108 protein-coding genes, 2 tRNA genes, 2 rRNA genes and 1 pseudogene (2 of these 113 cut by a window edge) are annotated in these 111,409 nt (G+C 65.3%); 68 read left to right on the top strand and 45 right to left on the bottom strand.

Annotation, left to right across the window (positions count from 1 at the left end):
• From ACZ1H8_RS10025 to ACZ1H8_RS10000, 6 genes are all read left to right on the top strand, one after another.
• Positions 1 to 1,012 carry the 3' portion of an SGNH/GDSL hydrolase family protein gene (locus ACZ1H8_RS10025; protein WP_465181151.1) on the top strand. Its footprint begins 236 nt before the window's first position, so 1,012 of the gene's 1,248 nt are visible here — the last part of the coding sequence; its start codon lies off the left edge, out of view; it ends in the stop codon at positions 1,010 to 1,012.
• 84 nt (positions 1,013 to 1,096) lie between these two features.
• The gene (locus ACZ1H8_RS10020; RefSeq protein ID WP_465181150.1) at positions 1,097 to 2,101 is read left to right on the top strand and encodes a LacI family DNA-binding transcriptional regulator; all 1,005 of its coding nucleotides are present in this window, start codon (positions 1,097 to 1,099) and stop codon (positions 2,099 to 2,101) included.
• Positions 2,102 to 2,211: 110 nt separating this feature from the next.
• Positions 2,212 to 2,535: a DUF485 domain-containing protein gene (locus ACZ1H8_RS10015; protein WP_465181149.1), complete on the top strand. Its 324-nt coding sequence runs from the start codon at positions 2,212 to 2,214 to the stop codon at positions 2,533 to 2,535.
• Complete coding sequence (locus tag ACZ1H8_RS10010; RefSeq protein WP_465181148.1) at positions 2,532 to 4,232, top strand: cation acetate symporter; 1,701 nt, start codon at positions 2,532 to 2,534, stop codon at positions 4,230 to 4,232. The genes ACZ1H8_RS10015 and ACZ1H8_RS10010 overlap by 4 nt, the downstream gene beginning before the upstream one ends.
• 32 nt (positions 4,233 to 4,264) lie before the next feature.
• Positions 4,265 to 5,350, top strand: coding sequence for an alpha/beta hydrolase (locus tag ACZ1H8_RS10005; RefSeq protein WP_465181147.1), 1,086 nt, complete (start codon positions 4,265 to 4,267; stop codon positions 5,348 to 5,350).
• A gap of 202 nt (positions 5,351 to 5,552) precedes the next feature.
• Positions 5,553 to 7,667: a TonB-dependent receptor gene (locus ACZ1H8_RS10000; RefSeq protein WP_465181146.1), complete on the top strand. Its 2,115-nt coding sequence runs from the start codon at positions 5,553 to 5,555 to the stop codon at positions 7,665 to 7,667.
• Between the two features lie 78 nt (positions 7,668 to 7,745).
• On the opposite strand, the gene ACZ1H8_RS09995 is transcribed toward ACZ1H8_RS10000, so the two are convergent.
• Entirely contained in the window at positions 7,746 to 9,341 is a 1,596-nt protein-coding gene (locus tag ACZ1H8_RS09995) for a DUF6351 family protein (protein ID WP_465181145.1), read from the bottom strand.
• 128 nt (positions 9,342 to 9,469) lie between these two features.
• Between ACZ1H8_RS09995 and ACZ1H8_RS09990 the strand changes: the two genes are divergently transcribed.
• Positions 9,470 to 10,741 (top strand): MFS transporter, encoded by a 1,272-nt coding sequence (locus ACZ1H8_RS09990; RefSeq protein WP_465181144.1) that lies wholly within the window; start codon positions 9,470 to 9,472, stop codon positions 10,739 to 10,741.
• Between the two features lie 9 nt (positions 10,742 to 10,750).
• Here the strand turns inward: ACZ1H8_RS09990 and ACZ1H8_RS09985 are convergent, their stop codons facing one another.
• On the bottom strand, positions 10,751 to 11,749 hold the full coding sequence (locus ACZ1H8_RS09985; RefSeq protein ID WP_465181143.1) for an alpha/beta hydrolase: 999 nt from the start codon (positions 11,747 to 11,749) through the stop codon (positions 10,751 to 10,753).
• A gap of 326 nt (positions 11,750 to 12,075) precedes the next feature.
• Here ACZ1H8_RS09985 and ACZ1H8_RS09980 point away from each other — a divergent pair, with 326 nt between their 5' ends.
• On the top strand, positions 12,076 to 13,242 hold the full coding sequence (locus ACZ1H8_RS09980; protein WP_465181142.1) for a glycoside hydrolase family 68 protein: 1,167 nt from the start codon (positions 12,076 to 12,078) through the stop codon (positions 13,240 to 13,242).
• The gene (locus tag ACZ1H8_RS09975) at positions 13,239 to 14,144 is read left to right on the top strand and encodes an ROK family protein (protein ID WP_465181141.1); all 906 of its coding nucleotides are present in this window, start codon (positions 13,239 to 13,241) and stop codon (positions 14,142 to 14,144) included. The genes ACZ1H8_RS09980 and ACZ1H8_RS09975 overlap by 4 nt, the downstream gene beginning before the upstream one ends.
• Positions 14,145 to 14,189: 45 nt before the next feature.
• On the opposite strand, the gene ACZ1H8_RS09970 is transcribed toward ACZ1H8_RS09975, so the two are convergent.
• Both ACZ1H8_RS09970 and ACZ1H8_RS09965 read right to left on the bottom strand, forming a co-directional pair.
• Positions 14,190 to 15,536: a neutral/alkaline non-lysosomal ceramidase N-terminal domain-containing protein gene (locus ACZ1H8_RS09970; protein ID WP_465181140.1), complete on the bottom strand. Its 1,347-nt coding sequence runs from the start codon at positions 15,534 to 15,536 to the stop codon at positions 14,190 to 14,192.
• A 265-nt stretch (positions 15,537 to 15,801) separates the two neighbouring features.
• Positions 15,802 to 15,875 (bottom strand) — tRNA-Gln (locus tag ACZ1H8_RS09965).
• 208 nt (positions 15,876 to 16,083) lie between these two features.
• Here ACZ1H8_RS09965 and ACZ1H8_RS09960 point away from each other — a divergent pair.
• Both ACZ1H8_RS09960 and ACZ1H8_RS09955 read left to right on the top strand, forming a co-directional pair.
• Complete coding sequence (locus ACZ1H8_RS09960; protein ID WP_465181139.1) at positions 16,084 to 17,085, top strand: Ppx/GppA phosphatase family protein; 1,002 nt, start codon at positions 16,084 to 16,086, stop codon at positions 17,083 to 17,085.
• On the top strand, positions 17,082 to 17,795 hold the full coding sequence (locus ACZ1H8_RS09955) for an RlmE family RNA methyltransferase (RefSeq protein ID WP_465181138.1): 714 nt from the start codon (positions 17,082 to 17,084) through the stop codon (positions 17,793 to 17,795). Before ACZ1H8_RS09960 ends, ACZ1H8_RS09955 begins: the two co-directional genes overlap by 4 nt.
• Before the next feature lie 66 nt (positions 17,796 to 17,861).
• Here the strand turns inward: ACZ1H8_RS09955 and rpoZ are convergent, their stop codons facing one another.
• Entirely contained in the window at positions 17,862 to 18,206 is a 345-nt protein-coding gene (gene rpoZ, locus ACZ1H8_RS09950; RefSeq protein ID WP_110153091.1) for a DNA-directed RNA polymerase subunit omega, read from the bottom strand.
• Positions 18,207 to 18,349: 143 nt separating this feature from the next.
• On the opposite strand from rpoZ, the gene ACZ1H8_RS09945 reads away from it, so the two are divergent.
• From ACZ1H8_RS09945 to ACZ1H8_RS09915, 7 genes are all read left to right on the top strand, one after another.
• Complete coding sequence (locus tag ACZ1H8_RS09945) at positions 18,350 to 19,519, top strand: phospholipase D-like domain-containing protein (RefSeq protein WP_465181137.1); 1,170 nt, start codon at positions 18,350 to 18,352, stop codon at positions 19,517 to 19,519.
• Positions 19,516 to 19,992, top strand: a complete 477-nt coding sequence (locus ACZ1H8_RS09940) for a lasso peptide biosynthesis B2 protein (protein WP_465181136.1) — start codon at positions 19,516 to 19,518, stop codon at positions 19,990 to 19,992. The genes ACZ1H8_RS09945 and ACZ1H8_RS09940 overlap by 4 nt, the downstream gene beginning before the upstream one ends.
• 47 nt (positions 19,993 to 20,039) lie before the next feature.
• Entirely contained in the window at positions 20,040 to 20,915 is an 876-nt protein-coding gene (locus ACZ1H8_RS09935; RefSeq protein ID WP_465181135.1) for a DMT family transporter, read from the top strand.
• Positions 20,916 to 20,988: 73 nt separating this feature from the next.
• Positions 20,989 to 21,699 carry a response regulator transcription factor gene (locus ACZ1H8_RS09930; RefSeq protein WP_110153104.1) on the top strand — a complete coding sequence of 237 codons (711 nt, stop codon included), beginning with the start codon at positions 20,989 to 20,991 and terminating at the stop codon, positions 21,697 to 21,699.
• Complete coding sequence (locus tag ACZ1H8_RS09925) at positions 21,696 to 23,009, top strand: ATP-binding protein (RefSeq protein WP_465181134.1); 1,314 nt, start codon at positions 21,696 to 21,698, stop codon at positions 23,007 to 23,009. The genes ACZ1H8_RS09930 and ACZ1H8_RS09925 overlap by 4 nt, the downstream gene beginning before the upstream one ends.
• A gap of 115 nt (positions 23,010 to 23,124) precedes the next feature.
• On the top strand, positions 23,125 to 23,817 hold the full coding sequence (locus ACZ1H8_RS09920; protein ID WP_465181133.1) for a carbonic anhydrase: 693 nt from the start codon (positions 23,125 to 23,127) through the stop codon (positions 23,815 to 23,817).
• Positions 23,814 to 25,325: a SulP family inorganic anion transporter gene (locus tag ACZ1H8_RS09915; protein WP_465181132.1), complete on the top strand. Its 1,512-nt coding sequence runs from the start codon at positions 23,814 to 23,816 to the stop codon at positions 25,323 to 25,325. Before ACZ1H8_RS09920 ends, ACZ1H8_RS09915 begins: the two co-directional genes overlap by 4 nt.
• 202 nt (positions 25,326 to 25,527) lie before the next feature.
• Here the strand turns inward: ACZ1H8_RS09915 and ACZ1H8_RS09910 are convergent, their stop codons facing one another.
• The 4 genes from ACZ1H8_RS09910 to ACZ1H8_RS09895 all read right to left on the bottom strand — a co-directional run bounded on the left by ACZ1H8_RS09910 (position 25,528) and on the right by ACZ1H8_RS09895 (position 31,820).
• A complete protein-coding gene (locus ACZ1H8_RS09910; RefSeq protein WP_465181131.1) occupies positions 25,528 to 26,301 on the bottom strand; it encodes a winged helix-turn-helix domain-containing protein in 774 nt (257 codons plus the stop codon).
• 47 nt (positions 26,302 to 26,348) lie between these two features.
• Positions 26,349 to 27,965, bottom strand: a complete 1,617-nt coding sequence (locus tag ACZ1H8_RS09905) for a GMC family oxidoreductase (protein WP_465181130.1) — start codon at positions 27,963 to 27,965, stop codon at positions 26,349 to 26,351.
• 196 nt (positions 27,966 to 28,161) lie between these two features.
• On the bottom strand, positions 28,162 to 28,788 hold the full coding sequence (locus ACZ1H8_RS09900) for a response regulator (protein WP_110153097.1): 627 nt from the start codon (positions 28,786 to 28,788) through the stop codon (positions 28,162 to 28,164).
• Positions 28,785 to 31,820 carry a sensor histidine kinase gene (locus tag ACZ1H8_RS09895; protein WP_465181129.1) on the bottom strand — a complete coding sequence of 1,012 codons (3,036 nt, stop codon included), beginning with the start codon at positions 31,818 to 31,820 and terminating at the stop codon, positions 28,785 to 28,787. Before ACZ1H8_RS09895 ends, ACZ1H8_RS09900 begins: the two co-directional genes overlap by 4 nt.
• A 342-nt stretch (positions 31,821 to 32,162) precedes the next feature.
• Here ACZ1H8_RS09895 and ACZ1H8_RS09890 point away from each other — a divergent pair, with 342 nt between their 5' ends.
• The 5 genes from ACZ1H8_RS09890 (at position 32,163) to ACZ1H8_RS09870 (ending at position 35,259) form a co-directional block, all read left to right on the top strand.
• Complete coding sequence (locus ACZ1H8_RS09890) at positions 32,163 to 32,516, top strand: hypothetical protein (protein WP_465181128.1); 354 nt, start codon at positions 32,163 to 32,165, stop codon at positions 32,514 to 32,516.
• 124 nt (positions 32,517 to 32,640) lie between these two features.
• Positions 32,641 to 33,417, top strand: a complete 777-nt coding sequence (locus ACZ1H8_RS09885) for a response regulator transcription factor (protein ID WP_465181127.1) — start codon at positions 32,641 to 32,643, stop codon at positions 33,415 to 33,417.
• A gap of 124 nt (positions 33,418 to 33,541) precedes the next feature.
• Positions 33,542 to 34,108 (top strand): VOC family protein, encoded by a 567-nt coding sequence (locus ACZ1H8_RS09880; RefSeq protein WP_465181126.1) that lies wholly within the window; start codon positions 33,542 to 33,544, stop codon positions 34,106 to 34,108.
• Between the two features lie 348 nt (positions 34,109 to 34,456).
• Positions 34,457 to 34,873, top strand: coding sequence for a DoxX family protein (locus tag ACZ1H8_RS09875; RefSeq protein WP_465181125.1), 417 nt, complete (start codon positions 34,457 to 34,459; stop codon positions 34,871 to 34,873).
• 101 nt (positions 34,874 to 34,974) lie between these two features.
• Entirely contained in the window at positions 34,975 to 35,259 is a 285-nt protein-coding gene (locus ACZ1H8_RS09870) for a hypothetical protein (protein WP_465181124.1), read from the top strand.
• Between the two features lie 28 nt (positions 35,260 to 35,287).
• On the opposite strand, the gene ACZ1H8_RS09865 is transcribed toward ACZ1H8_RS09870, so the two are convergent.
• Positions 35,288 to 36,109, bottom strand: coding sequence for an alpha/beta fold hydrolase (locus ACZ1H8_RS09865; protein WP_465181123.1), 822 nt, complete (start codon positions 36,107 to 36,109; stop codon positions 35,288 to 35,290).
• 236 nt (positions 36,110 to 36,345) lie between these two features.
• Here ACZ1H8_RS09865 and ACZ1H8_RS09860 point away from each other — a divergent pair, with 236 nt between their 5' ends.
• From ACZ1H8_RS09860 to ACZ1H8_RS09850, 3 genes are all read left to right on the top strand, one after another.
• Complete coding sequence (locus ACZ1H8_RS09860) at positions 36,346 to 37,407, top strand: class I SAM-dependent methyltransferase (RefSeq protein ID WP_465181122.1); 1,062 nt, start codon at positions 36,346 to 36,348, stop codon at positions 37,405 to 37,407.
• A gap of 138 nt (positions 37,408 to 37,545) precedes the next feature.
• Positions 37,546 to 38,163 (top strand): LysE family translocator, encoded by a 618-nt coding sequence (locus ACZ1H8_RS09855; RefSeq protein WP_465181121.1) that lies wholly within the window; start codon positions 37,546 to 37,548, stop codon positions 38,161 to 38,163.
• Positions 38,164 to 38,189: 26 nt separating this feature from the next.
• Positions 38,190 to 38,510: a hypothetical protein gene (locus ACZ1H8_RS09850; protein WP_465181120.1), complete on the top strand. Its 321-nt coding sequence runs from the start codon at positions 38,190 to 38,192 to the stop codon at positions 38,508 to 38,510.
• Here the strand turns inward: ACZ1H8_RS09850 and ACZ1H8_RS09845 are convergent.
• A complete protein-coding gene (locus ACZ1H8_RS09845; protein ID WP_465181119.1) occupies positions 38,507 to 39,781 on the bottom strand; it encodes a cytochrome P450 in 1,275 nt (424 codons plus the stop codon). The genes ACZ1H8_RS09850 and ACZ1H8_RS09845 overlap by 4 nt on opposite strands.
• Before the next feature lie 331 nt (positions 39,782 to 40,112).
• On the opposite strand from ACZ1H8_RS09845, the gene ACZ1H8_RS09840 reads away from it, so the two are divergent.
• Together ACZ1H8_RS09840 and ACZ1H8_RS09835 are read left to right on the top strand one after the other, a co-directional pair.
• Positions 40,113 to 41,090 carry a cytochrome-c peroxidase gene (locus ACZ1H8_RS09840; protein ID WP_465181118.1) on the top strand — a complete coding sequence of 326 codons (978 nt, stop codon included), beginning with the start codon at positions 40,113 to 40,115 and terminating at the stop codon, positions 41,088 to 41,090.
• Between the two features lie 38 nt (positions 41,091 to 41,128).
• Positions 41,129 to 43,477, top strand: a complete 2,349-nt coding sequence (locus tag ACZ1H8_RS09835) for a DAHL domain-containing protein (RefSeq protein ID WP_465181117.1) — start codon at positions 41,129 to 41,131, stop codon at positions 43,475 to 43,477.
• A gap of 71 nt (positions 43,478 to 43,548) precedes the next feature.
• Here ACZ1H8_RS09835 and ACZ1H8_RS09830 read toward each other — a convergent pair whose 3' ends face one another.
• The gene (locus ACZ1H8_RS09830) at positions 43,549 to 44,301 is read right to left on the bottom strand and encodes a response regulator (protein WP_465181116.1); all 753 of its coding nucleotides are present in this window, start codon (positions 44,299 to 44,301) and stop codon (positions 43,549 to 43,551) included.
• A gap of 189 nt (positions 44,302 to 44,490) precedes the next feature.
• Positions 44,491 to 45,168: an outer membrane beta-barrel protein gene (locus tag ACZ1H8_RS09825; RefSeq protein WP_465181115.1), complete on the bottom strand. Its 678-nt coding sequence runs from the start codon at positions 45,166 to 45,168 to the stop codon at positions 44,491 to 44,493.
• Between the two features lie 269 nt (positions 45,169 to 45,437).
• On the opposite strand from ACZ1H8_RS09825, the gene ACZ1H8_RS09820 reads away from it, so the two are divergent.
• A complete protein-coding gene (locus ACZ1H8_RS09820; RefSeq protein ID WP_465181114.1) occupies positions 45,438 to 46,238 on the top strand; it encodes an AraC family transcriptional regulator in 801 nt (266 codons plus the stop codon).
• Here the strand turns inward: ACZ1H8_RS09820 and ACZ1H8_RS09815 are convergent.
• Complete coding sequence (locus tag ACZ1H8_RS09815; RefSeq protein WP_465181113.1) at positions 46,230 to 47,006, bottom strand: winged helix-turn-helix domain-containing protein; 777 nt, start codon at positions 47,004 to 47,006, stop codon at positions 46,230 to 46,232. The two genes, ACZ1H8_RS09820 and ACZ1H8_RS09815, sit on opposite strands and share 9 nt — an antisense overlap.
• Positions 47,007 to 47,234: 228 nt before the next feature.
• Here ACZ1H8_RS09815 and ACZ1H8_RS09810 point away from each other — a divergent pair, with 228 nt between their 5' ends.
• On the top strand, positions 47,235 to 48,242 hold the full coding sequence (locus tag ACZ1H8_RS09810) for a GAF domain-containing protein (RefSeq protein WP_465181112.1): 1,008 nt from the start codon (positions 47,235 to 47,237) through the stop codon (positions 48,240 to 48,242).
• 209 nt (positions 48,243 to 48,451) lie between these two features.
• Here the strand turns inward: ACZ1H8_RS09810 and ACZ1H8_RS09805 are convergent, their stop codons facing one another.
• From ACZ1H8_RS09805 to ACZ1H8_RS09795, 3 genes are all read right to left on the bottom strand, one after another.
• The gene (locus ACZ1H8_RS09805) at positions 48,452 to 49,249 is read right to left on the bottom strand and encodes an alpha/beta fold hydrolase (RefSeq protein ID WP_465181111.1); all 798 of its coding nucleotides are present in this window, start codon (positions 49,247 to 49,249) and stop codon (positions 48,452 to 48,454) included.
• Positions 49,250 to 49,381: 132 nt separating this feature from the next.
• Entirely contained in the window at positions 49,382 to 50,677 is a 1,296-nt protein-coding gene (locus ACZ1H8_RS09800; protein WP_465181110.1) for an MFS transporter, read from the bottom strand.
• 11 nt (positions 50,678 to 50,688) lie between these two features.
• Entirely contained in the window at positions 50,689 to 50,910 is a 222-nt protein-coding gene (locus tag ACZ1H8_RS09795) for a hypothetical protein (protein WP_465181109.1), read from the bottom strand.
• Positions 50,911 to 51,169: 259 nt separating this feature from the next.
• Between ACZ1H8_RS09795 and ACZ1H8_RS09790 the strand changes: the two genes are divergently transcribed.
• Positions 51,170 to 52,321 (top strand): N-acetyltransferase, encoded by a 1,152-nt coding sequence (locus ACZ1H8_RS09790; RefSeq protein ID WP_465181108.1) that lies wholly within the window; start codon positions 51,170 to 51,172, stop codon positions 52,319 to 52,321.
• Between the two features lie 160 nt (positions 52,322 to 52,481).
• On the top strand, positions 52,482 to 53,255 hold the full coding sequence (locus ACZ1H8_RS09785) for a lysostaphin resistance A-like protein (RefSeq protein ID WP_465181107.1): 774 nt from the start codon (positions 52,482 to 52,484) through the stop codon (positions 53,253 to 53,255).
• A 20-nt stretch (positions 53,256 to 53,275) separates the two neighbouring features.
• On the opposite strand, the gene ACZ1H8_RS09780 is transcribed toward ACZ1H8_RS09785, so the two are convergent.
• From ACZ1H8_RS09780 to ACZ1H8_RS09770, 3 genes are read right to left on the bottom strand one after another with little or no spacing between them, the layout of a single operon-like run.
• Positions 53,276 to 55,696, bottom strand: coding sequence for an FtsX-like permease family protein (locus tag ACZ1H8_RS09780; protein ID WP_465181106.1), 2,421 nt, complete (start codon positions 55,694 to 55,696; stop codon positions 53,276 to 53,278).
• Positions 55,697 to 55,699: 3 nt separating this feature from the next.
• A complete protein-coding gene (locus ACZ1H8_RS09775; protein ID WP_465181105.1) occupies positions 55,700 to 56,380 on the bottom strand; it encodes an ABC transporter ATP-binding protein in 681 nt (226 codons plus the stop codon).
• A 9-nt stretch (positions 56,381 to 56,389) separates the two neighbouring features.
• Positions 56,390 to 57,643, bottom strand: a complete 1,254-nt coding sequence (locus ACZ1H8_RS09770; protein WP_465181104.1) for an efflux RND transporter periplasmic adaptor subunit — start codon at positions 57,641 to 57,643, stop codon at positions 56,390 to 56,392.
• A 214-nt stretch (positions 57,644 to 57,857) separates the two neighbouring features.
• On the opposite strand from ACZ1H8_RS09770, the gene ACZ1H8_RS09765 reads away from it, so the two are divergent.
• From ACZ1H8_RS09765 to ACZ1H8_RS09755, 3 genes are all read left to right on the top strand, one after another.
• Entirely contained in the window at positions 57,858 to 58,400 is a 543-nt protein-coding gene (locus ACZ1H8_RS09765; protein ID WP_465181103.1) for a response regulator transcription factor, read from the top strand.
• Positions 58,401 to 58,482: 82 nt separating this feature from the next.
• Positions 58,483 to 59,712: a sensor histidine kinase gene (locus ACZ1H8_RS09760; RefSeq protein WP_465181102.1), complete on the top strand. Its 1,230-nt coding sequence runs from the start codon at positions 58,483 to 58,485 to the stop codon at positions 59,710 to 59,712.
• A gap of 138 nt (positions 59,713 to 59,850) precedes the next feature.
• Positions 59,851 to 61,341, top strand: coding sequence for a S10 family peptidase (locus tag ACZ1H8_RS09755; protein ID WP_465181101.1), 1,491 nt, complete (start codon positions 59,851 to 59,853; stop codon positions 61,339 to 61,341).
• Between the two features lie 106 nt (positions 61,342 to 61,447).
• On the opposite strand, the gene ACZ1H8_RS09750 is transcribed toward ACZ1H8_RS09755, so the two are convergent.
• Positions 61,448 to 61,966, bottom strand: coding sequence for an AAA family ATPase (locus ACZ1H8_RS09750; RefSeq protein WP_465181100.1), 519 nt, complete (start codon positions 61,964 to 61,966; stop codon positions 61,448 to 61,450).
• Between the two features lie 444 nt (positions 61,967 to 62,410).
• On the opposite strand from ACZ1H8_RS09750, the gene ACZ1H8_RS09745 reads away from it, so the two are divergent.
• Positions 62,411 to 63,112, top strand: coding sequence for a response regulator transcription factor (locus tag ACZ1H8_RS09745; protein WP_465181099.1), 702 nt, complete (start codon positions 62,411 to 62,413; stop codon positions 63,110 to 63,112).
• Positions 63,113 to 63,213: 101 nt separating this feature from the next.
• Positions 63,214 to 66,228, top strand: coding sequence for a sensor histidine kinase (locus ACZ1H8_RS09740; protein WP_465181098.1), 3,015 nt, complete (start codon positions 63,214 to 63,216; stop codon positions 66,226 to 66,228).
• A gap of 4 nt (positions 66,229 to 66,232) precedes the next feature.
• Here ACZ1H8_RS09740 and ACZ1H8_RS09735 read toward each other — a convergent pair whose 3' ends face one another.
• Positions 66,233 to 67,780 (bottom strand): PAS domain-containing sensor histidine kinase, encoded by a 1,548-nt coding sequence (locus ACZ1H8_RS09735; protein ID WP_465181097.1) that lies wholly within the window; start codon positions 67,778 to 67,780, stop codon positions 66,233 to 66,235.
• A 142-nt stretch (positions 67,781 to 67,922) separates the two neighbouring features.
• Between ACZ1H8_RS09735 and ACZ1H8_RS09730 the strand changes: the two genes are divergently transcribed.
• From ACZ1H8_RS09730 to ACZ1H8_RS09690, 9 genes are all read left to right on the top strand, one after another.
• Entirely contained in the window at positions 67,923 to 68,555 is a 633-nt protein-coding gene (locus ACZ1H8_RS09730) for a response regulator (protein ID WP_465181096.1), read from the top strand.
• A 288-nt stretch (positions 68,556 to 68,843) separates the two neighbouring features.
• The gene (locus ACZ1H8_RS09725) at positions 68,844 to 69,218 is read left to right on the top strand and encodes a response regulator transcription factor (protein WP_465181095.1); all 375 of its coding nucleotides are present in this window, start codon (positions 68,844 to 68,846) and stop codon (positions 69,216 to 69,218) included.
• Between the two features lie 199 nt (positions 69,219 to 69,417).
• Positions 69,418 to 70,170: an SDR family oxidoreductase gene (locus tag ACZ1H8_RS09720; RefSeq protein WP_465181094.1), complete on the top strand. Its 753-nt coding sequence runs from the start codon at positions 69,418 to 69,420 to the stop codon at positions 70,168 to 70,170.
• Between the two features lie 28 nt (positions 70,171 to 70,198).
• Positions 70,199 to 70,981, top strand: coding sequence for an SDR family oxidoreductase (locus tag ACZ1H8_RS09715; protein ID WP_465181093.1), 783 nt, complete (start codon positions 70,199 to 70,201; stop codon positions 70,979 to 70,981).
• Between the two features lie 33 nt (positions 70,982 to 71,014).
• Positions 71,015 to 71,800, top strand: coding sequence for an SDR family oxidoreductase (locus ACZ1H8_RS09710; protein WP_465181092.1), 786 nt, complete (start codon positions 71,015 to 71,017; stop codon positions 71,798 to 71,800).
• 126 nt (positions 71,801 to 71,926) lie between these two features.
• Entirely contained in the window at positions 71,927 to 72,892 is a 966-nt protein-coding gene (locus ACZ1H8_RS09705; RefSeq protein WP_465181091.1) for an oxidoreductase, read from the top strand.
• Positions 72,893 to 72,917: 25 nt separating this feature from the next.
• Positions 72,918 to 73,613: a dienelactone hydrolase family protein gene (locus ACZ1H8_RS09700; protein ID WP_465181090.1), complete on the top strand. Its 696-nt coding sequence runs from the start codon at positions 72,918 to 72,920 to the stop codon at positions 73,611 to 73,613.
• 305 nt (positions 73,614 to 73,918) lie between these two features.
• Positions 73,919 to 74,749, top strand: coding sequence for an alpha/beta fold hydrolase (locus ACZ1H8_RS09695; RefSeq protein WP_465181089.1), 831 nt, complete (start codon positions 73,919 to 73,921; stop codon positions 74,747 to 74,749).
• Between the two features lie 176 nt (positions 74,750 to 74,925).
• Positions 74,926 to 75,906, top strand: coding sequence for an alpha/beta fold hydrolase (locus tag ACZ1H8_RS09690; RefSeq protein WP_465181088.1), 981 nt, complete (start codon positions 74,926 to 74,928; stop codon positions 75,904 to 75,906).
• A gap of 71 nt (positions 75,907 to 75,977) precedes the next feature.
• On the opposite strand, the gene ACZ1H8_RS09685 is transcribed toward ACZ1H8_RS09690, so the two are convergent.
• Entirely contained in the window at positions 75,978 to 76,397 is a 420-nt protein-coding gene (locus ACZ1H8_RS09685) for a cupin domain-containing protein (protein WP_465181087.1), read from the bottom strand.
• A gap of 726 nt (positions 76,398 to 77,123) precedes the next feature.
• On the opposite strand from ACZ1H8_RS09685, the gene ACZ1H8_RS09680 reads away from it, so the two are divergent.
• From ACZ1H8_RS09680 to arsH, 5 genes are read left to right on the top strand one after another with little or no spacing between them, the layout of a single operon-like run.
• Entirely contained in the window at positions 77,124 to 77,456 is a 333-nt protein-coding gene (locus ACZ1H8_RS09680; RefSeq protein ID WP_465181086.1) for an ArsR/SmtB family transcription factor, read from the top strand.
• Between the two features lie 9 nt (positions 77,457 to 77,465).
• Positions 77,466 to 77,897 (top strand): arsenate reductase (glutaredoxin), encoded by a 432-nt coding sequence (gene arsC, locus ACZ1H8_RS09675; RefSeq protein ID WP_465181085.1) that lies wholly within the window; start codon positions 77,466 to 77,468, stop codon positions 77,895 to 77,897.
• Entirely contained in the window at positions 77,894 to 78,955 is a 1,062-nt protein-coding gene (gene arsB, locus ACZ1H8_RS09670) for an ACR3 family arsenite efflux transporter (RefSeq protein ID WP_465181084.1), read from the top strand. Before arsC ends, arsB begins: the two co-directional genes overlap by 4 nt.
• A complete protein-coding gene (locus tag ACZ1H8_RS09665) occupies positions 78,952 to 79,386 on the top strand; it encodes a GNAT family N-acetyltransferase (protein WP_465181083.1) in 435 nt (144 codons plus the stop codon). The genes arsB and ACZ1H8_RS09665 overlap by 4 nt, the downstream gene beginning before the upstream one ends.
• Complete coding sequence (gene arsH, locus ACZ1H8_RS09660; RefSeq protein ID WP_465181082.1) at positions 79,383 to 80,123, top strand: arsenical resistance protein ArsH; 741 nt, start codon at positions 79,383 to 79,385, stop codon at positions 80,121 to 80,123. The genes ACZ1H8_RS09665 and arsH overlap by 4 nt, the downstream gene beginning before the upstream one ends.
• A gap of 516 nt (positions 80,124 to 80,639) precedes the next feature.
• On the opposite strand, the gene ACZ1H8_RS09655 is transcribed toward arsH, so the two are convergent.
• The 6 genes and pseudogenes from ACZ1H8_RS09655 to ACZ1H8_RS09630 all read right to left on the bottom strand — a co-directional run bounded on the left by ACZ1H8_RS09655 (position 80,640) and on the right by ACZ1H8_RS09630 (position 84,290).
• Complete coding sequence (locus ACZ1H8_RS09655; protein ID WP_465181081.1) at positions 80,640 to 80,954, bottom strand: transposase; 315 nt, start codon at positions 80,952 to 80,954, stop codon at positions 80,640 to 80,642.
• 187 nt (positions 80,955 to 81,141) lie between these two features.
• A pseudogene (locus ACZ1H8_RS09650) lies at positions 81,142 to 81,981 on the bottom strand (transposase); the annotation flags it as partial.
• A gap of 365 nt (positions 81,982 to 82,346) precedes the next feature.
• Positions 82,347 to 82,526 carry a hypothetical protein gene (locus ACZ1H8_RS09645; RefSeq protein ID WP_465181080.1) on the bottom strand — a complete coding sequence of 60 codons (180 nt, stop codon included), beginning with the start codon at positions 82,524 to 82,526 and terminating at the stop codon, positions 82,347 to 82,349.
• 58 nt (positions 82,527 to 82,584) lie between these two features.
• Positions 82,585 to 83,508: a transglutaminase family protein gene (locus ACZ1H8_RS09640; RefSeq protein ID WP_465181079.1), complete on the bottom strand. Its 924-nt coding sequence runs from the start codon at positions 83,506 to 83,508 to the stop codon at positions 82,585 to 82,587.
• Positions 83,509 to 83,678: 170 nt separating this feature from the next.
• Positions 83,679 to 83,813: a hypothetical protein gene (locus ACZ1H8_RS09635; RefSeq protein WP_465181078.1), complete on the bottom strand. Its 135-nt coding sequence runs from the start codon at positions 83,811 to 83,813 to the stop codon at positions 83,679 to 83,681.
• A 111-nt stretch (positions 83,814 to 83,924) separates the two neighbouring features.
• On the bottom strand, positions 83,925 to 84,290 hold the full coding sequence (locus ACZ1H8_RS09630; protein WP_465181077.1) for a YegP family protein: 366 nt from the start codon (positions 84,288 to 84,290) through the stop codon (positions 83,925 to 83,927).
• A 159-nt stretch (positions 84,291 to 84,449) separates the two neighbouring features.
• On the opposite strand from ACZ1H8_RS09630, the gene ACZ1H8_RS09625 reads away from it, so the two are divergent.
• The 4 genes from ACZ1H8_RS09625 to ACZ1H8_RS09610 all read left to right on the top strand — a co-directional run bounded on the left by ACZ1H8_RS09625 (position 84,450) and on the right by ACZ1H8_RS09610 (position 86,975).
• A complete protein-coding gene (locus ACZ1H8_RS09625) occupies positions 84,450 to 84,695 on the top strand; it encodes a hypothetical protein (RefSeq protein WP_465181076.1) in 246 nt (81 codons plus the stop codon).
• A 76-nt stretch (positions 84,696 to 84,771) separates the two neighbouring features.
• On the top strand, positions 84,772 to 84,945 hold the full coding sequence (locus ACZ1H8_RS09620; protein ID WP_465181075.1) for a hypothetical protein: 174 nt from the start codon (positions 84,772 to 84,774) through the stop codon (positions 84,943 to 84,945).
• Between the two features lie 165 nt (positions 84,946 to 85,110).
• A complete protein-coding gene (groL, locus tag ACZ1H8_RS09615; RefSeq protein ID WP_465181074.1) occupies positions 85,111 to 86,736 on the top strand; it encodes a chaperonin GroEL in 1,626 nt (541 codons plus the stop codon).
• 29 nt (positions 86,737 to 86,765) lie between these two features.
• Entirely contained in the window at positions 86,766 to 86,975 is a 210-nt protein-coding gene (locus ACZ1H8_RS09610) for a hypothetical protein (RefSeq protein ID WP_465181073.1), read from the top strand.
• Positions 86,976 to 86,980: 5 nt separating this feature from the next.
• Here ACZ1H8_RS09610 and ACZ1H8_RS09605 read toward each other — a convergent pair whose 3' ends face one another.
• From ACZ1H8_RS09605 to ACZ1H8_RS09580, 6 genes are all read right to left on the bottom strand, one after another.
• Positions 86,981 to 87,310 carry a DUF6481 family protein gene (locus ACZ1H8_RS09605; RefSeq protein WP_465181072.1) on the bottom strand — a complete coding sequence of 110 codons (330 nt, stop codon included), beginning with the start codon at positions 87,308 to 87,310 and terminating at the stop codon, positions 86,981 to 86,983.
• Between the two features lie 83 nt (positions 87,311 to 87,393).
• Positions 87,394 to 87,600, bottom strand: coding sequence for a cold-shock protein (locus ACZ1H8_RS09600; protein WP_465181071.1), 207 nt, complete (start codon positions 87,598 to 87,600; stop codon positions 87,394 to 87,396).
• Between the two features lie 157 nt (positions 87,601 to 87,757).
• The gene (locus ACZ1H8_RS09595) at positions 87,758 to 88,063 is read right to left on the bottom strand and encodes a hypothetical protein (protein ID WP_465181070.1); all 306 of its coding nucleotides are present in this window, start codon (positions 88,061 to 88,063) and stop codon (positions 87,758 to 87,760) included.
• A 223-nt stretch (positions 88,064 to 88,286) separates the two neighbouring features.
• Positions 88,287 to 88,415: a hypothetical protein gene (locus ACZ1H8_RS09590; RefSeq protein ID WP_465181069.1), complete on the bottom strand. Its 129-nt coding sequence runs from the start codon at positions 88,413 to 88,415 to the stop codon at positions 88,287 to 88,289.
• Between the two features lie 100 nt (positions 88,416 to 88,515).
• Positions 88,516 to 88,827 carry a hypothetical protein gene (locus ACZ1H8_RS09585; RefSeq protein WP_465181068.1) on the bottom strand — a complete coding sequence of 104 codons (312 nt, stop codon included), beginning with the start codon at positions 88,825 to 88,827 and terminating at the stop codon, positions 88,516 to 88,518.
• A gap of 631 nt (positions 88,828 to 89,458) precedes the next feature.
• Positions 89,459 to 90,082: a hypothetical protein gene (locus ACZ1H8_RS09580; RefSeq protein WP_465181067.1), complete on the bottom strand. Its 624-nt coding sequence runs from the start codon at positions 90,080 to 90,082 to the stop codon at positions 89,459 to 89,461.
• A 157-nt stretch (positions 90,083 to 90,239) separates the two neighbouring features.
• On the opposite strand from ACZ1H8_RS09580, the gene ACZ1H8_RS09575 reads away from it, so the two are divergent.
• The 4 genes from ACZ1H8_RS09575 to ACZ1H8_RS09560 are packed head-to-tail and all read left to right on the top strand — an operon-like array spanning position 90,240 to position 93,581.
• Entirely contained in the window at positions 90,240 to 90,488 is a 249-nt protein-coding gene (locus ACZ1H8_RS09575; protein ID WP_465181066.1) for a hypothetical protein, read from the top strand.
• Entirely contained in the window at positions 90,485 to 91,897 is a 1,413-nt protein-coding gene (gene hxsB, locus ACZ1H8_RS09570) for a His-Xaa-Ser system radical SAM maturase HxsB (protein ID WP_465181065.1), read from the top strand. The genes ACZ1H8_RS09575 and hxsB overlap by 4 nt, the downstream gene beginning before the upstream one ends.
• Positions 91,894 to 92,976 carry a His-Xaa-Ser system radical SAM maturase HxsC gene (gene hxsC / locus ACZ1H8_RS09565; protein ID WP_465181064.1) on the top strand — a complete coding sequence of 361 codons (1,083 nt, stop codon included), beginning with the start codon at positions 91,894 to 91,896 and terminating at the stop codon, positions 92,974 to 92,976. The genes hxsB and hxsC overlap by 4 nt, the downstream gene beginning before the upstream one ends.
• Positions 92,973 to 93,581, top strand: a complete 609-nt coding sequence (locus tag ACZ1H8_RS09560) for a peptidoglycan-binding protein (protein ID WP_465181063.1) — start codon at positions 92,973 to 92,975, stop codon at positions 93,579 to 93,581. The genes hxsC and ACZ1H8_RS09560 overlap by 4 nt, the downstream gene beginning before the upstream one ends.
• Positions 93,582 to 93,714: 133 nt before the next feature.
• Here the strand turns inward: ACZ1H8_RS09560 and ACZ1H8_RS09555 are convergent, their stop codons facing one another.
• Both ACZ1H8_RS09555 and traA read right to left on the bottom strand, forming a co-directional pair.
• Positions 93,715 to 94,332, bottom strand: a complete 618-nt coding sequence (locus ACZ1H8_RS09555) for a DUF6118 family protein (RefSeq protein WP_465181062.1) — start codon at positions 94,330 to 94,332, stop codon at positions 93,715 to 93,717.
• A 10-nt stretch (positions 94,333 to 94,342) separates the two neighbouring features.
• Positions 94,343 to 97,249, bottom strand: coding sequence for a Ti-type conjugative transfer relaxase TraA (gene traA / locus ACZ1H8_RS09550; RefSeq protein WP_465181061.1), 2,907 nt, complete (start codon positions 97,247 to 97,249; stop codon positions 94,343 to 94,345).
• Between the two features lie 171 nt (positions 97,250 to 97,420).
• Between traA and ACZ1H8_RS09545 the strand changes: the two genes are divergently transcribed.
• The 3 genes from ACZ1H8_RS09545 to ACZ1H8_RS09535 all read left to right on the top strand — a co-directional run bounded on the left by ACZ1H8_RS09545 (position 97,421) and on the right by ACZ1H8_RS09535 (position 98,594).
• Positions 97,421 to 97,744, top strand: a complete 324-nt coding sequence (locus tag ACZ1H8_RS09545) for a conjugal transfer protein TraD (protein ID WP_465181375.1) — start codon at positions 97,421 to 97,423, stop codon at positions 97,742 to 97,744.
• Positions 97,698 to 97,982 (top strand): conjugal transfer protein TraD, encoded by a 285-nt coding sequence (locus ACZ1H8_RS09540; RefSeq protein ID WP_465181060.1) that lies wholly within the window; start codon positions 97,698 to 97,700, stop codon positions 97,980 to 97,982. The genes ACZ1H8_RS09545 and ACZ1H8_RS09540 overlap by 47 nt, the downstream gene beginning before the upstream one ends.
• A 96-nt stretch (positions 97,983 to 98,078) precedes the next feature.
• Complete coding sequence (locus ACZ1H8_RS09535; protein WP_465181059.1) at positions 98,079 to 98,594, top strand: Ros/MucR family transcriptional regulator; 516 nt, start codon at positions 98,079 to 98,081, stop codon at positions 98,592 to 98,594.
• A 37-nt stretch (positions 98,595 to 98,631) separates the two neighbouring features.
• Here the strand turns inward: ACZ1H8_RS09535 and ACZ1H8_RS09530 are convergent, their stop codons facing one another.
• From ACZ1H8_RS09530 to ACZ1H8_RS09520, 3 genes are all read right to left on the bottom strand, one after another.
• Positions 98,632 to 99,555, bottom strand: a complete 924-nt coding sequence (locus ACZ1H8_RS09530) for a HEPN domain-containing protein (RefSeq protein ID WP_465181058.1) — start codon at positions 99,553 to 99,555, stop codon at positions 98,632 to 98,634.
• 72 nt (positions 99,556 to 99,627) lie between these two features.
• Positions 99,628 to 99,837 carry a sigma factor-like helix-turn-helix DNA-binding protein gene (locus ACZ1H8_RS09525; protein WP_465181057.1) on the bottom strand — a complete coding sequence of 70 codons (210 nt, stop codon included), beginning with the start codon at positions 99,835 to 99,837 and terminating at the stop codon, positions 99,628 to 99,630.
• Positions 99,834 to 100,742 carry an ArdC family protein gene (locus ACZ1H8_RS09520; protein WP_465181056.1) on the bottom strand — a complete coding sequence of 303 codons (909 nt, stop codon included), beginning with the start codon at positions 100,740 to 100,742 and terminating at the stop codon, positions 99,834 to 99,836. The genes ACZ1H8_RS09525 and ACZ1H8_RS09520 overlap by 4 nt, the downstream gene beginning before the upstream one ends.
• Positions 100,743 to 101,491: 749 nt before the next feature.
• On the opposite strand from ACZ1H8_RS09520, the gene ACZ1H8_RS09515 reads away from it, so the two are divergent.
• Positions 101,492 to 101,695: a helix-turn-helix transcriptional regulator gene (locus ACZ1H8_RS09515; RefSeq protein ID WP_465181055.1), complete on the top strand. Its 204-nt coding sequence runs from the start codon at positions 101,492 to 101,494 to the stop codon at positions 101,693 to 101,695.
• 148 nt (positions 101,696 to 101,843) lie between these two features.
• On the opposite strand, the gene ACZ1H8_RS09510 is transcribed toward ACZ1H8_RS09515, so the two are convergent.
• Positions 101,844 to 102,485, bottom strand: a complete 642-nt coding sequence (locus ACZ1H8_RS09510; protein WP_465181054.1) for a dihydrofolate reductase family protein — start codon at positions 102,483 to 102,485, stop codon at positions 101,844 to 101,846.
• A gap of 104 nt (positions 102,486 to 102,589) precedes the next feature.
• Between ACZ1H8_RS09510 and ACZ1H8_RS09505 the strand changes: the two genes are divergently transcribed.
• From ACZ1H8_RS09505 to ACZ1H8_RS09485, 5 genes are all read left to right on the top strand, one after another.
• Positions 102,590 to 102,928 (top strand): ArsR/SmtB family transcription factor, encoded by a 339-nt coding sequence (locus ACZ1H8_RS09505; RefSeq protein WP_465181053.1) that lies wholly within the window; start codon positions 102,590 to 102,592, stop codon positions 102,926 to 102,928.
• Positions 102,925 to 103,407, top strand: coding sequence for an SRPBCC family protein (locus tag ACZ1H8_RS09500; protein ID WP_465181052.1), 483 nt, complete (start codon positions 102,925 to 102,927; stop codon positions 103,405 to 103,407). Before ACZ1H8_RS09505 ends, ACZ1H8_RS09500 begins: the two co-directional genes overlap by 4 nt.
• Before the next feature lie 66 nt (positions 103,408 to 103,473).
• On the top strand, positions 103,474 to 104,673 hold the full coding sequence (locus ACZ1H8_RS09495) for an IS256 family transposase (protein ID WP_465181051.1): 1,200 nt from the start codon (positions 103,474 to 103,476) through the stop codon (positions 104,671 to 104,673).
• Between the two features lie 485 nt (positions 104,674 to 105,158).
• Positions 105,159 to 106,787, top strand: a complete 1,629-nt coding sequence (locus ACZ1H8_RS09490) for an RNA-directed DNA polymerase (RefSeq protein WP_465181050.1) — start codon at positions 105,159 to 105,161, stop codon at positions 106,785 to 106,787.
• A complete protein-coding gene (locus tag ACZ1H8_RS09485) occupies positions 106,780 to 108,387 on the top strand; it encodes a DNA polymerase (RefSeq protein WP_465181049.1) in 1,608 nt (535 codons plus the stop codon). The genes ACZ1H8_RS09490 and ACZ1H8_RS09485 overlap by 8 nt, the downstream gene beginning before the upstream one ends.
• Before the next feature lie 125 nt (positions 108,388 to 108,512).
• Here ACZ1H8_RS09485 and ACZ1H8_RS09480 read toward each other — a convergent pair whose 3' ends face one another.
• The 4 genes from ACZ1H8_RS09480 to ACZ1H8_RS09465 all read right to left on the bottom strand — a co-directional run.
• A complete protein-coding gene (locus ACZ1H8_RS09480) occupies positions 108,513 to 109,721 on the bottom strand; it encodes a tyrosine-type recombinase/integrase (RefSeq protein ID WP_465181048.1) in 1,209 nt (402 codons plus the stop codon).
• 186 nt (positions 109,722 to 109,907) lie between these two features.
• Positions 109,908 to 109,984: transfer RNA gene (locus ACZ1H8_RS09475), tRNA-Met, on the bottom strand.
• A gap of 73 nt (positions 109,985 to 110,057) precedes the next feature.
• Positions 110,058 to 110,172: ribosomal RNA gene (rrf, locus tag ACZ1H8_RS09470) — 5S ribosomal RNA — on the bottom strand.
• 111 nt (positions 110,173 to 110,283) lie between these two features.
• Positions 110,284 to 111,409: ribosomal RNA gene (locus ACZ1H8_RS09465) — 23S ribosomal RNA — on the bottom strand (it continues 1,666 nt past the right edge of the window).

The following is a 111,409-nucleotide window of genomic DNA, read 5'->3' as shown; positions in this document are numbered from 1 at the left end:
GCAATTCTCGAACGCCTCGGGCGGAGCGCCGGTCACGATCGGACGGGCGCATCTGGCCAAGAGCGCCGGCAAGGACGGAGTCGTGTCAGCAACCGACCGTGCGGTCAGCTTCAGCGGTGAGGCGTCCGTCACGATCCAGCCGGGGGCCGTCGCGATCAGCGACCCCGTCTCGCTCGATGTGGCGCCGCTCGATCTCCTCGCCGTCTCCATTCACCTGCCCGGTAAGACCGCGGTGAACACGATCCACCCGCTGGGCCTGCGCACCACCTATGTCGCCAAGGGCGACCGGACCGCCGACGCTGCGCTGCCCGGCGCGGCAACCAATCGATCCTATTTCTGGCTGACCGGCGTCGAGGTGCTGAGCCCGCCCAGCGCCGGCGCGATCGTCGCATTCGGCGACTCGATCACCGATGGCTATGCGACCACCCCGGACGCCGGGCGCGCCTGGCCGGACCTGCTCGCCGCGGCTCTGAAGCGCAATCCACGCACCGCGGACCTCTCGGTCCTCAACATGGGCATTTCCGGCAACCGGGTCCGCCGCGATGGCGCCGGCCTGTCGGCCCTCGCCCGCTTCGACCGTGACGTGCTGGCGCGCCCCGGCGTGCGCTGGATGATCCTGCTGGAAGGAATCAACGACATCAACATCGCCGAGATTCCCGGCATCCCGGCGAGCGAAGCGGTGACCGCCGAGCAGCTGATCGCCGCTTATCGCCAGCTTATCGACCGGGCCCATCTGCACGGCATCAAGGTGGCGGGTGCGACGATCACCCCGACCGAGGGACTGTGGCTCTACAGCGAGCGCACCGAGGCCATCCGGCAGGCCGTCAACCGCTGGATCCGCACGAGCGGCGCCTTCGACGCGGTCATCGACTTCGACGCAGCGGTGCGCGATCCCGCGCGGCCGTCGCGGATGCGGCCGGACTTCGACCCCGGCGATCATGTTCATCCCAATGATGCGGGCAATGCTGCGATGGCAGAGGCGGTCGACGTGAAGATCTTCGCGCCGAAATAGTCGCGATTTCACTGCAACCCGCACGCGCGGTTGCAATCGAATTGCAGCAAACCTATCCCCGCGACAGTTTGTTGGAGACTGGGTTTGGCCGGAAAGATCCGCACCATTTACGATCTGGCCGAACTTGCCGGCGTGTCGGCGGCGACCGTGTCGCGCGCGCTGGCCGGCAAGAACATGGTCAATTCCAAGACGTCGGAACGCATCCGCAAGCTTGCCGAAAAGCATGACTTCCGGCCCAGCGCGCTGGCGCGGAACCTGCGGACCAAACAGCGCGGCGCGATCGGGGTGGTCGTCCCGCTCGGCCATGATCGCGGACAGCATCTGTCCGATCCCTTCTTCATGACGCTGATCGGGTCGCTTGCCGACGAACTGGCCGAGCGTGGCTTCGAGCTGATGCTGTCGCGCGTCATTCCCAACCAGGACAATTGGCTGTCCAAGCTGATCGACGCCGACCGGGTCGACGGGTTCATCGTGATCGGCCAGTCGGACCAGTCCCCGGTGCTCGACCGGATCGCGAGCGACTATCTGCCGCTCGTCGCCTGGGGTGGTTTCGTCCAGGGCCAGATCCATTGCTCGGTCGGGACCGACAATTTCCTGGGCGGCCGGATCGCGACGCAGCACCTGATCGATCGTGGATGCCGCCGGATCGCATTCCTCGGCAATCCGCAGGCGCTCGAACCCTCGCTGCGCCTCGAAGGCGCGAAGGCTGCGATCCGCGCCCGCGACGATATCGAGCTGGTCGACGCCCCGACCCATTTCGCGTCCGAAGTCAGCGGTTCGGACATCGCCCAGTTTCTCAGCGACAGCGCGGTCCTGCCCGACGGGATTTTCGCCGCGTCGGACCTGATCGCGCTCACCGCGATCCAGGTGCTGGCAACCCGCGGTCTCTCGGTGCCGGGCGACGTGAAGGTGGTCGGCTATGACGATCTCTACATGGCACAGACCAGCGCGCCGCCGCTGTCGACGGTGCGACAGAATATCGCCGGTGGCGCCACGCATCTGGTCGACAGCCTGATGAAGCGGATCGCCGGCGAGACCACCGGATCGGTGATCCTGAACCCGGAACTGATCGTTCGCGGCACCAGCTGAGCCGCCCGCCGACACGCGGCAGTGCCATTGACTTGCAATCGATTGTGAATACGGTGTCAACCAGCCGCGGCGGCTCTGCCAGCCGATCGGCAAGCTAGGGGAAGATGCGCATGGAACAGCGCAACGGTGACGACGAACGGCTCCACCGGATCGCCGGGGATCCGCGCTATCAGGCGCTGGTCCGGCTGCGGGGACGGATTTCCTGGATCCTGAGCGTCGTCGTGATGGCGATCTTCTTCGGCTACATGCTGCTGGTGGCGTTCGCCGGGTCGTTCCTGGGAACGCCGATCGGGCGGATGACGACGACGATCGGGATTCCGATTGGCCTGTTCGTGATCATCTCGGGGATCGTGCTGACCGGCATCTATGTCGCGATCGCCAATCGCCGCTTCGACACCGCGACCGCCGCGCTTCTCCAGGATCATCAGGCATGATCCGCGCATCCAACCGCGCTGCGCTTGCCGTCGCGGCGCTCGCCCTGCCCGCGACTGCCCAAGCGGCAACGGGCGCCCGATCGGCAGTCAACCTGCCTGCGATCATCACCTTCGCGATCTTCATCGCGATCACGCTCGGCATCACCTGGTGGGCGGCGCGGCGGACGCGCACCACCGCCGATTTCTACTCGGCGGGCGGCGGGATCACCGGGCGGCAGAACGGCCTGGCGATCGCCGGCGACTATATGTCCGCGGCCTCGTTCCTCGGCATTTCCGCACTGATCTTCGCCGATGGCTATGACGGGCTGATCTATTCGACCGGCTTCCTCGTCGGCTGGCCGATCATCCTGTTCCTGCTCGCCGAGCGGCTGCGCAACCTCGGCCGCTATACCTTTGCCGACGCCGCCGCATTCCGCTTCGGCCAGGCGCCGGTGCGCCTGTCCTCGACCTTCAGCTCGCTGACCGTGATCCTGTTCTACCTGATCGCGCAGATGGTCGGCGCGGGGCAGCTGATCCAGCTTCTGTTCGGCATCCCCTATGTCTATGCGGTGGGGTCGGTCGGGCTGGCGATGACGGTCTACGTCCTGTTCGGCGGGATGATCGCGACCACCTGGGTCCAGATCATCAAGGCCGTGCTGCTGCTCGGCTGCGCCACCTTCATGACGCTGGCGGTGCTCTATCATGTCGGCTTCTCGTTCGACGCGCTCTTCGCCCAGGCAGTGTCGGTCAAGGCATCGCTGGCGCGCCAGGGCGGTGTGGACGAGACCGCAGCCGCGCAGTCGGCGCTCTCGATCCTCGCACCCGGCGGCTTCATCAAGGATCCCGCCTCTGCCGTCTCGCTCGGCATGGCGCTGATGTTCGGCACCGCCGGCCTGCCGCATATCCTGATGCGCTTCTTCACCGTGCCCGATGCCAAGACTGCGCGGACTTCGGTGCTGTGGGCGACCGGATGGATCGGCTATTTCTACCTGCTGACCTTCGTCATCGGCTTCGGCGCGATCATCCTGGTCGGCGCCAACCCCGCCTTCTTCGATCCCACGACCGGCGCGATGCTGGGCGGCAACAATATGGCAGCGATCCACCTGGCCGAAGCGGTGGGCGGCGACATCTTCATGGGCTTCGTGTCGGCGGTCGCCTTCGCCACCATCCTGGCGGTGGTGTCGGGCCTGACGCTAGCCGGCGCCTCGAGCATCAGCCACGATCTCTACGCATCGGTGCTGCGCAAGGGGAATCCCGATCCGGCGGCCGAGCTTCGCTTGTCGCGCCTGACCGTGCTGGCACTCGCGATCCTCGCGGTCGTGCTGGGCATCGTGTTCCAGAAGCAGAATGTCGCCTTCATGGTCAGCCTGGCCTTCGCCGTGGCTGCGTCGAGCAATTTCCCGGCGCTGCTGCTGTCGATGCTGTGGAAGGATTGCACGACGCGCGGCGTCGCCTTGGGATCGGCGATCGGCGCGCTTGCCGCGATCGTGCTCACCGTGCTGTCGCCGACGATCTGGGTGGCGCAGCTCGGCGCGGCCGAGCCGATCTTCCCGCTGGCATCGCCGACCCTGATCTCGATGCCGCTGGGCTTCCTGGCGATCTGGCTGATCTCGACGCTGGACCGCAGCCCGCGCGCAGCGCTCGATCGCGCCGCCTATGTTGCGCAGCGGGTGCGATCGGAAACCGGCATCGGCGCCTCGAAGGCGTCGGACCACTGACCATAACCTGGAAATGAACGGGAGAGAGTGACATGACGGCAAGACTTAAGGCGCTGTGCGGAGCAGCGTTGCTGACCCTGTCGCTCTCCCCCGTCGCGCAGGCACAGACCGCCCCGCTGCCTGCCGCCGCGCCGCTGAGCGCAGCCGACGAGGCCAGGCTGCGCCCGATCGCCCCGGAGCTGCGCGACGCGGCGCTGAAGGCGATGGGCTTTTCCAAGATGATGGGCACGATCAACGAGGAGATGGTGCTCGCCTCGCGCAAGCGCGGCGGCGGCCCGCCCGCGCCCGAGCGGCTGAGCGACGTGCCGGTTGCCGAACAGATGATCCCCGGACCCAATGGCGGGCCGCAGGTCAAGCTCTACGTCGTCAACGCCAAGGCCGGGACCAGCCGGCCCGGCATCCTTCACACCCATGGCGGCGGCTTCATTCTCGGCACCGCTGCGACCGATATCCGGCGCCTTCAGGAGCTGGCGCGCGAGCTCGACTGCGTGATCGTGTCGGTCGAATACCGGCTGGCGCCCGAGACCGACTATAGCGGCTCGATCGAGGACAATTATGCCGGGCTGCGCTGGATGTACGGCAATGCCGCGCAGCTCGGGCTCGACCGCAACCGGATCGCGGTCAGCGGCGAGAGCGCCGGCGGCGGTCATGCTGCGCTGCTCGCGATCACCGCGCGCGATCGCGGCGAGATTCCCATCCTCTTCCAGGCGCTGGTCTATCCGATGCTGGACGACCGGACCGGCGGCGCGGTGCAGGTGCCGTCGCACATCGCGACCATCGGATGGAGCGCGTCCGAGAACCAATATGGCTGGCGCGCCTTTCTGCGGCAGCAGCCGGGAACGCCGTCGGTTCCCGCCCGCGCGGTGCCCGCCCGCACCGCCAATCTCGCCGGGCTCCCCCCCGCCTTTATCGAGGTCGGCGGGGTCGATCTCTTCGTGGGCGAGGATATCGACTATGCCCGGCGGTTGAACGACGCGGGCGTCGCGACCGAGCTGCTCGTCATCCCCGGCGCGTTCCATGGCTTCGACCAGCTCGCGCCCGACAGCCCACAGGCGAAGCAATTCACCCGCGCAAAGATCGAGGCGCTGCGCCGCGCCTTCAACGCACCGCGCCGCTGATCGAACAGTACCCGGCACGCGCCGCGCGTGCCGGGCAGAGATAGTCTCGCAAGAAGCGGGCGCCCACACCCGCCTGCAAACGATTGCACCACAAATAATCGCCCTGTCTTAGCCGGTTAGCAAGTTTTGGCTGGCCTTTCTTGACGCCCACTCCCACTCACTTTATGCAATCGATTGAAAAGATAATCTCAGGGAGGGGTTTATGAGCAGATTCCAGTGCGGCGTCGCTGCAGCCGCAGTCGCTTTCAGCATGATGTCGGCGACGGCCTGGGCGCAGAGCGATGTGCCCGAGGATCAGACCGAGGTCTCGTCCGCGGCGGATCCAAGCCAGGAAATCGTCGTCACCGCGCAGAAGTCCGGCGCCCAGACGCTCCAGAGCGTCCCGCTCGCGATCCAGGCGTTCGACGGCGAGGACCTCAAGGAACGCAACATCACCTCGATCGGCGATCTGGTGTCCAGCGTTCCGGGTGCCTTCGAAGGGTTCCGCCAGTCGAACGGCTCGCGCTTCTACAATCTGCGCGGCAGCGTCACCCAGAACGGCGATTCGCCGATCGGCTATTATCTCGACGACGCGCCGTTCATCGTGACCAATTTCGGCATCGCGCCGCCGGTCCGCTTCCTCGATATCGACCGCGTCGAGGTGCTGCGCGGGCCACAGGGGACGCTCTATGGCCAGGGCTCGTCGGGCGGCGTCTTCATCTTCCGCACCCGCGATCCGAACCTGAAGGAAATCGACTACGCGTTCGAGGCGGAAGCCTCGCAGACGCGCGGCGCCGAGGGCCTGAACTATGGCATGGCGGGCGCGCTCTCGGTTCCGATCATCAAGGATGTGCTGGCGGTCCGCGTCAGCGGCGGCTTCTCGCGCGATGCCGGCTGGGCCGATGCCTATTTCGGTCCCTATGACGGCACGCCCGACCAGAAGGGCGTCAACTCTGCGAAGAATGACGATATCCGCGTCGTCGCGCTGTTCAAGCCGGCAGACAATGTCAGCATCCGCGCGCAATATTGGAATTTCAATCCGACACAGGATTTCACCGGGTTCACCGCGTCGGTGAAGCCGCCCTATTTCGAGAACACCGCCGGGCAGAAGGGATTCTCGAACGGATCCTTCACCCTGTACAGCCTGACCGCGAACGTCGATTTCGACTCGTTCAGCGTGACCAGCGCCACCAGCAACCTGGAGGGCGTCTTCGGAATCAACATCCCCCTGTCGCCCGCCGGATCCTTCTCGAGCCAGTTCCTGCCCAAGATGTTCGCGCAGGAACTGCGCGTGAACTCCACCGGCACGGGTCCGCTCCACTGGGTGATCGGCGGATCTTATCAGAACGGGTCGGGACCGCAGGTGAACGCGCTCACGCTGCCGGGTCTCGTCATCAACGCCGACAACGACACGCTGACCGAGAATTATGCGGCGTTCGGCGAGATCAGCTACGACCTGTTCGACGGCAAGCTGGTGCCGCTGGTGGGCCTGCGCACCTATCATGACGACCGCGCCTTCGCCGACAGCACGGGCAAGGTCCCGACGACCGAGAACGTCACGACGTGGCGCCTCAACCTCTCCTATCTGCCGACCGACGACCTGACGATGTTCGTCTCGGCCGCGACAGGCTTCCGCCCGGGAATCGTGCAGTCGCGCGTGCAGGTCGAATCGCTCGCGCTGGTCGGCGTGCCGGCGCAGGTGGCGCTGAGCCCCGAATCCTCGACCAACTACGAGATCGGCGTCAAATGGCGCAGCCCCGGCCGCGCGCTGACCGTCGGGCTGAACCTGTACCAGCTCGAATATACCAATCTCCAGACCTCGGTCACCGGCGGAATCGACAGCGTCAACGGCTTTGCCAACTTCGGCGACGCCACGACCAAGGGCGTCGATATCGAGCTCCACTGGAACACGCCGGTCAAGGGGCTGAACCTCGGCTTCGTCGGCAACTTCAACGACAGCAAATATGACAGCATCAACCCGGTCATCGCCGCGGCCCAGCCGCTGCTGAAGCCGGGCTCGCGGCTGACCAACACGCTGGCGAACAATTATCGCTTCGATGCCAACTACAACCGCGACATCGGTTCGGACCTTAACGTCTTCGGCAACGTCTCGCTCAGCCACAGTGGCGACCGCCTGCAGGCCAATGGCATCACCGCCCGCCCCTATGACGTCGTCGCACTGACGGCGGGCATCCGTCGCGGCGATTACGAGATCGCGCTGATCGCCAACAACCTGACCGACGAGCGCGGACCGACCTTTGTCGGCACCAACGGCCCCTTGTCCGGCCAGGGTCCGACCCCACGCACGATCGGCCTGCGGTTCCGCATCACCCCGTAACGGGTCGCCCGCGACCGTAACCGTGAAACAGGCGGAAGTGTACGCACACTTCCGCCTATTTCCGTTCAGCCCGCGGGCTCAGCGCTGCGGCATGCGGCACTGGAAGCTCTCGGCCTTGGCCGGGTCGCCGCCGACATAATGGGCATAGCCGGGATGCGGGCACATCGGCCGCGATGCCTTTGCCGGCGTCTGGCGCGACGCCGTCACGCCCTGCGGCGCGGTCCCCTTCTCGACCCAGTCGACCACCGGGCCGAGCAGGTCGAAACTGTCGAACGCATTGCCCCCGGCGCAGTGCGCCATTCCCGGCACCATGTAGAAGCGGCTGGCCGCGTCCCAGGCCGGCCCGTTCGCCGCACGGGCACGTTCCCAATAGTCCCAGGTCGCGAATGCCGAGAACCACGGATCGCTGACGCCGTGGTAGAACAGGATCTTTCCGCCCCGGCCGAGAAAGCTGCTCAAATTGGTCCAGACATGGGTATCGGTCAGCCGCTGGACGCCGTCGGCGCGGATCGCCTGGACCCGCGCATCCAGATCCATCGACAGTTCGCGCGGTGCCGGGCCGAACACGCCCGGCGCTCCGGTCGGGAGATAGCCGGGCAACGGCGCGCCGTCATAGACGATGCCGGTGTCATAGGGCACCGGCGCATAGACCGGGTAGCCCGCCGCATCCTTTGGCCCGGCAAAGGCGCGGTCCATCGCCGAAACCTGCGCCTTGCTGAGGCAGGTGTCGGTCTTGGCGCCGGTGCATTGCAGCTTCGCCGGCTGGAACCGGCACTGCGCCACATTCTGGATGATCCCGTCGGCCAGGCCGTCCAGCATGTCGCACTGGTCGAGCATGCCCTTCAGGATCAGCGCGCGGTCCGATGCCGGGAAGATGCGCGAGACGATCGCCAGCCCGTCGGCATCGCGCGGCGCGGCCTGGTTGAACTGGATCGCCGACCAGGCGATGGCGAGGTTCGAATCGCCGGTCCGCATCGCGGGCGCACCGACGACGATCCCGTCGAACAGCTCGGGATAGCGCTGCGACGCCAGCATCGATTCGCGCCCGCCGGTCGAGCAACCGGTCATGTAGCTGTGGGCGATCGGCTTGCCGTAGAAGCCGGCGGTGATCTCCTTGCCGATCAGCGTGACGGTGCGGACCGACGCCTCGGCAAAGTCGAGCGCCGCGCGCTGGTCCGCCATGAAGCTGGCGTCGAACACCGCGCCCTTATGCCCGCTGTCATGGCTGATCACCGCAAAGCCGCGCGCGAGTGCGGGGGTGTCGCCGGCCGCCACGGCACCGAGCGGCGGCGCGACGCTGCCGTTCAGGCCGCCACCGCCCTGAAGCAGGAACCGGCCATTCCATGTGTCGGGCAATGCGAGCGCGAAGCCGATGCCATAGGGCTTCCCGCCCGCTCCGGTCCGCGGATTGATCATGCCCTCGACCAGGCAGTGAGCGGGGATGCCCGACGGAATCGGGGCCCCGAACCCGCTCGGAACGGTCCCCGGCGCCGCCGCGCCGACATGTTTCGCAGAGGTGATCCGCACGCCTGATTCGAGTTGTTTGCCGGCCAGCGCGGCACAGCGCTCTGCCGCCTGTATGCGCGGCGCGGGGGCGGGAAGCGCCTTCCCGCCGCCAGGCAGCGCCACCGATGTCAGCAGAAGCGCGCCTGCGCCCCAGATCGAAATTCGCATCCTCCGTCCCCTCCTGTCATTCGATCGGCACGACCGCTGCATCCAATGATACGCAATCGATTGCGTTTTGCCATTCAGCGCGCAATAGTCTTCGTGCCGGTTCGGCCAAGTATATAGCGGAGGGGACGATGGAGAACCAAGCCCGGGCGGACTCGGCCGGCGGAACGACGCTGCTGAAGGCGCTGGTGTTCCTGATGTTCGCGATGTTCGCGATGACGACCGACTCGGTCGGCACGGTCATTCCCGAGGTGATCCGCGAGTTCGAACTGGGCCTGACCGCAGGCGGCTCGTTCCAATATGCCACCATGTCGGGGATCGGCATCTCGGCGATCGCGCTGGGATTCCTGGCGGACCGCATCGGCCGCAAGTCGACGATCCTGATCGGGCTTTGCCTGTTCGGTCTCAGCTCGGCGCTGTTCGCAGCGGGTCATTCCTTTCTGTTCTTCGTCGTCCTCCTGTTCGTCTCCGGCCTGGGCATCGGCATCTTCAAGTCGGGGGCGCTCGCGCTGATCGGCGACCTGTCGCGCTCGACGCGCGAACATGCGCGCACGATGAACCTGATCGAGGGATTTTTCGGCGTAGGCGCAATTATCGGCCCGGCAATCGTGGCCTATATGCTGCACACCGGTGCCAGCTGGAAATGGGTTTACCTGATCGCAGCGATGCTGTGCGGGCTGCTCGTGCTCGGATCCGTGGTCGCCCGTTTTCCGCGCCCGATCATCAGCCGCGCCGAGCCGGTCCATCCCGGCGAGGCGATCCGCATGGCGGGCGATCCCGCTGCGCAGTTTTTCGGCGGTGCGCTGATGCTTTATGTCGGCGCCGAGGCCGCGATCTATGTCTGGGCACCGACCTACCTCGCCGGCTATTCGGGATCCTGGACCTGGCTGGCTGCCTATGTCGTCTCGATCTTCTTCATCCTGCGCGCGGTCGGACGCTTCCTGGGCGTGTGGCTGCTCTCGCGGTTCGATTGGAGCACCGTCCTGCTCACCTGCAGCAGCGCGATGGCGTTGCTGATGTGGGTCGCGGTCGTCGGCGGGCGCGAGGTCGCGATCTTCGCGCTGCCGGCCACCGGCCTGTTCATGTCGGTCCTCTATCCGACGATCAATTCGACCGGAATCAGCTGCTATGACAAGGGCCGCCATGGCTCGATCGCCGGGCTGCTGCTGTTCTTCACCTGCGTCAGCGCTGTGTTGGCGCCGCTGGCGATGGGCGCATTGGGCGACTGGCTGGGGGACAGCGCCTATAGCGTCGTGCTCGGCGCGATCTTCGCGAGTCTTCTGGCGCTACTGTGCGGCTGGAACCTGGCGCGCGCGCCGTTCACCGCGATGCTCGCCGCGCGCGACATCGACGATTATCGCAGCGACGAGGCGGCCGTGCTGGTCCCGGCCACCCAGCCCTGAGCCGAGGCGTCAGCGCGGCTTGCCGAGATGGCGGTCCAGCCAGGCCGCGAACAGCGTCGACCACTGACCGCACGGCTTGTCAGCCGGGCCGAGGCCGAAACCATGACCGCCTTCCTCGAACAGGTGGACCTCCAGCGGGCGACCGGCAGCCTGAAGCGCACGCATCATGATCAGGCTGTTCTCGACCGGGACCGCGCGGTCGTCGATCGAATGGGCAAGAAAGACCGGCGGGGTCCTCGCCGTGACGTGCTCAGCCGGCGAGCGACGCGCAATCAGGTCGGCAGAGGGGTGATCGCCGAGCAGCCGCATTGCCGATTCGGCATGGGTGACCGGCGCGGTCACGCTGATCACCGGATAGACCAGCCCCATTGCAGCGGGCCTGGCATCGAGCGCATCGGTCGCGTCGCGCTGCCGGTAGAGTGCCTCGTCGAAGCCGGTCGCCAGGCTGGCACCCAGATGCCCGCCGGCCGAGAAACCGACCGCAGCGACGGCCTCGGGATCGAAGCCGAACCGCCTGGCATTGGCACGGATCACCCGGACCGCGCGCTGCGCATCCTGAAGCGGCACATTGGCGCGATCGGCCCAGCCTTCGTCGGGCAGGCGATAGGTGAGCACGAACACGGTATAGCCGCGTGCGGTCATGGCGCGGGCGATGTCGACGCCCTCGTTCAGGATCGACACGAAGGTATAGGCGCCGCCCGGGATCGACAGCAGCGCACGGCCGTTCGAACGCGCAGGGCGGAACACGTGAAGTTCCGGACGCTCGATATTGCGGATCCAGATGTCCGGCCAGTTCGCCGGAACGGACCGCGCGGCGAACCCGCCGCTCTGCGGTCCTTCGGGCCATAGCGGGATCCGCTCGGCATCGGTCCAAGCCTTGGGCACCGGCGGCAGCTTCGGGAGGTCCTGCGCCTTCGCGACCACGCTCAGGCCCGCCAGCCCTGCCGCGGCCGCAAGAAGCGAACGGCGCCCCACCTGCCCCGACCCCAGACCCTGTTTCGTCATCATAGCCTCTCCCACACGCCACGCGCCTGAACCCTGTTCGATACGCTTGCAAGATCAGACGCGTTTCGCCTCGCAAGATCAAGGGGCGCTCAGCAATCGATTGCGGAAATGGCGATGTCAGCCGTTCTGGCTCAGATTGCTGCACGATCGCCCGACCGATTTACCGCAAAACCTGCATGCAATCGATTGTGGTCGAGCCAAGTTGCGGTTAGGGTGCCGATAAACAAGCGGAGGATGGATTTGATCCGGCACTTTGGCGCGCGCGCCACATGGACAAGAGGTGCCGGTATCGCGGCCTGCGTCGTGGCTGAAGCCGGGCGAACCGGGCGTTGACCGGGTCATCCCTGTCTGGCGTGTCGCAACGACCATCGCTGCCTGCGTCCGATGCGTGGACAGCCGCGCAGCTTCGGTCCGCACCCGCCAATCCCGAGTCACCGCGCCTGATCGATGACAATCATGTCGTGCGCATCTCCCCCGATCTCGATATCTGGGACGCCTGGCCGATCCAGGATGCCGATGGGATGCCGTCGACAATGGAGACGGGCGAGACGCTGTGGATGGCGCTCGGCGCGCCCCGCTTCGACGACCCGGAGGAGCGCCATGGCCATGCCCGCATTCATTTGCTCTCGCGCGATACGTCCGGCTGGCGTCATCTAGGCCCGGCCCTGCCTGACGGATTTTCGCCCGGCAGCCGGGAATGGTCGGGATCCGCCGTCCTCGCGGACGATCGCCGCTCACTGACGCTCTATTTCACCGCGACCGGCCGGCGCGGCGAGACCGAACTCACCTTCGAACAACGGCTGTTCCGCGCCGAAGCGACCCTGCACCACGTCAACGGTGTCTTCGAGCTTATCGACTGGCGCGGCCTCACCGAATTCGTCGTTCGCGATCCGGCTCATTATATGGCCAGCGACGCCGGGACCGGTGCGGTCGGCACGATCAAGGCGTTTCGCGATCCTGCCTATTTTCGCGATCCGCGCGACGGGCGTCATCATGTCTTCTTCGCAGCATCGCTGGCGGAATCGGACTCCGCATTCAACGGGGTGGTGGGATCGGCGGTGGCGATCGACGACCCGCTCGGTGCCTGGGAAGTCCGCCCGCCACTGTTGAGCGCGGACACGCTCAACAACGAACTCGAGCGCCCGCACGTCGTCTATCATGACGGCCTCTACTATCTGTTCTGGTCGACCCAGCGTCACGTCTTCAATCCCGACGGCCCGACGGGTCCGACCGGCCTTTATGGGATGGTCTCGGAACGCCTCGACGGCGGATGGGCGCCGCTGAACGGATCGGGGCTGGTGTTCGCCAATCCCTCCGAAGCGCCGCGTCAGGCCTATAGCTGGCTGGTGATGCCCGACCTCCAGGTGACGAGCTTCATCGACGCCTGGGGGCTGGGTGCAGACGACGCCGGTATCAAGCGCTTCGGCGCAACCTTCGCACCGATGCTCCAGCTGCGTCTGACCGGCGCGCGAGCCGAATTAGTCGCTTCATCATGAGCGCGATCGGACGATTTTCAGGCGTCGAGCTCGGCGGAACCAAGGCGATCGCGATCCTGGCGGAGGGCGACCGGATCATCGAACGCCATGTCGAGCCGACATACGGTCCGGAAGCGACACTGAGGTCGCTGCGCAGCCAGCTCGATGCCTGGCACGCGCAGGCCCCGTTGGACGGCCTGGGCATCGCGTCGTTCGGTCCGATCCAGCTCGATCCGCGCCGGCGCGGTTTCGGCGAGATGCTGGCGCCGCCCAAGCCCCGCTGGAGCGGGGCGAAGGTCGCCGGGATCCTGGCCGATGGCCTTGGTTGCCCCTGGCGAATCGACACCGACGTCAACGGCGCGGCACTGGCCGAATATCGCTGGGGTGCCGGTCAGGGGTGCACCAGCCTTTGCTATGTCACGATCGGGACCGGCCTGGGCGGCGGCGTGCTGATCGACGGCCGACCGGTCCATGGGGCGATGCACCCCGAGATCGGCCATTTGCGGCTGCGCCGGGCGGAAGGCGACACATTTGGCGGGGCCTGCCCCTTCCACGGCGACTGCATCGAGGGACTCGTGTCCGGCCCCGCCCTGGCGAAGCGGCTCGATATGGACCCCGCGACGGCGCCGGACGATCATCCCGGCTGGCGCCACGCCGCCGCCGACATCGCCGAGCTGTGCGGCACCATCCTGCTGACCAGTTCCGCTCAGCGGATCCTGTTCGGCGGCAGCGTCGCCACAAGCCGGCCGTTCCTGCTGCCTTGGATCCGGACCCAGGTCGTCGCGCAGCTGGGCAGCTATCTCCCGTTTCTCTCGCCCGACAGCGTCGAGTCGATCATCCAGCCGGCCGGTCTCGGCACCGATGCCGGCCCATTGGGGGCCATCGCGCTTGCACAAGCGGCTGCGACTGAATTGGCGCGCTGACGGCCTGTGTCGCGCTGAACAAGCGCGCGGCACAGGCCATCTGCCTTACTTCGCGTCGGACTTGTCGATCAGGTCGAGCAGACCATCGACGATCGCGGTCTCGGCGCAGCCTGGCTTGAGCCGCGACGACACCACCTCGAAGGTGTTGTACCCGAACGCCGCGTCGTTCGGGATATAGCCCGATCCCGCCATGCCGTTGGTCACGGTCGTCATCATCGTGTGCTTGTAGGGTGATTGGCGCTTGAACCGCTGGGCGATGGTGGTGAACACCTCGCCATCGACGCCGCCGATCACCGTGTCGCCGATCCGCACCAGGCTGAGACGGATCGAAACCGGATCGGCATCCTCATACGTGCCGGGATAGCCGGCACGCCCCTTGTCGAGCCGCTTGCGCCCCGGACAGGTCACGATCGACTGGGCGCCGCGGATGCGGGCATCGGTGGTCGGACGTTCGAGGTTCGCGCGGCTGACATGGAGCACTTCCTCGCCCAGCATCTGACCCATCGACAGCGTCATCTGCTTCTGCTGCTTCATCAGCGTCGCGACCCGCGGATTGTTGCGGTCCATGCCAGTCCCGCCCGGCGGCATCGCATTACTGATATCCTCGCCGCGCTTGGCATAATCGGCCACCCGGATCGCGCGCAGGTCGTAGGTCTGCTGGAAGTAGATCGGATTCTGATCGCCGGCCGCCCCGTTGGAATAGACCGCCACGACATCGTCGCCGAGCGATTCCTCGATATAATTGGAAGCCGCACCGGGCAGGTCGGCGCTCACCATGTCGAGATTGCCGGTCAGCACCGCGTGGACGCCATAATTATAATAGATGGCGATCGGCGCACCCGACAGCGTCTCGAACCGGACCACCGCGACCGTCTTGTCCGATGCGCCGTCATAATTCGGCCCTTCCCACCAGCGGTGGGTTTCCGGATCGATGATGTTGCGGTTGACGTTGATGTACGAGACCCCGGTCCCATAGGCCATGCGCGCCGGCTTCGCCGCGGCCGCCGCCTTGCGCACCGCCTCGACGATCTGGCCCTCATAGGCCGCGCCGCGCATGAACGGCGCGCTGTGCGTATGGGTGCCGGTCAGCAGCACCTGCGCCGCCGGAATGCGCAGCTCGCGCTCGAGCCGGGCGGTGACATTCTTCCAGGTGTCGCTCGAGATCGCACCGGCATCGACCGTCACCAGCGCAGCGCGGGTCTTCCCGTCGTCAATGACGATCGCGCGGACATTGAGCGGGTCGAGCACGCCAAGCATCGTCTTGGGCAGATCGGCGGCCGCCGGCGTGACGTCGACCTTCGCCGCGCCAACCTTGAGCCCGGTCTGCGCCGATGCCGGAAGCGCGACACAGGCTAGACCCGCCGCGAGCGTCAGCAAGTGATGATTTTTCATGGCCGTTTTCCCCAATCCGAAACTGATCTGACGGGCGCAGCAAGGCGCGTTCGCAGCGGAGCGGGGCGCCACATCGGCATCGGTCGGAAACCGGCCTGATCTGTCGGTGTCATTCGCACCCCCTCCTGACCGTTGCAGCGATTCTGCAATCGATTGCTGAGTTGGTAGGCTGCTATCGGAGGTAAGGCAACAAGGTTTGCGAGACGACGCGCTACAGGCGGTGCCCTCCGTAGGGAGCCGCAAACGATCGGTTTTAGAGAAGACCTGGATGCCCCGTGAGGATTCGAACCTCAATTGACGGAGTCAGAGTCCGTAGTCTTACCTTTAGACGACGGGGCACCGTGGAGCGGCGCGTCTAGGCAAGCGCGCGAGTCGTGTCAACCATGCTGAGCGCCATCGCTTGCCCCCGCGGCCCCATCGCGCTAGCCTCGTATCCAAGCACCGGACGGCGGGTCTTCCGCCGAGACGGAGAGAACATAAGAAAGTCGAGACGATGGGGGATGGCTCAGCCAGAACACCCCAGGGGCGGGCTCAACCACCCGTCATCATGGGAAGCGCGCCCGGTCCGGGCCGTGCGGCGCGTGGGCGCTGGGGCGAACCGCGCCATTTTGCGGCGCTGGACCTTGGCACGAACAATTGCCGGTTGCTGATCGCCCGGCCGCAGGGAAGCGGCTTTGCGGTGGTCGACGCCTTTTCGCGAATCGTCCGGCTGGGCGAAGGCCTGGCCACGACCGGGCGCCTGTCGGATGCGGCAATCGACCGGACCATTGCCGCGCTGCGGATCTGTGCCGACAAGCTGAAGCGCCGGCGGGTGACGCTGGCGCGGTCGGTCGCGACCGAGGCATGTCGCCGCGCCTCCAACGGGACCGAGTTCATCGAGCGTGCCTATCGCGAGACCGGCATCGCACTCGACATCATCACCGCGGAGGAAGAAGCCCGGCTTGCCGTGCTGGGGTGCCACGCCCTGCTCGAGCCCGGCGACGGGCCGGCTCTGGTGTTCGACATCGGCGGCGGATCGACCGAGCTGGCGCTGGTCGATTCGAGCGAGCCGATCCCGCGCATCCTCGACTGGCACAGCGCGCCCTGGGGCGTCGTGTCGCTGACCGAGGCGATCGGGCATGGCGAGGGCCCCGAAGGCCGCGCCGCCGCCTATGCCGAGATGCGGTCGCGCGTCGGGCAGGCGTTCAAGCCGTTCGTCGACCGCCTCGATCCGCCGCCGGGCCTGCGCCGGCTGCTGGGAACCAGCGGGACGGTCACGACCCTCGCCAGCGTCCATCTTGGCCTCGACAGCTATGACCGCTCGATCGTCGACGGCCTGATCGTCCCCGCGCCGTCGATGCGCGCGGTCAGCCAGCGGCTGGCGCGAATGAGCCTGGCCGAGCGGTCCAAGGTGCCCTGCATCGGCGCCGAGCGCGCCGATCTGGTCGTCGCAGGCTGCGCGATCCTCGAGACGATCCTTGACTTGTGGCCCGCCGAGCGGCTGGGGATTGCCGATCGCGGCATTCGCGAAGGCATTTTGCGCCGATTGATGAACGGAAAGACGATATGAGCCGTGGCGGTGGCCGGGGACATACGCGGGTCAAGACCGCGCGCGGACGCACGACCCAGTCGACGCGCTGGCTCGAGCGCCAGCTGAACGACCCCTATGTGAAGCGCGCCAAGGCGGAAGGCTATCGCAGCCGCGCCGCCTACAAGCTGATCGAGCTGGACGAGCGGTTCGGCTTTCTCAAGGGCAAGAAGCGGGTGATCGACCTGGGCATCGCCCCCGGCGGGTGGAGCCAGGTGCTGCGCCGCAAGATTCCCAAGGCGGCGGTTGCGGGAATCGACCTGCTGCCGGTTGATCCGATCGACGGGGTCGAGATCCTGATGATGGACTTCATGTCCGATGCCGCCCCCGATGCGCTGATGGAAGCGCTGGGCGGCGCACCCGACCTGGTGCTGTCCGACATGGCGGCCAACACCGTTGGCCACCCCCAGACCGACGCGCTGCGCACCATGGGGCTGGTCGAGACGGCACTCGATTTCGCGGTGCAGGTGCTCGCCCCCGGCGGCGACTTCGTATCGAAGGTGTTTGCCGGCGGCGCCGACTCGGCATTGGTCGCGGAGATGAAGCGTAATTTTACGAGTGTAAAACACGCCAAGCCGCCATCGAGCCGCAAGGGGTCGGTCGAGTGGTTCGTCGTGGCCCAGGGCTTCAAGGGGCGGAAGGACACAACCGCCGAAACGGGATCCCCGGACGAAGACCGCGACCCGGAATGATCCCGGAAACGGAAAAGGGCCCCGGAAGCGATTCCGGGGCCCTTTTCGAACCGGCTTGCGACGGAATCAGCCGTCGTAGTCGCCGCCCAGATTCTGATTGCGCGGCGGGGCGGCGGCGGTGAGGCGCAGCGCCTCGGCCGATGCCGACAGGCTGCCGATCGCATCCGGTGCTTCCTCGTCGTCGATCTGGACGCGCTGCAGGCTGCTGACCACCGATTCCTCGAGATGATCGGGGCGGATGGTCTCCTCGGCGATCTCGCGCAGCGCGACGACCGGGTTCTTGTCGCGGTCGCGGTCGAGCGTCAGCTCGGCGCCGCCGGAAATCTGGCGGGCACGCTGTGCCGCGAACAGCACGAGGTCGAACCGGTTGGGAACCTTGTCGACACAATCCTCGACGGTGACGCGCGCCATCTGGCTTCCTTAGAATAATGGTGTCCGGGAAAGGCGAGGCACTTAGGCATGCGACCGCGCAAAGTCAAGAAAATGCAGGCGTTGGCGGTCCCCGCCGCGGCCGGCCTTGCCCTTTGCGGCGGCGGCCCGCATGTGGGACCGCGATGGACGCCCGCGTCACCCAGCCCAGCTTCACCGTCGACGGCAATCGGCTGCGGATGCTCACCGAAGGCCCGGAAAGGCTGGCGGCACTGCTGGAGCTGATCGGCTCGGCGCGCCATTCGCTGCGGGTCCTCTATTATATCTACGTTAATGACGAGGCCGGCGCAGCGGTGCGCAGCGCGTTAATCGCCGCCGCCGAACGCGGCGTCAGCGTGTCGCTGATCGTCGACGGGCTGGGCAGCGAACATGCCGCCAGCCGGCACTTCTTCGATCCGCTGCACGATGCGGGGGTCGATGTCTGCCGCTTCGTGCCGCGCTGGGGCCGACGCTATCTGCTGCGCAATCATCAGAAGCTGGCACTGGCGGACGAGCAGCGCGTCATCATCGGCGGCTTCAACATCCAGGCGAGCTATTTCGGCACGGCCGAGGACCAGGCATGGCGCGACCTGGGCCTGCTGGTCGAGGGACCCGCCGCCGCCCGGCTCGTCGGCTATTTCGACGCGCTGTCCCGCTGGGCGAAACAGTCGAGCCCGTCGATGCGCAAGCTGGGCAAGACGCTCAACAGCTGGAGCGAGCCCGAGGGTGCGACGCGCTGGCTGCTCGGCGGGCCGATGCGGCGCCTGTCGCCCTGGGCGCGGGTGGTGAAGCGCGAGATGCGCGTCGCCCACCGGATCGACCTGATCAGTTCCTACTTCGCTCCTAATCCCGCGATGCTGCGCCGGCTGGACAAGGCATCGCGCCGCGGCGGGCGGGTAAGGGTGGTCCTGCCGTCGAAGGTCGATCACACCGCGTCGCTCTGGGCGGCGCGCTTCACCTATGCCGGGCTGCTCCGCAAGCAGGTCGAGATCTATGAATATCAGCCGACCAAGCTGCATACGAAACTCTATGTCGTCGACGACGTCGTCCATATCGGATCGGCCAATTTCGATATCCGATCGATGTACCTGAACCTCGAACTGATGTTCCGCATCGAGGATCGCGCCTTCGCCGCGCATGTCCGCGATTATGTCGACAACGAGATTGCCCATTCGGTGCGAATCACCCGCGAGATTCACCGCGCGCGCACCGGCGTGTTGACGCGGGTGAAGCAGTTCGCCGCCTATTTCGTGATGGCGGTGGTCGATTATAATGTGTCGCGGCGGCTCAATTTCCGCCCGAGGGGCCGGAAGTGAGACGCAAGCGCAGCTGGAAATCCAAGTTCGAGCGCCTGCGCATGGTCAATTGGCGCGAACGTGCGCTGCTGCTCGAGGCGTCGGCGCAGCTGGCCGCGGCGCGGCTACGCATTCGCATCCTGCCGTTCAAGGCGATCGCGAAGGATCTCGGCACCTTCGTTCCGCCGGGCGATCCGCGCATCGCAGCATGCCGCGCCGACGCGCCCGAGGCACAGCACCGCACTGCCCGCCAGATCGGCTGGGCCGTCACCCGCGCTGCGGCCCATGTCCCGTTCGAGGCAGTGTGCCTGCCCCAGGCGATGGCGGCGCACGCCATGCTGAAGCGCCGGGGGATCGACAGCGCCGTCCATTTCGGCGCGCGCCGCTCGACCGACAAGCCGATCGACGCTCATGCCTGGCTCGACGCCGCCGGGGTCGAGGTCACCGGCTATCCGGTGGTCGAGGGCATGTCCGAACTCGGGGCGTTCGTCTGACCCCCTCGCCCGCCGCGCCGCGCTCCGGAACCAGCCGCGCCTATGCGATGCTGGTGGTCGTCATGCTGCTCTGGGCGGGCAATTCGATCGTCGGGCGCGCGATCCACGGCCAGGTGCCGCCGCTGACGCTGGCCTGGTTCCGCTGGACCGGTGCGTTGCTGGTGATGCTGCCCTTCGTGTGGCGCGACCTGATCGCCAACCTGCCGGCCGTGCGCGCGGCGTGGAAGCGCATCCTGATCCTCGGCTTGCTGGGCGTCGCGTCGTTCAACGCCTTTCTCTACACCGCGCTCGAACATATGCCGGCGACGAACAGCCTGCTGCTCCAGGCGGCGATCCCGGGGCTGGTCCTGCTGTTCAACCGGTTGTTCTTCGGGCTGCGCGCCACGCCGCGGGCGATCCTGGCGGTACTCGTCTCGACGCTCGGGGTGCTGCTCGTCGTGCTCCACGGCGACCTGCTGGCGCTGTTCGGCCTGCGGCTGGGCTATGGCGAAATCCTGATGCTGATCGCGGTCACCGCATGGGCGCTCTACACCAGTCTGCTGCGCGAGCGCCCGGCCGTATCGCAGCTTTCCTTCCTCGCGGTCACCTTCGCGGTCGGCGTGCTCGCGATGACGCCGCTGGCGATCGGCGAGGCGCTGGCCGGCCGGCACATCATTTGGTCGCCCGGCACGATCGCGGCCATCCTCTATGTCGCGCTGTTCCCGTCGCTGATCGCCTATCTGCTGTTCAACATGGCGGTCGCGACCCTGGGCGCAGCGCGGACGGGGCAGGCCTCGACCCTGCTGCCCTTGTTCGGCGCGCTGCTGGCGGCGGGCTTTCTGGGCGAAGAGCTTCATGGCTATCACGCCGCCGGGATGGTCCTGATCCTCGTCGGGATCATCCTGTCGGCATCGGGACGCGCCGAGACGCCGGCGCGCGGATGACCGCCGGACGCGACTTTGCTTGACCCTGAAGGAACGGGTTCCTAACTCGTTCCGGATGCACCAGCCGCCGCCCATGACCGCCCAGACGATCGTTTTGGTGGAGGACGACCCGGCGCTCAGGACGTTGACGACCCGGGTGCTGCAGGAGAACGGCTTCATCGTGCGGCCCGCCGCGACCGGCGCGGAAATGTGGGTGGCGCTGGACAATGGTCCGGTCGACCTCGTCATTCTCGACATCATGCTGCCGGGCACCAGCGGCATCGACCTGTGCCGGATGCTGCGGGCGCGCAGCACCGTGCCGGTGATTTTCATCTCGGCCCGGGGCAGCGAGACCGACCGCGTCGTCGGGCTCGAACTGGGCGCCGACGATTATCTCACCAAGCCGTTCGGCCCGCGCGAGCTGGTCGCCCGCATCCGCGCGGTGCTCCGCCGCGAGGGCGGGCGCGAGGATACGGTGCACCGGGCGAAGGGGATCTTCCGCTTCGACGGCTGGACGATCAACCTGCCCCGGCGCGAGCTGCTGTCGCCCGAGGGGTCGGTCGTCGACCTGACCGGTGCCGAGTTCGACCTGCTGGTGGCGCTGTGCGAGCATGGCGGCCGGGTCATCGCCCGCGAACGGCTGATCGAATTGTCGCGCACGCGGCTGGGCGACAGCTCGGATCGCAGCGTCGATGTGCTGATCAGCCGGCTTCGCCGCAAGCTCTCCACCGCCGGCAGCGCGGCGCCGATCGCGACCGTCCGCGGCATCGGCTATATGCTCAAGGCGCCCGTGGAACGCGAGTGAAGGGCATTCCCCATCCGTCGATCGGACTGATCGGCCGGATCTTCGCGATCCTCCTGCTGGCGGTCACGATCGAATTCGGTGCCACCACCTTCTTTCACGAGCGCGAGAGCCGGCTGTCGGTCCGCGACGACGAGGCCCGGCGCCTGGCCGAACACCTCGTCATCGCGCGCAAGTTCCTGTCCGAGCATCCCGCGTCGGAGCGATCGGAGCTTGCCGAGGATCTGACGACCTCGCGCTATGAGGTGCGCTGGTCGGAGAAACTGCCGCCCGCACTCAAGATCGCGCCCACGCTCGACCGGATCCACACCCAGGTCGTCACCTGGGAGCCGTCGCTCGCCAAGGCGAATGTCCGGCTGCGGCTGACCGGTCCGGCGCGCGACGCGGTGATCGTCGGCGGCCTGACCCTGCCCGACGGTAGCTGGATGACCTTCGCCACGCGCGAACCTGTCCATGATCTGGGCTTCTCGTTCGAGCGGCTGTTGTTCGGGCTGGCGCCGGCGGTGGCAATGGTGCTGATCGGCGGCCTGCTGGTGCGCCAGACGCTGATGCCGCTGCGCCGCCTGACCCGCGCGGCGGAACATGTCGGCGGCGACGGAGCGGAGGAAGTACCCGAAAGCGGCACGCGTGAGGTTCGCCGGCTGATCGGATCGTTCAATCGCATGCAGGCGCGCATCCACCGGCTGATCGAGGACCGGACCCAGGCCCTGGCGGCGGTCGGCCACGACCTGCGCACGCCGCTGGCGCGCTTGAGACTTCGTGCCGATGCGATCAAGGATGACGACATCTATCAGGCGATGGAAGACGACCTGACCGAGATGCAGGCGATGATCGACTCGCTGCTCGAATATTATGGCGGAGACGCCAATGGCGAGGCGGCGGTGCGAATCGACCTGGCGGTGATGTGTGCCACCATCGCCGACGATTATCGCGATCGCGGACATGATGTCCGCTATGCCGGCCCACGCCATCTGGACCTGACCGTCCGGCGCAGCGCGATCAAGCGCGCGCTGAGCAACCTGGTCGAGAACGGCCTGCATTACGGCAAGCGCGTGTGGATCACGATCGAGGCGCAGGAAACGGTCGCGCTGATCCGTGTCGAAGACGATGGTCCGGGTATTCCGGAAGACTCGCTCGACATGGTCCTGCAGCCCTTCGTCAGGCTGGATCATGCCCGGGCGCGCGACACGGTCGGGCTTGGACTTGGCCTTTCGATCGTGAAACGGACGGTCGATGCCGAGCGCGGAAAGCTGACGCTGTCGAATCGTGAGAAGGGCGGCCTGCGCGCCGAAATCTGCCTGCCGATAGTCTGAAACGGCCCGGCGAAACTCGGAAACAATTCATTACACTGACGCTGCGTCGCAGCAAACTGGCCTCGCTACCTCTAGAGCGTGCCCGAATTCCGGGCGTGTAATGGAGCATTGCACCGTGAATGAACTTATTGGACGGGTATACGGCTTCTCGAAGGAAGTGTTCTCCAACCAGAGCGACCTCTATTCGAAGCTCGCGACCCATGGTCAGAGCCCCAAGGCATTGATGATCTCCTGCGCGGACTCCCGCGTGGTTCCCGAGCACATCATGCAGGCGGCACCGGGCGACCTCTTCGTGTGCCGCAACGCCGGCAATATCGTGCCCCCGTTCGCCACCCAGAATGGCGGCGTGTCGTCGACCGTCGAATATGCGGTCGAGGCGCTGAAGGTACGCGACATCATCGTGTGCGGTCACTCCGACTGCGGCGCGATGAAGGCGCTGATGAACCCGGAAATGCTGACCGGCATGCCGAACGTCGCTGCATGGCTGCGTCACAGCCACGCCGCCCAGAGCGTCGTCGAGCGCGGCTATCCCGAGCTGGAGAATGACGAAGCGGTTCGCACCGCCAGCCTGGAGAATGTCGTCGCCCAGATCGCGCATCTGCGCACCCATCCGTCGGTCGCCGCGGCGATCGCGCGCGGCGAACTGGCGCTGCACGGCTGGTTCTTCGACATCGGCGCCGGCGCGGTGCTGGCGCTCGACGGCGTAAGCGGCCGTTTCCTGCCGATCAAGGAAGACAGCCCGCTGCCCGTCGCCCTGCCGGCGGCACGCCGCCTGGCGAGCGACACTTATGCGGAGGCCGCTGAATGAGTAGCGAAGCGACGAAGCCGGCGGGCTGGATCGCCCGCGACTTCACTGCCTCGATCGTCGTGTTCCTGGTCGCGATGCCCCTGTGTATGGGCATCGCGATCGCGTCGGGCGTGCCGCCCGAAAAGGGCCTGATCACCGGGATCATCGGCGGCATTGTCGTTGGTGCGATGGCGGGATCGCCGCTGCAGGTCAGCGGCCCGGCCGCCGGTCTGGCAGTGATCGTATTCGAACTGGTCCGCGACCAGGGCCTGTCCGCACTCGGGCCGATCCTGATGATGGCGGGCGTCATCCAGTTCCTGGCCGGCGTCTTCCGCGTCGGCGGCTGGTTCCGCGCCATCTCTCCGGCGGTGGTTCACGGCATGCTCGCCGGCATCGGCGTGCTGATCGTGATCGGCCAGTTCCACGTCCTGTTCGACGCAACCCCGCTGTCGAGCGGCCTCGCCAACCTGGCAGCCATTCCCGGCCGTCTGCTCGGTCTGTCGGCGGACATCCGCCAGACCGAGCTTGCGCTCGCGCTGGGCATCGTCACGATCGTGTCGATGATCGGCTGGGAGAAGATCCGTCCGGCGTCGATGAAGCTGGTGCCCGGCGCGCTGGTCGGCGTGCTGATCGCGACCGCGATCGCCTTCTTCATGTCGCTGAACGTCACCCGCGTCGAAGTGCCCGAGAGCATCATCGCCGCAGTCGCCCTGCCGCAGGACGGGTTTCTGACGCAGTTCATGAACCCGGCGATCATCACCGCCGCGATCGCGATCGCGTTCATCGCCAGTGCCGAGACCTTGCTGTCGGCAGCTGCGGTCGACCGCATGCATGACGGCGTGCGCACCAACTACAACAAGGAGCTGCGCGCCCAGGGCGTCGGCAACCTCTTGTGCGGTGTCGCGGGCGCATTGCCGATGACGGGCGTGATCGTCCGAAGCTCGGCCAACGTTCAGGCAGGCGCGGTCACCCGCGCCTCGGCGATCCTGCACGGTGCGTGGATCCTGGCCTTCGTCGCGCTGCTTCCCTGGATGCTGCGCGAGATCCCGATGGCGGCGCTGGGCGCTGTGCTGGTCGTGACCGGCGTGAAGCTGGTCAACCTCGACCATGCGAAGCACCTGTTCAAGGACTATGGCATCCTGCCGGCACTGATCTGGGCGGTGACCCTGATCCTGGTCGTCACGATGGACCTGCTGACCGGCGTTCTGGTCGGTATCGGCCTGTCGCTGCTCGAGCTGCTGCCGAACCTGCGCCGTCTGCGTCTGAAGGTCGACGAGACCGAGACCGAACAGGGCCGTACGCTGACCCTGGACGGTGCGGCGACGATGGTCAGCCTGCCCAAGCTGTCGGAGCGGCTGGACGCCATGCCGAACGGATCGAACGTGCGGATCGACATGAGCCGGTGCACCGCGATCGACCATACCTGTTCGGAACTGCTGCGCGACTGGTGTTCGCGTCGCAGGGCGGCCGGCGACACGGTCATACTCGACGGTGCCAATGACCGCATGAACAAGCTGGCGGCCGCCTGACGGAAACATTTCGTCACAGGCCGGTGAAGGAGCCGCAAGACGCTCCCGCTACAAGACTAGCATCCGGAAGGTCCTGGCAAGGGAGCTTCCGGATGCAGGAGTACCCTCCCTACCCCGCAGTCGCCATGGGCCCCTCCTCCATGGCGGCTGCATTTGTTTTCAGGCCATGGCGTCGGGGCCGCTTCCCGGCCAGGCGCGAGGCTCAGAACAGGGCTTCGACCTCTGCATCGAAGATATAGCCGACCCCCCGATCGGTGCGGATCAGCCCGATCCCCGACGGGTCGGCCTCGAGCTTGCGCCTGAGCCTGAGGACCTGGACATCGATGCTGCGGTCGTAAATGTCCTCGTGCGCGCGGGTGGCGCGCATCAGGTGAAGGCGCGACAGCGGGCGGCCCGGCATCTCCAGCAGCGCGACGAGCAGCGCATATTCCTTCTTCGTCAGCCCGACCGGTTCGCCGCCCGGCGCGGTCAGGGTGCGGGTCGCATGGCGCAACTCCCAACCCCTGAAGCCATAGCCGCCGCGCAGCGCGCCGATGCCGAGCCGTCCCAGATCCTGGCGCCGAAGGATGGCGCGAGTCCGGGCGAGCACTTCGTGCACGTTGAGCGGCGCGCAGAGGAAGTCGTCGGCACCCAGTTCAAGGCCGATGATCCGCTCGACATCGGCCTGGCTCCGGTCGCCATACAGGATGACAGGCACGCCGGACCGCGCGCGGATCTGACGCAGGATGTCCAGGCCGCTGAACGCCCCGAGGCGCGCGTCGACCAGGATCAGGCTCAGCGTCTGGCTCTGGACATGTCGCGCGACCTCGGACGAACCGCAGCCCGCCGCGTCGCACTGATGATCGCGCAGATGCGACAGGATCGACCGGCGCATCTCGGCATCGTCCTCCACGACCAGGATCCGGCCGATCCGGGTCGGTGGGACGGGCAGCAGGTCCCGATAGCTCCCGTCGACGGGAGAGACACCGTGATACATGTCGAGAGCCCTCGATCTGACGCGCGACGCGGCCGGCCGCGCCGGGGTTAGAGGTTGTGTGCGAGGCGGATCATCGCGGCGGCACGCTCGCCGATGATCGCGCAGGGAGCCTGGGTGTTGCCCGTGGCGACCCGTGGCATGATCGAGCCGTCGGCGACGCGAAGCCCCTCGATCCCGTAGACCTTGAGCGACGCGTCGACGACCGACATGGCATCGCGACCCATCTTCGCGGTACAGCTCTGGTGCCAATAGGTGACGGCAGCATCGCGGATATAGTCGCTCATGGCCGCGCCCGAGAGATTGCCCGGCATCACCTCGCACTTCACGAACGGACGGAATGCCTGCGCATTGCCCAGGTCGCGACAGAGCTCGACGCAGCGGGCCGCGGCGCGGACATCCTCCGGATCCGACAGCATTTCCGTCTCGATCCGCATCGGCGTCCGCGGATCGGTGTCGCGCAGCCGCAGACGGCCCCGGCTCTTCGGCTGGGCGAGCCCTGCGAACATCGTCCAGCCATGTTCGGGAACGCCCAGCGCTGCGGTGCGCTCGCTCGGCACCGGAAACTCGACCTGGCAGAACAGCAGGTCCGGCGCGTCCATTTCCGGGCTGCTCTTCCAGTAGAGCGTAGCTTCGCTTCCGCTGTTCCGCGGCGCGATCGGCTCCTTATATTCCCAGGTGCAGCCGAAGGAGACATGGTCCTGGAGGTTGCGCCCGACACCCGGCAGATGCGTCACCACCGGAATGCCGACCCGATCCAGCTCCTCGCGGTCGCCAATGCCCGAATGCATCAGCAGCTTCGGGGTCTGGATCGCGCCGAGCGAGACGATGACCTCGCTCGTCGCGCCGATCGTCAGCTGCTCGCCCCCGCGGACGATCTCGACGCCGGTCGCGCGATTGCCGTCGAGGATGATCCGGCGGAGCAGCGTGCCGGTCAGTACCGTCAGGTTGGGACGATCGAGCAGCGGCCGGACATAGGCACGGAACAGCGAATTGCGGCGTCCTTGGCGGATCAGGACATCGGTGATCGCGGCGCCGCCGACCCCCTCCATCATCTCGCCGTTCGGGCTTTCGAATTTGGGGATGCCCAGTTCGGCGGCGGCGTCCAGCATCGCGAATGCGACCGGGCTGGGGTCCGCCGACGGCTCGACCCAGACAGGACCCGATGTCCCGCGATAGCGTGGATCCGGAGCGCCCTGCCAATTCTCGATGCGGCGGTAGATGTCGAGGACATTGTCATAGCCCCAGCCGCTGTCGCCGGATTCGGAGGCGAAATAGTCCCAGTCGTTGCGGTGACCCCGCGCCCAGAGCATGACGTTGATGCTCGACCCACCGCCAAGCACCCTGCCCATCGACATCGGCAGCGACCGGCCGTTGAGGTGCGGATTGGGCTCTGCCTGGAACCCCCAGTCGCGTTCGCTGCCGAGATTGGTCGGCCACTGACCCGGGGTGAGAACCGACTCGACCGCGTCGCTGCCGCCGGCTTCGACCAGCAGCACCCGGACATCGGGGTTTTCCGCCAGACGCGCCGCGACGACCGACCCGGAGGCGCCGCCGCCGCAGACGATGAAATCATAGGCGGGCTTGAGTTCCGCCGCCAGGCGAGCCTGGTTCGCTTCGGCTCTCGCCTCGAATTCGCGGTCGTCCTGGTGCGTCACGCTCGTCATGCTTTACTCCTCTGGGAAATCACGCTCTCAGAAGGGCAAATGTGACGGGCCGCGGCCGCGCGGCCAATTTGGCCGGACGTGTGAGTCCGGGCCGGAAGCGATGGGAAGTTCGGCCGGATCTGCTGGGCCGCGGCCGCCTCACCCTATCCCCGGGGATAGGGTGACCTGTTCCTGGGGTCAGTCTGGCTGTGCCGAATCACAGGCTGATGATCCCGCGCCTGAGGGCGGTGGTGACGGCCTGGGTGCGGTCCTGGACGCCCAGTTTCTGAAAGATGGTGCGCAGGTGCGCCTTCACCGTCTGTTCGGATACATCGAGTTCGCGGGCCACCATCTTGTTGGCCTTGCCGGTGGCAACGAGCGCCAGGATGTCGATCTCGCGCGGACTGAGCGGCTCTTCGGCGGCATGGATGGCGATGTCCTGGGCGACGTCTGCGGGGATATAGCGCTGCCCGGCATGAACGCTGCGGATCGCGGTCAGCAGTTCATCGATCAGCGAGCTCTTGAGCAGATAGCCGCGAGCCCCGGCCTTCAGCGCCCGCACCGCCTGAACATCGCCGCGATAGGTGGTGAGGACGACGATCCGCGCATTGGGGGTCCGTGCGGTGATGCGGGCGATCGCCTCGATCCCCGACAGGATCGGCATTTGCAGGTCCATCAGGGTGATGTCGGGGCGAAGCCGTTCGAACGCCTCGATCGCATCGGCGCCGTTCTCCGCCTCGCCGACCAGTTCGATATCGGGCTCGGGCGTCAGGATGCCGGCGATTCCCTGGCGCAACAGAATATGGTCGTCGACGACGAGCACGCGGATCGGGCCGGACCTCATCCCCTGTTCCTCCCCAATATTCTGCCCAGCCAGGTGCGCGCCGGCCGCCGGCTCTGCAAGGCGCCGCGATAGACGGCGCCCCCGGGCGCGACCAGCGCGACCTCGGTCCCGCCGCCTGCCCGGCTGGATATTGCCAGGCGTCCGCCAATCCGCTCGGCGCGCTCGCGAATGCCGCGAAGGCCGAAATGGCCGGGCCGTTCTCCCCGCGCGAGTATTTCTTCCGGCATGCCCGTCCCGTCATCGCAAATCGAGAGACTCAGCCTTCGGCCGCCCCAGATCAACAGGATTTCGATCGACTGCGCGCGCGCATGCTGCACGATATTGCGCAGCGCTTCCTCCGCGATCCGTTGCAGTTCCTCCTGCGCGACCGGATGAAGCTCGCGCGCCCGTCCCTCGGCGATCACCTGGACGCCGGGACCCTTCTCGCCGACGATCGACCGGGCGGCATCGACGAGCAGTTGCGACAGGTCGCCGCCATGATCGGGCGCCCGCAAATCCAGAACGCGATCGCGCCCCTCGATCAGCACCGCCTGGGCGCGTTTGAGCGCCTCGTCCAGCGGCTGGCGCGCCGCCGGATCCGGCAGGCGGTTCACGCCCGCCTTGATCTGGAGCACCAGCCCCTGAAAGCCCTGGAGCAGCGTGTCGTGCAGTTCGCGCGCGATCCGCTCGCGTTCCGCGATGCGGATGTCGAACCGGCTCTGGAGGCGCGCGGTCACCTGCCGCAGCCGCAGCAAATACAGCGCGCCAAGCAGCGCAAGCCCACCGAGCCCCAGGAGCATCTTGAACCAGACCGACTGAAGGAAGGTCGGCGGGATCGTGAAGTCGAGCGTCGCGCCGTCATGGTTCCACACCCCGTCGTCATTCGCGGCCAGGACCCGGAACCGGTAATGGCCCGGCCCGAGATTGGTGTAATAGGCGTCGCGACGCGTTCCGGCGTCGATCCAGTCCTCATCCATGCCTTCCAGCCGGTAGCGGAACCGCACGCGGCTGGGCGTCGCGAGACTGAGACCGGCATAGCTGATCGAGAGATTCGAGGTGCCCTTGGCCAAGGTCATGGTGCGCGGGTCGCGATAGCGCTGAGCGCCGACGGTGAGGGCACGGATCGCGACGGGCGGCGGGAGCGGATTGCGCGTGAGGCGCGCCGGGTCGACCCACACGACGCCTCCGCTCGTCGCGAACCAGAGGCGCCCGTCGCCTCCCCGGACCGCGTCCTGCCGCCCGTCGCGGGTATAGACGTTGGGCAGGCCATCCTCGAGCGTCAGGATGCGCGGCCGCAGCGTCGCTGCCGGATCGGCAAAGGCGCGATCGAGATCCGACGACGCCACGACGGCAATGCCTTGCCGGCCGATCAGCCAGGTCCTGCCCTCCGGCGTCTGCACGAGCCCCGAGGGTTCGACCATCCACGGGAAGCGTACGCCGTCGATCCTCTGTAGCCGGCCTGCCGCCAGCCGGGCCATGCCGAAGGTTCCCGCGAGCAGGATGTGCCGGGCGCCGGCATAGACCGTACTGACATCGTCGATGCGATCGGCAACCAGCGGCGGCGAGATGCTGCCATCGGCCTGGATTTCGACGAGGTGGCCGGTCTCCATCAGCGCGAGCATCCTGCGCTGATTATCGTCCAGCAGAAACTGGGGATAATCGCGGCGATGTTTCGGCGGATCGTGTCGCCAGCGGCCGGACTGCAACACCCGCAGCCCGCCCCGTCCGCCGAGCACGAGGCGATTATCGTCGCCGACCACGCAGGGTCGCCAATCCTGGCTCGGGGGCAGTGCGAACCGCTCGACACCACCACCGAAGATCCGAAGCACCTGGCTTGTCTGGATCGCCCAGACGGCACCGTCCGGCCCCTCGCACAGGTCGTGCGTATCGGCACCGGTCCCCGCCACCCGCCCCGGGCGTCCGCCCGGCACGACGCGGTACACGCCATCGGCGCCGCCGACATAAACATCGCCATTACGCCCACCGAGCAGCGCGTAACCCCAGGTTCCGATCGGACCGATCTCCCGCGATACGATGACACTCGCCGGGCGAAAGCGATCCAGACCGAGACTAGTCCCCACCCAGATGCTGCCCTCCCGGTCCTCGAGGAGCGAGAGGCTGAACTGCGAACTCAGCCCCTCTGCCGCACCGAAACGCTCCACCCGATCGGCGGCGGTCCGCGCGCCCCAGAAGCGGGGCGCGCGCATGCGAAAAATGCCCGCGCCATTCATTCCCCACAGGTTTCCGTCCCGATCGAACATCGTATTGAAGGCCCGTCGCGCACCGGGCGTCGCGGCGGTGTCGCGACCAGGCACGGCGTGGCCCGCCACGATCCGGCTTCCGGAGTCGTCGGACATCCAGATGCGCCGGTTCCGGTCCTCGCTGACCGCAGCGTGCCCACTGGTTGCGCCTATCCTCTCGAAGCGGTGCGAACCCGGGCGCAGGCGCAAGAGGGTATCCAGCGTCGTGATCCAAAGCGACCCGTCGCTGGCGGCGGTGACGTCGACGAGCCACGCGTCCGGCAGGCCCCAGTCGTCGCCGACCTCCTGCCAGCGTCCGGCGGAATAGCGCAGCAAGGCGCGCCCCTTTCGCCCGATCAATGCCCAGATGACGCCATCGCGCGTCTGGGCGAAGCGGACCGTGAACTCTCCGGTCCTGGGCACTGCGCTGTCGGGCATCAGCCCACCGTCGCGATAGGTTGCCAGGACGCCATTGTCGTAGCCGACATGAATCGTCCCATCGGCAGCCGCGAGCAGCGCGGTCGCCCGCCAATTCTCCGATCGCGGGGCGCGAAGCGGAATGAGTTCGAAGCTCACGCCGTCGAAACGAAAGACACCCGAGGAACTGCCGATCCACAAATAGCCGTCCGCCCCTTGAGCAAGTGCCCAGATGCTCTGCGGCGCGCCGTCGGCGATCGTCCAGCGGCTGTGCTTATACTCATGCAGGTCGCGCTCGGGGTCGAGCGCGCGTGCCGTCGATGGAAACAGCATGAGCATGACGAGGAATGCGGCCAGCCAGGTGCGGACGGTCAACGTCTCGTTCGTGCCACGCATGCCCTGTCTTCCCGCACCCATATCGTGCCTCCCGGCCCCGTCGCTCGGCCGCCCCGTATCCTCCCGCCCCTAGCGTCGCCGTGCCGGAACAGGTCGGCGCGCCCGTTACGTCGGTAAACAAGCGGCGGCACCCCGACGATCTCGCCGTAGCATGGGCCGGATAGTCCGGCCGCGCCGGCACCGGGGCCGGTTCGTGGAGTTCAGCATGTCGTCCCTCTCGACCGGCACGGCGACCGCGCCAGGTTATCCCGATCGCGTGGCGCCGCCATTCCCCAAAAGGTCAGTTCGACACTACCCCATATCGGGATGCCGGGCATTCCGCAGCGCGGTTAAGATCGGCTCATGCCTGGCATCATCGCCACTTATCCCGACGGCCGTGTCGGCACGGGGCTCCTGCTCCTCCGCCTTTCGGTCGCCGCCTCGATCCTGCTCGCGCCGGATGCCGCGACCGCGATGGCCCCGCCCTGGATCAGGATCGTGCTGGTTGTCGGCCTGGCTCTGGGCTTCTGGACCCGCGCCTGCGCCGCGCTCGGGATCGCGATGATGCTGACGGGATTGCTCAGGGGGACGCCGCCGGCGGCGACCGGGACGCAGCTTCTGGCAGCAGGCGCGATCCTGCTGCTCGGGGCCGGCGCCTATTCCTGCGACTGCATCGCCTTTGGCCGACGGACGATCGTCCTGAAGCGCAATGGCTGACGGCGCGGACAGGTCAGCGTGCCCGGGATGGACGACCCACCGATCGATGCGTGTTGGAGTCGGCCCACCGATCCAACGGTCAATCCGGGGAAGCGAACCCGATCAGGCGAAGGAGTGACGAGAGATGACCCAAGCGACCGCCCGGTCCCGGCCCGAGATGCGCCAGGAGGTGCGCCTGCCCCATCGCAGCGGCGCACGGGTGTCGCGCGGCCCGATGCGCGGGCCCGAGAGCCTTCCCCGCCCCTGCGGTCAGGATGGGGACGATCAGGCGGACGCGCTTGTCGTCGTGGTCGATGACGATCCGCTGCTTCGCGATCTGATCATCGCGCTGCTGGACACGGTCGGGATCGAGGCCATCGGATTCGAGTCCGGCCGGGACATGCTGGAGGCGGACCTGCCCGACCGTCCCGGCTGCTTCATCCTGGACGTACGCATGCCGGGCCTGAGCGGGCTGGATGTCCAGCGCATCCTGATCGCCAACGGCGTCGGCAGGCCGATCGTGTTCCTGACCGGCCATGCCGACATCGCGATGAGTGTCCAGGCGATGAAGCTCGGCGCGGTCGATTTCCTGACCAAGCCCTGTCGCGACCAGACGCTGCTCGATGCGGTCTCGGTCGCGATCGAGCAGGATCGCCGGCGCCGCGCCGCCGAAGATGTCGCGCGGCATTACGAGGCACTGGTCGCGACCCTGACACCGCGCGAGCGTCAAGTCCTTCACGCCGTGGCGACCGGACGGCTGAACAAGCAGATCGCGCACGATCTGGGGATCAGCGAGATCACCGTGAAGCTCCATCGCGGCAATGTCATGCGCAAGCTGAATGCCTCGTCGGTGGGCGATATCGTCCGGCTGTGGGAATGGTTGCCCCGGCATGTTCGCGAGGTGATGCCGGTCGCGCGCTGAATGCGCTGGCGGGCCGCGCGCCCGCTACGTCGGTAAACAAGCAGCCGTGTCGGGGTGATGTTGCGGTAGCACGCGCCCGGTAGCTCGATCGGGCCGGCAAGGAAGCCGGTTCAAGGAGTTGCCCATGACGACCGATCTGCTCGAAAAGGCCGCATCCTCGGATGCGCTCGCCCCCTTCTCCACCCGCCTGCATCATACCGCCTATGTCTGCGCCGATCAGGAGCGCACGCGCCAGTTCTATGAGGATGTGCTCGGCATTCCGCTGACCGGCTTCTGGATCGAGAGCGAGACGCTGGGCGGTGTCGTCCATGAGTTCAGCCTCGCACTATATGCGCTTCGCGACGGCTGTGCGCTGTCCTTCTTCAATTTCGCCGACTGCGAGATCCAGGAACGCAACGCCGCCAAGCGCCAGGGTCTGTTCGTCCATCTCGCGCTTCAGGCCGACGAGACTGAGCAGGCCGCGCTTCGCGAGCGGCTGGAGAAAGCCGGCTATCAGCCGATGATGTTCGACCATGGCTATGCCCGGTCGCTCTATATCGAGGATCCCGATGGCCAGATGCTCGAATTCTGCAACGAGCCCGAGGGCCTGGACACGGTGACCGCCGCCCAGCGCGCGAGCGCGCACGAAGCGCTGCGCCGCTGGCAGGCGGGCGACCGCACCGTCAACAATGTCCTCCCCCGGCAGGACTGACGTGATGGCGGGCGGCCTTCTGCGCCGCCCGTCCTCCTCATCTGCCACCCGGGCGAAGCGGGTTTCAGCGGTAGCCATGCGCGAGGGACCGGAAATCGCCTCGTCGCTGGCGGCCGCCAGAAAGGCGCGATGCCCGCTGAACCAGATCCCCGTAGCGTCGAGCCGCCCACGATCCACGGCTTCATGATCGATGCGCTCGTGCTGTATGCGGTGTCGCACTATCCGAGCGCGCGATCGATCGAGCTTCTCTCCCGAACGCGGAACTTTCGATCGGCGAAGGGCATGAAGCCGCTGCCCTCGCCCGCCCTTCCTCGGCCCCGACCCGACCCAACCTCCCGGAGTATGCCCATGAGCGCCGCCATTCAGAAATTCCTGCAAACTCGACCCGTTGCGCTGGCCGGACGCATCGCCCTGACCTTTCCCTTCTGGGGCAGCGGTCTGTCGAAGCTGGCGGACTTCCAGGGCGCCATGGCCGAGATGACCCATTTCGGGCTGGAACCGCCTGCCCTGATCGCGGCGGCAACCATCCTCGTCCAGCTCGCGGGATCGCTGCTGATCATCACCAATCGGCTCGCCTGGCTGGGTGCCGGCGCGCTCGGCATCTTCACCGCGCTGACGATTCCCCTGGTCCATCATTTCTGGTCGATCACGGAAGAGCCGTTCCGGACGATCACCTTTCACACCGCGACCGAGCATGTCGGGATGATCGGGGGGCTGATCCTCGCATCGATCCTCGCCGGCCGCCCACGCGCGGCGGCGGACTGACCCGAGCCCGCCTTACTCCTGAAACGGGATCGGGCGGGGCTGAAGCCTGATCGCATCTGTCCGCCGATACCCCGGCACCGTCGCTTTGAACGAAGGTGCCCATGAAGATAACGAGAGTTGCAGCCGCGCTGACGGCGTCGCTGATCGGGTCGCTGCTGATCCTCAACCTGCTTGTCGCAATGCCCGATGATCTGCTCCAGGACGGCCCCGCGCGCGAGCCTCGCCCCGGGCCGGACGCGCCGCCGCCGCACCCGGCGCCCGCCCGGGCAATCAACGGCCTGATCCGCTCCTATTGTTCCGACGATCTCGACCTGCTGCGAGGCAGCGATCTTCGCAGCCGCGGGATCACGCAGCGCGATGATCCCTTGAGCGATTGCATCCGCTGACGCACAGGCGGGATCAGGCGCGGCCGGTTCACGCGCCGACGTCGCTCAGGAAGCGATTCAACAGCTGGTTGAACTGGCGCGGGGCGTGCCAGAAGGCGGCGTGACCAACGCCGCGCAGGCGGTGGCACCGACCGTCCCACAGATTCGCGTAATCGAGCGTGTCGAGATAATCGAGCCTGATCAGCGGATCGTCGGCGCCATTGATGACCGCAAGCGGCACCGTGCTGGTTTCCGCGACGGCACGCTGATCCTGTCCCAGACCGGCGCGCGCCGCCTGAAACAGGATTTCACGAAAGCGGCTGTCCGTCCGCAGGATCGCGTCCACGACAAAGGGTTCGACAGGCGACCCGAAAATCACACGGCCAAACCGCTCCGCCTCTGGCATCGTGAAACTGCCCTTGCCCGGCAATCCCTGTTGCGGCGGGGCAGCGAACCCTTCGGCCATCCCGCCTCGGCCGACCGGCGGCGTTCCGGTGATCACGAGACCGGCTGCGCCTGGAAATTGCGACAGCATGTCGATGCCGATGTGGCCCCCGAGCGACCATCCGATGATGACGGCTTCGCGCACCTGGAGCGCTTCCAGCACTTCGAGCGCGAGGTCGGCCAGCCCGGGCCGGGTATAGCTTAGCTGCGGATCGGCGGCATCGGCAGAGTCGCCATGTCCCGGCAGATCGAACCGAATGATCCGCCGCTGCGCCAGCACCTCATCCTGCATCTGGCGGGCAAAGACACCACGGCAGGTCGAGTTGCCGTGGATCATGACCAGCGGCAGCCCCGCCCGACCATTGTCCGCGACCGCAATAGCGCCGTGCGATGTTTCGATGCGGATCAGTTTTTCCTTAATATTCACGGCAGATTCCAACTGAATGACACTCTCGCCATGAACATGATGTCGAGGTTGACCGTCAATTCATTCGCCATCCATCGCTACTATAGTAGCTCATTCAGCATTTTATGGATCATCATATCTTGAACATCTGCAACGTCGCCCCTGTTTCATAGGTAGCGCGATGCAAGTGCCGTGAAGCCGCGTCGTGACCTCTCACCTGCAGTCCGCTGGAAGACGCGGATGCATGAGGTTTCGATATGGATGAGAGTTTCAGCGGATTCGATTTCGGCCTCGATTGCCGTGCCGACGGGGCATCGCAGACCGGGCGGGAAATGTCGGCGCAGGCATTGCCGATGCTGCATGCCTATCTGGACATGATGCGGGCATCGGCGCTGATCACCGCCGGCCGGATCGGCCTGTTCGAGGCGCTCGCGGCCGGGCCGCTGACGAATGCCGTGCTTGCCACAGCCCTGGGATCGAGCGAGGCCGGCGTCGCGCGGCTGACAACCTTCCTGATCGAAGCCGGTCATCTGAAACGCCAGGGCGATCGCGTGGCGAACACGCCGGCAACGATGCGCTGGTTCACCAGCCGCGGGGACACCGACTATACGGCCGGGCTCGTCTGGACCGCCGACGCCTGGGAGATCATGGGCGAACTCACCGAGGTAGTGCGCCAGGGCAAGCCGGTGCGGCTGTTGTGGGACCGGATGGACGAGACGCCCGAGCTGGGCGCGCGCTTTGCTCGGTACATGCGCGCATTCGCCCATCATCTGGCGCCCGATCTCGCGCGGTTGATCGAACTGCCCGATGGCCCCGCACGGCTGCTCGACCTGGGCGGTTCGCACGGCGTGCACTCGATCGCCCTGTGTCGGCAGCATGCCGGGCTGGAGGCGGCGATCGTCGATCTGGACAGCGCACTCCAGGGTACCAGCGCGCGCATTCGCCAGGCGGGGCTCGCCGAGCGGATCGCGGTCCGGCCCGCCGATATCCGCGATCTCGACTGGGGCGAGGGCTATGACATCGTTCTCTATCTTTCGATCGCACATAATATGACCGCTCAGGAGAATGAGCGGATCTTCGCGCATATGGCCAGGGCAATGCGCCATGGCGGCAAGCTGATCATCCACGACTATCCGGCGGAGACCACGCCCGGCCTGTTCGGCGCGGCGTTCGGGCTCACATTGCTGGTGGAGACCGGAACCCGCACCTTCGGTTATGCCGAACTGGCGGGGATGCTGGCGCGGGCCGGCTTCTCGACTGTGCGCTATCATGTGCTGTCGCCAGCGGAAAAAGGCACGATCATCATCGCCCAGCGCTGACCCGCCGCAACCGCGACGCTGCATCATTACAACTGCAGCCGCGCGACGGCAGCGATGAAGCGGAGCCGCAATCCCCAAAGCGCACATCCCGGCAATCCAATGGGCGCCGTGCGCGCTCCCAGATTGCGAGACTGTTCGATGCTGACCCAAAGCTATGCCGCCTTCCTGGTGACGGCGACCCTGTTGACCATGGTGCCCGGACTGGACACGGCGATGGTTCTCCGCTCCGCAACGGCGGAGGGGCCGCCGGCCGGGATCGGCGCCGCCGTGGGCATTGCCGCCGGATGCCTGTGCTGGGGCGGCACCGCGGCCTTCGGCCTGGGTGCGCTGGTCGATGCGTGGCCGCTGGCATTCGACCTGCTGCGCTGGTCCGGCGCAGCCTATCTGGCCTGGCTCGGCGCCAATCTGCTGCTGCGCCCGCGACCGACCTTCATCAGCGATGGCGAAGCGCGCGGCACCATCACGGCAGCGGCAGGCCGCGGGTTCGTCACCAATATCCTCAACCCGAAGGTCGGCGCCTTCTATCTGACGCTGCTGCCCCAGTTCATCCCTGCAGGCGCTGCCGGCGAGGGCCGAGCCGTGTTCCTGGCAGCGACCCACAGCCTGATCGTGGTGATCTGGTTCTCGGTGCTCGCGATCATCACGGGTGGCATTCGCCCGTGGCTGAAGCGGCCGGGCGTTGTCCCGAAGCTCGATCGTATCACCGGCGTAATCCTCGTGGTGCTGGGGATCCAGCTCGTTGCGGTGCACGCTTGACGACGCGTCGCACGCCCGGTGCGGCCATGGGCCGAGGCCTTGTTGCCCTGGTGGCGGCCACCGTGGTGCTGGACGGCGCTGTTCAGCTGGTGCCGGACGCCAGCGCCCTCGCAGGTGCCGGCATGGTGCCCGCGGCAAGCCCGATGGCCGCCCTATGGGCGCTGGGCGGGACGCCGATGCTGCTGATCCGCCACTTGACGATGCCCGGTGCCCTGTCGACCACCGCCCTGCTCGGCTATTCGGCCGCGCAGCCCGGCGCGCCGCACGCCGCAGGCTGCATCCTTGCCGGACTGGCGCTGTGGCTCGGGGTGGCGCTTGCTCAAGGCACGCCCCGCCCCGCCGTCTAGTCCAACCGCGCGGGGATCCGCACCTGAAGCTCGGAGTAGCCGTGGGTAAAGGTCGAGAAGGTTCGCACCGGCGGCCGCAGCATTTCGATGTGCGGGAAACGCACGAGGATTTCCTCCCACAGGGTCCGGAGCTGCAACTCGGCGAGTCGTGCGCCGATGCACCGGTGAATCCCGACACCGAAGGACAGATGGCGCCGCGAATTGGGACGATCGAGGATGAAGTCATCCGCCCGCTCGAACACCGCATCGTCGCGGTTCGCAGACAGGTACCACAGGATCAGCTTGTCCCCTCTCGCGATGTCGCGCCCCCCGATCGAGATATCGCGCATCGCCGTCCGGCGCATATGCGCGATCGGCGTCTGCCAGCGCAGCACCTCGGGCGTGAGCCCAGCGATCAGCCCCGGCTCGGCGCGAAGCTTTTCGAGTTCGGCCGGAAATCGATCGAATGCGACAACGCTGCCGCTGATGCTGCTGCGGGTCGTGTCGTTCCCGCCGACGATCAGCAGCATGACGTTTCCGTAAAATTCGTCTCGCGCCATGTCGCGCGTCTCGGGTCGCCCCGCCAGCATCGAGATCAGATCGTCTCCGGCCGGCGCCGCCAGTCGCTCGCGCCAGATCGCCTCGAACGTGGCGAAGCAGTCGTTCATCACGCGCAGCTTGTCCTCCAGCGTGGGACAGGCCGGCGTGCCGGGCAGGGCCACCATCGCCTCCGACCAGCGGATCAGGTCGCGCGACCGGTCGAGCGGATAGCCGAGCAGCGATGCAAGCGTCCGGGCGGTAAGTTCAATCGACACGCGATCGACCCAATCGAACGCCTCGCCGACCGGAAGACCGTCGAGGATTTCCTCGCACCATGTTCGGATCTGTCCCCCCATTTGACCCAATCGCTGAGGCGAGAAGGCAGGCGCGATCACCCGTCGCTGCTGGGTATGGCGCGGAGGGTCCATGGCGATGAAGGAGGGTAGGAATTGGGGATCGTCCGGGCGGGATGTTATGGTGATCCCGCCGTTCACGTGGTCGGACGAGAAAGCGTCGGTGTCGAGTTCGACCTGTTCGACATCATGATGCCGCGTGATCGACCAATAGGCGCCGAAGGCGCCATCGGTACAATGATGGACCGGCGCCTCGCGTCGCATCCGCGCGAAATATCGTGGTGCGAGGCCGAGCTGAAACAGCCGGGGCCGGGCGATGTCGATCCGCTCGATCGCCGCGGCGGCGAGTTCGCGTTCAAAGTCCTGCAGATCTTCAGCCTGGCCATCACCCGAACGCATTCACAGTCTCCCGAAACAGGCGACCGGAATTGCCGGGAGCAGCTACGTCGCGATTTCAGCGGGCCGCCAAAAGGCTACGACAGAAGCGCTTTCGCCGACCGACGCTGGACGGGCAGACAGGAATGATGGGGCTACGACTGTAACCGCCTCCGGCTGTGCCGAAATCGGTTTGAAGCGCGGACAACCGATCGCTGGTCAGCTTAACGGGGCCAGAGTGAGAGATGCGCGAAAGATACCGCCACGACAGGATCGGCAGCCCGCGGCATGCACCTGCGATCATTCGGCCGGAGGCGCCCGGAAGGGAGCAATCGCCAACCTCGAGACCATCCGCATGCTGACAGCCCTCCGCTCCTCCGTTGCGGGCTCGCCGCTGGCGTGGATATTCGCGCTTCTATTCGGCGCGCTGCTGTTCAGGGTCAGTGTCGCTCAGCCTCTGGCCCCGGCGGGCCAGGGGTCACAGACCGCCTTTGCCCCACTCCCCGGCCTGCCGCGAGGCGATGCCGCCGAGATCGCTCTGGGACGCGCCCTCTTCTTCGATCGCCGAATCTCCCGATCGCAGAAGCTGAGCTGCGCATCCTGCCATGACCTTGCGACAAACGGCGCTTCGCCCGCCGCGATCGATCGGGGCGATGCCGGAAAGGCAACCCCGTGGAACACGCCAACGCTGTTCAACAGCGTCCATAATTTCCGCTTCGGCTGGACGGGAAGCTCCCGCAACCTGCGCGACTTCACATTTCAGGCACTGACTACCGAACATCTGATGGGCGGCAAGGGCCTGGCCGCGCGCCGGTTCGCCGCGGACCCGGACATGATGTCGCGCTTTCGCAAGGTCTATCGCGCGCCACCGAGCGACATGGCGGTCGCCACGGCACTGACCGCCTTCATGGGCACGTTGGTCACAGTCGATGCCCCGTTCGATCGCTGGCTGCGCGGCGACCGGACCGCGCTCAGCTCGCGTCAGCAGCGCGGGCTGAACCGCTTCAACGTCCTAGGCTGCGCGAGCTGTCATCAGGGCGCCAACCTCGGCGGGAATCTGTTCCAGCGTCGCGGCATCTTCCATCCGCTCGGCAAGCCCGATCCCCGCTACCTGCGCGTCCCCAGCCTCAGGAATGTTGCCGTCACCCCTCCCTATTTTCATGATGGCAGTGTCGCATCGCTCCCCGAGGCGGTTCGCCAGATGGGACGCGCCCAGCTCGACCTCGCCATCAGCGATCGCGATGCTGAGGATATCGCCGCATTTCTCGCGGCCCTGACCGGCCATTACGAGGGCAAGCCTCTCAGCCGCACCCTGCCGGGACGACCGAAATGAAATGGCTTGCGCTTCTCCGGCTCGCCAGCGTCATCCTCATGACTGCTACGGTCGTCGTCGCGATCCTGGCGCTGCGAACGATGAGCGACATGCGGCGCTGGTCCACCGCCGCCAGCAACGGGATCATGAGCTATTCGCTGGCGGAGCGGACCTTGCAGGTCGACCTGCTGACGGCGCGGGCTGGGCTGCTGAGAAACTATGATCCGGTCAACGCCGATTTGGTGGCGGCAAGCGAGAGCCTGGCGGAACTGGAGCAATTGTCGATGGAGGCGCCAGCCCGGAAGGTGCTTGGCGAGATCATCGCCGCAGCCAACCGCCAGGAAAGGCTGGTCGAGCGGTTCAAGAGCCACAATGCCCTGCTGCAAAACTCGCTCAACCGGTTCACCACCCATGGCAGCGCGCAGATCGGCGACCATAATATCCTGTCCGCATGGATCCTGAAGCTGACGCTGGACACCAGCGCATCGACCGTCAGCGAGGCGCGCGCCGCGTTGGACGAACTGCCGCGCACTTCGGCCACCGGTCCGGAGGCACAACTGGTTTCCCACGCCAGATTGCTCGTGCGGGTCCTGCCCGAGATCGATACGCTGCTCCAGTCGATCCGTGGCATGCGGATCGAGGAGCGGGTCGACCGGTTGCAGACCCTGCTGCGCGCCGAAGCTACCACTCGAGGGGACGAGATACGGCATTTGCAGGTGTCGTTCGGAGTCCTGCTGGCAATGCTCGCCGCGACGCTGACCGCGTTGATCCTGGCACACCGGCAACGGACGCGAGACCTGCAGGCCCAGGCCGACAATGAAAGGCTGAGTGCGGCGATCGCGATGCCGCTGATCGATACCGGACACGCGACGTTCACCGCCCGGGTCCAGAGTGCGGTCGACCGGCTCGCATCGCATCTGGGCGCCAGGAGGCTGCGCCTGACGATCTCCGGCGTGCCGAGCCATTCTCATTTTTCCGCCGGCGAAACGGATGACGATCAGCAATGGTTCTGTCGGCTGGTCCAGACCGCGGAGACGAGCGGCGCCTGGGTCGACGACCGCGTCGTCATATCGACACGCGGGTGCCATGCGGACACCGGATTGACCCGGGCGATGCGCGCCGCCGGGGTCAGGGACCTGGTGCTGTTGCGGACGCCGGAGCCCCATCAGGTCGTCATCGGCTTCGAGCCGCACGGTCCCGCTTCCGCCCTGCGCCCGGATCATATGGCCGGCATCGCATCGGCCATCGTCGCGATCGCGCACGGTGCGCGCCGCGAGGCGCTGCAGCTGGAGCGCGAACGCCTCGAGCGCACCATTGCCAGAGCCGGACGGATGGAGACGATCGGCGCAATGGCCAGCGGCGTCGCGCACAACTTCAACAACATCATCGGTGCGATCGGCGGGTTTGCCGAGATGGGACGGGAGCGGACCCGCAAACATTCGCCCGCGCATCAGCATTTCGCGGAGATATCGACCGCCGTCGAGCGGGCCCGCGATCTGGTCGACGAGATCCTGAACTTCGCCAAACAGGGCCGAACGAGCAAATCCCCGACCAATCTCATCGCAGTCCTGCGCGAGACGGTCCAGCTTCTGACCGCATCGTCGCGCCGCGATGCATTTCAGTTTCAGGCCGGCGGCGACCCGTTGTTCGTGATGGGTGCGGGAAGCGAGCTTCAGCAGGTGTTTCTCAACATCTGCAACAATGCAGGGGATGTCAGCGGCGACCAGCCGGTCTTGATCACGACCGGGCGGGAGACTCTTGTGGCCCCGCGCAAGTTCAGTCACGCGGTCCTGGCGCCGGGAAGTTACGGGCTGGTGTCGGTCCGCGACGACGGACCTGGCATCGCCAGCACGGCATGGCCGCGGCTGTTCGAACCCTTTTTCACGATGAAGCTCGCCGGGACCGGCCTTGGCCTGTCGACCGCATGGGAGATCGTCGAGGATCATGGCGGCACGATCGACGTCGAGAATCTCGACCGGGGCGCGCGCTTCACGGTATGGCTTCCCGAAATCGCCGATAGCGACGCCTATAGCATTCCGGGCGATGGCGCCCGCATCCTGTTGCTGGGGCAGCCGGGCGAACGGCCGGTCGAAGAGGAGCTTCTGGCCGAACTCGGTTACGAACCCTGTTCGATGTCGCTGAGCGCGGACCAGGTCGCGATGTCGGGGGTATTGGCGGAGTGCGATGCCGCCCTGATCGCGTCGCAGGATGCGGATGTCGTGCTCGATCTGGCGGGCACGCTGTCGGTTGCGTCATCCCCCCTGCCGCTCTTGCTGGCCACGCCGCTGGGCCAGTCGCTCCACGCCGCCTTCCCGGCCGCGAAGCTCCACTATCCATTGCGACGAAAGGAATTGGCCGAACTGTTGCCGGCGGTCCTATGCCCTGCCGACGAGCCCTGCGCAGTATAGCGGACCGGAACCGCGAGAAGGCTCCGGCCGCGACACGTTCATGGGCGGGAGACGCGGCCTCCCCCGGCACTTCAGAGCACCTCGACGTCCACGTCGAACCGATATCCGACCCCGCGCTCGGTCTTGATGAATCGAGGCGCCTGGGCGTCATCCTCGAGCTTGCGGCGCAGGCGAAGGATCTGGACGTCGATGCTGCGATCGAACACGTCCTCATGCACCCGCGTCGACTGGAGCAGATGCTCGCGCGACAGCGTGCGATGCGGTGCCTGGACGAAGGCGCTCAGCAGCGCGAACTCCCCCTTGGTCAGTGCAACGACGTCACCGGGGGGCGAAACCAGTTCGCGATTGCGCTGATCGAACCGCCAGCCGGCGAAGGTGAAGACAGCCTCACGCTGTCGCGCGGGGCTGAGACGATCCATCGAGCGTCGGCGCAGGGCGGCGCGGACGCGCGCCAGCAGCTCTCGCAGGCCAAAGGGCTTGGTGAGATAATCGTCCGCGCCCAGTTCCAGTCCGACGACGCGATCGATCTCCTCGCGCCGATTGCCCGTGATCAGGATGACGGGGGTGACGCTCTTGGTGCGCAGTTCGCGCAGCACGTCGAGCCCGTCATCCTCGCCGAGATGAAGATCGAGAATGACGAGATCGGGCTCGCGCGAGACAAGCGAATGGATGAGACCCTGGCGGCCCGACACGGCATTCGCGCGAAGATTATGCTCGGTCAGATAGCCGACGATCATGCGTTGCATCGCCGGGTCGTCATCGACGACCAGAACGCGGGCGGACTTGACCTGTGAACTAAGTTCAGCCGTATCGATAAATGCCACTGGAGCCTCACAATAAACACGCCTCAAAAGCAGGCCCGGCTGTTTAAGTTTGGCGCGGCTGATCCAGAATAGGACACATCACAGCCGTAACGATTATCGGCCAGTTCATGACGATCGGTAACGCAAAGCGGCGACCCACCATGCGATGGGCCGCCATTCGCCGATCCAGGTCGGCACCGGATCAGGCGATCAGAGGAAGAAACGGAAGCCGGCGGTCGCTGCCAGATTGTGACTGCGCGTCTGCAGCACCGAGTCCAGCGTTCCCGCGGTCGCGTTGAAGCGTTCGACCTGATGCCCGGTGACGTGCAGATAACGGACGTCGGCGGTCAGTTCGACGCGCTTTCCGAGGGCGATCGACGCGCCTCCGATCACCTGGAACGCGAGATGCCCCGACGCGCTGGTCGGGATGGTGATCGCGGGCCCCGCCGCGGCAACCTTGTAGCGAATGTCGTAATCGACGCCCGCCATGCCGACGCCGCCGCCTGCCGAGAATCGTACGAGATTGCCGACCTTTGGCGTGTCGTAGATCAGGTTGACCATCGTCGTCGTGATCGAGGTGCGACCCTCGAGCAATTCGCGGCCTGTACCGTTCAGCTTGAGCCGCTTGAGCGAATTGCGGCTGGCGCCAAGCTCGCCCTCCACGCGCGCCCGTCCCCAGTCGCCCTGAGCGGCCACTGCACCCAGGACCACGCCGCCCATGACGTCGGCATCGCTGGTCGTCTCGATCTTGCGGGGATCGCCTGCGACCGTCGCCCCGCGGAACGTCTGATCGTCGCCAAACCGGGCGCCGACAAAGCCGCCGACATAGAAGCGGCCCTGGTCCTCGTCCGACGATGCGTCCGACTGGGCGAAGGCCGGCTGGACCATCAAGGCTCCGGCAAGGGCGAGGGGAAGAAAGGCAAGACGTCTCATATGTATCTCCAGGACTGCGCCGCGGCAGTCGGCCGCGGGCTAGTCCGGCTTAGGGCGGGGCGTGAAAGGGTCGCTCTCGCCCGGAGCCAAATGCCGTCGCGGTTGGGACAGCAGCGGTGCCAGACCTACCGACGCAGTCCGACAGGGCCCGCCGGTAGTCTGGAGGTGTCAGATGTAACCCCGCTGCAATTGCGCGGGGTCGGGCGGGCCAGGAAGATCGCGCTATGCTGATTTCATCGCCCTGCCCGACCCATGAAGACGAGCCCGCAGAGTGGCTTGAGCGGAGACGCGTCGAGGCGAACCAGATCGTGGAGCTCATGCCGCACCGGTCGCCGCTGATCGCGCTGGTCCTGACGGGTCTGGTTCGGATCGAGGCGCCCGGCCCGGCCCGGATCGTGCCTGCGGGTCACGCGATCGTTACGCCGGCTCCGGGACTGACGCGCCTGACGTCGCTACGTCCGTCCACGCTCGTGCTGACCGAAGCGGACGGCATTGCGGCGGGGCCCGACGATCTCCTGCCGATCAGTCCGACGCTCACGGCCATTCTCCAGAGCGACTATCCGGTCTTCGAGACGCGTCATGGCAGGTCGATCCTGGTCGAGGACCTGCAGCGCAGCCGGCCCGTCCGGTGCGGCGTCCGCATGCCCATCGATCCACGGGCGCAGCGCGTCGCCGAGGCAATTTTCGCCGATCCGGCCGATCCGCGGTCGCTTGACGCGTTCGCGGCTCAATCGGGTGCGAGCCGGCGGACGCTGTTGCGGCTGTTCGTCACGGGGACGGGCATGACCTTTCGCCAATTCCGCCGCCATGCGCGAATCTGCTGCGCCCTGACCCGATTTGCCGCCGGGGAAGCGATCCAGGATGTCGCATTGGCGGTCGGTTATGAAAGCGCGCCTGCTTTCATTGCCGCGTTCAAGGCGGTCACCGGGACCACCCCGGGGAGTTTGCGTCGTCCGGGCTCAGGGTCGCCGCCGGTCGCATCGTCAGGGCAGGTGCATCAAGAGCGCAAGCCGATCCTAATATAACGGCTGCACCTGCGCATCGAAGACATAGCCGAAGCCGCGCTCGGTGCGGATGAAGGTTTCGCCCGACGCCGTGCGGCCCAGCTTGCGCCGGAGGCGAAGCACCTGCACGTCGATGCTGCGGTCGTGAATGTCTTCATGCGCCCTTGTCGCCCGCATCAGGTGCAGCCGGGACAGCGGTCTGCCCGGAGATTCGAGCAGCGCGTTCAGCAGCGCATAGTCGCTCTTGGTCAGACCGACCGCCTGGCCTGAGGGCGAGGTCAGCTGCTTGGTCGCATGGCTGAGCTCCCAGCCTTCGAAGCGATAGCCGCCCTGCATCGGTGCCGGGTCGAGCCGGCCAAGCTGCTGACGCCGAAGCGTCGCGCGGGCGCGCGCGAGGAGCTCGTCGAGATTGAGCGGCCCTGACAGGACATCGTCAGCACCCAGTTCGAGCCCGATGATCCGCTCCATGTCGGCCGGTGGCCCGTCGCGATACAGGATAACCGGCACATGCGAGCGTCCGCGAATCTGGCGCAGGATGTCGAGGCCGCTGAATGCGCCGCATCGCGCGTTGACGAGGACCAGGCTGAACGGCTGATGCTGGAGATGCCTCAGCACGTCCATCGCGCCGCAGCCTGTGGCACTGCATTGCCGATCGAGCAAATGCGAGAGGATGGATCGCCGGGCCTCCTGCGCCTCTTCCACCAGAAGGATGCGTCCGATCCGGGCCGTCGGGACGAACGGTAGGGCAGGCTCGGTATGGCGATCGAACCGGGTGGGGTGATGATACATTGCGAGCCTCCACTTGGATGTCCTGGATGGACAACAGCACGAGGCCCCGTGGCCCCCGGATATGAGCTCGAATATCAATTCTATCAAATATAGCAAAGATGATAAATTTACGCGGTCTGATCGATTTGGTAATCATCGGGGGCAGATGACAGGGCACGCATGATCAAGGACATATTGACGACCGCCGATGCGGCCCGATTGCTCGGGGTCTCAATCCGGACAGCGCAATTGCTGATCGAAGGCGGATCGGTACCGTCGTGGAAGACGCCCGGTGGCCATCGCCGGGTCTATCGGCGCGATATCGACACGCTGATCGAAGGGCGAAGGTCCGAAGCGGAGCGGTCATCCGCCGATATCGTCGTCGTCGCACCGGGCGGCCGGATTGATCTGTACCGGGAGCTGTTCGCCGATCTGGCGGAATATCGGGTCCAGTATTTCGACGCGCTTCATCCCGCGCTGTACGCCGTCGCGACGCTCGACCCCCATGCAGTCGTCGTCGAAACGGTCGATGGCGACGCGGCACGACGCGATTTCCTCCAGCAACTGGCGGGCAATCCGTCGTTGGGCCACAGCCGGCTCTACGCGGTCGGCCGCACGGCGCTCCATGACGATGCGAACATGCGGGTCGAGACCGTCGACACCCCCGACGCACTCCCCGCCGCGATCAGAAGGTCGCTGACCGATGGTGCGACGCCGTCGCCCCCCGTGGGCGACAGTCCCTTCCCCGTCGCGCTCAACGAGGCACAGCGGCTCGTCGCGCTGGAGCGCACCGGCCTCCTCGACACCGCGCCGGAGGATGCGTTCGACCGGGTGACCTGGCTGGCATCGCAGGCACTGGATACGCCGATCGCGCTCATCACGCTGCTGACGCCGACGCGCCAGTGGTTCAAGTCACGCGTCGGTCTCACCCTGACGGAGACGCCGCGAAGCTGGGCGTTCTGCAATCACACCATCCTGCAGAAGCAGGTCTTCACGGTCGACGATCTCGCCGGCGACGCCCGTTTCTCCGACAATCCGGCCGTCGCCGGGGAGCCGGGGTTTCGCTTCTACGCGGGAGCACCGATTCTGGATGGCGACGGCTTTCCGGTCGGATCGCTCTGCGTGATCGACTATAGATCGCGAACGATGAGCGAGCGCGATCGGCAGATGCTTGCATCGCTGGCGGCGCTGGCTTCCGCCGAGGTGCGCCTGCGCCGCAGCGAGCGCGAACGTCGCGCGCTTTCGCGCAAGGGTTGAGGTCGGGAAGGGCGCGCCGGCGCGGTGGGTCGGGCCTTATACCGGCGCGCCTGCCATGGCCTGTCGACCACGGCAGACCCATCCGACGCACCTCCCGCGGAAGATGGGCCTTCCTTGTCCCCGGTTAGCGCGGACCGGACACCGATTGATGTCAGATCCGCGCCGCGCAGTTACCGATGTCGCGATCAGGGTGGCGGAGAAGCCTGCGATCAGCGCGCCTTCGCGCCGACCTCGCGCGCAGCCGCATCGATCACGTCGGCGATCGCCTTGGGCTGGGTCATGAACAGCGCGTGGCTCGCATCCACTTCGGTGACCTTCGCGCCGATGCGCTTCGCCATGGCCTGCAGCATTCGCGCATCGAACGCCTTGTCCGCGGTGGCGACCACCGCCCAGCTTGGCCGGGTCCGCCATGCCGCATTCTGCAGCTTCGTCTCGAACGCCGACATGCTGATCGGTACCTGCGAGTCGCGCATGAATGCCGCATCGGCATCGCTGACGTCACCCGCAAAGCCAGCCTTGAACTTGTCGGCGTCGATGAATCCGAAGCCGTCCTTATGGGTGTGGAGCACGAATTCGGGGGGCGTGGTGAAGCCCTTATATTGCTGGGCGGTGGTTTCGCCGGCATCGGGCGACAGCGCGGAAACATAGACGAGCCCCACCACCTTGGGATCGACGCCGGCCTCGGTAATCACCGTGCCACCCCAGCTATGCCCGACCAGGATGACCGGGCCGTTCTGGCGATCCAGAGCGCGCTTCGTCGCGGCAACATCGTCCGCAAGCGAGGTGAGCGGATTCTGGACGATCGTCACCCGGTAGCCGCGCCGGGTGAGCTCGTCATAGACACCGCGCCACCCCGACCCGTCGGCAAAGGCGCCGTGCACCAGCACGACATTCTTGACGGCTCGAGCCGGTACCTCCTGCCGGGGTGCCTGGGCATGGGCGCTGCCTGCGGCCACCCCCGCGATCAGGGCTAAGGCGGCGAACAGCGGGCGGGCGACGATCCTCATGAAACACTCCTTGGGCAAGGGATGGCCAGGCGTGTCTGCCAGTCCCGGACGGCGGAGATGTAAGTGCAGGATGCGTGGGCTTGTCGATGCGACCTTGCCTGCAATTGTAACCGATCGGGACTCGACATCGAGTCACGCGCGAAGCGGCACCTCCCGCGTGGACTCGCCGCGACCGAGCGCGATACTCGCGCCGAGCCCTGCCAGCGCCACGAGAACGAGAATCAGCGCAGGTACCGCGCGCCAGCCGCTCAGATCGATCAGCGCGTTGGCGCACAGCGGGCCGAGTCCGCTCAGCACGGTGAAACTGAGGTTGAGCGAAAGCGCCACGCCGCTGAACCGAAGCGGTGGCGGGAACAGCCCGGCGATCAGATAGGCGAAGCTGCCATTTGCCCCGGCAGCGGCGATCGCGAACAGCGGCAGGACCAGCATGAGGTTCGCATCGCCCGCGGCGAGCACTGCATAGGCAAGCGGGCTGCCGAACAGCAATGCGACCGACGATCCCATCAACAGATAGCGCGCGGGAATGCGGTCGGCCAACCAGGACGCGGTCAGCAGCGACAGCGACATGATCAGCAGCGCGATGTTCATCGCGCCCGCCACATCGTGACGCTCATAGCCGACCACCTGACCGAGATAGGCCGGCATGTGCGCGAACAGCAGGCCGTTGAACCCGGCAGTGGGCGCCACCACCGCGCAGCCCAGCAGAATCGCGCGCCAGTGCGTGCGCAACACATCGCGTACGGGCTGACGCGCGGCGCGGTGTCGGAAGCTCAGAAAGGTTGCGGTTTCGTCGAGCGATCTGCGGAAGATCATGCTGACCAGCCCGAGCATCCCGCCGATCGCAAAGGCGATCCGCCAGCCATGGTCGAGCATCGCCGCCGGGCTGAGCCATGCGGTCAGGCACAGGTTGACGAAGGTGGCGAGGAGGACACCGAGATTCACCAGCGCGAACACCACGCCGCAGGCCAGGCCGGGCCGGCGCCCCGCGCTCTCGACCACGAAGGTGATCGCCCCCGGAAGCTCGCCGCCGATGCACAGGCCCTGGCCCAGCCGCAGCGCGACCAGCAACAGCGTGGCGACGATCCCCCAGGACGCATAGGTCGGCAGCAAGGCGATGGCGAAGGTGCAGGCCGACATGAGCGCGACGGTAACGACGAACACGCGCTTGCGACCATAGCGATCGCCGAAATGGCTCGAGATCATGCCGCCGATCGGGCGTGCCAGATAGCCGATCGCGAAGACCGCCAGCGCCAGTGTCAGCGCGAACCGGTCTCCCGCCGGGAAGAAGGCTGCCGCCATCGACTGGGCGAAGATGCCGAAGATGATGAAGTCGAAATATTCGAGCGCGCCGCCCAGCGCGGCGATGGTGATCATCCGCCATCGCCCGCCCGTCAGCGCCGGTTCTGACATGATCGCGACTTCGGCCATGCGTCGCATTCCTAGCGTTTCAGCAGGTCGAGCGCAGCAGCGGTCACCGCTTCGGTGTCCATAGCGATCACAGCCTCGACATCCGGCGCCCGAAAGAAACTGTGCAGCCTCGTCCGGAGCGCGACGGGTTCCGACAGCGCAGCGCGGGTTGCCTCGTCGACAGGGTCGGCCCGGGCCGGGATCACCGGGCTCAGGAGTGCCAGACAAGATGAAGCCAACCAGAAGCGCAACACTCGAATTCCTTTCGATAGTTCAGTGCCAGCGCACTCAGCGATGCGTGTAGCCAGGCGAGCCTATACATTTTGCGCCAGCTTTTAATGCGCAAAGCTTGCTCGGATTTCAGCGGTAGCGCTCAATATTGATCTCACGCAGGCGTGCCGAGCAGCTGTTTCATCGGAAACCGCCCAAGACTTTATCCGTCGTAAACATTCGGAATAGGCCGGATCCGACCGGGCCGATATCTCGGATGAACCGACTTTTCGAGGGCTTCCATTGCGCTATCTGACCATCGAACGCGTCGCGTCCCGGCGCGACCGCAAGCATTTCGTTCAGCTTCCCTATCGGCTCTACAGGGACGATCCGCACTGGGTTCCGCCGCTGTTCGGCGAGGCGATGGCGGCGATCACCCCGGAAAAAAATGGCTGGTTTAGCCATGCCAGGGCTCAGCTGTTCCTCGCTCGCGAGCGAGGCAAGGTGGTGGGCCGGATCTCCGCCCATATCGACACGCTGGCGCTCACGCTTCCATCCGAACAGGGCTTCGGTCCCGGCGTCGGCCAATGGGGGCTGATGGAGGCCGAGCGCGAGGACATCTTCGTCGAACTGCTGGCACGTGCCGAGGACTGGCTGCGCGAGCAGGGGATGACCCGGGCGCTCGGCCCGATCAGCATGTCGATCTGGGAGGAGCCGGGCCTGCTGGTCCAGGGGTTCGACCAGTCGCCGACGATCCTGATGGGTCATGCCCGCCCCGACTATCGCCTCTGGACCGAACGGGCAGGCTATGAGGAGGTCAAGCGCCTGCTGACCTTCGAACTCGACGTTACCCAGCGCTTTCCCAGGATCGTCCAGCGGATCATCACGTCCGGCGAGGCAGACCCGCGAATTCGCGTCCGCGATACCGACAAGTCCCGGTTCGACGAGGAAGCGGCGATCATCCTCGCGATTCTCAACGACGCCTGGTCGGCCAATTGGGGCTTCGTCCCCCTGACCGAGCCCGAGATCCGGGACGTCGGCAAGAAGCTGAAGCCGCTGGTGTTCAACGATCTGATCCAGATTGCCGAGCTGGACGGCGAGCCGGTGGCGTTCATGATCACGCTTCCCGACCTCAACGAGGCGCTGAAGCCGCTCAACGGCTCGCTCCTTCCCTTTGGCTGGCTCAAGCTGGCCTGGTGGCTTCGCAAGCCCAGGGTGCGGACGATGCGCGTCCCGCTGATGGGGGTGGCCAGCAGGCTGCAGACGTCGCGGCTTGCGGGACAGCTCGCCTTCATGATGATCGAGAACACCCGCCGCGCCGCGGTCGAAAACTATGGCGCAACCCGGGCCGAGATCGGCTGGGTCCTGGAAGACAATCAGGGAATGCGCTCGGTCGCCGACGCTGTCCGCGGACAAGTGAACAAGGTCTACACCATCTACGGAAAAGCGCTGTGACGGCTTCAGCTTCAGCCCCGGCGTTCGAACTGCGGAGGGCTTGGATCGCATCCCGCGCAGCACCGCGCATGAAGCCCGAACGCGCTGACCTGCCGTCTTGTCAGTTGGCTTCCGCATCCGGCATTCTTGTCCGTGTCGGGTTCGAAAAAGGGAGTCAGGCATGTCTGCGGCCGGGCAGGAAAGGGACGAGCGCAAGGGCGCACGCTGGACGCGTATCGCGCTCTACTACGGGATCGCGGTCGCAATGTCGGCACTGGCGCGACTCTGGTGGCACACCGGCGTCGCAACTGCGCCAGCGGCAGGTCCTGCGGCGATGTATGGGCATCTCGTCGCAGGCGCCGGCCCGGCCATCGGCGTCTTGGCGATCTGGCTGCTGCTCCGATATCGACCGACCCTGAGCTTTGGCGGGACGAATCCGGTGCTGGCTGCCCTGATGCTGCTGGCGCCTGCCGCCATCCTCGCCGCCCGCGGCGTTCCGAACCCGTTCGGGATGAACCCTCATGCGTTCGGACTGCACATGGGCATCTGGATCGCGCTTTACGCGATCCTCGAGGAGATTGGCTGGCGCGGCTATCTGCAAGGTGAGTTCGCCGATCGTCGTCCCCTGCTGCGCTACCTCATCATCGGCCTGTTCTGGTATGCCTGGCATCTGTCCTGGGTCACCAATCGGTCGATTGCCGGCGAAGCGGTAGCGCTGCTGATCCTTGTCGCCGCCGCCGTTGGCATCGGCTTCGTCGCCGACCGCACGCGATCGATCCTCGCCGCCGCAGCCTTCCATGTCCTCGGCAATATCATGGGGATGACCACGGACTTCCGTGTGCTGATTCCGGCACCGGAGCGGTTGATGCTCGCGGGCGCCTGCCTCCTGATCCTCATCGTCTTGCTGCGGATCTGGCGCGTGCGCGAGCGGGCGCGATCGTCCGTACCCGGCTGAGACCATGCCGCCCCGCGATGCTATTCGTGGCGCAACGCGGTCACCGGACTCGCCCGCGCCGCCGCCACGACATGCGCCAGCGCCGCGGCAAGCGCGAAGCCTGCGGTGACTGCCACCACGGCACCGAGCAGCCATGGCGACAGATCGACACGAGTGACGAACTGCTCCAGCCAACGCCGCATCACGACATAGCCCAGCGGCAGTCCGATCGCGCAGGCCAGCAGGAACGGCTTCGCGAACTGCCACAGCAGCAGCCGGACAATCTCGCCGCGCGATGCACCCATGGCGCGGCGAATGCCGATTTCCTTGGTGCGGCGATCCGCGCTGAAGGCCGAGAGTGCGAACAGTCCCATGGCAGCGATTACCAGGGCGACCAGCGCGCAGGCAGCGATCACCCAGCCCTGGACGATGGTGGCGCGGTAGCGGTCATGCTCGATCTGCGACAGCAATCGCGTGTCGAGCGGTCCGCCATCCCCCATGCGTTGCCATAGGTGATCAAGACCCGCGCGCACTTCTGCCACCGCGCCGGGCGCGACCTCGACCGCGAGAATCCCGCCTTCCGGCATCCCGGGACTATAGATCAGTTCGCCGGCCGGGGTCAGCACGCTCGCCGGCGCATCGGGAACGACGCCCACGATCCTGTGCGGTATCAGTCGGGGCGTCGCGCCGACTTCAAGCGACACACCGATCGGCTCGCCGATCGCCGACTGGGGACTTGCGAAGCCGAAATTGCGGGCGGCGGTCTGGTTGAGCACGATCTCCTGCCGTGCGGCATCGCCGCGGCCATCGATGGTAAAGCCCCGCCCGGCGATCGGCTTCAGACCCAGTGCCGGGAAAAAATGGGCATCGACATCGACGAAGCCGGGCGTGAACCGCTGCCCCTCGCGATTGACGGCGGTGACGGCCCCCTGAGGCCCCATGTTCAACGCACCGACTGCGACGCAGCTGGCATGTCGAACACCGGGCAGCTCGCGCACCGCCTGGGGGAAACCCTGCCGGCAATCGGCTTGCAGGGTGAGGATCGGGCCGCGATCCGCACCCAGCGCGCTGGCGATCGCCAATTGCGTCTGGCGATACAGGGTGATCGTCGCCAGCGTCAGGCCGACCAGGATCGCGAACTGGACAACCACCATCGCCCGTCCGATGCGCTCCGCGCTTCCAGGGCCCGCAGGTCCTCCCGCCAGCGCGGTCGACGGCAGGACGGATGACAGGATCAGGGCGGGATACAGCCCGGAGACCAGGCCGGTGATCAGCCATCCGCCGAGCAGCGGCAGCAGCAGCATGGGGTCCCGGGTCACGTCGAAGGTCAGGTTCAGCCCCAGAACCGCGTTGACCGCGGGCAGGACGAGTTCGACGAGCCCCATTGCCAGGATCATAGCGATGAGCGTGAGGATCAGGCTCTCGCCGAGATAATGGATCAGCAACTGCCGCCGGCTGGCCCCGCACGCCTTGCGCACCGCGACCTCGACACCCCGGCGCGCGGAGCGCGCGGTCATCAGCGCGACATAGCTGGTCGACGCCATGACGAGGATCAGCATGCCGACCCCGCCGATGGCGATGACGATCGAGCGGTCGACCGAAGGCTTGCCGTGCGGACTGTCGTCGGTCGGGCCGAAATGGATGCCGGCGACCGGCAGCGCGTAACCGCCCACCTTGGTACCGCTCGCCGCAGCCATGGCCTGGAACGGGCGGAGGATCTCGTCGATCGCGGGCTGCAGCGTCGCTGCAGTGACGCCGGGCCTGGTTCGCACATAGGTGACGATCGGCGCACCGAGCGTCGGCATCGGATTGGCATCGGCCTGGCCGAGCGGCGTATCGGCGCCGCGTCCGGATGCGATGAAGCTCAGGTCGAGATGCGTTTCGGGCGGCAGGTCGCGGATGACGGCCGTGACCTTCAGCCGCCGGGTGACGCCCTTCTGCGCGATCCAATTCACTGACGCGCCGATGGGAGCGTCGCGCCTGAACAGGCGACGCGCGGTGCTGCGGGTAATGACGATCGTATCGGGCTCGGCCAGCGCAGTCGCCGGATCCCCGGCCACGGCCGGCAGCGGCAGCACCCGGAAGATGTCCGGATCCGCCCACACGAAGCCGCGCGCACGAACGGGCACGCGATCGCCCGCTTCGCGAATGAGCGGCGTATCCTGATACATCCTGGCCACCGCTTCGACCTGATCAGTTCGTGCGCGAACTGCGGCGGCGAGCACCGACGGGGTGATGGCCGAGGCCCTTTCAGGCTGCCCCGGTTGCGCAATGGTGGCGGTCATCCGGAAGACCCGCTCGTGACCGGGGATGAAGCGCTCATAGGCGAATTGCTGCCGGACGAAGAGACCAATGACGATCGCAGCGGCAAGCGCAAGCGCGAGGCCGATCAGCGTTACCGCCGCGTAGAGGCGGTTCAGTGAAAGCGTACTGAAGGTGGTTGCGAGCAAGCTGCGCAGCATCTCTCAGGCCCCCAACTGGGTCTGGCTGACGACACGGCCGTCGAGCAGCTGGATCTTGCGATCCGCCTGATCGGCCTGCGCCAGCGAGTGGGTGACCATGACGACGGTGGTCCCTCGGCTCACAGCGCTCTTGAGAAGGTCCATCACCGCCGTCCCGTTCGCCGTGTCCAGATTGCCGGTCGGCTCGTCGGCCAGGATCAGCCGGGGTTCGGCAACGATCGCCCGTGCCACCGCGACACGCTGCTGCTGACCGCCGGACAGTTGCTTCGGCAAGTGGCGGGCGCGGTGACGCATGCCGACCTGGTCGAGCGCGGCCTCGACCCGATCACGCCGCTCGCGCGAGGGCGCCCCGCGATAAAGCAGCCCCACCTCGACATTCTGCGCGACCGTCAGTTCGTCGACCAGGTTGAAGCTCTGGAACACGAAGCCGATCGACGCGCGCCGCAGTCGGGTGAGATCGCGCTCGCGCGCATGGCTGATATCCTTACCGAACAGTTCGATCCGGCCGCTGTCGGCGCGATCGAGCAGGCCGAGGATATTGAGGAGCGTGGACTTGCCGCACCCCGACGGCCCCATGATCGCGACGAACTCGCCCTCCGAGATCGTCAGCGACACCTCGCTGATCGCGTGCGTGCGCACATCCTTGGTCTCGTAGACCCTCGAGATCGCTTCGACCGTCAGCATGATCCACTCCTAGCGAAGGGTGATGCGCTCGTATCGCTGCCAGCCATCATAGCTGGAGGCGATCACGCGCTCGCCGGCCGCAAGCCCGGCCAGAATTTCGACCTGCTCGGCGTTGCGCCGGCCGATCCGGATGACGCGCCGCTCGGCATGCGTGCCGCCCGGCGCAACGACGAAAACCCATTGGCCGCCCGACGCCTCGAGAAAGGCGCCGGCCGGCAGGAGCAGTGCCGGACGATCCATGCCCAGCGACAACCGGCCGCGCACCGCCTCACCGGCGGTCAGTCGCATCGGTCGGGGCTCTGCAAAGTCGAGCTCGATCACGAAGGAGCCATCCTTCACCTGCGGATAGATTCGCGTCACGACCAGCGCCGTCGGGCGGCCGTTGACGTCCACCTGGGCCCGCTGACCAAGCCGCACGCGGCCGAGATGATACTCGTCGATCGCGGCGGTCACGCGAAAGCCCGTATCGAGCACAAGCTCGCCCAGCCGGTCTCCGCGGTTGCGGTTCTCGCCCAGCTTCAGGTCGAAGGCCGCCAGTCGCCCGCTTGCCGGCGCGCGCACGGTCAGGTCGGCCAGCTTCGAACGGGTGACGGCCAGGCTCTTCTGAAGCGTAGCCAGCTGCGCCTCGATCTGGGGCCGCTGCAGCCTTCGCAGTCCTTCCTGGCGGCGGCTGCGGGCGACCTGGATCGCATATCGGTCGTCGAGCGAATGCAGTTCGTCCCGGAGCATATCCATGCTCTCGCGCGCGACGAAGCCCCGCTCGGCAAGCGGGACGCGTCGCCGAAGCGCACGATCGACGCGTGCGCGATCGTAGCGGATCACCGCGAGCGACTGGGCATTGTCGCTGCTGCTCTGCTCGAGCTGCTGTTGATAGGCCTGAAGCTGGGTAATCGATTCGATCAGCCTGCCTTCCTGCGACAGGATATCGATTTCGAGCGCGGCATTGGCGAATGCGACGAGGGGCTGGCCTTCGACCACCCTGTCGCCCGAGCGCACGAACAACTGCCGCACGCGCCCGCCCTCGACCGCATCGAGATAGATCGTGTCGCGCGGGACGACGCTCCCGTGAAGGCTGATGGTGTCGCGGAAGTTGCCCCGCACCACCGGCGCGATCACCACCTGATCGCTCGCGACATCGAGCGATGGCACGGCGAAGTGGCGGAAGGCCAGAATCATGCCCATCAGGCCGACTGCCAGCGCGACCGCAATGACGGCGGTGCGGCGGTGCCGGCGAAGCCGCGAATGACGAAGCGGCTCGTCCATCGAGTCATGATCTCCTCATGCGGCAAGTATCGCCTCGACCGCGGCGAAGCGGAAACGACGGTAGATCAGTCGTTTGGATGAAAAGGACCCGGTTGCCGGCTGGTCGCGCTGTCCGACTTCGGACACCCGTAATGCGCGATTCGCACCGCGTCCGGGGCAAGCCCTTGCTTTTGCTGTGGTTCCGTATCGGCGCGTCATTGGGTAGGCTTCGGCCATGGAGCAACGCCGCCGAATCCTGTTGATCGAGGACGATCCGGCTGTGGTGCAGGCCGTTCGTCTGGCGCTCCGCAGGGTTGCCGAGGTGGATGCGTTCGCCACGCCGGACGACCTCCCGGTCCCGCTGGCGCTGGACGGCTATGTCGCCGCCATACTCGATATGAACTTTCATCCTGGCGATCGCGAGGGGCGCGCCGGGCTCGACATCATCGACACGCTTCGCGCCAGCGACCGGACCCTTGCGATCGTGATGCTGACGGTCTTCGGGGGCGTCACGCTGGCCGTCGAGGCGTTGAAGCGCGGCGCATCCGACTTCCTGCTCAAGCCCTGGCGCAACGACCGTCTCGTCGATGCGGTCCAGCGCGCGGCGGAACTCACGGCGACGCAGCGCGCGGGCGCGGCGATGAGTCTCGATGCGCTCGAACGACAGGCGATCGCACGGGCCTTGCAGGACCATGATGGGAATATCAGCCGGGCGGCCGCGGCGCTGGGGCTGACGCGCCCGGCACTGTATCGGCGCATGGACAAACATGGCCTTTGAGCGCCGCCGCTGGTCCTATGCGGCGGGACTGGCGGTCCGTGGGGCGGTGTGCGGATGCCTGATCGCAGCGGGAATCGCGCTGGTGTTCTCGGGTCGGCCCGCGCTCGCCGCCATTTGCGGGGCGATCGCGGTGATGGTCGGGCTCGACCTTGTCCGCAATGCCGCCGCGGCGGAGCGCGCGATGCGCGACTTTGTCGACCAGGTCGCCTGCGGCGCCGACGACCTGCCCATCGGTTTGCCGCGCGCCTTTGGTGACCTCGAAACCTCGATCGAACGGGCGCTCCGCTCGATTCAGGCCCGCGCGGCAAGCGAGCGCGCGCGGCAGGACGGCGATGCGGCACTGCTCGATACGGTCCCTGCCGCGCTGTTCGTGATTGACGAAGGCGGTGCACTCGTTCGCACCAATCGCGCGGCTCGCAGGCTTGCGCCTTCCGACCCGCGACGCTTCGCGGACCACCCTGCCTTCTGCGCCGGCGATCTCGAGACACTCCTCACCGGCGGCCCGGTATCCGGCCGGATCATCCGCCTGACCGATGGCCGCGTTGCCCATGCGTCGGTCGTTCTGTTTGACGTCCAGGCAGGGGCGAGACGCCGGCTGATTGCAGTTCAGCCCGTCTCGGAAGCGCTTGGTGCAGTGGAAGTGGATGCGTGGCACCGCCTCAGCCGCGTGCTCGCGCATGAGATGATGAACTCGCTGAGCCCGGTAATCTCGCTCGCCGACAGTCTGGTGGCGCTGGCCGAACAGCCGGACATCGATCCCGACCGCGCCGAAACCGCGGCGGCCGCCGCCACCATCTCGCGTCGCGCCACACACCTGATGCGCTTCGTCGAGCGCTATCGGCAGATGCTTGATCTCCCCCAGCCTGAAGTCGCACCCGTACCGGCAAAGGACCTTGTCGAAGACCTAGCCGCACTGACCCGAGCCCTTGATCGCCGCGTGACGGTCGAGGCAACCGTCACGCCATCCGATCTCATCGTCTCGGTCGACCGGGAACTGATCGAGCAGGCGTTGCTCAACCTGTTGAAGAATGCGGTCGAGGCGGCGCGTGACACGCGGTGTCCGACCATCACCCTCCATTGTCATGCAGAAGGCGCCGAGGTCGAGTTGGTGGTTGGGGACAATGGCCCAGGTCTCCCGGAACCGGTCGAAGATCTGTTCCTGCCATTCTTTACCACCAAGCGCGACGGCGCGGGTCTCGGCCTGGCCATCGCGCGCCAGATTGCCGTGGCTCATGATGGCAAGCTCGTTGCCGTCCGACGCGATGCGGGCGCCGCCTTCGCGCTCCGCATCCCAGCTCCGGACAGGGTCTAGCACCGGGGCACACCGATCGCGGGCGAGAGGCATTCCGAGTTCATTCGGTAGAAAAGGGGATCGGGCTGCCATCGATCCGCGTTGCGCGACGCCCTCCGCGCTGCGACAAGGGAGACGGCCTCCACGGAGTTCACTGCCTTGTTTCTTCGCCTTCTTCCCGCATTGCTGATCGTCATCGCTCCGTCGGTTGCTCACGCCCAGGACGCCAAGCCGGCGTCGACCGAGGCCAAGAAGGAGGATGGGGACTCCAATCTGCCGCCCCTGCCCGACGACAAGACGATCGCGCAGTCGGCGCGGATCGGCGGTCGGGTCATCGCCTATAAGGCGACCGTCGGCCACGTGTCCGTGCGCGATGCGAAGGGCAAGATGATCGGCGAAGTCGTCTACACCGCCTATACGGTCCCGAACGCGGGCCCCAACCGCCCCGTTACCTTCGCCTTCAATGGCGGGCCGGGCGCCTCGTCGGTCTATCTCAACTATGGTGCCGTCGGCCCCAAGCGGGTTCAGTTCGGCGCGCAGGGCGATGCCCCCTCTGACTCGCCGATTGCGATCGACAATCCCAATAGCTGGCTCGATTTCACCGACCTCGTCTTCATCGATCCGATTGGCACCGGCTATAGCCGCAGCCTGGTCGACGAGGCCGAGACCAAGAAGGCCTTCTACGGCAACGACCCCGATATCCGCTATCTGTCGAAGGTGGTCTTCGACTGGCTGGTGAAGGAGGGACGGCTGCGCTCGCCCAAATATGTGATGGGTGAAAGCTATGGCGGCTATCGCGCGCCGCGCATCGCCTATGAGTTGCAGTCGCAGATCGGGGTGGGCGTCAATGGCCTGATCATGGTGTCGCCCTATCTCGATCCCGCATCCGGCGACGATGCGACCGCGCTCTCTCCGCTCCCCTGGATGATCGATCTGCCGTCGATGGCCGCGGCAAATCTGGAGCGGCACGGGCGGCTGACGCCCGCAGCGATGGCGGAGGTCGAGGCCTATACGCGCGGCGATTTCGCGCGCGATCTGCTGCGCGGTCGGTCTGACCCCGAGGCGACCGGACGCATCGTCCAGCGAGTGACCGAGCTCACCGGCCTCGACCCCACGCTGGTCCGGCGGCTGGGCGGACGAGTCGACAGCCGCACCTTCCTGCGCGAGATCCGCCGCGACGAGGGGACGATCGGCAGCGTCTATGATTCGAACGTCACCGCCTTCGATCCCTTCCCCTGGTCACCGCAGCAGCGCTCGAACGATCCGCTGCTCGACGCGCTGATCGCGCCGACCACCAGCGCCGCGGTCGACTTCATCACGCGCGAAGTGGGATGGAAGACCGATGCGCGCTACTATGCGCTGTCCTATGACGTGAACGAGGCATGGGATCGCGGCAAGCCCGCCGACACGCCGGTGACCGACCTGCGAAAGGCGATCGCCGCGGATTCCAAGATGCGGGTGTTGATCGTCCATGGCTGGGACGACCTGTCCTGCCCCTATTTCGCATCGCGGCTGATCATCGACCAGATGCCGGCCTTCGGGCAGCAGGAACGCGTGGCGCTGCGCGTCTATGCTGGCGGCCACATGTTCTACAGCCGCCCCGACAGCGGCAGCGAATTCAAGCGCGATGCGCAGGCGCTGTATCGCTGAGGTCGGAGCCGGCGGGTCGCAAGCGGCGGGCAAGCCAAGGGCCGGTAGGGCCGGAAGCCAGCTGCCCCATGAACCAGGGTTGGCGCTCTGTATCGAACCAGATCGCCTACTCTCCGATGCCAAGCGCTCGGGTCACGAACTCTGCGCGCGCCTGGACGGTATGGCGCGGCAGATACACCGGATCATAGCCGGCATTGATATAGGCCTGTTCCACCCGCCGATGATCGGACAGCGCCTTGTCCAGGCTGTGGCGGCGATCCTCGTCATTCTCGTAGATTGCGGGCCAGGGCGGCGCGAGGAAGAGTCGGTCATAGCGTAAGCGCTTCACCAGTGCTGCCGGAGGATCCCCGCCGGCAGCGGTGATGGCGACTGCGGCGTCGACGATCCCGCGGTCGAAGAAGGTCAGACCTTTTGCGGCCTCGAAATCGGCGACCGCCATTTCAAGCGCGCGGCTGGCAAAGGCGGCGGCGTCCACCCACGGGAGGGTGCGGTCGTCGCCTGTCCGCCTGGCCTCGGCGATGATGCGTCGGCCGGGTTCATCTACAACGGCATATCCGCGCCGTGCGAGTTCGCGCAGCAGCGTGGATTTGCCGCCGCCCGAGCATCCCGAGATCATGACGAGCATGGCAGTCGTCTCCAGCGTGGGACGCAAAAAAGCCGCCTTCGGCGAGACCGAGGCGGCTGTGTGTGTGGGTGTGATGTTGGTTGCGGGAGCAGGATATTTTGATCTTAACTATCGCTGATAAGTAGCGGAGATGTGGAGGAAGCTTTTTGGGAAGCGACGATAATACCCCCATAGATACCCCACCAAGCAAGTTTCGCGGTACGCAGTGCAAAAATTGGGTCGAATAACCTGACGGTACGAGACTGACACGATTTAGCTTAAGTCACCTCACCTACACACGGCGCTCTGCAACAACATTTCGCATCAGCGACTGGAGCTGCACCTCCCCCCAGCCAGCTTTACTAAGAGGCTGCGGAGTCGCCGTCCTTTACCCCATATTCCCCGTTCGGGGGAGACAATCCTCCCATGCCCGGGGATCGTCGCAACGCGCCATAGGCGCTATTCATGGCTGCGATCCACAAGCAGCTGAGGCCGATCATGAGCTCTGGCGAATCTCCGCTCGTCCTGATCGTCGATGACGATGTTCGCGTATGCGAGGCACTTGGCGAGCTGCTTGCCTCGGTCGGCATCGACTCGCTCCGCTTCACTTCGGCCGAAGAACTGATCGCGGCGGACATTCCGGACCGGCCGGGATGCCTCGTGCTCGACGTGCGGATGCCCGGCGGCAGCGGGCTGGAGCTGCACCGGCAGATGATGGGCGCGCGACGTCTGGCACGGCCGGTCATTTTCATCACCGGTCACGGCGACATCCCGATGTCGGTCCAGGCAATCAAGGCAGGTGCGGTCGATTTCCTGGTGAAGCCGGTACGTGACCAGACGCTGCTTGACGCTGTCAGCGCCGCGATCGCGCTGGACAGGACACGGCGCCGGGAAGCCGCCGCCTGCGACTTGCTGCTTGAACGCTATGCGCGGCTGACCCCGCGCGAGAGGGAGGTGATGCGTCACGTGTGCCTGGGAAAGCTGAACAAGCAGATCGCCTATTTGCTGCAGATCAGCGAGGTGACGGTCAAACTGCACCGCGGCAATGTGATGGGCAAAATGCAGCTGGCTTCCATCGGAGAACTGATCCGCGCCTGGGAAGTCATCTGGCCCGCACTTGCCGGGTCGGACCGAGACGCGACAACGTCGCGCAACGCGGCCGCCTGATCCATTGCAGTATCGATCTACAGCTGTCGCATTTGCGCTTCGCCGTTCGCACGGCACGCGATAGGTTTCGCCCTCTCACGGGGCAGGCGCGGGGGTAAGCGATGAGAGGGGTGTTGCTTGCGCTGCTCTTCGCCACGCCGACCGCCGAAGCAGCACACGCTCAGTCTCGTTCGATCCGCGACTACACCCATCAGCGCTGGAGCACGGCCGGGGAGACACCCGCGCCGGTTTCGTCGCTGGCGCAGGACGAACGCGGGTTCCTCTGGCTTGCGACCGGTGAGGGGCTGTTCCGCTTCGACGGCACACGGTTCGACCGGATCACCAGCAGCGCCGATGCGGCACGGCATGGCGCGCCATCCGCGCTGCTGGTGCGGCGCAATGGTGAGTTGTGGACCAGCTTCGACCGCTCCCTTCGCTTCGCCGTCTATCGTAACGGGGAACTGACCTGGCTCGCCGGACCAGCCCCTGCGAGGGTCGTGAAGTTGGCGGAAGGTCTCGATGGGTCGGTCTGGGTAATGACCGACCATATTGAGGCGCCGATCCTGCGCTGGCACAAGGGCCGCTGGACTCGCTTCGCTGCCCCGGACGCCTTGCCCGACAATGCGGTCGGAATGGTCGTTGCGGCGGACGGCGCCCTGTGGGTTTCTTTCGGCCGCTCGATCGCTCGCCTGGCCCCGGGCGACGACCGGCTTCGCATCCTGCGGCGCACGCCGCGCGGGCTGGGCGCACTTTCGCTAGACCGGGATGGCAGGGTCTGGGTGTCCGAACGGCGCGGCAGCTACCCGGTGACTGGTCCGGGTGGCCGGGGAAAGCCCCCGCCCCTTCGCCACGCCTATGCGACCGATGGCGCACAGGTTCGCGGCCAGCCAATGTTCGATCGTTCCGGCAACCTGTGGATCGCGACCTATTATGGCGGGATCGAACGGGTCGCCCTGCCCGATCCGCGCGGCGCCGCATCAGCTGCCGAAGCCCGCCGCGCGGTCGAGCGGTTCACCTCGGGCGACGGACTTTCCTCCAATTCCACGACGCAGCTTCTCCAGGATTGGGAGGGCAATGTCTGGGCGGCCAGTCAGAAGGGCATCGACCGCTTCTGGCCGGCAACGGTTCGCAGCTATGCGGAACTCGATGCACCTGCCGCCTTTGGCGATCTGCTGATGCGGGCGTCCGATGGATCAATCTATATCGGTCAGTCGGCCACCCTGTACCGGGTAGGCCCCGGTGAACGTCCACAGCCGATTCTGCGCAGTAGCCTGGAACCGAGCACGCTGTGCGAAGCGCCGGACGGTGCCGTCTGGGTGACGTTCGACACGCGCGTCGTCCGCTGGAAGAATGGCCGAGCGTCGCGGAATATACCCGCAGTCCCGACCAATGCCACGCTGTATGACTGCGCATTCGACCGCCAGGGCAATTACTGGATTAGCGCCGCGCGCGGCGGCCTGATGCGCTATCGCGGCGGCAGGTGGGAAAGGCTGGGCGGTACGCCTGGGCCACAATTCCTCCCGCGTTCGATGATGGCGGACTCCGCCGGCCGCCTCGCACTCCATTGGCAGCCGGGCACGCTGAGCTGGATCGACGACACCGCCCGCAAGTCGCTTCGGCTTCCCTTCGCGCTCCACCGCAATGACGAGATTGCACTCCAAGCCGGCAGGGACAGCGCTCTCTATGCGGCGACTCCACTTGGGATGGCACGGGTCCACGACGGACGGGCAATGCTTGCTCCGCCCGGCGCCGCAATCTTCAGAGGGGTCAGTGGCATGGTGCAGACCGCCGCCGGGCAGACATGGCTCGCCACGCCTTCGGGACTGGTTCGGCTACAGACTGTCGCCTTTGATCGCGCCTTCGATCGTCCCGCGCTAATTCCGTCCTCGCAATTGTTCGGCGCCCCCGATGGCTTGCTCAGCCCGCCGCACCGCCACAGTCGCCACGCCCTCGTCGAGGGCGGCGATGGGCGGATCTGGGTCTCCAGCCAGTCCGGAACCTTGTGGCTCGATCCAAAGGATATTGGTCGAAGCAGCAGCCCGCCCCGCGTTGCGATCGGCGCGTTGATCGCCGACCGCACCTATCGCGACCCCCGGAAGCTCCGCCTGGCGCCCGGCACCCGCAACGTCGAAATCGACTTCGCGGCCATGAACTTCTTTAGTCCTCGCGAGGTCCAGGTCCGCTACCGCCTGGAGGGGCAGGACAGCGACTGGGTCGAGGCTGGGCTGCGCCGCCAAGCGTTTTTCACCAACCTGTCGCCGGGCAAGTATCGCTTCCAGGTCATTGCCGCCAATCAGGACGGCGTCTGGAACCACGAAGGTGCCACGGTCAGCTTCGAGATTCCGCCGACCTTCGTCCAGTCGCGCTGGTTTTTGCTGATCATCGGCATTGGTGTGCTCCTGCTGTGCTGGGCGGCGATCGCGATGCGGACGCGCCAGATCGCGCGGCGGCTCCGGCTCCGGATGAATGAGCGGCTCGACGAACGCGAGCGGATCGCGCGCGATCTGCACGACACTCTCCTCCAGGGCGCCCAGGGACTCATTCTCAGCTTTCAGGCACTGGCCGAGCGGATCGCGCCTTCCGAACGCCCGCGGCTCGAGGCGGTGCTGAAGCGTGCGGACTCCGTGGTGATCGAGGCACGCGAGCGCGTCCTTGCGCTGCGCCAACCAACCAACGACGGCGACCTGCCTGCGCTGCTTCGCGCGATTGCGGAAGAGTCGATGCTGGCACCCGCAACCCAGGTGACGCTGGTCGTCGAAGGCGAGCCGCGCATTCTCCGCCCTGACGCAGCCGCAGAAATCGCGGCGGTGGTGAGCGAAGCGTTGTTCAACGTCGCGCGCCACGCCATGGCGAGACGAACCGACATCGTGGCGATCTTTACGCGGCGCCGGCTGACGATCCGGGTTCATGACGACGGCGCGGGCATTCCCCCCGAAATTCTCGATCGCGGCGGAAAAGCTGGCCATTTCGGACTGGCAGGCATGCGCGAACGCATCGAACGCCTGTCCGGCAGGCTCACGGTCGGCAGCACGACCGGCAACGGCACCACCGTTACTCTGGACCTGCCCGGTCATATCGTGTTTCGCGCAGCGCCACGCTTCCCGGTTTCGCGCTGGCTCGAGCGATTGCATCGCTGATCGCTCATCCCTCCGTCCGCCCGTCCTCGTCAGGACTCCGCAGCGGCAGCGTCAGCATCATCCGCATGCCGGGCAGCGCCCTTTCCGCTCGCAGATTGCCGCCATGCGCCTGGGCGATCGACCGGCAGATGGCGAGGCCCATTCCCATGCCGCCGGTCTTGGTGGTCACGAAGGGCTCGAACATCGCGGCGATATCGACGTGCCCGGGCCCGTTATCACGGACCTCGATCTGCAGCGCGGATTGCTCCAGCCGGCTTGTGACTTCGATCGCAGCGGCCTCGACACCCTCCAGTGCTTCCAGCGCGTTGCGGATCAGATTGACGATCACCTGCTGGACCTGGATCGGATCGGCAAACACGGGCGGCATTCCGGATTGCAGCGAGAGGGTGACGGTCGCCCGTCGCATCGCGATATCATCGGCCATCAACGAGGCCGCGCCGGCAATTAGTGCATTCGCATCAATCACCTCGCATTGCCGGTCCTGGCTCGTAAAAAGGGCGCGAATCCGCTGAACCACCTCGGCCGCGCCCTGTCCCGCCTCGACGATCCGTCCGATGATGGCGCTCACCCGTTCCAGGTTCGGAGGGTCGGCGGCAAACCAGCGCTGCGCGGCCTGCGCGTTGGTCACGATAGCCGCAAGTGGCTGATTGATCTCGTGCGCGATCGAGGCGGCCAGCGTTGAGAGGCTGGCCAACTGTGTTGCCCGCTCCAGACGTTCGCGCGCCTTGCGTAATGCCTCTCGATCGCGGATCTCGTCCTCGATATCGCGCGACACGCCGTACCATCGAAGGATCTTGCCATCGGCAGCGCGCAGCGGTTCGGCAGCCCCCTCCACCCATCGATAGGATCCGTCGGCGCAGCGATGGCGATAGCGCATCGAGAATGAAGTCCCCGACCGAAACGCGTCGCCGAGCGCGGCACCGACCATCGCCGCGTCGTCGGGGTGTACCGTCCTCGCCACCGCCACCGCCAGACGGCTGCGGTCGGGGTCGTTCAAGTCCTCCACTTCGATGCCCGCCCAGTCGCACAGCCGGCGGTTGATGAACACGGGCTCGCCGTCGGCCGACGCGCTCCAGATCAGGGCGGGCACGGTATCGGCCAGGAACATCAGTTCACGTTCGCGTTCCCGCAACCGCGCCTCGGCCAGCTTCAGATCGTGCACATCGATCACCGATCCGGACCATTCGATGATCCGGCCAGAGGCGTCCCGGGTCGGTCGGCCCTCCGCGCGCCACCAGCGATATGCGCCACCGGCGTCACGCAGCCGCATCTCGGCGAGGAAGGGTGCTCCGGTGCCGAGGCATGCGATCCAGTGGCCGAGACCGGCATCGCGGTCGTCGGGATGCACGGCCTCGACATAGGCCAGTGAACCGTCCCGGTCGACGCCATGCTGGTCCAGCCCCCTGCCCCGCCACTGCAGGAACCGTGGGTCGAGATAGATGAACGCTCCCCGCGCGTCGGTCTTCCAGGCATAGGCTGGCACGCCTCGCTTGCCCTTCCTCGCTCTCGGACCGTCGCGCGACGGGCGCTCGATCGCATCGGCTGCAATCATGTGAAGCTAGCCGATCCGCCAGCACCATCCTATTCCCCGATCGGGTTAGGTGCAGCCCCCCGCCGAGGGGGATACGCTTCGGGGCAATATCGCGCGACAAGCAGACCGGGATGACGGGCCCGCGCCGAGTCGAGGAAGAATGATGACCCAGACTTCGACCTGCATCCGCCTGATGATCGCCGACGATCATCCGGTGCTGCGCGAGGGCGTCGCCGCAATGCTGGAGAATTGCGCCGACATCATGCTGGTCGGCGAAGCCGGCAGCGGCGCCGAAGCGATCGAGATGTTCCGATCGGTCCGGCCCGACGTCGTCCTGATGGACCTGCAGATGCCCGGCATCAATGGCTTCGAGGCGATCGAGGCGATCCGCGCCGAAGCACCGGGCGCGCGGATCCTGGTGCTGACAACCTATGGCGGCGATGGCCAGGCGCTGCGCGCGCTGCGGGCAGGCGCCCTGGGCTATCTGCTGAAGAGCAGCCTGCGGACCGAGATGATCGCAGCGATCAAGGCCGTATATGCGGGTCAGCGCCACATTCATCGCGACGTGGCGGACGAACTCGCGACGCACGTGACCGGCATGACGCTCACCGATCGCGAGACGCAAGTGCTCCGGGCTGTTGCGCTCGGGCGTGCCAATCGCGAAATCGGCACGCTGCTCGGCGTGTCCGACGAGACGGTGAAGGCACATCTGAAGAGCATCTTCGCCAAGCTTGAGGTGACCGATCGAACCCGTGCGGTCACTGCCGCGCTTCAGCGGGGAATCATCGAGCTCTAGCGATAGCGACATCCGCAACGGGATCATCGGCTGGGGCAGAATATGGATCGGCGGCGCCATTCGCGGCCGCACCGGAACATCTCTGTTCACAGGCGCGTGGCGTTCGAAACTCGGGAGGCAGGGGCCCCTGCCGGCCGCAGAACCACGCCAACGCACGGCGTCCACCTGTCGCCGGCAGCCTTCGCACACCGAGCGCCAACGACCTAGACCTTGGTCTGGTTACGAACGACGCGCGCGTGCGCGACACCGGTTCAGGCCGATCCGGCCGCGTGACCAAGGACCTCGTACTTGTCCAGACAGGCTGTGATTGCGATCGTGGACGACGACCGTGGCGTCCGCGACGCGCTTTACGATTTCCTGCTTGCCGAAGGCTTCCGTCCTGACCCCTTCGCCAGCGCGGACCTGTTTCTCGCAACTGCCAATGCCGCCGATTACGACGCGATCATCACCGATGTACGCATGCCTGGCATCAATGGACTGGAGTTCCAGGCGCGCCTGCGCGCGGAAGAACACGCGGTGCCGGTGATCTTCATCACGTCATCCGCACACGATGCGACCCGCGCACGTGCGATGCAGGACGGCGCGCTCGCCTGGTTCACCAAGCCGGTGGCGGGCGACGCTCTGCTCGATCTTCTCAGGGCGACGATCCCCGACCTTGGCTAGGTGCGCCTGCCAATGGGACACTGCCGGCCTGGATCATCTCGTTTCCCTGCCGCGGGATCAACCTCGCCCAAGGGCGAGGTCGCATCGGCGATCGGCGAGCCGCACCACCCCGTTCGCACAATGGCCCACTGCGTCCGATCGGCCGATCATCGTCACGCAATGCGGACCGCTTGGCGGTCGTTCAACAGCGAGGCGGGTCATGAAGATCGTGGTTATCGGCGGCACGGGCATGGTCGGCGCGCGCGTCGTGCACGGCCTGCGGGCCGCCGGACATCAAGCGGTCGCCGCCGCGCGGTCCACGGGCGTCGACATTTTGACGGGGCGCGGTCTCGCACGCGTTCTGGAGGATGCACATGCCGTGATCGACACGTCGAGCCCCGGCTACGGCGCCTCGGCCGAAATGCGCCGCTTCTTCGAGGCGGCTGGCGCAACCTTGCTGGCAATCGAACGGCAGGCCGCGGTCGCTCACCATATCACCTTTTCCGCGATCGGAAGCGATCGCATCGACAGCGGCTATTTCCGGGCGAAGAACGCGCAGGAGGCGCTGCTCGTTGCCAGCGACATTCCCTTCACGATCGTCAGATCGGCGCCGCTTTTCGAATATGTCCAGGACGTCGTCCTCGCACAGAGCGCTCGGCCTGCGGTCCGCGTTCCACCGGTGAAACTTCGACCGATCGCGGCAGATGACGCCGCGCGCGCCCTGTGCCGCGTCGCACTCTCTTCGCCCGAGAACGCCCTCCTCGAGATCGCCGGCCCGGACACCTACGCCCTCTCGACGCTCGCCGAACAGCTTCTGACGGCAAGCGAGGATGTCCGGCCGGTCGTCACGGACACCTCAGCGCCGTTTTTCGGCGCGGCCGTGGGATGCGAGCCTCTGACCGGCGGGATGTACCCCCAGATCGGCGCCACCGGCTTCGAGGAATGGCTGCGCCGCTCGCTTCTTCCCGCCTGAACTTCATCCATGAGTGAAAGGACCCATCATGAACATTCTCGTCATCGGCGGCACCGGATTGATCGGTTCGCAAGTCGTCAGCCTCCTGCGCCAAGCTGGCCATCGGGCCGTCCCCGCCGCCCCCAGCACCGGGGTGGATATCCTCACTGGCAAAGGCCTGGCCGATGCGATGTCGGACGTGCAGGTCGTGATCGACGTGTCGAATTCGCCATCGATCGAGGACGAGCCGGCGATGGACTTCTTCCGCACGGCGGGCGGCAACATCGCCGCGGCAGCGGTCGAGGCCGGGGTCGGACACCATATCGCATTGTCGATCGTCGGCACCGATCGACTTCAGGTCAGCGGATATTTCCGCGCAAAGCTGGCGCAGGAGGAGCAGATTCGGCGGTCGCCCATCCCCTACACGCTGGTTCGCGCGACGCAATTCTTTGAACTGGTGCGGACCATCGCCGACGCATCGACCGACGGCACTCAGGTGCGGCTGCCGGACGTGCAGTTTCAGCCGATGGCCTCGCGGGATGTCGCCGCCATCCTTGCCGAACTCGCGCTGGGCGAAGCGGCAAATGACATGATCGAGATCGCCGGCCCCGAGCGCATGAGCATGGGCGCGATCGTCGGCCGCGTGCTCGCTTTTGATCACGACCCGAGACACGTCGTGATCGATCCGGCGGCCCGCTATTTCGGCGTGCCGGTCAAGCACGGTTCGCTGGTGCCCGAATCGACCGCCCGACAGGGTCCGACCCCGCTGGACTGGTGGCTCGAAAGCACCGCCCAGTCGCCGGCCGCACAGCCCGCCGCCGCAACGACCTGACCCCCTGCCGAACGTACAACCAAAGGAACTCCCATGAAGATCGTCGTCTTCGGCGGCACCGGGCGCATCGGCAGCCGGCTGGTCGCGAATCTCCGCCAGGAGGATTGCCGTGTCTACCGGGCGTCGCGTCGGGACGGCGTCGATCTGGTCACGGGCGCAGGGCTGGCCCGGGTGCTGGAGGGGGCAGAGGTCGTCGTCGACGTGTCCGGTCCTTCGACCCTTACCGGCGTTGGACCGCTTCGCTTCTTCGAGGCATCAAGCCTCAACCTGATTGCGGCAGAACGAAGCGCCGGCGTGAAGCATCATATCGCGTTGTCGATCGTCGGCCTCGATCGACTGGCAGATATCGACTATTTCCGCGCCAAGATGCTGCAGGAGGCGATGATCGCCGGGTCCGGTCTAAACTTCACCATCGTACGATCGACCCAGTTCTTCGAATTCGTGCGTGACGTGGTGCAGGAAGGCACTGCGCGGGATATCCCGATCGCGCCTGCGCGGGTCCAGCCGATCGCCGGTCAGGATGTTGCCGACGCGCTGGCCGACATGACGTTCACCGGGCCGCGCGGCGGACCGATCGAGATTGCCGGGCCCGAACAGATGCGATTGGACGAAGTCGCGTCGGAGATCGCCACCGCGTTCGAAGACAATCGCCGGGTCGTGGCCGATCCGCGCGCCCGCTACTTCGGCGCGCTGCTGGGGGAGCGGTCGCTTCTCCCCGGGCCAAATGCCTTTCTCGGCACGCTTCGGTTCGATGACTGGCTACGCCACAGCCTCCAGCCCGCCAGGGTGGCGCACCTGCCGGCCAGTGGAACCGTTTGACCGCCTAGACCCCGCGCTCGGCCGACCTCGCACTCCGTCTAGGATCATCGATACGATCGCCCGGCAGAGGTCGGAGCCGCCGCTCGATACATGTTGCGCTCTCCCCACGACAGGATAGCCACGGTGATGACGACCCCACAGACCCCCATTCCCTCGGGCTTCGGACCCGCGACAACCGCCGAAGAGGTGATGCGCGGCGTCGACCTGACCGGTCGAAACGCGATCGTCACCGGCGGCTACTCCGGACTCGGCCTCGTCACCGCCAAGGCGCTGGCGACGGCCGGTGCGACGGTGACGATCCCGGCGCGCGATACGGAAAGGGCCGCGGCGGCGCTTGCCGGGGTGGAAGGAGTCGAGATCCTGCCGATGGACCTGATCGACGCCGGGTCGGTGCAGGCTTTCGCCGCGCGCTTGCTCGACACCGGACGGGCCGTGTCGCTGCTGATCTGCTGCGCAGGCGTCATGGCAACGCCGCTCATTCGCGACCGCGACGGCCATGAGGGGCAGTTCGCGGTCAACCATCTCGGTCATTACCGCCTGACCTGCGCACTTTGGCCTGCGCTGGCGGCGCAAGGGGCACGCGTCGTCGCGGTATCGTCGCGCGGGCATCAGATTGCCGGAATCGACTTTGACGACATCGATTTCCGCCGGCGCGACTATGACAAATGGGTCGCCTATGGCCAGTCCAAGACCGCCAACGCACTCTTCGCCCGCGCGCTGGACCGCCGCGGCGCGCCGTTAGGCGTCCGCGCCTTTTCGCTTCATCCCGGGCAAGTGCTGACCGATCTGGCGCGCCATCTTTCGGCGGACGAGATTGCGGGCTTCGACGCGCTCGATGCCCAGGGCAATCCCCGGGTCGACCCGGCTCAGGGCATGAAGACGCTCGAACAGGCCGCGGCAACGTCGCTGTGGTGCGCGACCAGCGCGCTGCTCGACGGACGCGGCGGCGTCTATTGCGAAGACTGCGACATTGCCCCGCTCAACCACGGCGATCTCGGCCGAAAGGGCGTCGCCGCCTGGGCCGCGGACGACGCTGCGGCGGAACGCCTCTGGCAGCGCTCGGCCGACTGGACCGGGCTCGACATCGGCTGAACCGGTTTTTCACAGGAGATCGATCATGAGCGAGTTTATCAGCTATGCCATGGACGGCGGCAGCATTGGCCTGCACGTCGAGCATCCCCGGGCGGATACCGCCCCGGCGGTCGTCGTGCTCCACGAAGTGTTCGGGATAAATGACGATGTTCGCGCCACCTGTCGCGAACTCGCCGACCGGGGGTACATGGCGATCTGCCCCGATCTTTACTGGCGCATTGCGCCGGGTTTCAGTCTGTCGCGATGGACCGAGGCGGACTTGCCCCGGATCAATCAGCTCTACACCGAATTCGACCGTGATCTGGCGGCACAGGACATAGCCGAAGTCCTTGCCTTCTCCCGCTCGATCCAGGGCACCAGCGGTCGCGCGGCGCTGCTCGGCTATTGCATGGGCGGGCTGATGGCATTTCTGACGACCGCCCGCTATGGGGCCGACGCGACCGTGGTCTATTATCCAGGCCAGGCCGAGACCTATCTCGACGAGGCGGATCGCGTATCGACCCCGATGATCGTTCATCTGGGCGAGGCAGACGAATATATCCTGCCAGAGGCGCGCCGCGCGATATCCGACGCCTTCGCGACGAACCCGGTGGTGACGGTGCACAGCTATCCCGGTTGCGGTCACGCATTCACCCGGCACGGCGGCGACCGCTACGACCCGGCCGCAGCTGCGATCGCCAATGAACGGAGCTGGGCGTTCCTCGACACGCATCTGCGGTAAGCACGCTGAACCTTGGTCTAGGCCTGGCGAGCCTCTTGTCCTGCCTCTGCTCGCAACCGGTCCGATAGCTGCCAGCGCCGCTTCCCAGCATGATCCCGAATATCGGCAGCACGATCACGGCTTCCGACCGCAGCCTTCAGGAGGATCGCATGTCTGACCCGTATCGAGCCCGATCGATCGAATTGCCCCGTCGGGACCTGCTCGCGGCAGGGCTCGGCACGATCGCCGTGGCCGCACTACCGTTCGAAGTGCTCGCCGGCCCCTCTGCGAGGCGTACCCCGTCACTCAGCACAAGGAACAAAGCGATGAACTACGTCACCACCCGCGACTGCGTCGAGATTTTCTACAAGGACTGGGGGCCGCGCACCGCCCAGCCCATCGTCTTCCACCATGGCTGGCCGCTCAGCTCGGACGACTGGGACCCGCAGATGATGTTTTTCCTGGAACAGGGGTTTCGCGTCGTTGCCCATGACCGCCGCGGCCATGGCAGATCGAGCCAGGTCGAGGGCGGGCATGACATGGACCATTACGCCGCCGACGCGGCGGCAGTCGTCGAGCATCTTGATCTGCGCAACGCGATCCATGTCGGCCACTCGACCGGCGGCGGTGAGGCGACCCGCTATGTCGCGCGTCACGGCAAGGGACGTGTCGCCGGCTTGGTGCTGATCGCAGCGGTCCCCCCGCAGATGCTGAAGACGCCGGCCAACCCCGGCGGCCTGCCGATCGAGGTGTTCGATGCCTTCCGCACCGGCGTCGCGGAGCACCGCGCTCAATATTATCTCGATATCCCGACCGGGCCATTTTACGGGTTCAACCGGCCGGGTTCCAAGCCCATCGACGGGCTCATCCAGAATTGGTGGCGTCAGGCAATGATGGGCGGCGCCAAGGCCCATTATGACGGAGTGAAGGCCTTCTCGGAGACCGACTTCACCGACGACCTGAAGCGGATCGACGTGCCGGCACTGGTGCTTCACGGCAGCGACGACCAAGTGGTGCCGGTCGACGACAGCGCCCGCCTTTCGTCGAAACTGCTGAAGAATGCGACACTGAAGATCCACGACGGCCTACCGCACGGGATGATCACGACCCATGCCGACCTGGTCAATCGCGACATACTGGCATTCGCTCGACGCTGACGAACCGGGCGCTCGGGAAAGCCGTCCGCCGGGGTGCCAGGTCCCAAGCGACTCGGAACACACCGATCGGCCTCACCGGAACTCGGCTGACGAGCCTCGCAGCATTCAGGTTGCGGGGCTTGTCGGTCGACCGAGATTGGGAGGATGACCGCATGTACCGCGGGAAAGGTGATCAAATGAGCCGCAGGGACCTGCTCGCAGGCACAAGCGCGACATTGGCCGCGCTTCCCGCGACCGCACGGCCAGCAGGCGATACCGACTTCGGTCGGCTCCAGCGGGTCGCCGCTGGCGAGCTCGACATCGCCTATTTAGACCTGGGGCCGATCACCGGTCCCGCAGTAATCCTCCTGCATGGCTGGCCTTATGACATCCACGCCTTTGCGGACTGCGCATCCTTGCTGGTCCGCGCGGGTCGCCGCGTGATCATTCCCTATCTGCGCGGCTTCGGCGCAACGCGCTTCCGCTTGGCCGACACCATGCGCAACGGCCAGCAGGCGGTGCTCGCGCGGGACGTGGTCGCCCTGTTGGACGCGCTGCGGATCGAGCGGGCGACGATCGCCGGCTTCGACTGGGGCGCCCGTTCGGCCTGCATCGTGGCCGCGCTCTGGCCCGAGCGATGCGACGCGCTGGTGTCGGCCAGCGGCTATCTGATCGGTAGCCAGCAAGCCGGCCGGACGCCGCTCGATCCGGAGTCGGAGCTCCGCTGGTGGTATCAATTCTACTTCGCGACCGAGCGCGGTCGGGATGGCTATGCAAGGAACCGCGCGGCCTTCAATCGTCTGATTTGGCAGCTCGCCTCGCCGAAATGGCGATTTGACGACACCACCTATGCTCGCTCCGCGGCCGCCTTCGACAACCCCGACCATGTCGCGATCGTGATCCACAACTATCGATGGCGGCTTGGCTTGGCGCAAGGCGACGCGACGCTGGACGGCCTTGAGCACGTGCTGGCGACCGCGCCTTCGATCGCCGTTCCCACCATCACGCTGGAGGGCGACGCCAACGGGGCGCCGCATCCCGCACCCGCATCCTATCGTCCGCGCTTTACGGGCCCCTATGCTCATCGGTTGATTCAGGGCGGCATCGGCCACGCTCTGCCCCAGGAAGCGCCGCAGGCGTTCGCAGATGCCGTGCTGAGAGTGGCACCGCTCCGCTGACACGCGCTTTCGAACGGCCCAGCATGGCAATGCACATCGCACTGTTGCGACCGTCGCTGCCCGCATCCGGGTCAGTGCCGATCAGGAACGGTCAGCGGCTCGTCGTTGCTGTCCACGACGAAGATGGCGAGCAGCCTGGCCGGCTTGGTCCTGCTGCCGTTCGCACTCGTCCCATGATGGTCACCCGGGCTCTCAGTCCACCATTCGCCAACCTTGTAGGTCCGGGGCGGTTGTCCGTTCAACGCACTGACGATCTCGCCCTCGAGCACATAGGCGAGGATGAAGGCGGACCTGGCATGGGTGTGCGACGGCGAATTCCCGCCCGGTGCGTAGGTTACCAACACCGTCTTGAGCGACTTGCCCGGGATGTTCGGAATCGCCTGGGCGAATTGTGGCGTGACGTTAGAGAGCACATCGTCGGGTGCCGACTGTGCCTGCGCCGCCGGGGCGACGAACAACGCGGCGAGCGCACTAGCGATGAAATGGCGCATTTATGTTCTCCTTCTAAACGTCGCGAGCCCGACGGCCAGCGGCTACCTGTTCCACGAGGGGTCGGGTCTCTACGGGTCGGACCCGGCGGTGCTCACCCAGGTCAGCTAAATGCCGCCCCGGACCGGAGCGGCGAGATAGCCGAGCCTGGAATCGCGCTCGATACCCGCGAAAGCCAGCATTGCGGGCTGCGGGGACCCATCCTTGGAGGAGAGGTCACGCCGATCCGCCTTTCACCGTGGCCTGCATCTTGCCTCGTCTCGTGTTGAGCAAAGACTGTACGGTTAAGTGCGAAGGGCCGGCAGTCGCCATTGGTCTGATGCGGACCCTACCAAAGTCGAGTGCGACCGAATGTCGAGAGACCACAGGCGAGCAAGAGCAGCACACATCGCTGTCTGCACAGATCTCAAAACGCGCTGGATATCAGCTGTGGGAGCAGGACCTTTTCGAACTCGTCGCCAAATGTAACGATTTGATAAATAGTATTTATTTCTCGCGACGCGCTAAGAAATACCCCCGCCGCTACCCCGCAGGCATATTCAAAGCGACAAATGGGGGTATTTCTGCGCCCAGTTGATTCACGAGCGCGAGAACTTTCTGAGTGAAAATTCTTCGCTGAGTGGCAGCTCCCGACGACACCCGGTCTTTCATGATAAATTGGCTGATATCGGCTTCCGACGAAGTCAGACGCGCCTTGCATAAATCCATATATCCATTAGCGTGGATAGATGAATCACGTGTCAGCCATTGGCGCGCTTGGGGCGCTCGCGCAGGGAACGCGCCTCGACGCATTTCGCCTGCTTGTTCGTCATGAGCCTGACGGCCTTGCCGCCGGTGAGGTCGCCAAGGCGCTCGACGTGCCGCAGAACACTATGTCGGTGCATCTGGCGACACTCGCACGCGCCGGGCTGATCCGGTCCGAACGGCGCAGCCGGATCATCAACTACCGTGCCGATCTCGACCAGTTGAAGGCGCTCACCCTGTTTCTCGTGAAGGACTGCTGCGGCGGCAAGGCGGAGCTTTGCGAGCCGCTGATCGCCGAGCTTAATTCCTGCTGCTGAAGGGCTCCCATGACCGTCGACATCATCATTTATCACAACCCCGATTGCGGAACGTCGCGCAACACGCTGGCGATGATCCAGAACGCCGGCATCGAGCCGCATGTAATCGAGTATCTGAAAACGCCGCCCAACCGCTCGCGTCTGGTCTCGCTGATCGCTTGCATGGGCATCACGCCCCGTGCGCTGCTGCGCGAGAAGGGCACGCCCTATGCCGAGCTTGGCCTCGGCGACGTGGCGCTGGGCGATGACCAGCTCATCGACGCGATGATCGAGCATCCGATCCTCATCAACAGGCCGATCGTCGTCTCGCCGCTCGGCGTGAAGCTGTGCCGTCCTTCGGAAGAGGTGCTGGACCTGCTGCCGGCCCGGCAGCGCGGTGCGTTCACCAAAGAAGATGGCGAGAAGGTCATCGACGACGCGGGCCAAAGGATCGGCGGATGACCACCGCCGCTCCGGCCAAGCCGGCGATCAGCACATTCGAGCGCTATCTTAGCATCTGGGTAGCGCTGTGCATCGTGGTCGGTATCGCTCTCGGCTACGCGCTGCCCGGCCTGTTCCGCGCCATCGCCGCAGCCGAGATTGCGCGGGTCAATCTTGTGGTCGCGGTGCTGATCTGGCTGATGATCATCCCCATGCTGCTCAAGATCGACCTCAGCGCACTCGGGTCGGTCCGCCAGCATTGGAAGGGCGTCGGCATTACCCTGTTCATCAACTGGGCGGTAAAGCCCTTCTCGATGGCGCTCCTCGGCACGCTGTTTCTGGGTTGGCTGTTCCGCCCGTTCCTCCCTGCGGGGGAGGTCAGCTCCTACATCGCTGGTTTGATCCTTCTCGCCGCCGCGCCTTGCACCGCAATGGTGTTCGTATGGTCCAACCTCTGCGAGGGCGAGCCAACCTACACGCTGAGCCAAGTGGCACTGAATGACGTAATCATGGTGTTCGCGTTCGCGCCGCTGGTCGGTCTGCTGCTCGGCATCGCCTCGATCACCGTGCCGTGGGATACGCTGCTCATCTCGGTCTTGCTCTACATTGTCGTGCCGGTGATCGTCGCGCAGGTGATCCGCCGCGTGGTAATCGGATCGGGCGGACAAGCTGCACTGGGCCGGCTGTTGGCGCGACTTGGGCCGGTCTCGCTGCTGGCGCTGCTCTCCACGCTGGTGCTGCTTTTCGGGTTTCAGGGCGAGGCCATCATCGCCCACCCGCTGGTTATCGCGCTTATCGCGGTGCCGATCCTCATTCAGGTCTATTTCAACGCGGGGCTCGCCTACTGGCTGAGCCGCCGGTTCGGGGTGGCATGGTGCGTGGCGGCGCCCGCCGCGCTGATCGGCGCCTCCAACTTCTTCGAACTGGCGGTCGCCGCCGCGATCAGCCTGTTCGGGCTCAACTCGGGGGCGGCGCTGGCGACCGTCGTCGGCGTGCTGGTCGAGGTGCCGGTGATGCTGTCTGTCGTCTCGATCGTGAAGCGGACACGGCCTTGGTACGAAGCGAGAGCGACGGCATGACCCAGATCTATCTCTCGGAAGCTCGGCACGCTGATGATGTCCTGCGGCTCGCGCTTGGCGCCGCGCAGCTACCAACCGACGATCTCGGCGGCCCCGAACGGATGTTCTTCAGCCTGTCCGACAATAGAGGACTGATCGGGTTCATCGGTCAGGAGGGCAACGGCGCTGACCGGCTGCTCCGCTCGCTGGTCGCGCTGCCAACACGGCGCGGCAAAGGATATGGCCGGATGCTGGTCGAGCACCTTGAAGGCGTCGTCGATGGCGCGGTCGAGCGGCTGCACCTCCTGACCAACGGCACCGGGAAGTTCTTTCGCAGGCTCCGTTACGTCGCTGCCGATCGTGACGCGGCGCCGGCGTTCATCGCCGCGACCGCGCAGTTCACGTCGCTGTGCGGTCCGCGCGCGACCTATCTCGTCAAGGATGTTGGATGACCCGCCTACGTGACCTGGCCGACCCCGACGATCTGCCGGCGCTCGATCAAAGCATTGCGATCATCCGGCCCGGCACTGGCATGGGCGACGATCAGCCGCCGCCGCGCATTCTGCTGCTCTATGGGTCGCTGCGCGAACGCTCATTCAGTCGGCTCGCAGCGGAGGAAGCGGCACGGCTGCTGATCCTCTTCGGCGCCGAGGTGCGGATATTTGATCCAAGCGACCTGCCGCTACCCGATCAGGTGAAGGGCGATGATCATCCCGCCGTCCATGAGCTGCGGCAGCATGCGCTGTGGTCCGAAGGCATGGTCTGGTGCAGTCCCGAGCGCCACGGCCAGATCACCGGCATCATGAAGGCTCAGATCGACCATCTGCCGCTGGAGTTCGGCGGCATGCGCCCCACCCAGGGTCGCACGCTGGCGGTAATGCAGGTGTCGGGCGGCTCGCAGTCGTTCAACGCGGTCAACACGTTGCGCCTGCTCGGCCGCTGGATGCGCATGATCACCATCCCCAACCAGTCGAGTGTGGCGATGGCGTTCAAGGAGTTCGACGAAGCCGGCCGCATGCGCCCGTCGAGCTATTATGACCGGATCGTCGACGTGATGGAGGAACTGGTCCGGTTTACGGTCCTGACCCGCCCGCACGTCGACCAGCTCGTTGACCGCTACTCCGAAAGGAAGGCCGCACAGGCGACGCGTGACGCCGTAGCCGATCTTGCCTCGCGCGCTCTCGGCTAATGGCCCCGGGGCTGCCCGCCACCTGGACTTTAGAATGACCGCTTATTCTAAAAGATACCATTCGGCCTAAGCCGTTCGAACGGCGGCAAATTCCCCATCGTCGGTCGCTTCGCCAGCGCTCGTTGCTAATTTAACGAGCGGCCGCGTTTCGGAACCCGCCGACCGCGCGATCGGATTAAGGGCGCCTAGCGCTTTCTCCGGCGCCGGCGAGCCTTAGTTAGCCCCAGCTGCTAGTTCGAGGACGTAGGGGTCACCATCGTCAAGCGGAAATCGGCAGATTTCCGCCACTTTCGACGATAAAGGCAAATTCACCTCCACATTTCGTCCCACAATTATTCGCGGCTTCGATGGGACGCAGTGGCACGCCTTGGCGCCCACATTCGCGCCCTCGCCGACATGTTGGTTGAATACGCCGCCCATTTAAGTCGGCTATTGGGCCTATTCTGTTGAAGAAGTCTCTGTTGGCGGCGGTCTGGGGCGGTTCTTGATGGCGGTCGAACGCAGGTCCAGTCCCGCTCAGGCCGTTGCGAGCCCCGGCATCGATCGTATTTTCGCCAGCTTCCGGAGGTTCTGGGCGGCGGCTGCGAGGTGGAACTCATCTTCTGCGCCATTCGGACCGCGCAGGCGCAAGCGGTCCAGCTTCAGGATGCGCTTGAGGTGGGCGAACAGCATCTCGACCTTCTTCCGCTGACGGCGTATCGCGAGCCATGTCGCGCGCGCCTTCATGGACCGAGCGCATGATCTTACGCGCGGGCATCTTCGGGGTGCATTGCTGCTTGAGCCCGCAGGCTGCGCAGTCCTTCTCGCGGGCACGATAGCGGATGAAGCCATCGGCATTGGCGAGCGGGCGCGGCGTGCTGAAGCTGCGGTTCGATGGGCGCAGGCGATTGCCATCAGGGCAGACGTAGCTGTCGTCCTCATGGTCGAAGGTGAAGGCTGATCGCTCAAAGGTCTCGTCGCTGCGGGCAGATTTGTCGAACACCGGGATGTGTGGCGCGATGCCGCGATCCTCGACCAGCCAGACCAGGTTCGGCGCGGAGCCGTATGCGGTGTCTGCCACAAGCCGCTCGGGCCATAGACCGAAGCGCTCTTGCGTGCGTTCGATCATCCTGCGCTGGGCGGTCACTTCGGCCTGACGGATCGCGGTCGTCGCCTCAACATCGACGATCACCGCATGGTCGAGATCGATCAGGTAGTTGGTCGAGTATGCGTAGAAGGCCGATCCGCGTGTCGCCGCGGTCCAGCGCGAAGCGGGATCGGTCAGGTTGATGCGCTTGGGTGTTACCGGCGTCGATCCACCGAACGCGGCATCGTCGAGAACTTCGAGATACTCGGTGACCGCGCGGCCGGTCGCTTCGGGCGGGAGCCCCTCTTCGCCCGGTACCGACCGCTGCCGATGAACATCTGCCCGGATCAGGCTGGCATCAACGGCGAAGCCCTCGCCGCCGACCAACCCCTCTGCCATGCATCGCGCCACCGTCATCTCGAACAGTTCACGCAGCAAGCCGCTGTCGCGAAAGCGGCCGTGCCGGTTCTTCGAAAAGGTCGAGTGATCGGGCACGCCGCCCTCCAGCCCAAGGCGGCAGAACCAGCGATAGGCCAGGTTGAGGTGAACCTCATCGCACAGCCGCCGCTCCGAGCGGATGCCCATGCAATAGCCGATAATCAGCATCCGGATCATCAACTCGGGATCGATCGATGGCCGGCCCGTCTCGCTGTAGAAGGGCCGCAGATGCTCGCGAATGTCCGATAGATCCACGAACCGGTCGATCGAGCGCAGCAGATGATCCGCCGGTACATGCCGCTCCAGGTTGAAGCTGTAAAACAGCGCCTCCTGCGCCACCGTCCGCTCGCCCATCATCGGCTCGTCTCCGCTTGCCCACAGAGTGAATCAGGACAACGGCGTTACTTCAAGAGCGAGTTTTTCAACGGAATAGGGCCGAGAACGGTCTGTCGGCTCTTGGTGCACCGGCGGACATAGCTGACATTCAAGATTTCGATCTTCGGGCTGACGGCTTCGAACCAATTAGGCGCGGTTAAGGCAGGGGCCCATAGACTGGCTTCGGGTGCACGCCGACCAACCGGCTCGGCTCGGCTCGGCTCGGCTCGGCGAAGAACATAACCGCCACGATTCCCGAGGCGACGGTTAATCCTACTGAAGTGCGCGTCCGTCGTCTCCGTCGTTCCGAGGGCGGTCCCATCGTCGCGACGCCGCTTCAATGTTCAGCCCCGCTTGATCTTCTTCTTCTCCTGCTCCTGTCGGCCGTTAGTCCGCGCTTCGCGTCGCAGACGCCGCACATAGCTGCGCTCGTGGGAATGGTAGATGCGATGGGCCACAAAGGCGGCGACGAACAACGCCATAAGCAGCATCAAAGTGTAGGCGACAATCAATCTCGTTTCCATTTCAGTTCTCCGCCGGCCCTGGTTGTGGCGCGGCTGCAAGAGGGAGGGTCATTGAACGTCATTGGCGCGTCCGGCGGCCATATTCGCTGCTTGCGGGGGGGTCGGGATCGAGCGCGTCGCCGCAGCGGACGGTCACGGTCACCGTCATTTCGAGCAGATCCTCTGGCGCGCCGGAATAGCGACCCTCCAGCGGGGGAATTTGCGAGATGTTGCGCGCGACCGCGACGGGCACGAGGTGTGCCTCGCCCATCCGCCCGTTGGTCGGATCGAAGGCGATCCAGCCTGCGCAGGGCAGGTAGACCTCGGCCCAGGCATGCGTCGCGCCATGCTGGGGCTCCTCCGGAGAACCGGGCAGAGGCGGATCGTGGAGATAGCCCGAGACCGCCCGCGCGCCGAAACCCAGATGGCGCGCCGCCTCGATGAACAGGGTCGCCAGGTCGCGGCAGGTCCCGCTCGCGCTGTCAATCGTCTCGAGCGGCGACTGGGTGCCTTCCTCAAGGCGCTCGGCATAGAGGATGCCCGCATGTGCCGCCTTGTTGAGGTCTTGCAGCAAGGCGAGCGTGTCGGTTTCGTCGCCCGCGACCAGAGCGCGCGCCCAGGCGGGAAGCCTACCGTCGGGATCCGGGTGCTCGGGTACCCGCAGCGCGCCGAGATCGATGCGCTCGTCCGAAGAATAGGCGAAGGGATAGCGGTGCGCATGCGGCGCGATCTTGAACACCGGCCAGGCGGCGGCGTCCTGCTCGACCACCACATGGCTGGCTACTGTGAGTTCATCGGTCTGTTCGGAAAAGGAGGCGGTGGCGATCAGGTTGCCGAACACGTCCTGCGTCCATTCGATTTCGGCGGGCGGCGAACAGTTCAGCGACACGGTCACCGGCTTGAGGCTGTGGCTGCTCCGCGGCGAGAGCATCATCCGATGCGCCAGCAACGTAACGCGGCGCGCATAGCGATAGGTGGTGCGATGATCGATCGTGAGCAGCATGCGGCCTGCCATCCAGCGAGGAAGGGGCGCGACATGCGCGCGGCGCCAGGCAGCGTGAAAGGGAATGTCGGCCCGTAGGCCTCAATGCCCATCGCAGGCGACGATAGCCGCCCTTATGTGGGGACGCCGCGGCGCAGCGGCAATGGCCGCGCCGCCAGCGTCGCCGGATATCAGCCGCGCTTCGCCGCGGTGGCAACGGGAACCGGCACCCCCTTCAACGAGGGATTGGAAGCGTTCGGCTTGGCCGGCGCTTCCTTCTTGGGCTTGCGGATTTCCCGGTTGCTCTTGCGTTGTCCCTTGGCCATCGGATCGCTCCTTCGTCGCGTTCGAGCCTGATGGCCAACGCTCTGACCCGGTCTGGAGCAGCCGTCCTACCCTAGGCGCCGCGGCCTTCCGCTACCAGGCAATTCGGCGGGTCAGCGCGACGGACCCGATCGCACGCTGGCAGTCCCGGCCCCGCTGCGAAGGGAAGCGACTGCGGTCGTGCACGCCTGCTCGCTGGCATAGCCGGCGCTGATCGCAATCGGCTCGCCCGATGCCGCGCAATAGCGCCAGCGCCAGTCTCCCCCCGAAAACAGGATCGACGTGAGAGATACGCGGTCGGCGCGGTAGATTTCGAAATAGGGCTCGCGGGCCGGCACCGGATCGGGTCGCGGTTCGGTTAGCGGCGCGGCGCCGCCGGGCCTGACGACGCGAAGCAGCGCGTCGGAAACATCCTTGGGAAGGTTCGCCACGGCGCGGCGCGGCGCCTCGAATTCGCTGAAGGCCGGACTTTTGGGCACATGCGTTCTCCCGTCGGCAAGCGGGAGCGATTCGATTTCTCTCTGGCGCCGCGCGCTTGCGGAGCGGGTGAAGCGGCGATGCAAGGCATATAGGGACGCGCTGCGGGTTTCGCCACCTGTGCTACAAGGGTTGACGGGCGGGGGCCGCAGGAGAGCGTCATGACGATCCGAACCACGCCCACGACGGTGACCTTCGCATCCCCTTTCCGGCTCAAGGGCGTCGGAGAAGTGCTTCCGCCCGGCAGCTACCGCGTCGAAACCGACGAGGAAGCGATCGAAGGGAACGAGCGAACCATATTCCGGCGCGTCGCCACGCTGCTGTATGTGCCCTTGGCGTCCGGAATGCGCGTCTGCACGGTCGATCCCGAAGAACTCGCGGCGGCGATTGCTGCCGACGCAGCTTAGCGGGCGACCGTCGTTTCACATTCGATTCACCATCGCGTCGCTCATTTGGTTAGCATCGCGGTCGTATCGCAGACCCATGGATATCGATGACCTTCGGCGGGAGGCAATCCGCTGCCGCAACCTGGGGAATCGGAAAGGCGACGGGACCGATGCCGACTGGTATCGCGCTCGCGGCGTCCGGCTGACCGAAGCAGTGGATGCCATGGCCGCCGCCGATAGCGCCGCCGAGCCGGAGAACACCCTTCCCTGAGAGTGCGGGACGTTTGACCGGCACTTGCCAGAGCGGGCGGCGCCCCCCACATGCGGTGGATCGGCGCGCGATCCCAGGCGCGCCAGTTCGCACTTCGGCGGCGCTGGCTTCCGGTTGTGAAAGCGACTGTTTCGTCGCGATCCAGCGACCGGAACAGCGAAACCCATGACAGCCAAGGACATTCGGTTCGCGCGCGACGCGCGCGAAAGCATCGTGCGCGGAGTCGATTTTCTCGCCGACACGGTCAAGGTCACGCTCGGCCCCAAAGGCCGCAACGTGGTGCTCGACAAGGGCTATGGCGCCCCGCACATCACCAAGGATGGCGTGACCGTTGCCAGGGAAATCGAGTTCGGGGACCGGTTCGCCAACCTCGGTGCCCAGATGATCCGCGCGATCGCATCCCGCACGCAGGACCATGCGGGAGACGGCACCACCACCGCCACGGTGCTCGCGCAAGCGATCGTTCGCGAGGGGATGAAGTCACTTGCTGCCGGCGCCAGTCCGATCGACCTCAAGCGCGGCATCGATCTCGCCGCCGGGCACGTCGTCGCGGATCTGAAAGCGCGGTCGCGGCCGGTATCGGGCAATGCCGAGATCGCCCAGATCGGCATCGTCGCTGCCAACGGCGACGAGGAGATCGGCCGGATGATCGCCGCAGCGATGGACAAGGTCGGCAACGAAGGCATGATCTCGGTCGAGGATGCGCGCGGCATCGACTTCGAGCTCGAAGTTGTCGAAGGCATGCAGTTCGACCGCGGCTATCTCAGTGCCCATTTCGTTACCGACGCGGCGAAGATGACCGCCGACCTGCAGGATTCCTATATCCTGCTCCACGAGAAGAAGCTTTCGGACCTGCACGCACTGCTGCCGCTGCTCGAGGCGGCGGCGCAAGCGGACCGTCCGCTGCTGATCGTGGCCGAGGATGTCGAGGGCGACGCACTCGCGACGCTCGTGGTGAACAAGCTGCGCGGCAGCCTCAAGGTCGCGGTGGTGAAGGCGCCCGGGTTCGGCGACGGCCGCAAGGCGATGCTCGAGGACATTGCGATCCTGACCGGCGGCATGGTGATTTCGCCCGATGTGGGCATCAAGCTGGACGGTGTCGCGCTCGATCACCTCGGCTCAGCCCGGCGCGTGACGATCAGCCAGCATGATACCGCGATCATCGGCGGCGCCGGCGCGGCGGACGCGATCGCCGAGCGTGTCGCAGCGATCAAGCGGCGGATCGAGCTCAGCGAGAGCGAGCATGAGCAGGAAAAGCTCCAGGAACGGCTCGCGCGGCTCACCCGGGGAGTCGCGATCATCCGGGTCGGCGCCTCGACCGAAGTCGAGATGCGCGAGCGCAAGGACCGGCTCGACGATGCGCTGCATGCGACGCGCGCTGCAGTCGAAGAAGGCATTCTGCCCGGCGGCGGCACCGCGCTGCTCTATGCGTCGCGCGCGCTCGCGGGGCTGGCGGGAGGCAATGACGACCAGACGCGCGGGATCGACATCGTCCGCCGCGCATTGTCCGCGCCGCTCCGCCAGATCGCCGCGAATGCGGGGCACGACGGCGGCGTCGTCGCCGCCCGGCTGACCGACGGCAACGACCAGGACATGGGCTTTAATGCCCAGACCGAGCGCTATGAGGATCTCATCGCGGCGGGCGTGATCGATCCGACGCTGGTCGTCCGTTCGGCGCTTCAGGATGCGGCGTCGATCGCGGGTCTGCTCCTCACCGCCGAGGTGGCGATCGTCGCCTTTTCGGATGGCTCGCCCCTGTCACCGGCGCTGGCTCCGGCCGGCGGCTTCTGAACCCAACCAACCCACTTGAGGAGACCGATATGTCGAGAGTTCCCGTTCGCCCCTATCTTGTGACCAAGGACGAGGAAGGAATCTTCCGCGTCACTATCCGCACCACGCGCTTCAACTCGCAGGGCTATCCGCTCGTTTTGAGCGAGGTGCTGGGCGACGCATTCAAGACGCAGACCGCGGCCAAGGCATTCGTCCGCACCGAGTTCCGCGCCGAACCGAACGAGATCGCCGTCCGGTAGGGGCGCTATTTCCGGGCTTTGCGCGCCGCATAGCGTGCGTCGCGCTCGGCCTTTTTCTCCGCATCGCTTTTCGGCGGAATGTTCGCGGCCTCGGCGGCGCGGGCAGTGGCTTCGGACGCCGCCACGCGCAGATCGGCCGCCGCTTGGCGCTCCGCTGCGCGCAGAGCGCGCTGCGCGGCTTCGGCCTGCTCCCGCTTGAGACGCACTTCCTTTCGTCCGGCCAGTTCGGTCTCGTTGGGTAACGGCTTGGCGCGAAGCTTGTCGAGCGCCTTTCGCCGGGTCTCGCGCGAGAGCGCGATGCGTTCGTTGAAATCGGGGGCTCGGTATGCGGTCATGTTCGGGGGTCTTTCCTGCGCGAATAGCAAAGGGCGGACCCGGCTTGCGCCGGGCCCGCCCGATGAAGCAGCGGCTATGCCGGTTAGGCGGCCTGGAGATTCACTGCAGACGATTTGCCGCGCTGGTCGTTCTCGACCTCGTAGGACAGCCGCTGTTCGGCCTGCAGCGTCGTCATGCCGGCGCGTTCGACCGCGCTGATATGGACGAAGCTGTCATTGCCGCCGCCTTCGGGCGAAATGAAGCCATAGCCTTTGTCGTTGTTGAAGAATTTGACCTTGCCGGTGGGCATGGGATGTTCCTTTCTCGAAACATGGAAATGTCCGGGCGCCGATGCGCCCGGAGCCAGGAAGCGAGAAAAGGAAGGGTCGGCCCGGAAGCGTCATTTCCGTCGCAGGCGACGATAGCCCTCCCGATATGGGGTTCCGGGCGCGGATTGCAATGCGCCTTCAATCCGCCGCCACGGCGCTCAGCCTGCGGACCGGGCTGGCGTCGGCGAAACCGCGGTCGGGGTTCTCGCTGAACGCACGGTCGTCGAGCGGCGGGAACCGCAGGTGAAGCTTGGCAGCCGCGTCCGCGCGTGTCGCGTCGAGCCGGGCCTTCCGCTCCTCTCGCTTCTCGGCGGCAACCGCTTCCTTGGCCCAGGCAGCAGCCGCGCCTCTCGCAACGTCCCTGACATTTGCGAGCGTGGTCTGGGTAGCGAGGGCGAGCTGGCGCGACTCCTGCGCGCGGCACAATTGAGCTGAAGGTTGCATTGCTAATCCTTTCAAGACGGAACGATGGGCGATCGTCCGGCGCTCCGGCGGCCGGGCCGGATGTTGATCGTGCGGTCAGTCTGCCCGGCCGGCACGCCAGGGCAGGCCGGGAAGCTGCGCCATGCTCCGCCCGCAACGAATGCAGACGCTGGCGAGCTGGCCGCGCTCCCAATGGTTCCGCGCGGCGTCGGGAGTGTGCGTCCCGAACACTTGGTGGAAGAGGTCACGCATCGGCCGTGCCGCGGGCTTCGGCGCGTCGGGCTGCGGCGACGGCATCCTTGAGCGCGGTGTACCGATACCCGTTCCAGTGAAAGTAATCGACCGGAACCCGTGTGATGCCATAGGCTTCCATCACTTGCGCCGGGTTTTCGGTGGGCGGCGCATCTTGGGGAACTCTTGGAGACATTTTTATTCCTTCCCGGGCGGCGCGCAGCCGCCAAAAAGTGCCGGAGTCAGTTGATGCGGCGTTGCCGCCACGGCTCGCGCGTGACCGTGCCCGTCAGCACACGCGAGCCAAAGGCCCGCGCGACCACGGCGGCGTCATCAGCATTCTGGAAAACGACGCGGGTTCCTTGGGGAAGCAGCGGCTCAATCGCGCTGATCGCGGCATTGTGCTTGGCCGACATCGCCATGACCTGATCGGCGGTGGCGTCGATGTTTACGGCGCGCGACACGTCAGCCTTCCTGCGGCGGCAGGAGGCCTGGCATGCGCGGCGGAGCGCCGCCATCATCTGCCCAGACGGCGAAGCGGGTTTGCTGGTCACGGTCCCGTCGCGGGCCAGGAAGGGATGGAAGCGGAAGATGCGCTGGGGGCACATCCGCCGAGAACCGCGTTGGCAGGATCGCGGGCATAGCAAACTCCACGCTGAAGAGCGGGAGCGCGAATTATCTCTCAGTCGCTTCCAGCTCAGAGGCAAAGGCGAAGCGATGCACTTGATATGGGGTGCCGGCTGGATATTACGAGCGGTATTGGGACATGGAGGTTCATACGCCTCGATCCGCAAGAAGAGAGCTGACGACGTCGAACCTCGGAGCTGTCGCAGCCAAGCCACCTGACCCTGAAGTCCCAGTTTCAAGCCTTCGACGTAGTTCAACCAACCTGATGATCGAACGGCAGATTTCACGATCGTCCGCTTCGATACTCAACGACCGAAATGAGGCGCATACCTGCCGTGGCGAGCCATTAAAACAGATACCGCATTGTCCTGATCTCCGTCCGGGAGCAGACGCGCTGCCTCAGCCACGCAAGCCTGAAGCCCCTTCTTTGCCCCGCGCCACCGATCGTTACTGTCATGCCGCACTGGATGCGCAGCGCCCTCGAGCGCAATTATGCACCGGCGCGAGGCGCAAACATTCCGCAAAGCGATACCGATCCGTCGGAGGAGAGCGTCCGCCTCAGGCCTCCTCTTCCACTAGCGCGTTATCGGCCGCCGGCTCAGGCTCCGGCGCGAACTCATCATCGAGCTCCAACGATGGCGATGGTGTGGGCTTGGGTGCCAGCCCCCTCACCCGCGCCCGGAGCGCCTCAAGCCGCAGATCGGCCTCACCCGCTTCCTGCCCCGCCTTGGTCGCCAAGGCCAAGTAACGTCCCGCCGCCGCTTCCGAGCCGAAATATGCAACTTCGCCGGAGAGACCTTCCGTCGCAGTTGTCTCAACCGCCGCCACCGCAAGCATGTCGAAGCCGCCACAAAGGTCGAGCCGAACCCAGCTAAAGTCACGACTGAGGGCGTCATAGCAATTTTGGCTGTAGATCATCGCGCCCGAAAGCCCCTCGGCGCGGAGCACCATCGTCAAATGCCGCTGCCCCTTGCGAACACTCGCCAGGCTCAGCGCATCAATCGGCGCTGGCGAGGGTGCCGGCATCGTCTCGATTTGATTGGTGAGCGTCGGTGAAGCGAAGGACTGCGTGGGATTGTTTGTCGAGCGCGAGGAACACATGCCGATCGCGAAAAGCAACCCCAGCACGAGCGCCGCCGTCACCCAGCCGCTCGCCCCCGTATTCGTTTGCTCGTTCGCCATCTTCGCCCCCGCAAGACAAGCTATGGAAGCGATCGGTGCCAATCAACCCGTAATTGCGTACGATCCTCTTAGACCTCTGAGTTTTTATTCCAATGACCGCGAAGCTCTTGTCCAAATGCCTCGACCCCGTTTAGGTTGGTCTACGGGGGATGCAGGCATGGGGACTATCGCGTATTTCACGATCGACGCTGGGGCACAGGAGATTGCCGCATCCGCGGTGCAATGGCTCGGCGGCTTCACTCCGCGCGTACAGGCGACACTGAGCGATACGAGTGTTCGACTTCAGTCCGATCAGCACGATAATCTCGAACTCTCTGCTATCTGGGCGGCCGCGCTCGCGAACGAAGCCTCGCACAAGCGCGCGCAAACGCAGCGGGCTGGTGCCTATAGGATGCTGGCGCAATGAGCTTCGTGCCGCTGCGCATGCGTCCGCTTGGCGGCGAGCAGGTGCTTTGCGTACACGACACCGGTCACTTCTTCACGACCACGCCACCCTTCCTAGAGCGATTCGCCGCCGACAAGCTTTCGCCCATCGATCATCGCTTCCTTAACGAAGAAGGTCATGCGCTCGCGGCAGAGGACGGGCTCGGTCATGCCAGCTATCTCTATGGCCTTGCGGAGCGGGCGGCGCATGCGGGACCACTCGATTATCTGATCTTGGTACCAACGCTGCGGTGCAATCTGAGCTGCAGCTATTGCCAAGTGTCGCGGGCCGGGCTCAAGCAGCCCGGCTTTGACTGGAGCGACGAGACGCTAAGCGCGGTTCTCACGATCCTTGACGACCTGCCCCGCGAGCGGATCAAGATCGAATTCCAGGGCGGCGAGCCGACGCTGCGGCCAGACCTAATCCGCGCAGTGATCGAGCGGTGCCAACGATTCGACGAACGCCAGTTCGTAATCTGCACTAATCTCCACCAGATCGATGACAACATCCTCGCTCTATTCGACAATCCCGAACTCTATATCAGCACCTCGCTCGACGGAGACGCGCTGACCCATCAGCGCCACCGCACCGGCAGCAAAAGCGCAACCGACCAGTTCTTGGCGAACCTGCGCTTCGTCCTCGACCGCTATGGTTCGCATAAGGTTTCGGCATTACCGACGGTCGATCCCCACAACCCGCCCGAAATCGACATGCTGATCGATAGCTATGCCGCTCTGGGCTTCGACAGCATCTTCCTGAGACCGATCAATTATCAGGGGTTCGCGCGCAAGCGGCACAGCGATTCGCGCGAGCAGTCGGAGAGTTGGCGCGCCTATCACGAGCGCTTCGTCCGCGCGCTGATCGCGCGAAACTGGGACGACCGTAGCCGGGTACTCGAGGAGAGCTATACCAGCATCTGCCTGCGACGGATCTTCCAGCCCGGCGCCGACCGCCATGTCGACCTGCGCAACCCCAATCCGCTCGGCCATGACTATGTCGTGATCGACCATGACGGCCTGGTCTATCCCACCGACGAAGCGCGCATGCTGTCGCGCTCGGGCGTGATCGACCTCGCGATCGGGGACGTGCAAACCGGCTGGACCGGTGCTCGCCGCGAGCTACTCAACGCGCACGCCTCGAACTATGACGATCCTGCCTGCCAACGCTGTGCCTTCCAGCCCTATTGCGGCCGCGACCTGGTCGACGATCTAGCGCGCTATGGCCGGATCGACTTGCCGAGGCTCGAGACCGAGTTCTGCCGCAGGCACCTCCATCTCTTCGATTTTCTGTTTAGCCTGATCTATGAGGACGATCCGGCCGTGCGCTATTCGCTTGGCCGCTGGCTCCGGCTCGACGGCACTCCACAAGCGTTCGGGGTGGCGCACACATGATCGAGCTCACGCTGCCCGCACTAGCCGAAGCACCTCTGCCGTACGTCGCACGTCTGCGAGCGCGCCGTCAGGACGACGCGCATCGGGACGACGCGTTTTTCTGCGACGAAGACGATGCGGGCGTGACGTTCGCTGGCGCACATGGCCTGCTTGCGATCGACGGCATGGCCTCAACCGCACTTGATGGCGATGTGGTGCTGGTCCAGCCCGATGGAGGCCGGGTCGAGCGCCTGCTGCGCGCCGGCTCGCCGCACAACACACTCTTGGTCACCGAGCGCTGCGACCAGCTTTGCGTAATGTGCTCGCAGCCACCTAAGAAAACGCATATCGACCGCTTCGAATTATTCGAGCAAGCGTGCCTGCTCGCGGAGGCCGACAGCGTCATCGGCATCTCGGGAGGCGAGCCGACGCTCTACAAGGAACAATTGCTCTCCCTGATCGAGCGTGTGCTGGCCGCACGGCCCGATCTCGCATTTCACGTCCTTACCAACGGCCAGCATTTCGAGGCCGCTGACGTCGCGCGATTACGCAACCCGCTTTTCGCCAAGGTGCTCTGGGGCATTCCACTCTATGCCCGCGATCCTGGGCTGCACGACTCGATCGTCGGCAAGATCGGAGCTTTTGCGCGGCTCGAGCAGAGCGTCGCACATCTAGCGATGAGTGGCGCGCGCGTCGAACTGCGCACGGTGCTCGTTCAGGATAACCTCGCCAATCTCCCCGCACTCGCTCGCTACGTCACTACGCGGCTGCGCTTCCTCCATGCCTGGTCGATCATGCAGCTCGAGCATGTCGGCTTCGCGCGCAACCGCTGGGCACAGCTCTATGTCGATCACAGCCGCGACTTCGCGCCGATCGCGGCCGCGCTCGATCACGCCAAGCTGCATGGCATGCCGGCGCGCCTGTTCAACTTCCCCCGCTGCACTGTGCCCGAGCAATACCGGTATCTCGCGGCCGCTTCGATCTCGGATTGGAAGCGCAGATATGTCGAGACGTGCGCGAGTTGCCGAGAACGCGAAGCCTGCACGGGCTTTTTCGAATGGCATCCCGCTGCCGCAATTGAGGGAGTTCATCCGCTATGAGGCGCGCGCGCTTCCTGATCCCGAGTCTTTTCGCCGCCGGTTTCGGCGCGCCCACCGACGCGCTCGCGGCTACGCCCCAGCTCAGCTCAGGTAATGACGATCCTAATAAGGCGACGCTGTTCGACATCTTCAAGCAGGGGCATCTGGTGACGCTCGCCGAACATCGCAGCCACAGAAGTCACCGCAGCCATAGCAGCCATCGCTCTGGTAGCGGCGGCCATTACAGCCATACCAGTCATCGCTCGAGCACGGGGGGCAGCTATGGCGGACCGTATACGCCGCCGGCATATGAGACTCCCGAACCGGTCACACCGCCACCGCCGCGTCGCATCCTGCCGCTGCGTAGCGCCCAGCCCGGTGAGGCGACCCCGCCCCCCGCAGACACTTTGCCGACGCTCAGCGGGCGCACCGAGCGGTTCAAGTCGATCGTCAAGCGCGTCCAGATCGCCTTGCTGGCACAGGGCTATTATCAAGGCGCGATCGACGGCGTCGTCGGTCCCGGCATGCGCGCGGCGATCCGCAAGTTCCAAGGCGCCCGCAACCTGCCGGTCACAGGCACGATCACGACCGAGGTTCTGGATGCGCTACGCGTATCCAGTGAGTGACGGACGGCCACGCCCGCTTTAGCGAACTGGCCCCCATCCTCCCATGGAATCAATCGATGGTATATGAGCGCGGCAGCTTTCGGGGTTAGCAACTGGGCAGCTGAACGGCAGTTTTTAGGGCGCATAGCCGACGCTACTTCGTCGGCTGCGTGTGCGCTTTCTCGCGGTCGACAGTCTCGTTCCAGCGATCTGGATTAGCCCTTGCCATCATCCGCTGCCCCCCGCTCCACATATCGGTCCCCAACGTTCGCGCTGCCATTCGCTCTGGGACAGCCCAGCTCGCAGGCAATGAACGTGCGATAGCCCCTGGCAGAATTGCAAACGTCACCATCCCAGCAACAGCGAACGCGATACGGTTGTGCAGCAACTCGCGGTCCTGCTCCCCGGCCGCTCGCGATCTTGCGATCATCGCGTCGATGCGGCCAGCAGCTGTGTTGATGGCCGCGGTGGCACTCTCCAGCATGCGTTGATCGCTCGAGCGAGCGTCGCCCGCAGCCTTGTCAATCTCGCTGGCAAGAGTCTCGGGCGTCAGCCTCATCGCCGGCTGCTCCCATACCTTCTTTGCCCAGACGCAGACATCCTCCAGCCGCTTGGCGATCGCCTCCAGGCTTGGCGCGTAATCGGGCTGCGATGTGCGTTCATCGGTCATCCGCTCGATGGCGCGGCGAAGCAGGCTGATCTCTGCGCGAAGCTCGCCGAAGGCGTGAGCAGCGAGGTTGGCGTCGGCGTCTTGGGTGCTGTCCTGGTCCATCTGGCAGCTTCTATCGTCCAAGTCCGCGACCACGCGAGGGGCCGAGCCAGTCCTGGATGTCGTGGGATATCGAACCCCCTCCACCGGACCGAATCCCAAGCTCGGGGAGCCGTTTCCGCACCAGCGACTCAGCCTGAGCATCACGTTCGAGGCTCTTGCCGAGCGCGCTCATCCGCTGCCCGATCGCGCGAAGGCCGCCCTCATCACCTGCCTGGCGAAGGGTGCGGTGCTGCCTGGCAAGCTTCTGCCACTCCTCCACGAACCGATCCGCGCGAAGTTCAGGGCTGGCCCGTAGTTCCGCCTCCAGCGCCATCGCGCGGATGGCCGCGTTGGTTCGGCCCTGAGCGGCCTCACTGATCAACCCCATATCGCGCGTGAACGCCGCGCGCAGATCACGCGCGGCGTGCGGGCGGACGCGGTCGATCGCCTCGCAGGCTTTCTCGTAGGCGATCCGCTGATGTGGCAGCTCGGCATATCCGTCCTTGCGGATCCGCAGGATGTCATCGGTTGCGCGAGCAAAGCGCTGCACGGCGCGCTCCAAACTGTCCGGCTCAGCAGCAGGCACCGGCACCTGGACGCGAAGCTTCAGGCCATCGAACCTTCCTCGCGCCTGTGGCGAAGAGGTGGGTCGAAGGTCGAGTCCGGCAAACGGGTCGCGCGCGGGCGCTGCCTTCGCCTTCCGCACGATCGGCTCCGGCAGCCAGATCTGGCGCCTCTCGGCAAAGGTCGGGGCGTAATCCGACGCCATATCCTTGCTGCGTTCGCGCGACAGCGTGCGCACCAGCTTCGATCGATCGGCGAAGTCGTCTCGCCCGTAATGAAGGTCCACCTGGTCGCGGTGCCGCGACAGCGCGACATAGGCCGCATGGCGGTCGAGCCCCGGCGTCGCCAGCACATGCACGCGGTCGACGGTGACACCCTGCGCCTTGTGGACGGTGGCAGCATAGCCGTGGTCGAGCTGGTTGTAGTCCTTCAGGTCAAAGGCGACGGCGCGGCCGTCGTCCAGCATCACCGCCATGCGGGCGGCGGTGACGCTCTGCACGGTGCCAAGCGATCCATTCTTTACGCCTATACTTCGCTCGTTCTTCAGGAACATGACGCGGTCGCCAGCCGCAAAGCTGCGCTGGCCTCGCTCGACCCGCAGAGCAACATCATCTCCCAGCTGCCCGGCCTCGCGCAGCCGCTCACGCGCTGCCTCGTTAAGCGCCTGCACTTCATCCCTGGTGTGGGTCAGAATGATGCGTGTCGCATCCGGCGCCGCGGCACGATCGCGATCCCAGCGATCGATGAGATTTGCACGCGCCGCCTCTCGCGTCTCAGCCGCGTGAACATGCCCACGCTCCTCATAGCCATGCAGCGCCTCGGCCGTCCGCCCCGTCGCCAGTTGCCGCGTCGCATCGCGCTGCCAGTCCTCGCGCTGGCGTCGGATCTCGGTGATCTCGACGCTGCCATGCCGCTCGGCGATGGAGCGGAACGCGGCACCCGCCTCGATCGCCTGCAGTTGCTCGGGATCGCCGACCAGCACGACCTTGGCGCCGCGCTTCTCGGCTTCGCCGATGACGCGCTCCATCTGCCGCGATCCGATCATTCCGGCTTCGTCGATCACCAGCACATGACTGGAAGTCAGCACGTCGCGCCCTTGTGACCATTGATGCTCGATGCTGGCGATCGTGCGCGAGGCGATGCCCGAGCCGCTTTCGAGGTTCTCCGAGGCGATGCCGGACAGGGCGAGGCCCTGCACCTGGTACCCGGCCGCTTCCCAAGCCTCACGCGCGACCCCGAGCATCGCCGACTTGCCAGTGCCGGCATAGCCGGTGACCGTCGCAATATCGGCCGAGCGCACTATATGGTTGAGAGCAGCTGACTGCTCCCCCCCGAGGGTCAGACCGCGCCTCCCGGCGGCGTTGATGGCTTTGTCTAGCATCGCCGTCGGGAGATGATGGTCACGCCGAGATGCCAGCCGATCGGTGGCGCGCTCAAGCCGCTGCTCGGCCTCGATCATGCTGCGGCTGGTGAAGCGATCCTCGCCCCTTCCATCCTTGCCAAGCGCGACACAGTCCGGCGACGCGCGAACCGCGCTCATCGCCTGGTCAAACTGTTCCTTGCCGTCGATATGCCGGTGTATGAACCGCGCCAGATCCCGCGTGGTGAAGGTGGCCTGATTGTGCGTGATCGCATCCAGCGCAACGCGTGGGTCGGCGATGATCTTTGCGCCGTTCGAACGCGCAATCTCAAGGTGCTCGGCATGCCGCTCGGACTCCAGCCCGTGGGCTGCCATCCGCGATGCGGCCGGCCCGATCTTGTGCTGCGGCTCGAGTTCAATGCCCTGCGCCTCCAGGGAGCGATGATCGATCCGAGTATCGATATCGAGTTCGGCCAGCCGGGTGTTGACGTGCTCGGCCCAGCGCTCGCGCCATTTCTCCAGCAGGTCGGTGCGATTCCAGTCGCGGTTCTTGGGGCCGAAGCCGTCCTTGCCGACCTCGCGCGTGGTCAGCATGACATGGCCGTGAGGTTTCGGCTCGCCATCCGCCCCAACATCCCAATGCACGTTGAGGTCAGCGATCATCCCTCGCGCAACGAACTCACGCTCGACGAACTCGCGCGCCAGCCGAATGCCCTCGGCCTGGTCCAGCTCGCGCGGGAGCGCGAACTCCACCTCGCGGGCCAGCTGCGCGTCCTTGCGCAGCTCAGCCGCTTCGACCTCATTCCACAGTCGCTCCCGATCATAGAGATAGTCCGGCGCCCCTTCCGGCAGCAGCACCTCGGAGTGCACGACGCCCGGTTTGTTCGAGAAGTCGTGATGGCGATCGAGCCGCTGGTCGTGCAGACGCGATGCGGAGCGATAGGCGGCAGACGCAAGCGCCGACGACCCCGATGCGCGGGAGATGATCTTGGCGGAGAAGTGGTAGATCGCCATGGCGGCAATCCACTTACACTACACAAGCGACGTCGGCACGACGTATAAGCGCGCCCTCAAAAGAATTCATCTTTTTCGGGACTGATTTGTCCCACGATGTTTCACACCATTTGCGCTGATCGACCGCGTTACTAATTGAAGCATCCCATACGGTCAATTGAGGACGAGTCCATGCGCAAACCCCGCGACTATGATTCGGAGCTGCAGGCGCTTAGCGACAAGGCGAAGCAGCTGAAGGGCCGCAAGCTGCAGCAGCTCGGCGAGCTGGTGATCGCGACAGGCGCTGACGCGCTTCCGGTCGAGCAGCTTGCCGGCGCGTTGCTGACCGCAGTCGAAGCTAAAGAGGCGGCTACCAAGGAGGGCTGGCGCAAGCGGGGTGCTGCCTTTTTTCGCGGCGAACGAACCGCTGACAAAGGCGCTGGCAGTGACGCGCAGCCAGGCGCGTCGAATGCTGGCGGCGCGCAACCGCCTGCAGGCGGTGATCGCGCGTCATGACACGCGAGCCTGGGTCGTGAAGCGTCGCGAAAGAACCCGTCAGTTGATCGAGCTCGGCGGCCTGGTTGTGAAGTCCGGGCTGGTCGAGCTGACGGAGGATGATCGCGCTGTAATTCTCGGCATCCTGGTTGAAGCTGCAGCGATGTTGAACGGGCACGATGCTGAGCAAAAGACGGTGCTCTGGCGTCGTCGTGGGCGGCGCGCATTCGACACGCTAGCAACTGATAAAATGGCTTAAACTTGATTCAACCTTTGCATTGCTACACAGAGCGGGAAGCTGAAGCGCTTGTCATGAACAGCGCGGGCGCAAAAAACATAAAGCGGGAGGTCGCTAATGTCCGAAGAAACTACCTTGAATGCCGTCGATCTCGCGACGGAACTGACCATTGCCTGGCTGGGCAATCAGAACAATCGCGTCTCGGCTGAAGACGTGCCTGCGTTTCTGCGCACCATGCATTCGACGTTGAGCGAACTGGCCAGCGGCGGATCCTCGACTGGAGCCGGTGAAGAAACTCCGCCAGCGACCGAATATACGCCAGCCGTGTCTGTGCGTAAGTCGCTCGCGTCGAACGATCACATCATCTCGATGATCGACGGCAAGCCGTACAAGACGCTCCGCCGCCATCTCTCGACCAACGGCATGACGCCGGAAGAGTATCGTGCGCGCTACAACCTGAAGGCCGATTATCCGATGGTTGCGCCGAGCTACTCGGAAGCGCGCCGGGCGATGGCGCACAGGATTGGCCTCGGCGCCAAGGGTCGCGCAGCGCGCAACGCAGCTGCTTCCGCTCCTGCTTCAGCAGCGACCAAGACGCGGAAGCCGCGCGCAAAAGCAGCTGAGAACGCATAGCCAAACCGCGCCGGGTGCCTGCACCCGGCGCGCCGATTTACGCAGCCGCGCTCCGCTCAAGCGCAGCGATGCGCTCTTCGCAGATTACCTGCACGGCTTGGCCCAGAACCTCGACACGCTCGCTGAGCCACGCCAGTTCCTCTTTGCTGATCCGATAGTGCTTCGAGTAGCGCGCCTTCACATAGGCTTCCTTGAGCTTCTCGAAACGAGATCGATCAGCGCGAACATCGCGCGGCCAAGCATCAACCAGCCGCCCGTCGATGCGCTCAGCCTGCGTGCGCAGGAAGCCGATATTGTGGGTGTGCGGGGTGTAAAAGGTGCAGACCAACAGGACGCAATGGTAGAGGCGCTCGGCGGTCTGGTGGAGATCAAACGCGGCGTCTTTTAGGAAGCCTTTCGACACGTCGAATTGCGCAATTTCGAACCGCTTCATTGCGGATGGGAACCACTCTTCGAAATACTCGCGCGCCATCGCCAGCGCCTGCACTGGCGTCTTCGGCTTCGGCTCATGGAAGTCTGTGTCCTCGCTCTGATAGAGCGCGATCCCATCGCGAGCGACATCCATGAAGAAATAGCGCCCATGCGCGAGCCCATCGTTCACCTCGCGCAGCGTGTGAACGATGAAGTTGACCGGCGTGCGCAGCGTCTTCGTGATCGCCAATTCGCGGTTGAGCCGGTCCTCGGCGCTGGCCCAAAACTCGACCCGGTCGGTCAGCTTGTCGTGATTGACGATGATCAGAAGATCAAAGTCGGACTGATAGCCTTTGGCAGTGTGCGGCTCGTCGACCCAGCCGCCACGCGCGTAGCTGCCATAGAGAACGACCTTCAGGATGCGCGCGTTCTTCTTCCAGTCGCATGTCGCGATAGCGGTCGTGTCGCCAAACTCCTCGAACAGAATCTGGACGACGCGTTCAAGCTCGCGCTGCTTGGCAGCCGGCAGATGATCGAGGCTGGTCCTCATGATCCCGATCCTAACGTTGAGACAGCGCGGCGTACACCTCGCCCGACTCCAGCGGGCGAGGTGTCTCGCTGGTCATGGGAATTGGCTTCGGTCAGCACGGTCGAGCGCAATCAGCACGTGCGCAATCACCTTCTCGACATCCTCGACGCTGCAGCCATGGAGCGCAGCTGCCTGGACATAGTCGAGATTGTCAAAGCGCACCGACCCGAAGATCGCCCGATCCCGCTCTGGAAGCGCACGAAAGGCCCGGCGCATGCGCCGCAGTCGCAGCCAGCCGATCACGACGAAGCCTCCTGGTCGGGCGCGAACGCCAGCAGATAATCCGCTGCTTTGCTCGCCGCGCTCGCTGCCCGGACGATCGCCTTGTCGTCGCCCCGCAGCACCTCGAGCCAGCTGCCGATATAGTCAGCATGTCGCACGCTCGGCTGGATCGACAGGGAAGCGCAGCTGAAGGCGCTCGCCATCTCGGCAACCAGTTCCTCGCGGGCATAGTCCGCGCTGCCGAACGCGCCTGACTGATTGCGATCCAGCCGCGAGCCATGCCCGGTCCAGTGGCCCAGCTCATGCAGAACAGTCCGATACCAGTTGATCCGAACCGGAAATGCCAGCTGCGGCGGCACGGCGACATAATCGGCGCCGGGGCTGTAATAGGCCTCCCCTCCCCCTACCCGGACGTCGGCACCGCTCGCGTCGATCAGCGCATGTACCTCCGGCACGCAGTCCATCGGCCCGACCGGCTCTGCCTGAACCTCCGGCGTGAGCTTCTTCGGCAGCCCCTCGCACTGGTCGATGTTGAACACAGTGAAGCGCTTGAGAAACGCAAGCTGCCGCGCCTCGCGGTCCTCGCTTTGCGCCCGCTCTGCCTCGTCCCTCGGCGTGAAGCGGTCGGCATAGCAGATCGTCGTGCCCCGCTCGCCCTTGCGGACAGTGCCGCCCGCTGCTTGTGCCTGCCGGTAGGTCAGCCAACGTTGAGAGGCATATTGCCCGTCGATCACCGCAGCCCACAGGATCAGGACGTTGATCCCAGAGTAGCGCCGCCCGGTCACGGCATTGGCAGGCATCGCGCAGGGACAGGCCGCCGCATCCCACGGCTGCACCCAAGGCAGACGTCCCTCTTCCAGCTCGGCAATCACCCGCGCGGTCACCTCGGCATAGAGGCTCGCTCTGGTATCGGTCCTGGCAGTCATGCTCCTCACTCCTCAAAACCACCGCAACCGGCGCCGGAATGGCGGGAGGTGGGCGGCAGGAGCAGACCGGCAGTCTCGCCGGCAGAGGCGGGCTGCACCCAGAGGGCCGAAACATAGTGGAGGAGCTGCGCGCAGCGCAGCTTGCTGCCCGCCGCGGCGGGACTAAGGGCAGCGACGCCCACCTCCCGACAGTTCGAGTGCCGGAGGCCCACACGCCGCCGCGCACCGCGCGGCGACCGCAGCGACCCCGCGCGCCAGCGCCAGGCTCGCAACTGCGAGCCGCATCAAGGCAGCGCTCTCGTATCCGAACGGCCGTCGCCGCGGCGTGCGCTCGCCTGCCCGTGAGCCAGCCGTCGCGGCGCCCTCCGGCCGGATCGAGTGCGCTACGCGCCAGAGCAAAACGATCCGCGGCCCCTGACGGCTTCGCAGAAGGCCGTCAGCGTACGCCCAGTTGAACCCGCGTTCCGCTGCCGGCGCCAGCCGATCCACGTCAGCGATCGCCACCCGAATGGGCCGAGACGCACAGCGACCCGGCGACGCGCCAACGTCGTAGAGCGCGGCCACGCCAATGCGTGGGACGCCCTGACATGTGCGCTCCCCAAAATGGACCCTACGCTATTACCCGTTTTTCACCGCCGCGTCCCGACATGCCCTTGGCTGCACCAGAGAGGGTCTGCCCAGCGCCCATCTTTCATGGCCATCTAGACCAAGGGAGCACCACTCAAACGCAAGCAATGTGAGGCGATACCATGCAGACCGAAACGCCAGACCGGATTCTCCGCATCAAGACCGTCCTCGAGCGCACCGGCCTCAGCCGATCGACCATGTACCGCAAGATGCAGGCCGGCACGTTCCCCCCGAACGTCCAGATCAGCACCCGCTGCGCAGGCTGGCGAGAGTCAGCCATTGACGCTTGGCTGCGCAACCCAATGTTCTATTCTAGAGACGACTAATCTTGGAATGCAGCATTGCGCTCCAATCCCGGCCATTCCGGCGCGGATCGCGCAATCATTACCGTTAACATTCTTCCGATCATCGTTTGATCGTCGAAGGGTCGAGTTCCTTACACATCTGAATGCCGCCCGTGAGAGCGTCGTAGTGTCAGCGCCGAAAGGTCATATGAAGGGTACCGCTTTCAGCGACCTCGGTACTGACCGTAAATTCGGCCTCCAACCCGCGCAGATCGTCCCATAGCCTTATGCCTCGCCCAAGAAGGATCGGCGCGATCGCGACATGAAGGTGATCGACAAGCCCGGCTTTGATGAACTCTCTAACGATCGTCGGCCCACCGCCGATGCGAATGTCCTTTCCGTGAGCGATTGATTTCGCCTTTGCGAGCGCTTCGGACGGGGTGGCGTTGATAAAGGTGAAGCTTGTGCCGCCAGCCATGCTCAACGGGGGGCGAGATTGGTGGGTCAGCACTATGACAGGGCAGCGGAACGGCGGCTCTTCGCCCCACCATCCGCGCCATTCCGGATCATTGGGATGGTCGTGCAGGCCGAACTTGCCGGCGCCCATGATCTCAACGCCGATATTGTCGAAATAGTGCTGTGCGTACCGGTCATCCACGCCGGTCGTTCCCTCGCCACTTGTATCGTGCAGCACGCGCTCGCGAAAAGTCTTGGTGGCGACATAGGCTCCTACAAGCCGGGACCAGTCCTCACCGAACGGGTTGCCGGAGGTTTGATCCGTCGTGGTGGCGAAGCCATCCAGCGAAATAAGAAGGTCGACACGCACTTTCACGCCATTCTCTCCAAACTAAGGTGGGTGCCTTAGTAAAGATCGACATTGGTAAGGCAACTACCTTTATAATTGGCAGGCGCTGGCCGGTTGGCTATCGCGAAGATATGCCGACCCATACCAATCCGCTCGACCTTGCCTTTCACGCCCTCAGCGATCCGACGAGACGCGCCGTTCTGTCGCGTCTCGCTGAGGGAGAGATGTCGGTGGGCGTCCTGGCCCAGCCCTTCGGTATGGCGCTCCCGTCGTTTGCCCAGCATCTTAAAGTGTTGGAGCAGTCAGGTCTGATCTCGAGCGAAAAGCGGGGGCGCAGTCGGTGGTGCCGGCTGACGCGGTCACGTTTCGAGGAAGCTGCGGACTGGATGGAGGCGGAACGCCGGCAATGGGGCGAGCGACTTGATCGGCTAGAGAGCTACCTAGACGCGAACAGGGAAACCGAAGCATGACGACCTCGTCCGACGCATGGCCGCTCGACCGTGAAGTGGTAGTCGTCAAAGTGTTCAGCCATCCGCGGAGCAAGGTGTTCGCAGCTTGGCTTGATCCCGATGCCCTCGTCCAGTGGTACGGTCCGGAAGGTTTGCATATCGAAACACTTGAGGCGGATTTGCGCGAAGGGGGAATCTGGAGGTTCGATATGGTCGGCGTCTTCGAGGGGAAGCCACAGCGCTTTCCCAATCTGATGCGCTTCATAGAGATCGCGATAGACGAGCGGATTGTGGTGGACTACGGCACGTCCGCTTCCGACGATCCCGATCGTTTCCGCATGACGATCACCTTTGACGAGCAGGCAGACGGGAAGACCGTGCTGACGCTACGCCAGCTCCATCCCAGTCGTGAACGCCGACAGACAGTAATCGGCTTTGGAGCGGTGGAGTATGGATTGCAGACCCTCGACGGTCTAGCGGCTTGGCTATCAGCGCGCTGAATGGCTGCGGGACTGTCAGGAATTCTGTGCGTGAGGCCATAAGATGGAATTGGAAGGACCATCGATATGGCGATCGACAAGGAAGTGCTGGACCAGCTGCTGGCTGGTCGGGATCCGCAGGAGCTGTTTGCGTCGGGGGGATTGCTTGACGAGTTGAAGAAGGCGCTGTCGGAGCGGATGCTGTCAGCGGAACTGGACGAGCATTTGGAAAGCGAAGGCGCCGAAGGCGCAATAAATCGGCGCAACGGCACGTCGCGCAAGACGATGCTGACGGGCACGTCGAAGGTGACATTGGACGTTCCACGCGATCGGTCTGGGACGTTCGATCCGAAGCTGATCGCCAAATATCAGCGCCGGTTCCCGGACTTCGACGACAAGATCATCTCGATGTATGCGCGTGGGATGACGGTGCGCGAGATCCGCGGGCATCTCGACGAGTTGTACGGGATCGACGTGTCGCCGGACCTGATCTCGACGATCACCGATGCGGTGCTGGAGACCGTCGCCGAATGGCAGGGTCGGCCGCTCGACGCCTGCTATCCGCTGGTCTTCTTCGACGCGATCCGGGTGAAGGTCCGCGACGAGGGCTTTGTCCGCAACAAGGCGGTGTACATCGCGCTCGGTATCCTGCCCGATGGCACCAAGGAGATCCTGGGCATCTGGATCGAGCAGACCGAAGGCGCCAAGTTCTGGCTGCGGGTGATGAACGAACTCAAGAATCGGGGCGTCGCCGATATCCTGATCGCGGTCGTCGATGGCCTGAAAGGCTTTCCCGAGGCAATCAATGCCGCGTTCCCGGAAACGATCGTCCAGACCTGCATCGTCCATCTGCTCAGAAACAGCATGAGCTTTGCGTCGTGGAAGGATCGCAAGCCGATCGCGCAGGCGCTGCGAAGCGTCTATCGCGCCGAGACGGCCGACGCCGGCCTGGCGGCTCTCGACGCGTTCGAGGCGGGCCATTGGGGCAAGCGGCACCCGGCGATCGCCCAGAGCTGGCGGCGGCACTGGAACCAGGTCATCCCGTTCTTCGCGTTCCCGCAGGGTGTCCGCCGGATCATCTACACGACGAACGCAATCGAGGCGCTGAACTCGAAGCTCCGACGGGCGGTGCGGACCCGCGGTCACTTCCCCGGTGACGATGCCGCGATGAAGCTGTTATACCTCGTCCTCAACAAGGCGGCCGACGAATGGAAGCGGCCGCCGCGCGAGTGGGCCGAGGCAAAAACCCAGTTCGCCGTGATCTTCGGCGAACGGTTCGTCATCTGATGACGGTAACCGGCCTCGCGCACAAAATATCGGACAGTCCCAATGGCTGCTCCTGACCGACGTTGCCCTACTCGGCCCTTTTTATGAACGACGCATTCTGGTCGCTAGCGGCCAGTCGGGATGTCTGGCGCTAACGACAGCTATAGCGCGATCCCAGCCTAAAAGCGGCTGGCCGCTAGCGGCTCATGGGCTGCTGGACCGCTTTCAGCGAAACCTGCCAGTCAGGAATGCGCCCCATCTTTGCCGTCCAGTGACGAAGCGGCTGATCCCAAAAGCTGCCATAGATTTATCTGGGTTTTTTGGCGGCGACGAGCGCGCGAACGTCGGCCTTGCCGACAACGAGCGCCGGCTTCAGTATTTGGGCTCAAGACTGTCGCCTAACGAGCGTGACGGCGACGGACAGTGTCGCGGAGTTCAACCTCTTGGATACAATGAACGAAGCAGCTAAAGCTCCGCTGACGTGGGTGGATATGACGGGGGCGTAAGTGACGGTCTTATTGGGGCCGATCGAATTCGACGAAAAGATCATCAAGCGCCAATTGCGCCGCGACCTTTTGGACGACTGGTTCCCCGATCCGCGCCGATTTGAGGACATGCTCGACATCGATCATGTCGAAGCCGTTCTCGTCGATAACTTCCAGCGAAATGAAGGAATGTTCAAGCCAGAGAAGCGCACGCTCTTCAACATTCCCAAAAGCAACTTCACACTGCGCTATGGCTTGGAGATCAGTCTCGCCGAACGTGCCCTTTATCAAGCGCTGGCCGCACGACTGGTGCCGCTATACGATCCGCTTATTCCCTGGAACGTATTCAGTCATCGAGCTGCCGAAAATGCAGACGGGCGGTATCTATTCCGACGCGCGATCCCCGCTTGGCAGGATTTCACCGGCGTGGTGCGCGACGGGCTGAGTGGAGCCCAAGTTTTGCTCTCGACCGATCTCACCAATTATTTCGAGAATATCGATCTCGAAAAGCTGCGGGAAACGCTCATCGAGTTGCTGCCTGAGTTAGCCGTCGATGCTGCCGAGAAGGCGATCGTACGTACCCACATCGCGACGTTGTTCGAGTGCCTGAAGAGCTGGTGCTATTCCGAGCGAGCCGGCCTTCCGCAAAATCGCGATGCATCCTCGTTCCTAGCCAACATCTATATGTTGCCAGTTGACCGCGAGATGATCGCTCAAGGCTATCGGTATTTTCGATACATGGACGATATCAAGATTGCTTGCGACAGCGAGCATCATGCGCGGAAGGCGCTCAAGGCGTTGAGCCTCGAACTGCGTCATCGTGGTCTTTCGGTCAATTCTGGAAAGACCAAGATTGTTCCCGTGGCCGACACCGAAGAAATTGCGGAATGCCTCGACGCGGGCGAGCCCGAACTGCAGCAGATCGACTCGATCTGGCAAACGCGGTCACTGCGATCGATCAGCCGTTCGTTTCCGCTGCTGAGCGATCTGTCGCAACGTTTGTTGCGCGGGGGAGAGGTCGGCAGTCGCGCCTTCCGATATTGTATTCGTAGACTCGAAGCGCTTGCGAGCTGTCCGGAGTTCGAGGTCCCCGAGGCGTACTTTGCCCCTATCACGCCTCTCGTCATCGATGCTCTCTCCACGAGTCCGGCCTCGACCGACGAGTTGGTGCGGTATCTGCGCGCCGTACCAACGACCGATAGCGATCTCGATCAAGTCGCGCAGCTGCTCCAGGATGGTGGGCGTAATTATTACACCTGGCAAAATTATCGGCTCTGGGCGCTGCTTGTGCAAAAGCAGTTCAACCGACCGGCGCTCGTCGCCTATGCGATGACGGTCGTTCGCGATCAGCCGGACTGCGCGACCCGGTGCGGCGCCACTCTTTACGCCGGCGCTTTCGGCACCAAGGATGATCGCATCGCGATCGCGGAGGGGTTTGGTGCTCTTGAATCCTTCATGGGGCAGCGCGTAGCACTGCTGGCGGTCCAGGAACTCCACTTCAAGCCGCATATTCGCGACCATGTGCGTCCGAGCCTGCGCAACGATTTGAAGAACGTCTACAAGGGTCTGAACCGCCAAGGCGTCTATGTCGCGCCGCCGCTGCCAGTTTCGATCACCCGCATCCTGGACACCGAGCGCGACTATGACTGACGTTTCAGTGCTGGCCTATGTGCCGGACCCGTTCGCGGTCCAGACTTCCCGGTTCCTTATCCGCAAACCTTCGGGCGAGTGTCTCCATGTCAATGCGCGAGAGCTGAGCAACTTTCCGACGCGCTTGCTCACATACGATATGCCGGCGTTGATCGACGACCTGCGCCGCCTCAAGCACCCACCGCCGGCCCAAATTCTGGACATGGGCGACGCATTGAGATTGCTCGTTGGCCAGCCGAAGGACGAGGGCGGGGAAAAGCAGTGGAATATCTGGCCGGTGCTGAAACGCCGTTTTGCCAACCATCTCGACGCCGATCGGTTTGAGCGCCTCGCTTTGTCGCGCGAGAGCCGTCCTGACCAAGAAGAGTTGTCGCGACTGCTGGAAGCAGCGGGGGCGGCCCTCGCTGACCTTTGGGAAAGCCTGGTGTGCCGTCTTAAGCGCCAAGGCGAGTATGACCGGCTGACGGCCGTGGAGTGGCCGTTGCAAAGCGCGTTCGCCTATCGTCAGTTCGAGGGTGTTCGGGTCGATGCCGCCGGCGCGTCAACGCTCCTCGAACGTATCTCCGCGGAGAAGTACGCTGCCTACCGCCGCGTCGCGGAGCATCTAAACAAGAGCCCGACCGGTCTAAACTACTGGAACGTTCAGGCGCATCTCAGCGACACCGACGTGGCCTACTTGATGGATCTTGATCCTGGCGGGCAGTTGCAGAGCTCGCTCGAAATGGCCTCGACTGCATCGCCTTTTGCCGAGGCGTTCGTGTCATTGATGAAAGCAGGGCGTGATGCGAGCATCGTCCGCCGGGCGCTCGGCGGATCCGATCGCCTCTTTCCAATTTTCCAAGTGCTGGGGACGGTCAGCGGCCGTATCCTAGTCTCCGACCCCTATCTCCAGCAACTCCGTCGCGCCTATCGATCACTGGTCGTTGCAGACCCAAATTATCGCCTGATCTATCTCGACTATGCCCAGTTTGAGCCTGGGGTACTCGCCGGCCTATCCTGCGACGCCCAGCTCATCGCGGCCTATAACGGCGGTGACCTATATACAGCACTCGCCAAGGTGCTCTTCGGGGACAGCGCGCAACGTCCAGTTGCGAAGAGAGTCTTCCTCGCCTTCTCCTACGGCATGATGCCGGATCGGATCGCAATGATGCTCGCGGGCAACGCGGCAGCAAACGAGCGGGATGCCTATGCTGCGAAGATCGCCAGCTTCTTTCAAGCCTTCCCGGACCTCGCGCACTTCCGCACCAATCAACAGGAGGCATTGCGAGCAGACGGTTATGTCACGAGCGTGTTTGGTAATCGGCGCCTGCGCACAACGACGGACGAGCAGCTGTCATTGAAGGAGCAGCGCTGGGCTATGAACCATCCTGTTCAGGCCACCGCGTCGCTCATCTTTAAAGAAGCTCTCAACGGAATCATCGCTGAGTTCGGAGTAGAGCCGGTGATCCTGCCCGTGCATGATGCCGTCTTGCTGCAATTTCCTGACGACGAGCATTTCGACGGGCGCGCGCAACGTGCGAGCGAGATCATGGTCGAGCGTTTCTCGCATCGGGTGCCCGGCGTGAGAGCTACGATCAAAGCAGGCGCATTCGCCGAGTGATCCCCTCCACCGGCGGGCTTAGACCTCGCAAGCGTGCAAGCGTCGCCGCGGGGGCATCAATGTCCGCTTTGGCAGCTCGTCCACTCAAAAGCTGCAAGACCGATAGCGGCCCATGACCTGACAGTCTAGATGTGAGCTTGAGCATTCCCACCATTGAGCGTCAGCGCGCTTAGGTAGGCAGCCCACTCTGCCAGCATCCGCCGCCGCGGCGTAAGGTACAGCGCGGAGTTATAGGCGCTACGCACATCGTCCCGATCGGCATGCGCCAGCGCCATCTCGATCCAGTCAGGCCGGTAGCACTCGGCCTCGTTGGCCCAGGTGGACGCGAGCCCCCGAAACCCATGCACCGTCTGCCGCCCGCGATAGCCCATGCGGTAGCACCCATAGATCATGGTGTTCTGGGAGATCGGTTGCCCCAGCTTGTCGCCGCCAAAGACATAGCCCTCGGTCGAGTACGCCTTCACGTCGCCTAGCAGCGCCACCACGTCGGGCGCCAGCGGCACAAGGTGCTCACGCTCCATCTTCATCCGCTCCGCCGGCACGCGCCAAAGCGGTTCGGCACCATCCAGCCCCTCAAACTCATCCCAACGGGCAAGCCGGGTCTCATTGGTCCGCGCCCAGGTCAGCAGCGTAAACAGCAGCGCAGCGCGGGTAACCGCCCGCCGCCGCGGCGTCTCATCGCCATCATAGCCGTCGATCGCCCGCACCAGCTGCGGCAGCTCCTGCAGCCCGACACGCGCCATATGCTTGGTTCGGGGCTTGGGCTTCAGCAACCCACTGAGGCAGGCCGCCGGATCATTGTCCGCCCATCCCTGCGGGATCGAAAAGCGAAAGATCTGGCTGACATGCTGCTTGAGCCGCCGGCTGACGTCCAGCGCACCGCGAGCCTCAACGCTCCGGACCATGCCCAGCACATCTGCACTGGTGATGCTGCGCAGGTCACGAGCGCCAAGCGCCGGGAAGGCATCCCGCTCGAGGCGCGTCATCAGCCGCGCGGCGTGCCCCGGATCAAGCGAGGCACAGCGGTTGGCATGCCACTCGCGGGCGGCAGCTTCAAAGGTCGTGACCGGCTCGGCCACTTCCTTTGCGCCAGGATCGCGCCCCTGCCCCAGCGCCACTTTGGCCTCGGCGCGGCGCAGCCGCGCATCGGCGAGGCTGACGTCCGGATACCGGCCAAAGGAGAGCAGCTTCTCCTTGTCGGCGAAGCGATACTTCATGCGCCAGAGCTTCGATCCGTTGGCGCGCACGAGCAGATAGAGGCCTTCGCCGTCGGCCAGCTTATAGTCCTTGGCGCGCTTCGTGGCGTAGCGCGCTTCCAGCTCCTTGAGGGGCATTGGGGGTACTCCTGCGGGTTGCAGGGGTATTACCTCCGAAAATACCCCCAAATGCAAACCGACGTCCTGGCATTTCGGGCGATCCGGTGACACGCTCGGAACGGCTCTGGGAGAGGCTAAGTCACGCAAAAACGGCACAAAAAAACCGCCTCGGGGTATCCTGAGACGGTTTGGTGTGTGTTGTGTTGGTTGCGGGAGCAGGATTTGAACCTGCGACCTTCAGGTTATGAGCCTGACGAGCTACCGGGCTGCTCCATCCCGCGTCAACCTGGTTGTGCCTGTGTGAGAGGCGACAAGTGAATGGGTTTTTCTGATCCTGGCTGCACAGGCTTCAATGCCTGGCGACGACCTACTCTTCCATCGCTTGAGCGATAGTACCATCGGCGCAGTCTGGTTTCACGTCCGAGTTCGGGATGGGATCGGGTGGGTCACAGACGCTATGGTCACCAAGCAATGAAGCTTGTGCAGCTGGATTGGGTTTTATCGATGCCCGTGCAAACAGGTGTGATGATTATCTTGATCGACGATCAGCCGTCCAGGGCTGTCGTTGATGGTGGGACTCATCAAGTGCGAATAGAGCAATTAGTATCGGTTAGCTCCACACGTTACCGCGCTTCTACATCCGATCTATCAAGGTCGTGGTCTTCGACCGCTCTAAGAAATCTTATCTCGAGGGAGGCTTCCCGCTTAGATGCTTTCAGCGGTTATCCCGTCCGTACATAGCTACCCTGCTGCGCCGTTGGCACGACGACAGGTACACCAGAGGTACGTTCAACCCGGTCCTCTCGTACTAGGGTCAACTCCTCTCAAATTTCGACGCCCACGGCAGATAGGGACCAAACTGTCTCGCGACGTTCTGAACCCAGCTCACGTACCACTTTAATTGGCGAACAGCCAAACCCTTGGGACCTGCTCCAGCCCCAGGATGTGATGAGCCGACATCGAGGTGCCAAACAACCCCGTCGATATGAGCTCTTGGGGGTTATCAGCCTGTTATCCCCGGCGTACCTTTTATCCGTTGAGCGATGGCCCTTCCACGAGGGACCACCGGATCACTATGACCGACTTTCGTCTCTGCTCGACTTGTCAGTCTCGCAGTCAGGCTGGCTTATGCCATTGCACTCTAACAGCCGGTTTCCAACCGGCCTGAGCCAACCTTCGCGCGCCTCCGTTACTCTTTAGGAGGCGACCGCCCCAGTCAAACTACCCGCCACAGAGGGTCCCTGAACCAGTTTCATGGTTCGAGGTTAGACATCAGAAAACAACAGGGTGGTATTTCACATTATGGCTCCACATCAGCTGGCGCCAATGCTTCAAAGCCTCCCACCTATTCTACACAGTTCCTTCCTAATGCCACTCTGAAGCTGCAGTAAAGGTGCACGGGGTCTTTCCGTCTAACCGCGGGTACTCCGCATCTTCACGGAGAATTCAATTTCGCTGAGCATGTCCTGGAGACAGTGGGGAAGTCGTTACGCCATTCGTGCAGGTCGGAACTTACCCGACAAGGAATTTCGCTACCTTAGGACCGTTATAGTTACGGCCGCCGTTTACCTGGGCTTCATTTCGGAGCTTGCACCCCTCCACTTAACCTTCAGGCACCGGGCAGGCGTCAGGCCCTATACGTCGTCTTGAAGCCGACTTAGCAGAGCCCTGTGTTTTTGCTAAACAGTCGCTACCCCCTGGCCTGT

This window comes from Sphingomonas sp. BL-S-25, from assembly GCF_055521555.1.
The sequence above is the reverse complement of the archived record's forward strand: the minus strand, read 5'-3'. Positions and strand labels throughout refer to the sequence as shown.

Coding starts and splice junctions, on each gene's coding strand:
- ACZ1H8_RS10015 (WP_465181149.1), top strand. CDS start 2,212: ATGGAACAGCGCAACGGTGACGACGAACGGCTCCACCGGATCGCCGGG.
- ACZ1H8_RS10010 (WP_465181148.1), top strand. CDS start 2,532: ATGATCCGCGCATCCAACCGCGCTGCGCTTGCCGTCGCGGCGCTCGCC.
- ACZ1H8_RS10005 (WP_465181147.1), top strand. CDS start 4,265: ATGACGGCAAGACTTAAGGCGCTGTGCGGAGCAGCGTTGCTGACCCTG.
- ACZ1H8_RS10000 (WP_465181146.1), top strand. CDS start 5,553: ATGAGCAGATTCCAGTGCGGCGTCGCTGCAGCCGCAGTCGCTTTCAGC.
- ACZ1H8_RS09995 (WP_465181145.1), bottom strand. CDS start 9,341: ATGCGAATTTCGATCTGGGGCGCAGGCGCGCTTCTGCTGACATCGGTG.
- ACZ1H8_RS09990 (WP_465181144.1), top strand. CDS start 9,470: ATGGAGAACCAAGCCCGGGCGGACTCGGCCGGCGGAACGACGCTGCTG.
- ACZ1H8_RS09985 (WP_465181143.1), bottom strand. CDS start 11,749: ATGATGACGAAACAGGGTCTGGGGTCGGGGCAGGTGGGGCGCCGTTCG.
- ACZ1H8_RS09975 (WP_465181141.1), top strand. CDS start 13,239: ATGAGCGCGATCGGACGATTTTCAGGCGTCGAGCTCGGCGGAACCAAG.
- ACZ1H8_RS09970 (WP_465181140.1), bottom strand. CDS start 15,536: ATGAAAAATCATCACTTGCTGACGCTCGCGGCGGGTCTAGCCTGTGTC.
- ACZ1H8_RS09960 (WP_465181139.1), top strand. CDS start 16,084: ATGGGAAGCGCGCCCGGTCCGGGCCGTGCGGCGCGTGGGCGCTGGGGC.
- ACZ1H8_RS09955 (WP_465181138.1), top strand. CDS start 17,082: ATGAGCCGTGGCGGTGGCCGGGGACATACGCGGGTCAAGACCGCGCGC.
- rpoZ (WP_110153091.1), bottom strand. CDS start 18,206: ATGGCGCGCGTCACCGTCGAGGATTGTGTCGACAAGGTTCCCAACCGG.
- ACZ1H8_RS09945 (WP_465181137.1), top strand. CDS start 18,350: ATGGACGCCCGCGTCACCCAGCCCAGCTTCACCGTCGACGGCAATCGG.
- ACZ1H8_RS09935 (WP_465181135.1), top strand. CDS start 20,040: ATGCTGGTGGTCGTCATGCTGCTCTGGGCGGGCAATTCGATCGTCGGG.
- ACZ1H8_RS09930 (WP_110153104.1), top strand. CDS start 20,989: ATGACCGCCCAGACGATCGTTTTGGTGGAGGACGACCCGGCGCTCAGG.
- ACZ1H8_RS09915 (WP_465181132.1), top strand. CDS start 23,814: ATGAGTAGCGAAGCGACGAAGCCGGCGGGCTGGATCGCCCGCGACTTC.
- ACZ1H8_RS09910 (WP_465181131.1), bottom strand. CDS start 26,301: ATGTATCACGGTGTCTCTCCCGTCGACGGGAGCTATCGGGACCTGCTG.
- ACZ1H8_RS09905 (WP_465181130.1), bottom strand. CDS start 27,965: ATGACGAGCGTGACGCACCAGGACGACCGCGAATTCGAGGCGAGAGCC.
- ACZ1H8_RS09900 (WP_110153097.1), bottom strand. CDS start 28,788: ATGAGGTCCGGCCCGATCCGCGTGCTCGTCGTCGACGACCATATTCTG.
- ACZ1H8_RS09895 (WP_465181129.1), bottom strand. CDS start 31,820: ATGCGTGGCACGAACGAGACGTTGACCGTCCGCACCTGGCTGGCCGCA.
- ACZ1H8_RS09890 (WP_465181128.1), top strand. CDS start 32,163: ATGCCTGGCATCATCGCCACTTATCCCGACGGCCGTGTCGGCACGGGG.
- ACZ1H8_RS09885 (WP_465181127.1), top strand. CDS start 32,641: ATGACCCAAGCGACCGCCCGGTCCCGGCCCGAGATGCGCCAGGAGGTG.
- ACZ1H8_RS09880 (WP_465181126.1), top strand. CDS start 33,542: ATGACGACCGATCTGCTCGAAAAGGCCGCATCCTCGGATGCGCTCGCC.
- ACZ1H8_RS09875 (WP_465181125.1), top strand. CDS start 34,457: ATGAGCGCCGCCATTCAGAAATTCCTGCAAACTCGACCCGTTGCGCTG.
- ACZ1H8_RS09870 (WP_465181124.1), top strand. CDS start 34,975: ATGAAGATAACGAGAGTTGCAGCCGCGCTGACGGCGTCGCTGATCGGG.
- ACZ1H8_RS09860 (WP_465181122.1), top strand. CDS start 36,346: ATGGATGAGAGTTTCAGCGGATTCGATTTCGGCCTCGATTGCCGTGCC.
- ACZ1H8_RS09855 (WP_465181121.1), top strand. CDS start 37,546: ATGCTGACCCAAAGCTATGCCGCCTTCCTGGTGACGGCGACCCTGTTG.
- ACZ1H8_RS09850 (WP_465181120.1), top strand. CDS start 38,190: ATGGGCCGAGGCCTTGTTGCCCTGGTGGCGGCCACCGTGGTGCTGGAC.
- ACZ1H8_RS09845 (WP_465181119.1), bottom strand. CDS start 39,781: ATGCGTTCGGGTGATGGCCAGGCTGAAGATCTGCAGGACTTTGAACGC.
- ACZ1H8_RS09840 (WP_465181118.1), top strand. CDS start 40,113: ATGCTGACAGCCCTCCGCTCCTCCGTTGCGGGCTCGCCGCTGGCGTGG.
- ACZ1H8_RS09835 (WP_465181117.1), top strand. CDS start 41,129: ATGACTGCTACGGTCGTCGTCGCGATCCTGGCGCTGCGAACGATGAGC.
- ACZ1H8_RS09825 (WP_465181115.1), bottom strand. CDS start 45,168: ATGGTCCAGCCGGCCTTCGCCCAGTCGGACGCATCGTCGGACGAGGAC.
- ACZ1H8_RS09820 (WP_465181114.1), top strand. CDS start 45,438: ATGCTGATTTCATCGCCCTGCCCGACCCATGAAGACGAGCCCGCAGAG.
- ACZ1H8_RS09815 (WP_465181113.1), bottom strand. CDS start 47,006: ATGTATCATCACCCCACCCGGTTCGATCGCCATACCGAGCCTGCCCTA.
- ACZ1H8_RS09805 (WP_465181111.1), bottom strand. CDS start 49,249: ATGAGGATCGTCGCCCGCCCGCTGTTCGCCGCCTTAGCCCTGATCGCG.
- ACZ1H8_RS09800 (WP_465181110.1), bottom strand. CDS start 50,677: ATGGCCGAAGTCGCGATCATGTCAGAACCGGCGCTGACGGGCGGGCGA.
- ACZ1H8_RS09785 (WP_465181107.1), top strand. CDS start 52,482: ATGTCTGCGGCCGGGCAGGAAAGGGACGAGCGCAAGGGCGCACGCTGG.
- ACZ1H8_RS09780 (WP_465181106.1), bottom strand. CDS start 55,696: ATGCTGCGCAGCTTGCTCGCAACCACCTTCAGTACGCTTTCACTGAAC.
- ACZ1H8_RS09775 (WP_465181105.1), bottom strand. CDS start 56,380: ATGCTGACGGTCGAAGCGATCTCGAGGGTCTACGAGACCAAGGATGTG.
- ACZ1H8_RS09770 (WP_465181104.1), bottom strand. CDS start 57,643: ATGGACGAGCCGCTTCGTCATTCGCGGCTTCGCCGGCACCGCCGCACC.
- ACZ1H8_RS09765 (WP_465181103.1), top strand. CDS start 57,858: ATGGAGCAACGCCGCCGAATCCTGTTGATCGAGGACGATCCGGCTGTG.
- ACZ1H8_RS09750 (WP_465181100.1), bottom strand. CDS start 61,966: ATGCTCGTCATGATCTCGGGATGCTCGGGCGGCGGCAAATCCACGCTG.
- ACZ1H8_RS09745 (WP_465181099.1), top strand. CDS start 62,411: ATGGCTGCGATCCACAAGCAGCTGAGGCCGATCATGAGCTCTGGCGAA.
- ACZ1H8_RS09740 (WP_465181098.1), top strand. CDS start 63,214: ATGAGAGGGGTGTTGCTTGCGCTGCTCTTCGCCACGCCGACCGCCGAA.
- ACZ1H8_RS09735 (WP_465181097.1), bottom strand. CDS start 67,780: ATGATTGCAGCCGATGCGATCGAGCGCCCGTCGCGCGACGGTCCGAGA.
- ACZ1H8_RS09730 (WP_465181096.1), top strand. CDS start 67,923: ATGACCCAGACTTCGACCTGCATCCGCCTGATGATCGCCGACGATCAT.
- ACZ1H8_RS09720 (WP_465181094.1), top strand. CDS start 69,418: ATGAAGATCGTGGTTATCGGCGGCACGGGCATGGTCGGCGCGCGCGTC.
- ACZ1H8_RS09715 (WP_465181093.1), top strand. CDS start 70,199: ATGAACATTCTCGTCATCGGCGGCACCGGATTGATCGGTTCGCAAGTC.
- ACZ1H8_RS09710 (WP_465181092.1), top strand. CDS start 71,015: ATGAAGATCGTCGTCTTCGGCGGCACCGGGCGCATCGGCAGCCGGCTG.
- ACZ1H8_RS09705 (WP_465181091.1), top strand. CDS start 71,927: ATGACGACCCCACAGACCCCCATTCCCTCGGGCTTCGGACCCGCGACA.
- ACZ1H8_RS09700 (WP_465181090.1), top strand. CDS start 72,918: ATGAGCGAGTTTATCAGCTATGCCATGGACGGCGGCAGCATTGGCCTG.
- ACZ1H8_RS09695 (WP_465181089.1), top strand. CDS start 73,919: ATGAACTACGTCACCACCCGCGACTGCGTCGAGATTTTCTACAAGGAC.
- ACZ1H8_RS09690 (WP_465181088.1), top strand. CDS start 74,926: ATGAGCCGCAGGGACCTGCTCGCAGGCACAAGCGCGACATTGGCCGCG.
- ACZ1H8_RS09685 (WP_465181087.1), bottom strand. CDS start 76,397: ATGCGCCATTTCATCGCTAGTGCGCTCGCCGCGTTGTTCGTCGCCCCG.
- ACZ1H8_RS09680 (WP_465181086.1), top strand. CDS start 77,124: ATGAATCACGTGTCAGCCATTGGCGCGCTTGGGGCGCTCGCGCAGGGA.
- arsC (WP_465181085.1), top strand. CDS start 77,466: ATGACCGTCGACATCATCATTTATCACAACCCCGATTGCGGAACGTCG.
- arsB (WP_465181084.1), top strand. CDS start 77,894: ATGACCACCGCCGCTCCGGCCAAGCCGGCGATCAGCACATTCGAGCGC.
- ACZ1H8_RS09665 (WP_465181083.1), top strand. CDS start 78,952: ATGACCCAGATCTATCTCTCGGAAGCTCGGCACGCTGATGATGTCCTG.
- arsH (WP_465181082.1), top strand. CDS start 79,383: ATGACCCGCCTACGTGACCTGGCCGACCCCGACGATCTGCCGGCGCTC.
- ACZ1H8_RS09655 (WP_465181081.1), bottom strand. CDS start 80,954: ATGGCTTCATCCGCTATCGTGCCCGCGAGAAGGACTGCGCAGCCTGCG.
- ACZ1H8_RS09645 (WP_465181080.1), bottom strand. CDS start 82,526: ATGGAAACGAGATTGATTGTCGCCTACACTTTGATGCTGCTTATGGCG.
- ACZ1H8_RS09640 (WP_465181079.1), bottom strand. CDS start 83,508: ATGCTGCTCACGATCGATCATCGCACCACCTATCGCTATGCGCGCCGC.
- ACZ1H8_RS09635 (WP_465181078.1), bottom strand. CDS start 83,813: ATGGCCAAGGGACAACGCAAGAGCAACCGGGAAATCCGCAAGCCCAAG.
- ACZ1H8_RS09625 (WP_465181076.1), top strand. CDS start 84,450: ATGACGATCCGAACCACGCCCACGACGGTGACCTTCGCATCCCCTTTC.
- ACZ1H8_RS09620 (WP_465181075.1), top strand. CDS start 84,772: ATGGATATCGATGACCTTCGGCGGGAGGCAATCCGCTGCCGCAACCTG.
- groL (WP_465181074.1), top strand. CDS start 85,111: ATGACAGCCAAGGACATTCGGTTCGCGCGCGACGCGCGCGAAAGCATC.
- ACZ1H8_RS09610 (WP_465181073.1), top strand. CDS start 86,766: ATGTCGAGAGTTCCCGTTCGCCCCTATCTTGTGACCAAGGACGAGGAA.
- ACZ1H8_RS09605 (WP_465181072.1), bottom strand. CDS start 87,310: ATGACCGCATACCGAGCCCCCGATTTCAACGAACGCATCGCGCTCTCG.
- ACZ1H8_RS09600 (WP_465181071.1), bottom strand. CDS start 87,600: ATGCCCACCGGCAAGGTCAAATTCTTCAACAACGACAAAGGCTATGGC.
- ACZ1H8_RS09595 (WP_465181070.1), bottom strand. CDS start 88,063: ATGCAACCTTCAGCTCAATTGTGCCGCGCGCAGGAGTCGCGCCAGCTC.
- ACZ1H8_RS09590 (WP_465181069.1), bottom strand. CDS start 88,415: ATGGAAGCCTATGGCATCACACGGGTTCCGGTCGATTACTTTCACTGG.
- ACZ1H8_RS09580 (WP_465181067.1), bottom strand. CDS start 90,082: ATGGCGAACGAGCAAACGAATACGGGGGCGAGCGGCTGGGTGACGGCG.
- ACZ1H8_RS09575 (WP_465181066.1), top strand. CDS start 90,240: ATGGGGACTATCGCGTATTTCACGATCGACGCTGGGGCACAGGAGATT.
- hxsB (WP_465181065.1), top strand. CDS start 90,485: ATGAGCTTCGTGCCGCTGCGCATGCGTCCGCTTGGCGGCGAGCAGGTG.
- hxsC (WP_465181064.1), top strand. CDS start 91,894: ATGATCGAGCTCACGCTGCCCGCACTAGCCGAAGCACCTCTGCCGTAC.
- ACZ1H8_RS09560 (WP_465181063.1), top strand. CDS start 92,973: ATGAGGCGCGCGCGCTTCCTGATCCCGAGTCTTTTCGCCGCCGGTTTC.
- ACZ1H8_RS09555 (WP_465181062.1), bottom strand. CDS start 94,332: ATGGACCAGGACAGCACCCAAGACGCCGACGCCAACCTCGCTGCTCAC.
- traA (WP_465181061.1), bottom strand. CDS start 97,249: ATGGCGATCTACCACTTCTCCGCCAAGATCATCTCCCGCGCATCGGGG.
- ACZ1H8_RS09545 (WP_465181375.1), top strand. CDS start 97,421: ATGCGCAAACCCCGCGACTATGATTCGGAGCTGCAGGCGCTTAGCGAC.
- ACZ1H8_RS09540 (WP_465181060.1), top strand. CDS start 97,698: ATGCTGGCGGCGCGCAACCGCCTGCAGGCGGTGATCGCGCGTCATGAC.
- ACZ1H8_RS09535 (WP_465181059.1), top strand. CDS start 98,079: ATGTCCGAAGAAACTACCTTGAATGCCGTCGATCTCGCGACGGAACTG.
- ACZ1H8_RS09530 (WP_465181058.1), bottom strand. CDS start 99,555: ATGAGGACCAGCCTCGATCATCTGCCGGCTGCCAAGCAGCGCGAGCTT.
- ACZ1H8_RS09520 (WP_465181056.1), bottom strand. CDS start 100,742: ATGACTGCCAGGACCGATACCAGAGCGAGCCTCTATGCCGAGGTGACC.
- ACZ1H8_RS09515 (WP_465181055.1), top strand. CDS start 101,492: ATGCAGACCGAAACGCCAGACCGGATTCTCCGCATCAAGACCGTCCTC.
- ACZ1H8_RS09505 (WP_465181053.1), top strand. CDS start 102,590: ATGCCGACCCATACCAATCCGCTCGACCTTGCCTTTCACGCCCTCAGC.
- ACZ1H8_RS09500 (WP_465181052.1), top strand. CDS start 102,925: ATGACGACCTCGTCCGACGCATGGCCGCTCGACCGTGAAGTGGTAGTC.
- ACZ1H8_RS09495 (WP_465181051.1), top strand. CDS start 103,474: ATGGCGATCGACAAGGAAGTGCTGGACCAGCTGCTGGCTGGTCGGGAT.
- ACZ1H8_RS09485 (WP_465181049.1), top strand. CDS start 106,780: ATGACTGACGTTTCAGTGCTGGCCTATGTGCCGGACCCGTTCGCGGTC.
- ACZ1H8_RS09480 (WP_465181048.1), bottom strand. CDS start 109,721: ATGCCCCTCAAGGAGCTGGAAGCGCGCTACGCCACGAAGCGCGCCAAG.